Below are 115,343 nucleotides of genomic sequence, written 5' to 3'. Positions count from 1 at the left end.
TCGACATTTACAACCGCTGAAACGCTCAACGTATTAACAGATTGGATATTGGTGGTCATATTTGCCTGCGGTATTGCAACGTTCTTATTTGCTATGTATTGGGACTCTTCTGATCGCGAACGTGTTACGAATCGTACCGATACAGCATTCTGGTTACATTTATTATCAGCACCATTGATTATTCATCCTGTATTTTTAGGTGTGGGTATTTTAAACGGTGAAGAAAGCATGAGCAGTATTGCGATTATTATTACGCTGTACTTATTGATGTCACTGGTTTCTATTATTATCGACCGCCGTGCCTTTATGGTGTCTTCGTTAGTATACGTACTTTATGCATTATCAAGTTTGATGAGTATGTACGGTGATGTTGGTACTAATTTTGCGATCACTGGTATTGCGATTGGTGCGGCATTATTAATGTTGTCTGCATTATGGCACCCTGTTCGTGGCTTGATTGTTACTGTGTTACCTCACGCGATAAAGCAGTTAGTCCCTGATTCTAAGTAGTTAAAACGACCGTGATGCAACGGGCCAAATGCTGATTTAGCCCGTTGCATCACCACGACACATTCAGAAATAATACGCCAGAATGCCGCCTTTACAATATTGATCTAGATCAATAAACCCGAATTCATAGCAATGACCCGCATATACAGGTAGAATGCCCCCTCAAAAAATTACAATAAAAGCATTAAGTGGGTTATTTCGCATGAGTAGAAAAATAGAATTATTGGCACCGGGCGGTGATGTAGAAGCAATTAAAGCGGCTATTGTTGCCGGTGCAAATGCGGTTTACTGTGGTTTAGATATGTTTAATGCCCGTAACCGTGCGTCCAATCTTTCATTTGATGAGCTGAATGGCGTATTACGACTTGCACACCAACATAGCTGTGAGGTTTTCTTAACGCTTAACGTTGTGATCTTAGAGCACGAAGTTGTTAGTTTAGTTCGACTGCTTAACAAGCTAGTTAACAGCGGTATTGATGGCATCATCGTACAAGATTTAGGTGTGTTCAATATTGTTAAGAAGCATTTCCCATCGCTGCATATTCATGCGTCTACTCAGTTAACAACTCATAACGAAGGTCAGATTTTATTCTTACAGAAAATTGGTGCAACGCGCGTCAACTTATCTCGTGAGTTAAATCTGGGTGAAATTAAAGAGCTAACAACAGTTGCGCATGATCATGACGTATTAACAGAAGTATTTGTACATGGTGCACTGTGTATTGCTTTCTCTGGTCAGTGTTATTCAAGTTCTGTAAGTGTTGGTAACTCGGGTAACCGTGGTCGTTGTAGCCAAGCGTGCCGAGACGAATACGAAGTAACAGCTGAAGGTCATCGCTTCCCACTTAATTTAAAAGATAACTCTGCATACTACGATCTACCGCAACTGGTAGACGCAGGTGTTGACTCACTTAAAGTCGAAGGCCGTATTAAAGGCGCACACTATGTTTACACGGTTGTCGATACATGGCGTAAACAGATCAATAACTTTGTTGAGTCGGGTAAATTATTAGCTGACGATGCTAATTTACACAAAGTATTTAACCGTAGTTTCACGAACTCATTCTTACAGGGTGACCTCAACAAGAGAATGTTTACTGATAACCCACGTGATAACAGTGTGAATTACGCAGTAGAAAAAAGCGATGCTATCTCGGTTGTACAAATCCATGATGTGAAGCAAGAACTTTACACAGATAAAAATGCATTAGGTGCTGAACTGGCCGATAAAATCAAAGATTTAAGCATTGATAAAATTGCTTTAACATTTGATTTCATTGCTAAAGCAGGTAGCCCACTAACCGTTAACGTTGTTGCGGGTAATATCTCACTGGAAGTGAAAACAGATTCTGTATTAACAGTGGCAGATGAAATTTCAATCACGCCTGAAACCGTTGAAAAACGTTTCCGTAGCTTTAACAATGCAACGTTTGATCTTGCGCCAATGATGTTTGATCATTTTGATGCAAATCTAACGGTACCATTTAAAGAACTAACAGAGCTTAAGAACCAAGTAGCCTTCTTATTAAATGGTTCTCGTGACGTTGTTAAACACGTTGACGTACCTGCATTACCTAAGCACCCGAAAGTAGAAGAAAAACCAAAATTATCATTGATGATTGCAAATGCAAAAGACTTACACCTTGCTGATGTAACGGATGCAGATATTTACTTTAAGATCCCTGAAAGCTTGAAAAAGAACTGTCCTAAGCACATCAAACTACTACAAGAAAATCCACGTTTGATCCCTTGGTTCCCAGCGGTTCTTATTGGTAAAGATTATTTAGAGTCAGTTAAGATTCTTGAAGAAGTGAAACCTAAACGTATCGTGACTAACAATACAGGTATTGCTTATAAAGCGTTTGAAATGGGTATTGAATGGGTTGCTGGTCCATTCTTAAATACAACCAACTCTCATGCATTATTAACGCTACAAGAAGAGTTAAACTGTGCGGGTGCGTTTATTTCTAACGAGATTAATCGTATTCAAATCAGAAAGATCAGTCGTCCGAAGAACTTTAAAATGTTCTACAGTATTTACCACCCAATTCTGATGATGACAAGTCGTCAATGCTTCTTCCAGCAAACAGTAGGTTGTAAAAAACCAGCGATTGAAGATGGTTGTATGCTTAAATGTGAAAAAGCGACAACAATTACCAATGTGAAAGGTATTTCATTTGCGGTTGATAAGCAAAAAGGCGGCTACCCAAGTATTTATAATGACGAGCAGTTCTTAAACTTTGACGTAATAAATGACTTCTCTGATTTGTTTGACGAGTTCTTTATCGATTTAACAAATATCGGTGCTGGTTCTAAAGAAGAGCAGGATAAGGTTGAACTAATTAAGCACTTTGAAGCACTACTAGCGGGCGAAGAAGATGCTAAAGCAGCGTTAAACCACTTAGTACCAGTTGCAACGAATGCACAGTACAAGCAAGGTTTATAAGTACTATAAACAAGATTAAACCCTATAGGTTTAATTAATTATTGAAGCCAAGTGTTACTGATTGTAGTTAAATACAGGATGTGACATTTGGCTTTTTTATTTTAAGCTCATCCCTTTTTCTTCCTCATATACCGCTCATTCATTGCTCCTGACGTTGAACTTGTCATTATTTATACTGAATTTATCATTTTAGTGACACAGTCATAGACTTACTTTCATCTAATCAACAAATATTCTGCCTAATTAGAGTTAATAATTCGAGCTTAATCACATGTTTGATTATTACTTGCTAATAACCTTAGATTTACTTCAAGTTTGCCTGCCATTTCATTCCCCCCTGTCTAATCTGATTTTGAGAACTCTAATCTAAAATGAGTATAATTCATTAGCAAACAAGGAATGTAAAATGGCGAACCAAAAAGTTGATATTGTAACTGAAAGCAAATTTGTTGCAGGTACAGAGCAAGATGATTTATTAGTAGGCACTCAGCAAGATGATGTTGTAACGGCTGGTGAGGGTGATGATATTGTCTTCGCAGAAGAAGGTGACGATCAACTTTATGGTGAAGCTGGTGATGACATTTTAGATGGCGGTGCCGGTGATGATGTGATCGCGGGTGGCGAAGGTGATGATGCTATTGATGGCGGCAGTGGTGGTGATGTTATCTCTGGGAATGCGGGTGATGACTTAGTCAGTGCTGGCGATGGTGACGATACTGTGTTTGGTGGTGAAGGCAACGACAGTATTGATGCAGGCGCTGGTGACGATAGCGTGTATGCAGGTGATGGTGATGACGTCGTTCGTGGCGATAGCGGTAATAACGAACTTTATGGTGAAACTGGCGATGATAAATTAAGTGCGGGTGATAACGCATCAACGTTACACGGTGGCGAAGGTGATGATCAATTGGTTGGTTCATCAGAAAACGATGTGTTAACTGGTGGTTCTGGTGCTGATATCCTGAGTGGTAATGCGGGCGATGATAACCTTGATGGTGGCGCTGGTAATGATAAATTGATGGGTGGTGCTGGCGACGATACTCTTGCTGGTGGCGCGGGTAACGATACCTTGGTTGGTGGTGCAGGACAAGATCACTTAGCGGGTGGCGATGGTGATGACAAAATTACCGATGAAGGTGGCGATACAGTATTAGGTGAAGGTGGCGATGATACCTTGACTGCTGCTGATACTGGCAGCCATCAAATTTACGGTGGTGATGGTGATGATACGTTAATTGGTAGCGGCCAAGATGATACCCTTTATGGTGGCGCTGATAACGATACCATTACGGGTGGTGCTGGCGATGACGTATTACACGCAGGTGAAGGTTCAGATAACGTCGATGCTGGTGCCGGTGATGATACCGTTTATGCAGGGACAGGCGATGATGTGATTGCGGGCGGTGTTGGTCAAGATAGTATTTATGCTGATTCTGGTGCGAACCAAATTGATGCTGGCGCAGGTGATGATCTTGTTGTTGGTGGTACTGATAGCGATACGATTGCAGGCGGAAAAGGTAACGATACCATTTATGCGAATGACGGTGACGATACTGTCGATGGTGGCGCTGGTAATGACACGATTGAAGGCGGCTTAGGCAGTGATAGTCTTTCTGGTGGCGAGGGTGATGATGTCGTTCTCGGTGGTGCTGGCGACGATAAAATAACGGGTGGCGCAGGACAAGATTTCTTAGCGGGTGGTGCTGGTAATGACTACATTGTGGGCGATAGCGATGATGTGGTATTAGGCGAGGCTGGTGATGATACCTTGCTTGCAGCTGATGGTGGTAGTCATCAAATTTATGGTGGCGAAGGCGATGATACATTAATTGGTAGTGACCAAAATGACACCCTATATGGCGGCGCAGATGATGACTCCATCACAGGTGGTGCTGGCGAAGATAAATTAGAAGGTGGCACGGGTAATGATCGCTTATCGGGTGGTATTGGTGCTGATATTTTAATCGGTGGCGCAGGCGATGATACATTAAGCGGTGGTGACGGTAGCGATAAGTTATTCGGTGGTGAAGGTGATGATACGCTATCTGGTGGCGCAGGTAATGACGAAGTATATGGTGGTGCTGGTAACAATACCATTGATGGTGGTGACGGTGACGATCTTGTTTATGCAGGTGCAGGTGATGACACAATTGAAGGCGGCCTAGGTGCTGATCACTTAGAAGGTGGCGCGGGTAATGACACTATTCGCGGTGGTGAAGGTAATGATCACATTGATGGTGGTGAAGGTGATGATCGTTTAGCTGGCGGAGCGGGTGACGATACCATTATTGCAGGTGCAGGCGATGACAACATAGATGCCGGTAGTGGTCATGACACCATTTATGCAGATTCTGGTGAGAACGTTATTGATGCCGGAGCTGGTGATGATCTTGTGTATGGTGGCTCTGATGCAGATACGATTAATGCAGGAGATGGTAACGATACTGTCTATGCAGGCGCGGGTGATGATGTTATTGATGGCGGAGCTGGTGATGACGTAATTGATGCTGGTGCTGGTGATGATATTTTGCAGGGTGGTGCAGGTAATGATGCACTGTTTGGTGGCGAGGGTAACGACAGACTAGTTGGTGGCGCAGGTAGTGACTTCCTTTCTGGTGGTGCGGGCGATGATCATCTCACTGATGATGGTGGTGATGTACTTTTGGGTGATGATGGTGATGATACCTTAGTCGCTGCTGATGGTGGTAGTCACCAAATTTATGGTGGTTCAGGTAATGACACATTAATCGGCAGTGAAGCAAGTGATACGCTTTATGGTGGGGCTGATGACGATACAATCCTTTCTGGCGGCGGTGATGATGTACTCTTTGCTGGTGAAGGTAACGACCGCATTAATGCCGGTGAAGGCAATGATACAGTTTATGCGGAAGCAGGTAATAACAAGATAGATCTCGGTGAAGGGAATAATACTTTATATGGCGGCACTGGTGATGACACTGCTGTTGCTGGCTCGGGTGATGATTTAATGTATGGCGGTGAAGGTGACGATAACCTTGACGGTGGTGCAGGTAATGACCAATTAGAAGGTGGTTTAGGTAATGACCAGCTTTCAGGCGGAGCGGGTAATGACCTGCTATTTGGTGGTGAAGGTGACGATACACTGCTCGGTGGTGAAGGTGACGACAAGCTCTTTGGTGGTCAAGGTGATGATCAGCTAGACGGTGGCGCTGGCAACGATGAGATCCACGGTGAGTCAGGTAATAACACGATCTCTGCTGGTGCTGGTGATGACGTCGTTTACGGTGGTACGGGTGCGGATGTCATTGATGGTGGCATTGGTAACGATCATTTAGAAGGCGGTGCTGGTAACGATACGATCACAGCTGGTGAAGGCCAAGATACTGTTTACGCTGGCGAAGGTGATGATAAGGTCGATGGCGGCGCTGGTGACGATATCTTATTTGCTGGTGCGGGCGATGATAAAATTGCGGGTGGTGAAGGCAATGACGAGATCTATGCGGGCGAAGGTGACGATACCATTAATGCGGGCGCTGGAGATGATGTTGTTTATGGCGAATCAGGCGCGAATACGATTGATTTAGGAGAAGGTAACAATACCTTATTTGGCGGTACTGGTGATGATGTTGCGACAGCTGGTAGTGGTGACGACCTGATGCATGGCGGTGAGGGTAATGACCAACTCCGTGGCGGTGCAGGTGATGACCATTTAGAAGGTGGCGCTGGTGATGATACGTTAGCGGGTGGCGAAGGCAGCGACTTGCTATTTGGTGGCACAGGTAACGATACCCTGACTGGTGGCGAAGGCGATGACAAGCTCTTTGGCGGCGAAGGTAATGATAGCCTGTCTGGTGGTGCCGGTAACGATGAAATTCATGGTGTATCTGGTAGTAATACCATTGACGCTGGTACTGGTGATGATCTTGTTTTCGGTGGCGTAGATAGTGACAAGATTACTGCTGGCGAAGGTAATGATTCTGTCTATGCTGGCGCGGGTGATGATGTCATTAATGCTGGCGTTGGCGACGACTATGTTGATGCGGGCGAAGGTAATGACAGTGTTCAGGGTGGTGCAGGTAATGATGTACTCTTTGGTGGTGCTGGTGATGACCGCATGATTGGCGGTGAAGGTAATGACTTCCTTGCTGGTGGTGACGGTGACGATTATCTTGTTGATGATGGTGGGGATGTACTTGTTGGTGAAGAAGGTAACGATACCTTAGTCGCCGCTGATGGTGGTAGTCATAATATTTTTGGTGGTGCTGGTGATGATACGCTGATTGGTAGCGATGCAAGTGATACCTTGTATGCGGGTGCTGACAATGACACGATTACATCAGGCGCAGGTGATGACACGCTCTTTGCCGGTGAGGGTGATGATAATATTGACGCGGGTGCAGGTAACGATACTGTCTACGGTGAAGCAGGTACTAATACTATTAACTTAGGTGAAGGTGATAATACACTTTACGGTGGTACTGGTAATGATACGGCGGTTGCTGGCGCTGGTGATGACCTAATGTACGGCGATGAAGGTGATGATAACCTTGACGGTGGTGCAGGTAATGATCACTTAGAAGGTGGTGTCGGTAATGATAGTTTATCTGGTGGCGCTGGCGATGATTTGTTATTCGGTGGAGAAGGTGATGATCGAATCGACGGTGGTGAAGGTGATGATAAGCTCTTTGCTGGTGCGGGTGATGATCGCTTAGAAGGTGGTGCAGGCAATGATGAACTTCACGGCGAATCGGGTAACAATACGTTGTTAGCAGGTGCTGGTGATGACGTTGTTTATGGCGGTACGGGTAATGATACCATCGATGGCGGCGCTGGTAATGATCAGCTCGAAGGTGGCGCTGGTAATGATAATATCAGTGGCGGCGATGGCGATGATGTTATTGATGGGGGTGAAGGCGATGATACCTTATCAGGGGGCCGAGGTAGCGATACCATCACATCGATGACAGGTAATAATACAGTATTAGCAGGAGAAGGTAATGATGTTGTTACTACTGGGGCGGGCAATGATGTGATTGATGCTGGCACTGGTGATAACTTAGTTGATGCTGGAGATGGTCAAAATCAAATTACCGCGGGTGAAGGAAATGATCGTATCACTTCAGGTACAGGTGATGATGTGATTAATGCGGGTGATGGTTCGAATGTAATCAATGCCGGAGATGGTGATAACCAGGTTACTGCAGGTGCAGGTAAAGACACGATCATGACGGGCGCTGGCAATGACAGTATTCAAGCGGGTGCTGGTAATGATGTAGTCCGCTCTGGTGCTGGCGATGATGTTATTGATGCTGGTGAAGGCCGTGATACGATTTATGCTGGTGATGGTAATGATCAAATCGCTGGTGGTGAAGGTGATGATCGTCTATACGGTCAGGCTGGTGACGATACCATAGATGGTGGTGCTGGTGATGATTATATTATTGGCGGTGAAGGTAACGATACATTAAGTGGTGGCGAAGGTGATGATACCATTAAAGCGGGTAGCGGTGATGACGTTATCAATGCTGGTGCAGGTGACGATTTAGTCTTCGCTGATGGTGGTAATGATACGCTTGATGGTGGTAGTGGTATTGACCAACTGTTCGCTGGTAGCGGGGATGATTTCATTGTCTTTGATAGCGCCGATCTAGAGGGGAGCAATGGTGATACTGTCCACTATAGTGGTGGTGAGGGCTTTGATGTATTAACTGTTGGTGCTGAATCGAGTGGTGTATCAATTGATATGACACAGACCGCTTTCCAAGATATTGAGGCGGTTACTGTAGAAGCGACTGATGCGCAAATCAAAATCGCATTGGACAAGGTATTAGAAAATGACGGGGCGGGCGATGCAAGTGGTCAGTTTGTTTGCCAAGGTGCGGATGCCGTTGAGTTGGAAGGCGACGGTTGGCAGTTAACGGGTATGAATAATGACATGTCACAAGATCTACTGGATACATTTGAAGGTAGTGATATTGATGTTGAAAGCTTAAATGGCTACAACTTCACGAATGAAGAAGGACAAGAAGTGACTATCTGGAGTGACAGTGACGCCGATAGTATTAGCTTTAATGGCTCTGATATCTAATTAACAGTTCTTAACGGACAATGATGAAGCCTACGAGGACGATTTTTTAGGCTTCTCTTTCCCCCTCTTTTAAATACACATGCTAATTATTTATGTTATTAAGCACACAGTGGAGGTGTACTTTGCGTAATAGTGAATTGAAATCAGCTTTAGGGCATTGTAAGCGAGACTTAAGATTTGTCGCTTTCTTTAGTTTTGCAATTAATTTTTTAGTTTTAACCTTACCCATTTATAGCTTACAACTATTCGATCGGGTTATGGGTAGTAGCAGCATTGATACATTAGTTGCTTTGGTTGTTATTGCAGTCTCGCTGCTATTAATACAAGCAATTCTTGAGCATACTCGTACTGAGTTACTGCAAAAATCAGGGCTAAAATTGGATGAGCGTTTAAGCCCATTTATGTTATCTGAAAGTATACGCCGTTCTTCTAATGCGAACTGTATTCAGAAACAGGGTTTACAAGACTTAAGCGAAATTAAAAACTTACTTGTTAACCCTTCGCTTTCTGCGGTATTTGATATTCCTTGGGTACCGATATTCCTCTTTATTTTATTCATGTTACATCCATTAATCGGCAGTATTGCACTCGCTGGTATGATTGTTTTTATTGGTTTATCAACGGTAGTAATGTTTGCTGCGAAAAAACCTAATTTTGAATCGCAAACGCTTAGCAATAAATCCAATATGGAGCTTAATGATTATTTACGTAATGCACCCATGTTACGTGCAATGGGAATGGCTGGTGATATAGGACGAATTTGGCAGAGTAAGAATTCAAATCTGTTACAACTACAATGGTCACTGAATTCTAAAATCGCCAAAGTACTCACGTTTAGCCGTTTTGCGAGAACTATTTTACAAATATCGGTATTAACCGCAGGTGTTTATTTAGCTATCCACCAAGAGATTGGTGCAGGTGCCATCATCGCCAGTTCAATCATTATGTCTAGGGTACTTTCACCTTTCGAACAAGCTGTTATGGGCTGGAAAAATTGGTTAAGTGGTTTTAAATCATATCAACGTTTAAGTGCTATGGAAGATGATATCGCGCCAAACAAAACAGCATTGCCAGAGCCAACAGGGGAACTTAATTTACAAAATATTGGTGTGAGATTAAAAGGACATAAAAAACCGGTATTACAAAATATTAACTTTAAACTCGGTGCAGGACGTGCCTTAGCGATTATGGGTGGGTCTGGTTCGGGCAAGTCAACGCTAGCGTCGGTGATCATGGGTATTATGAAACCATCATCAGGTAGTATCCAAATCGATGGCGCGGATATTGATTTGTGGCCAGAAGAGCAGTTTGGTCGTCACATTGGTTTTTTACCACAAGATGTGGGCTTGTTAGCGGGTACCGTGGCTGAAAATATCTGCCGATTCTCTGATGCGGATGATAAGGATATTGTGCATGCTGCAAGGCTTGCTTGTGTCCATGAGCTTATTATTTCGCTCCCTCAGGGATATGACACATATTTAGGTGAAGGTGGTGCGCAGTTATCCGGTGGTCAGCGTCAGCGTATTGGTTTAGCAAGAGCTGTATTCTCAAATCCAAGCATACTTATTTTGGACGAACCTAACTCCAATCTCGACCCTGAAGGTGAGATCGCACTCTCTATTGTGCTGCAATATTGTAAAGAGAATAAGATAACAGTGGTTATGATCAGTCACCGCCCTGGTTTCTTACGCCAAATGGATTGGGTCGTATTTCTTAATGAAGGAAAGATTGAAAAAGCCGGTACATGCGATAAATTCTTAGGTGCAATCGGTGGTATTGATGATTCTAAAGCTGTTGCAAAATCTAAATCTAATAATGTATTAATAAAGCGAGGAGGCGCAGCATGAAACAAGTAAATTTTAACACCAATCGACCAATCATTATTGGTTGTTTAATTATTCTTTTGGGCCTTGGTGGTTTTGTATTTTGGTCTGTAACAGCCAAGTTAAGCGCTGCATCGATTGCCAACGGCACTATTGTTGTAGAAAGCCAGCGTAAAAAAGTTCAGCATTTACAAGGTGGCTGGGTAAAAGCGATCTATGTCACGGAAGGACAATCGGTTAAAAAAGGGGATGTGCTAGTTGAATTAGAAAACAGTAAAGCACAAGCTGATTTTTCTCGATTGTCGATTAAATATTTCACCTTATTAACGAAAAGGGCAGAGATTGAAGCTGATTTAGAGAATAAAGAAATGGTTAACTGGCCAAACCGATTGGAAGTTGGGGCAATCTCAGATTCTGATAGCGATAGTATCTTACGTACACAAATCATTAAGCATCAACAAAATACACTGAAGAATAAATTGCGTGAAGGTTATCACAAGCAAAAGGAACAATTACTTAAGGAGCAACTTCAGGGGAACCGTTATCAAGTCACTGCGATTAAAACGCAGTATGAGTTGATTAATGAAGAAATTGAGATGACTCGAGGGTTAGCTGAAAAAGGATTTGTATCAAAAACGAAGATGTTAGAGTTAAAGAGAAAACGTGCGACAGTTGAAGCAAGGTTAGCTGAATTAAAGGCGGACACTGAATTAGCCTCACAAAAAATATCGTCACTAAAATATGATTACAAAACGGAGACTGCGGATCTTAAGTCTTCATTAGTTGGTGAACTCGAGAGTGTTGGCAGAGAGTTAAGGGATACTGAGAAAGCCTTAATTGCGGCACGTGAAGTAAGAGATCGGATTACAATAAGAAGTAAGCATAATGGTACGGTTGTTGGTATGAACGTGCATACGATTGGTGGGGTCGTTAATGCTGGTGATGTAATTATGGAAATTGTTCCTGAGAGCGATGAATTAATCGTTGAAGCAATGATTAACGCAAAGGATATTGATGTCGTTCGTCAAGGTTTGACTGCTAAAGTAAGGCTCAGTGCATACAATGTTAGAAAAACACCACCGGTACAAGGTGAGGTCATATATGTTGCTGCGGATAAAATTGCAGAGGACTCTTCAAAAGAGGGAGGCTATTTAATTAAAGTTAGACTTGATGATAAACAACTGGAAAGCATGGATGATATTAAATTATATCCGGGTATGCCAACGGAAGTGTTTGTTATTCTAGAGAGTCGTACACTTTGGGATTATCTCACGGCTCCTTTACTTAATACATATTATCGCGCATTTAAGGAAGTATAGTTGAAGGAAGTAAAGTTAAGTTAAAGCGTTGTAATACTCAATGGTAAATCGATTTATCACAGACCGTGTGATAACTCGGTTTACCACTATATGTAATTTTATAACTCGCTCTTGTCGATAATTATTTTGATTTTATTGATTATGTAATGGATAAATTATAATGATGATTTATCAATTGTTTACATTGTGTTTATAAAGTTAACTTTCATCTCCCCTCAGTGTTAACTCCGCGTAATAAAATCAATTTAGATATTTATGCCTATAATTCCTATTTAGTGAAGATTATCCGCTAAAACATGAAACTATGGCAGGTTGTATGAATATCTTACATATACACTCTGATTACCCCGATGGCCGTAATAATGCCAGTACGCCAGCTGTTAAATCGTTATTAGATGCCACCTCTGGGATCTCGAATACCGTCTTTGTTATTCACCGTACGCCATGGCCTTGGCAAGTGCGTGTTATTCCGCATAATGAAAAATTGTATACCATTTATTATTGGGGTTTACCGTTTGGTCTTGCGCTTAGTCTGTCTTTATTTCTTACCCGAAATCTCTTGTTTAATCTGATTAAAAAGCAACAAATAAAGTGTCAACTTATTCATGGTCACAAACTCGCTATTGATGGCACCTTGGGCGCTGCTATCGCGAACCTTATCGGTATACCGTATTTTTTATCCGTTAGAGGCGGTTCGGATGTACGCATTTTACAGCACAAGGCTTTATTGCATCCACGTTGGAAGAAAGTACTTGAAGAAGCTGAACATATATTTTGGGTGAGCTCTTGGGCACAAAATCCAATTAAAAAAATGCTCAATGCAAGCATTAATCAATCAACAAATAAATCGAGTTTATTGCCTAACCCCTGTGAAATGAGCCAGTTATCGGCGAGTCGTGGTATAAGCCGTGCAGCTAATTTTGTGACCGTTTTTCGTTTCGACCAATATGACCGAAAAGGCATAATGCCATTGTTAGAATCTATCGCTAAACTTAGCGTTAATTACCCAGATATTAGGCTGGATATATATGGTTCAGGGCCAGATAAAAAGATGAAGATAGTGCAAGATAAAATATCCGCATTATCTTTAGAGAAGCAAGTAACGATAAAAGGTCGTATTGATAACACGCTTTTACAGCAAAAATTAAAAACATATTCTGCATTTTTATTACCCAGTAAAAACGAATCGTTTGGTATGGTCTTTGTGGAAGCCTTATTTTCTGGTCTACCAATTTTGTATCACGCGAATACCGGTATTGACGGCTACTTAGATGGCATTGATGTTGGTATTAAGGTGCAAAGCCAAGCAGTAGATGAATTAGCGGATAAAGTGGAAGAGTTAATTGTGCGACATGATTTTTTTCATCACCGTATTAAATGTGCTTTAGAAACGAATGCATTGGATATGTTTGAGAAAAAAACAGTGGTTAGCCATTATCAAGGCTTAGTTGATGGTCTTAAATTGGAGTGTCCAAATGTCAAATAGAAAAGTGCTTGTTATCGCTTCAGCAGGTGGGCATTTAACTCAAGCGCTTTGTGCTTGTAATCATGTTGATGACATTGTACTCGTGACGACGCGGGCATTAGTCAATGATGACAAAATTAAGAAGATATACACTATTTGGACAACACAAAAAAACGCCTTTATTCACTTCGTTAATATTTTTTATGCGTTGTACGTGATAGCACGTGAAAGACCCCACGCTGTCTTTACGACGGGTGGCCCTATTGTTTTGCCTTTTGCCTTAGTGTGTAAATTTTTACCTCTGAGGTTTGTTTATTTAGACACATTATCACGAGTAGTTGAGCTTTCAAATACCGGAAAGTTGATTCATAAATATAAATTGTATGATGAATTTATGTCGCAATGGGAAGCTGTTGCAAGGGAATATGGCGTTGAGTATGCCGGTAAAACATTTGATTTAGAAGGTAAGGCGAATAAGGAAATTGAGCCGTTGCTTGCACCAGAGAAACCGTTGGTTTTGGTGACGACGGGGACCAATGCTTACCCTTTCCCGCGTTTGATTGAAGCCATGGCGAAACTCGCTATTTATAACGACCCCAATGTTCGTTGGTTTATTCAAACGGGTGGTTTTGACGTGAAGGATAAACCGGCTAACGGTGAGATTGTGGCGATGGTCGCAAAGGATAAGATGGACTCGCTGGTAAAGGAAAGCAGTCTAGTGATAAGTCATTGTGGTGTTGGCAGTATTAATCATATGCTGATTTTTCAGAAAAAAGTGATATTTGTTCCAAGGTTAGAACAGTTTGGTGAGTTTTCTGATGATCACCAGTTACAAATAGCGAAAGAGTTATGTAATCCCAATATGTCAGTCGTTTATCCAGATGAGTTATTGCCTGAATACAGTGTGGCGGAGTTAATCTCGATACCAAGATATGACAAAACAATTGATATCACGAATCATAATTTTGCGTCTGTTATAGACAAAAAACTATTCGTTGAGGAAAGAGAAGATTCTTATGGCTAAGAAAATACTTATTTCTATTGTTATTGTTGATTTTTTTAAAGCGGAACGTGTAGTTGATAATGTCGAAAGGATCCTGACTCAACAAGGCTTTTTTGATACTGAAGTGATTATTATTGATAATTCAGTGGATGCTGAAAATCAGCAGTTATTGTCTCAATATGATGATACTGACAATGTTACCTTGATCTTTAATCAAGAAAACAATGGGTATACCCGTGGGTGTAATCAAGGTGCAGACTTATGCCGAGGTGATTATCTCTTTTTTGTTAATCCAGATATTGAGTGGAAATCTGAGGCAACACTCGCAGATGTTATTGCTGTTTATCAAAAGGACGCAGGCATTGGTATTGTGGGAACGCGACAGCTAAATGACGATGGTTCAATACCTGATACCGTACGTCGTTTTCCCAATTTATTAGCACAAGTCGTACGTCGGAGTTCTTTACGGCACTGGCCTCTGTTAAAGGGAGTGGCGGAACATTATGAATATGTCGACTTTGACTATTACAAGCCGGGCAATGTTGATTGGATACAATCCTCTTTTATGGCGATAAGCCGTAGTGTTTGGGAGAAAATTGGTGGTTTTGATGACCGATATTTCATCTTTATGGCCGATCCCGATATTTGTTATAAGTGCTGGGAACTTGGATATAAAGTGCATTACGAGAGCGACATTGTTGTGGGCGCAGATGGTTTACGCTGTAGTGCGGGTGGTTTTCGTGATGTATTGCGTAATCGCGTATTACGTTTTCATATTCGAGACGCCTGTATTTATCATTTTCAATATTTATTAAAACCAAGTGTACCGCGAGCACGAAAGTTACAGGTACAAGGCTCTTCAAGCGTTAACTACGAGTAGCATAAGATGAAGATATTAGTGACAGGCGGTGCTGGGTTTATTGGTAGTGCCGTTATTAGACATATATTAATCGACACACCACATCAGGTCGTGAATGTAGATAAGCTGACATACGCAGGTAATTTGGACTCAATACCTGCACGGTTACTCTCATCTCAATATGCGTTTGAATGTGTTGATATTTGTAATAAAGACGCGGTGATGGCCGTTTTTGAACAGCATAAGCCTGATATTGTCATGCACCTTGCTGCCGAGTCGCATGTTGACCGTTCAATAGAAAGTCCGAATTGTTTTGTCGAAACCAACATTATTGGTACATACAATTTGTTAGAGGCTGCGCGACTGTATTGGTCTTCATTAGACACTCAAAAAAAAGCCGCTTTTCGTTTTCATCATGTGTCGACAGATGAAGTGTTCGGTGATCTACAGACGCAAGATGGTTTATTTGTAGAAACCACGGCTTACGATCCCAGTTCGCCTTATTCTGCCACGAAAGCCAGTTCTGATCATTTAGTCCGTTCATGGTTGAGAACTTATGGTTTACCGACATTAATCACTAACTGTTCGAATAACTATGGGCCTTATCATTTCCCTGAAAAACTCATTCCCCATATGATTTTGAATGCGCTAAGCGGCCGAGAATTACCTGTTTATGGCGATGGCAAACAAATTAGAGATTGGTTGTATGTTGATGACCACGCGAAGGCGTTAGTGTTGGTTGCAACAAAAGGTATCGTTGGTGAAAGCTATAACATTGGTGGGCATAATGAGAAGCGTAATATTGATGTCGTTAATACTTTATGTGATGTATTGGAAACGCTCGTACCAAACAAACCAGATGGTATTAAGTATTACCGAGATTTGATCCAATTTGTTAGCGATAGACCTGGACATGATTTTAGGTATGCGATTGATGCGAGTAAAATTCAACTCGAATTAGGCTGGCAACCGGAAGAAACTTTTGAGACTGGTATCAGAAAAACGGTGCAATGGTATTTAGATAATACGATGTGGTGGCAGCGAGTTCTAAGTGGTGATTATCAGTTAACACGTCGAGGAGGAAATGCGAATGGGCAATAAAAAATACAAAGGTATTGTGTTAGCGGGAGGCTCTGGTACGCGTTTACACCCCATTACGAAAGCTGTGTCAAAACAGTTATTACCTATTTACGATAAACCGATGATTTACTATCCACTCTCAGTACTCATGCTGGCAAATATTCAAGATATATTAATTATTTCGACACCAGATGATTTACCGCATTTTAAAGACTTGTTTGGCGACGGCACGACATTTGGGCTTAATATTGAATATGCAGAGCAGCCTAGGCCAGAAGGGATTGCACAAGCGTTTATTATTGCAGAAGATTTTGTTGGTGATGACAATGTTTGCTTAATATTAGGTGATAACGTGTTTTATGGTCAGCATTTTACGAGCAAATTGTTGAGTGCAACAAATCGAGATGAAGGAGCCACTATTTTCGGGTATCAAGTGCCGGATCCCAAGCGATTTGGGGTTGTGGAGTTTGATAGTGAGGATAACGTCATCAGTATTGAAGAAAAGCCTGAGCATCCTAAGTCAAATATAGCTGTGACAGGTCTATACTTTTATGACAACCGCGTTATTAATATGGCGAAATCGTTAACACCATCAGCGCGTAATGAAGTCGAGATAACCGATATTACTAATATGTATTTAGATACTGGCGATTTGTTTGTAGAGCGCTTTGGCCGTGGTTTTGCGTGGTTTGATACCGGTACTCACTATTCTTTATTAAAAGCATCTATGTTTGTGCAGACCATTGAACATAATCAAGGGTTAAAAGTGGCGTGTTTGGAGGAGATAGCGTATTCAAAACGTTGGATAACAAGGGGCCAACTAGAAGATCAAGCGTTTTCGCTACAGAAAACAGAGTATGGTCAATATCTTTATCGTCTACTCAACGAGGGCACTATAGATGAAGATATCTAAAACCCCGATTGATGGTGCGTTGGTTATAGAGCCGGATGTATTTGGTGATGAGCGCGGCTTTTTTATGGAAACGTTTCAAGCAGCACGCTATCGCGATGTTATTGGCGATGAATTTGAGTTTCTACAAGATAATTATTCACGCTCAACACAAGGTGTTTTACGCGGATTACATTTTCAGAAAACAAAACCGCAAGGGAAGTTAGTTCGTGTCGTCAGAGGTGAAGTTTACGATGTTGCCGTTGATATTCGTTTGGATTCGCCAACTTATGGGCAGTGCCATGGTGTGCGATTAAATGCTGAAAATAAGCTGCAATTTTGGTTACCTCCGGGTTTAGCACATGGTTTTGTAGTCTTGTCTGATGTCGCTGATTTTGAATATAAATGTACGAATTACTATGATTCAAGGGATGAGGGTTGCCTTATTTGGAATGATCCTGAACTCAATATTAACTGGCCCTGTGATCGTCCTTTGCTTTCAGACAAAGATAAAATGGGATTTAAATTTAAGGACTTGTTTTAAATTATTTTTAAAACCTTGCAAGGTGGCATCATATGAATCGATTACTTGTTACGGGATTAAAAGGGCAGGTTGGTCAATCGATAAAAGCACGTGTTGATAACCAGTTGTGGGACGTACTACTAACTGATATTGATACTCTGGATATAACGAATTCAGCACAAGTATCGACTTTATTTTCAGAATTTAATCCTGATGTCGTGATCAACACCGCCGCTTATACAGAAGTTGATAAAGCGGAAAAAGATATTACAGCAGCTGAAGCGGTTAATGCTTTCGGCCCTTATTTATTAGCAAAAGAGTGTCATAAGGTAGGGGCGTTATTAATTCATTTTTCTACCGAATATGTCTTTGGCGGACATGATGAAGAGAGCTACCTAGAAACAGATAAGCCAGCGCCTTTGAATGTTTATGGTAAAACAAAACTTCAAGGTGAGCAGTATATAAAGTCCTATTTAGCCGAACACATTATTATTCGAACGTCGTGGGTTTTTAGCGAATACAGACGTAATTTTGTCACTGCTATGTTAGCCATTAGCCGTCATAGCGATGAAATTAGAGTTGTTAATGACCAGCATGGTTGCCCGACTTATGCTGGAGACTTAGCTAATTTAGCACTTGATATTGCTAAGGACCATGTACAGGAAACAGAACGATATCATTTTGGTGAGTATAATTTCTGTGGTGATGTAGAGGTAAGTTGGTTTGATTTTGCTTGCGCTATTTTTGAAGAATCAGATAAATACGAGTCTAAAGGTAAGCGTTTAAATGTCAAAGGCGTGAGCAGTGAAGAGTATGCTTCAATCGCGAAAAGGCCTAAAAATGGCATATTAAATTGCCATAAAATATCATCGATATTTAGCCCGTCTGATTGGCGTGTAGGGCTTCAGTACGTCGTTAAAAAATCAATGAACAACAGTTTTCACAGCTGAGGTAAATCAATGATTAATCGTAATTTATTAGATGCATATAAAATAGAGCATGGGAGTATCAAAGTTGCCATCGCTGGTGCTGGCTATATTAGTAAAGGCTTGGTACAGCAAATCACATTACTCGACTTTGTTGATGTCGTCTCGATCTATTCAAAAAGCCGTGCACCCATTATAGCCTTGTTAAAGGATGCCAATTTGCCTTTATCTATTATTGCTGACAATGTTGAAGAACTTTGTGAAAGTGATGCTGATATTGTGATTGAGCTGACGGGAGACACTGAGTTCGGCTGTGAACTTGCTCTTGCCACTTTAGCTGCAGATAAGCACTTTGTTGTGAGTGCAGAAACGGATGCGTTAGTGGGACCAGTGCTTGCTGAATTATTCCGTGAAAAAGAGCTGATCTACAGTAATATGTGGGGGGATGAGCCGGGTTTAATTAAGCATTTATATAATTATGCGGATGTACTTGGTTTTGGCATTGTAGCCGTTGGTAAGTTTAAAGGCTTTCATGATTCGTTTGCTAATCCAGACACTGTACTGCCTTGGGCTGAAAAGTCAGGACAAAAGCCCGCTATGATCGCGTCATTTGCCGATGGGTCTAAGATGTCCATGGAAATGACAATCGTTTCCAATGCGACAGGGTTGGTTGCGGATGTAGCGGGTATGCATTTACCCAAAGGCACATTAGAAGATATTGTCGACTTGCTACAGTTAAAAGAAGATGGCGGTATTTTAAATAGAACCGGTATTATTGAAGTTGTATGCGGGGTTGAGCCTAGCGGTGGCGTATTTGCTGTCATCACCACGGACAAACCTGAGATATTAAACTCATTGTCTTATTATAAAATGGGCAGCGGTCCTAATTACTTATTGTATTTACCTTATCACATGCCTGGTATTGAAGCCTTATATGGTTTATACGTGAATGTCGTAGAGCACCAATCTGTTGTCCGCCCGATAGGGGCGCCTGTTTCAGATGTGATTACGCGAGCGAAACGTGATCTGAAAAAAGGGGACAAACTGGACTGCATTGGTGGTTATGATTATTTCGGTGAAATGACGGCTGCTGACATTTCTGTGAACGACAAGGCATTACCACTAGGGTTAGCAACAGGCGCAACCTTGTTAGTTGATATTAAACAAGGTGAGCCAATCTTGTTTCAACATGTGAACATTCAGGGTCATAAAGATGGCTGCGAATTACGTGAGCGTTTTAGTGAGATGGTATTAGAGAATCGATTAGCAGAGTTTAGTGATGTTAAACAGGCTAACTTAGGCTAGTTATATTAACCTAAGGTATAGCCAATGAAGTCGTTAACAATACAGGCGGGTCGTGTGACATGACTCGTTTAGCATTGCTTTGCTGTATTATTTTAAGCTATTGTTTTAAGGTATTATTTTACGGTATTGCTTAACTGTAAAGCTTGACGGTTTTTGTTGTAAATAATGCTTTTATTTTACCGTATTTATCGACAAGTTGTAGTAAGGGTTTTGCGTATTTAGACTGCCCAAAAGGTAACTTAATTAACACAATAAAGAGCAATGTGATCAGTTTTAATAATACGTCAGTAAAGTACGCTAACTTATTGGCCAGTGCTGTTTTTTGTATGCGATAGCGGGTATAGGTTTCACCGATCCGAATCGCTCTTTTCAATAAATAATGTATGTTTAAACGGTTACTTGCAACCTCTTCAGAAACAAATGCCTCATTAGAACAGACCAGTTTACCGCCATGTTGATAGAGACGGTAGAAGAAGTCGGCGTCTTCCCCCCCGGTTAAACCATAGTTAGAATCAAACTTGAGTTGATATTTTTTAATCGCTGCTTGGCTGACTAATGTTGAGTTTGTTGCGCCACTTGTGACTTCTTGTCCATTACTGACTGGCGGTCGCTCAAATACACCTGATTCAATGATCCACTCTGGCGTGTTATTCGGATAGGTTGATTTCACACGACCAAACACCGCATCGGCTTGATAGGTTTGCGCTGTTGATAATAGTTGCGCGAGCCAGTGGGGGTCAGCGACTTCGTCATCATCGATAAAGGCGACCCACTCGCCATTCGTATTATTTATCGAGCAATTACGTGCGAGGGCGATATTTTTAGCGCTTTCTTGACGATAGAAAACGGGTATATCCATTAATTCAGCTTGGTCTGTAACGAGTTCTTTAGCATAACCTTGTTCGTCATTATCAACTACGATCACTTCTAATTTCACATGTTCTGGCAATCTTAATTTCGCGATGCTTTTAAGGGTGTCGACAACATGATCTCTTTGGTACGTACACATACAAATAGATATCAGCATTTCTGTTTTCACCGTTTAAATGATGGCTCTGTAATAATTGTAGTGACGGAAATAGGGCTTCGCAGAGGTTTGTTTAAATATTCTACGTTTCATATCGAACTATTATATAAAATATTAAATTTTATAGTGTTATTTAATTGTGATGGTTAACGCTAACATATTGAATGCTATCTCTAACTTGTTGGTTTGAATCATGGTGATAGTGGCTTGTATTTGCTAATATCCGACAATGTTTTTGTTTCAAGGTTGTCGTGATTAGGTTGGTTATGTGGAATAAACAGTTCAGGTGTTCGATAAATAATGCCAAACAAGCGATCGTAGCTACATTTGTCGCGCTTACATTAGTGATATCAGGCGTCGTTGCAATTGCGACACCAGTGACATATGACTTGGTATGGAACGCGCTGTTTGATGTTGCTATGGAGCAAAATGAACAGCAAGCATTAAAATTTGAAGCGTTTGCTGAATCGAGTATTCGTCAAGGCATCGCACCTAAAGATGTTGTGAAACAGTTCCAAACCATTTTTCAAGGAAGCAGTTATGATCCGAGTAACTATGTTTGCTTGGTGGATGAAAATGGAGAAGTGATTGCTCACCCTGAGGTTACTTATGTCGGCAATGAAATTGATATTAGTTATGAGCGTAAAGAAGAATTAGCAGCGCGATTAAATTCCTACGTGAGTATTTCGCTGAGTATGCCCGAACTTAATAGTTATTTTAGTGCCGATAACTTACCTTCTCGCAGTGTTGTTAAGTATGCAGGTGATGGTTATATGGAAGCCATTTATCAATATCCTTTACCGGATATTGGCGCGACATTGTGGCTGCATATTGATGTGAGGGTATTGGACCAAAAAACAGAAAAAGTCATGATGGCGATTGGCGCGGTTATCATTCCTGCATTATTAATTATTATCGCAATCGGTACCTTTGCGGTGAGAATTGTAGAGCGTTCGTTTGAATCTAAATTAGAATATCAAGCGCGTACAGATGGATTAACGACTCTTGCCAATAGACGCTATTTTGATGAGCAATTAGAAAAAGAATGGAAACGTGCATTACGCAATGGCGGCACATTATCATTAGCGATGCTCGATATTGATTTTTTCAAACTGTATAACGATAACTATGGCCACCAAGCGGGTGATGAAGTGATTAAAAAAGTCGCGGATTACTTGAAGATGAAAGTAAAGCGCGCCTCCGACACTGTCGCGAGATATGGTGGTGAAGAGTTTGTGATTATTATGGTTGATTGTGAAGAACAAGACGCCGCAAGGTTTATGACCACCTTAGTGAAGGAGATTGAAGAACTGGCTATTTTACATGCTTACTCAAGTTGTTCGTCATATGTAACTTGCAGCATGGGCGTAGCGACGTTACAAGCATTACATGATGTTGATTACTCACAATTACTGCGTTTAGCGGACAATGCACTGTATCGCAGTAAAGCGAAAGGCCGTAATAATTTATGTAGTTAATCGTTTTAGTTATGTAACATGTTTTTAAATACGCCAGAATGTAGACCTCATGAATATTGAATACCGACTTGCGACTGATCAAGATTATGATTTCGCGTTTACCTTAAAAAAGTCCGCTGAATACGGCCCTATTAAAGCTATTTTTGGTTGGGATGAAGCCGTCCAGCAACAAATGCATGCGCAAGAGTGGATTGACGGTAAACCCATGTTGATTTGTATTGATAGTATCGCCGTTGGCAGCTATAAGGTTGAAATAAACGCAGACCACATTCATTTCTGTCGTTTTTTCTTATTACCTGAGCATCAAGGTAAAGGCCTTGGTAGTCAGGTGTTGAAACAACTCATAACACTTGCCAAAGAAAAACAATTACCTTGTAAACTGAGCCACCTACAGGGGAATCGAGTCGGGGAGTTATATGCACGTTTTGGCTTTGTCATCGATAACAGTGATAGCCAATTTGTTTATATGTCTCGTCAATAAATACAGCCTTTAGATTATTCCTAACAACGTTATAAATGGATTTATAAAATGATGAAAACGAATGTACTTGCCTGTCGTTTGGCGTATAGCTTAGTGATGACGTTGCCAATGGTCAGTGTTGCTGCACAAAATGATGTGGTTGAGTTTAAATCAATATTTACTCATGCGGATATGCCAAGAGCATTTAGTGGCGTTGCTGTTATCGCAAAAGGTCGCGATATTACTTTTAGCTATACGTCAACATTCCAGCCAGTTACCGCTGATCTGATTTCCCCCGCATTTACATTACAAACACCATTTGTCGTGGCGTCATTAAGCAAGCAAATGACCGCAGCATTAGTCATGCGAGAAGTTGACAAAGGTCGAATTGATTTGGATGCTCCCATTACTCAATATCTTCGCTATTTAGCAGAAAAGTGGGGCGCGGTGATTACCGTGAGGCAATTACTGAATCATTTATCGGGTATTGTGGCTATCGATAAGCCACTTAAGACAGCACCGGGTGAAGCGTTTGCTTATTCTAATACAGGCTATAACTTGTTAGGTGAATTAGTTGCTAAAACCTCTGGTCAAGATTATGAAGCGCTAGCAAGCGACATGTTCGAACGTTGTAATATGGACAATACGTTTGCATCGGGTAATACTAATCATGCAGTTCGTTATCATGAAAAGTCTGTTGGGGAGTTAGTGACGATAATTAAAGATTTACCCCTTAGGTTCACGCCGAGTGCCGGTATTATTTCAACGGCAGAGGATTTGGTTTCATGGACTCAGTGTTTGCATAACAGTGATTTAGTGTCGACTAAATCTCATGTGCAAATGGTATTGAAAGCGGCGACAAGAAAGCACCGATGGGGTGAGTTAGGTTATGGTTTTGGTTTACAGCTATCAGACAGTAGGGCTGTACAAGAGTGGAGCCATAGCGGTTATGTACTCGGTTATATTTCGACACTGAGTTATTATCCAGAATCGGATACGAGTATGATCTTACTTGAAAATATATCTTGGTACCCGAAAGATATGACGCGGGTATTTTATTACCATGATCAACTGCGTAATCAATTACTAACACAGTTTATTGATGAGTAGATGTTTATTTATGTAAGCGGGTGCGGCAGGGCGATAGATAGAGATAAATCGATCGCCTTTTCGTGTAACGAGCACTAGCCGCGAATTTGTTACGCTTTAACTTTAATATCGTTAATCGTCATTCTGGTATAAACAGTAAGTTATTATATGGAAGATGTGGTGAAGATTAATTGCCTGCACTACAACCGTTTTAGCTTAAGAAATCGAACTTAGAATTCGAGAATTAACGGCCTCAGCGGCTTCTAGTGCACCTTCAATATAGCCGCCATTTTCTTCGGCAGCTTCAGTTCCTGCAAAGTACCAACCTTGTCGATAAACAGACGGGAGTGCTGATTGCATATCACGTAACCCATAGTGTGGGTGGGCACTTGGTGCATTTTTATCAGCGTTGGTTGCTGTCATTGTCTCTTGGCTCCAGTCAACTAATTTAACATCGATAGGATTAGCAGCTTGCTTGCCATAAATTCGGACAAGTTGTTGTACAGCCAATGTTTTAATGTGTTCTTCTCCTGCCGATTGTCGAGTGTGTGCATCGACACCGACAAAACCAAACAACGCACCTTTACCATCAAATGTACTGGCATCATGGATTTCGGCTAATGGACCTATTTGGCTACTTGCTGAACCAGACAGTCCCGTTTTACGCCAGAATGGGGTATCGTAAATAGCAAAAAACTTTGCATGTGCTGCCATCCAAGTCGCTGTTTTATTAAATTTACTCTGTATTTTTGTCGGTAACGCAGGCGAAAACACAATGCTATTGGCGAGTAATCGCAACGGCATAGCAAAGATAACCTGTCGAGTTTGTATTATTTGTTGTGTACCATCAACATCAACGGTAATGATAGAGTGACTATCTTGCTGGGTTTTATCATTGGCGGCATGGTGAGTCACTTGCGTGACTATTGCGTTACAGATGATGTTCTTATTTGTTAGTTTATCCGCAATACCATCGGTAACTTGCTGTAGTCCACCAGCGACACGCATTGATTGTGGTGAACCTGCATAACCTGATTCATAGCGTAACGGTGCTTGATTCTGGTATTTATCAAACAAGAAAGCGCCTTTGTCATGTTGCGGGAATACCGGTAAATTCAGCTCGTTAATCAATTTAGTAATGCGGGGGTGCATATCAGGCCAAAACCATGATGGGCCCATATCAAATTTATCTTCGGTATAAATACGGCCACCGAGTCGTGTTCGACCTTCTAATAAAATGTAGTCTTTACCTTGCTGCTCTAATAAATAAGCCGTATATAAACCGCTCAATCCACCGCCAACAATAACAAATTCAGTTTTCATGATAATACCTTAAAATGTGGATCACAGACGACTTACTTTAAATCGAATGTTATACATAGAAAATTATAAACGCCGCTTATAAACGACTTCTTATAAACGGTAAGTGTGATGACCTGTTTTGATCCAAACGGTGCAATTGTCAGAACTCGTTGTGACATTAAGCGCTTCGCCAATGGATAATCTTAACCAGTCTAACTGTGCATAAGTCTTACCTTGATAGCTGATCTCACCGTCAATAACCAGTACTTCGATACCACCTGTATTATCGAGAGTAATGACTGAATCATGCTGCCAGCGTTCTAAGCGTACCGTTTCTTGTTTATAAGAGTGAAGAGCTTGGTATTGAACTGCATTACGCTCTTCATCTTGGATGAACTCTTGGCTAGCGGTGTTGATTTCTACATCTTGGTCATCACCGTCTTGATATTGGCCAAGTTTCACAATGATCATGCAACCGTCTTTAACCTCCGGTGCATGTTTACTACCCACTGGATTACGTTTATAAGTGCCAACTGGATAATCACCGTGTTCGTCTGCAAATACTCCGTCTAACACAAAGAACTCTTCACCCCCTGTGTGAACATGCTCTGTGAAATAACTGTTCGCTTCATAAACGACGAGTGTTGTCGGTGTTGCTGCAAACTCTGCACCATCACGTTCTAACATTTTTCGTGATACGCCTTTAAGTGGAGAGGGGACCCACGTTGAATCATTAAAGAATACGCTGGCGTTTTTAGTGAGGTCATTATTAATGTTCATTGTGTTATTCCACGAGTTAATTGGCTTTATGGGTCTATTATGGTTTTATTATTTGCACATGACAAAGCACTACTTCTATACTGTCGATATAGTTTTACTTTAGTGGTTACTTAGTGGAAGGCAGTGTTGTAAATGAAAAATATAGCCCATCTCAATGCGGTTCGTGCTTTTGAAGCATCGGCAAGACACCTCAGCTTTTCTTTAGCGGCAAAAGAACTTAATGTCACGCCTGCGGCAATCGGTCAGCAAGTGCGCTTATTAGAAGAGTGGCTAGAGGTGGCGCTGTTTATTCGTGCCACGAGTGGTATTTCACGCTTAACACTGACTGAACAAGCGAAAGCAGCACTGCCAGAGATTAGTCTCGGGTTAGAGCATATCTCTCAAGGTTTAGCGCTATTGCAAAAACCTGTGGTGAGTAATGCTATTACCGTGTCGGTGAGTCCTGCATTTGCAGCAAAGTGGCTATTAATGCACATTGATGATTTTCAGCTTAAATACCCTGATTATGATTTGCGTTTAAATACCAACTCTCGTTCTGTTGATTACTTTGCTGAAGACATTGATATTGGTGTACGTTATGGCAAAGGTAATTGGTCTGGATTGTCACAAACCTTGCTAATGGATGAAGACATCTTTCCGGTATGTTCGCCTGACTTGATTGAAAGTGGATTATCGACAACCGCTGATTTAGTGAATTATCCACTATTGCACGATCACTCTATGCCACTTAGTTCGGGGTTTCCATCGTGGGAAAGTTGGTTGGAAACACAAGGCATTACTCATATTGAAACGAACAAGGGGCTGAAAATTAATAATTCCGCATCTGTGATTCAAGCCGCTGTGAGTGGGCAGGGTGTTGCGCTAGGACGCAGTGTACTTGTTAAAGATGATCTTGCCTGCGGACGCTTAGTGAAACCGTTTCCGCAGCTAAACAGCAGAACGGATTTGGCTTATTACATTGTTTGGCGGCCTGAACATGATGGGTTAGAAAAAGTACAGGCCTTCAAAGCTTGGTTATTAGATACGGTGAGCGCTCGTTAATTTGAATTAACGTAGCTAAAATCCGGCTGACGCTTTTCCATAAAAGCGTTTACGGCTTCACGGGATTCAGGTTGTGTGACTAAATGTGCGAGTGCTTTATTTTCATATTCAATGAGCGCTAATAGACTCGGTCTGGTGGTTTTCATCAATAACGCTTTGCTTGTTCGCATTGCGATGGGCGCGAGTTTCGCAAGCGTCATGGCTTTTGCTGTTGCGGTATCATCAGCAGATACACATACTTCATTGGCAAAGCCAAGGCTAACCGCTTCTTCTGCAAGCATGCGTTCACCTAACAGTAGCATTGCTTTGGCTTTACGAATACCAATGTGCTCTGCTAACACTTCACTTGAACCCAGTTCTGGACATAATCCCATCGCGATAAACGGTGTTTGAAATATGGCTGTTGGCGAAAGATAAAGAAAATCGACAAACTGTAACAAGGTTGTACCTATTCCTATCGCTGGGCCATTAACCGCGGCAACGATAGGTTTATCACAGTTAATTAAAGCACGCATAAAACGGGCCCCGTGCTGATCTGGTTTACCTTGTGACATGGCTTGAAAGTCTTGCATGTCATTACCAGCACAAAATATATCATCCAATCCTTTGATTAATACAACGCGAATTGATTCGTCTTGCTGTGCTTTTTCTAATCCTTGGGCCAGTAATAAATACATATTCTGGTTTAAGGCATTTCGTGCGCTAGGGCGGTTTATTTTTAGGGTTAAAATATAATCTTTCACAACGGCAATAATGAAATCATCCATGTTCTAAACCTTATATTTAAGCTGGGAATTTGTATAATACCCATAGATATTTCACTCTAACATAACTTAAATAGCAGTGTTATATCATTGATATAAAGTGTTTTATCTACTCTTTGTAGTGATTGATGCTGTGAGCCAAGGCATGAATAGTGTTCGTTGTTTACACCTTAGATCACAAGGCATTGCCATTAATATCCGTACCCATCAGGACTTGGTCATCTGGGTTATCAGTCGTTTCGTTTGCAATCCAAGGTGCTAGGCAATCGCGGTCTTCAACGCAAGGGTCGGTTAGACTGTTTAGAAAAGCCACTAACTGATCAATTTCATCGTTGTTTAAATTTACATTTGGTAATCGGGATGTGCCAGCGCGGCGTTCTTCATCGAGTTTATCTAATGCTAACTGCCCATTTGCACGCACGTTAGGGTATAAGCTTGTGCAGTTTGAAGTATTCTCGAATTGTGCCAACTGACACCATTCACTATCAGCTGCGTAATCACTAATACTGCGATTTGGATTGTTGTAATGACGTAAGATTCTTTCGAGTGAGTCAAAGGCACCGGTGTGACCATAAGGTGCTGTGACAGCAATGTTTAATAAACTCGGTGTTCTGAAATTGTACCTGTGTTGTGTATCACCAGTAACACGTTCACGACCAAAGTCATCATCGCCATGACTCCCATCTCCTTTACCTACACCAATTTGTGGAAAGGCGGTAATGTTATGGCGTTCATCGCTTAATAGCGGTCCACTGTGACAAGATGAACAGCCTGCGCCACCGTCTTGAGGTGCAGTAAAAAATAATAGTGCGCCTTGTTTTTGTTGTTCTGTTAATACGGTAATGTTGCCATCGAGGTAATTACGCCAAGGTGAGTTGATAAACACCATTGATCGTTCATATTCGCTAATGGCTTCAACGGTATTTTCGAAAGTCACTAACGTTTCGGTATCGGCATTACTGTTGAATGCTGTTTGAAATTCGCTTAACCATTGATTTCGTGACAACTCACCAGCACCTTCATCATAATCACCTAAGCGTGCTGCAAGGTGATGACGAATGATGTCATTACTGCTGTCATTTTCAAAATCAACCGTTTTCATTTCATCATCAGATGTAACTGGAAATCGTGCTTGCGCGACCACTAAATTTGAGCCTGCATTGTTATCAACAACACCAAAACCGCTGTCTGGTGTACTAATGCCCGATACTGCGCCATTTTGATTTATTTCTTTCCCTATACTTTCTACTCGTGAATCCCAGAACAAACTGCTATCCCATAGCGCGATATTAAATACAGTGGGACTATTACGAGGAACGAGTGGAATACCTGCGTTATGCTCTCTGCCTAAACCAAGTACTTGGGCATTTATCGCTTCGACACCAACCGGTAAACTAAGCTCATCTGCGCCTCCGAGAGTAGGGTGATGACAACTGGCACAAGCGCTGTCAAAATTACCACCGAGGCTTTGGCTAAAGAATAGTTTTTTACCTAACACTGCGAGTGGAGAATCAATGGATGGAATATTTCGATTTGCAGTGGCTGAACGATCAAGATTTTTTTGGTCGATAAGGGCTTGCAGTGAATCATCCAATTCGGTTGGCTCACTGCTAGGGGCGTTTACGCTATCATCGTCATTACTACTCCCACATCCAGAAAGGGAATATGTCAAAATTAGCATAGCTGTTAGCGTTAACGACTGTTTTATTTTTAAGACCATAATAGACTCCGTTCGCATGTAATGTGGCTGCAGTATTACAATTAGTCTAATTAATGAGTATGGAAGAACAATGCAACAAATAAGGAATAAATGTGCAAAATATTTAAGGTAAGACATATTTTTCATTTAAAGGTATAGCTTAACTTAGGTTAGGTCGACGTTGTTATAGAGCGTGATTAGTTATAATTGTTAGCCAAAGAACCCGCTGGATTTACTCTCGCTCACAACTCATTAATCATGTATACCAAGATCACAGGGTTGTGAGTGAACGCACGATAGACAGTCATGTGAAAAAACTACGCAAGAAGTTACATAAGAAGTTACGTAAGAAGTTACGTAAGAAGTTACGTAAGAAGTTACGTAAGAAGCTAAATGATGCAAAGCCTGATGTAGAGTCAGTACAGTCAGTTTATAGCGTAGGTTATAAATTAGAAATATAAATAGAAGCATCCTCATTCATGATAAAGCCAGACAAGATTCTGGTTTTTTATACTAATTAATTGCCCTTACTTTCTTCACTTATAGGCATAACCGAACTATGGTTTTACCATGCTAAGTATTTTTTGCTGTGAAAATTGTAGGTGAATAGCCTTCATCGTCTTTTTATTACTGTAGTTCCGGGCGGTAGTTACTATGTTAAGACACTATTATGTATCTGATGATCTTGATGAATTAGAGGTCGTTGAAAAGGAGTTAGAAGCGGAAGGATTTACCGAACCTCAAATCCATGTGTTAAGTCTTGATGATTGCCATGTAGAGCAACATCGCTTACATGAAGTTGAATCCTTGCTTAAACAAGATGTGATTAGAGGAAGTGAAATAGGGGCTGGTGTTGGTGTTGTCGTAGCTATGTTGGCGCTCGTAATCCCTTATATGATGGATTGGACAAGTAGTGCAGCAGGGTGGCTACCCTTTATTTTCTTATCCGTACTGAGTTTTGGATTTTGTACTTGGGAAGGTGGTTTCATTGGTTTTCAAAAAACGAATGTACACTTTGCGCGATTTCAGGAGGCCTTGATAAAAGGGAAACACATTTTATTTGTCGATGTTGATCCAGTGCAGGAACATAATTTTGGTATGATCATGAAAAATCACCCCAATATGGAACCTGCAGGTTGTGGTGCCGGTTCGCCACATTGGGTGGTCAGCTGCCAAGACACATATAATAGTGTGATGAGAAGAACACCTTAAAGCATATACTTTCCTTATTAGATGGTTCAATTATGGTCATAGCGGTAGTTATCTTATTACTGGTTATCAGTTCGTTATTATTTCATTTTTTAAGTCCATGGTGGTTCACACCTATTGCTTCAAATTGGACTGCGATTGATCAAACGATCAATATTACATTTTGGGTAACGGGCACTGTATTTGTTGCAGTGAACCTATTTCTCGTTTACGTGGTTTATCGCTTTCGTTATAACAAAAATAGAAAAGCAGATTATGATCCGGAAAATAGTAAACTTGAAGCTTGGCTAACGGTACTCACTTCGATTGGTATTTTTGCCATGTTAACACCGGGGCTGTTTGTTTGGGCTGATTTTGTTAATCCCCCTTCAGATGCTAACGAGGTCGAGGTTGTTGGCCAGCAGTGGCACTGGAGTTTTCGTTTACCCGGTGCCGATGGTAAATTGGGCCGAACAGCGATTTCGTTAATTAACGTGAATAACCCGTTTGGTATTGACCAAAATGATCCCGACGGACAAGATGATATATTAATTAATAGTAATGAATTACACCTGCCTATTGAACGCCCTGTGAAAGTCTTACTGCGCTCTAAAGACGTACTGCACAACTTCACAGTTCCCCAGTTTAGAGTAAAAATGGACTTGGTGCCGGGAACGCAATCTTACCTTTGGTTTACACCTACTTTACTCGGTCGTTTCGAGATCTTATGTCTTGAGCTATGTGGTATCGCACACTATACGATGCGTGGTTACGTCGTTGTTGAGTCTGAAAGCGATTATCAAGCTTGGCTTAACGAACAACCCACATTTAGGCAAAGCCTTGCGCGAATTCGTCATGACATTTCTGCGGGTCAGCGTATTTATAGTGCGTGTATTGCTTGTCATGGTGTTAATGGTGAAGGGAGCGAAGCGATTGGCGCCCCGATGCTTGCAGGTCAGGAATTTGATTACCTTAATCGTCAGTTACATTATTTTCGTGACAATATACGCGGCACTCATCATGACGATATATATGGACGTCAAATGTTACCGTTTGCGGCAATGTTAGCGGATGATGATGCTGTTAAGAACGTGAGTCGTTACCTTCATTCACTTCCATCCATAGCGCAAACCGTTACGCAGCGAACAAGAACGCAGGGTAATGCGTCTACTGGACAAAGTATTTACAAGAATTGTGCTGTTTGCCATGGCGAATTTGCTGAGGGTAACTATGCGCAAAAAGCACCTCAATTAGCGAGGCAGTATAGTTGGTACCTCAAGCGACAACTTGAATATTATCAGCAGGGTATTCGTGGAAAACATCCACAGGATATGTACGGTTCTCAGATGATATTGATGTCTAAATTATTGCAAAACGAGCGAGCTATCGACGATGTTCTCGCGTATATCGCGACATTACAACCCGCTAAATAAGGTTTGCTAGGAGGTTTGAGTGAAAGAAATACAGCCTGTAGCCGATGACAATCATGATGACAGTTGTGATGGCTATAATCACCAACCATCAGGATTTATTGCTAAATATGTATGGAGCCTAGACCATAAGGTTATTGCAATCCAATACAGCGTAACGGCTATTTTTGTTGGTCTGATCGCCTTGGTATTATCTGCTTTGATGCGCTTACAGTTGGGCTTTCCCGATCACTTCTCTTTTATTGATCCTACGTCTTATCTGCAATATGTGACAATGCACGGCATCATCATGGTGATCTATTTACTCACCGCATTATTATTGGGAGGTTTTGGTAATTACTTGATTCCATTAATGATTGGTGCGCGTGATATGGTATTTCCTTTTCTTAACATGTTGAGCTTCTGGACTTATTTAGTGTCAGTTATCGTGCTAATAGCCAGCTTTTTTGTTACAGGAGGGCCGACTGGTGCAGGTTGGACCTTGTATCCCCCGCAAGCTATTTTGCAAGGTACACCGGGAGCAGATAACGGCATATTATTGATGTTATTGTCATTAGCCATTTTTATTATCGCGTTTACCATGGGCGGGCTGAATTACGTTACCACGATATTGCAAGCGCGTACGCGTGGAATGACCTTGATGAGAATGCCGCTGACATTGTGGGGGATTTTCATTGCGACCATCTTAGGATTGCTGGCATTTCCTGCGCTACTGGTCAGTGCGATCATGATGTTGTTTGATAAACTACTGGGGACCAGTTTCTTCATGCCAGCGATCTTATCCTTAGGTGAAAGCCTAGATTACACTGGCGGTAGCCCCATCTTATTTCAACATCTATTTTGGTTTTTCGGTCATCCCGAGGTATACATTGTCGCGTTACCCGCATTTGGCATGGTATCGGATGTGATCGCTACTCATGCCCGTAAAAATATCTTTGGTTATCGGATGATGGTGTGGGCGATCGTGGCTATTGGTGGGCTTAGCTTTGTGGTATGGGCGCATCATATGTATGTCAGTGGTATGAATCCTTATTTTGGTTTTTTCTTTGCGACGACGACCTTGATTATTGCGGTGCCGACCGCGTTGAAAGTTTATAATTGGCTGCTAACGCTGTGGCGCGGTAACATTCATTTTACGGTACCTATGTTTTTTGCTATTGGTTTTATTTTTACCTTTACGCACGGTGGTTTAACGGGGCTATTCTTAGGTAATGTGATCGTTGATTTACCCTTGTCGGATACCTTTTTTGTGGTTGCGCATTTCCACATGGTGATGGGTGTTTCGCCAATCATGGTGCTGTTTGCTGCCATCTATCATTGGTTCCCGTTAGTGACTGGCCGCATGCTACATACAGGGCTGGGGAAATTGCATTTTTGGGTTACTTTTCTTGGCACCTATGCGATTTATTTACCGATGCACTATCTTGGCTTTCTTGGTGTGCCGCGTCGTTACTTTGCGCTGGGCGATACCAACTTCATTCCCGATTCAACACAAACACTCAATGCTGGTATTACTGTTGCTGCCTTGATTGTTGGCGTGGGGCAGTTGATCTTTATTTTCAATCTTATTTGGAGTTTACGTCGCGGTAAAAAGGCGGTTGCTAATCCTTGGCAAGCGACATCGTTGGAATGGCAAACGCCGCAGTGTCCACCCGTACATGGCAATTGGGGAGATAAAGTACCTGTGGTTTATCGTTGGGCTTATGATTACAGTGTCCCTGGCCACAAAACGGATTTTACCCCACAAAATAAACCAGATTCAGAGTGTTTATTAACTGATAAAGGTGGGCTGTGATAATGAATATTATTCGCCAATTATTCAATAAACCTTGGTTGTCAGATCATGCTGATATTGCCGACTCATCCAATCAAACACAATGCTTAAAGCTGACACAGACCCAATCAACTAAAACAGCACTGGTATTCTTTTTGATGGTGGTGACAGTGCTCTTTTTCTTGATCACAATAACCTTCTTATCACGCTCACAATACCCTGACTTTACTGCATTATCTGGCCCGCCTTGGTTGCCCTTTAGTAACCCTGTTACGCTTTGGGTTAATAGCGCTTTCTTATTATTAGCATCTGTATCTATTCGTTTTTCAGTTATATCTCAACCGTTTAACGAGCGTGTAGCGCATACACGTATGGTGCTGGCATTATGCTTGACAGGCTTGTTCAGTTGTTTGTTTTTAATTGGACAACTATTAGTGTGGAAACAGCTCACTGCGTCAGGCTATGCGGTGAATGGTAATCCTGCTAACAGTTACTTTTATCTGTTTACCGGTATTCATGGGTTACATTTGGCTGGTGGCTTTATTGCATTAATACGGGTTGTGTTCATCTTTGTTAAGCAGGCTGATAATGAACGATTTAGGGCCAGCTTACGCTTATGTGTTTGGTATTGGCATTACTTGTTTATTGTGTGGATGTTGCTGTTTGCGTTGTTAACGGCAAGCTCTGGCACCTACAAAACGATTGCATTGCTTTGCGGTTTTTAGGAGAAAATCATGAATAATAACCACAATAGTAATGAGAAGAAAGGCTGGCAAAGTGCAGTATCTGATTGGTCAAATGACCGCACTGTATTTGATATGCCTTGGCCTAAGTTTATGATGTGGGTATTTTTACTCAGTGATACCTTCATCTTTGGTATTTTTTTAACTGCTTATATGAGCGTGAGAATGAGTACGGTGGATGCATGGCCGAATTCGAGTGATGTATTTGCGTTAACGATAGCAGGAGAGCATGTGCCCTTGGTATTGATCGCGATTATGACATTTATTCTTATTACCAGTAGTGGCACGATGGCGTTGGCAGTTAACTTTGCCTATCAAGGCGATAAGCGCAAAGCTGGTTACTTGATATTTATCACTGCGCTATTTGGTATCGCTTTTGTGGGTATGCAAGCCTTTGAGTGGAGTAAGTTGATCTTTGAAGAAGGGGTTAGGCCATGGAGTAATCCTTTAGGCGCCGCACAATTTGGTGCTACTTTTTTTATGATCACCGGGTTTCACGGTTTGCATGTGAGTGCTGGCGTTATCTATCTGTTAGTCGTTGCCAAGCGTGTACATGCGGGAGATTATGACAAAAAAGGTTATCACATGGTCGAAATAGCTGGACTGTATTGGCATTTTGTTGATTTGGTTTGGGTATTCATTTTTGCTTTTTTCTATCTTTGGTGAGGTGTGACCATGAAGTCCACACAAACACATAAGGTTGGCCAAGTTCATCCTATTAGCCTTTATCTTAAAGCATGGTTATTGTTGTTTATCTTGAGCGCCTGTTCTTATATGGTGGACTATATGCAGGTTCAAGGTTATTTACGCTGGGCACTTATCCTGTTTTTTATGGTCATGAAAGCGGGACTTATTTTAGCTGTATTTATGCATCTAAATTGGGAACGATTTGCGGTTAAATTACTGCTATTTATTCCACCCATTGCGATATTGATTTTCATTACTTTAATGAATATAGAAGCCAGCTATGTGTTTATAAATCGGTATTTATAAACAGCTACTTGTAAATCAGCTTTTTAAAGATTCGTTTATAACTCTATCCATTACTAATGGAGTTTCCGAAGTGACCTTAAAGAAAATCGTCAATAAATCTGTATATATAGCTGTAGGTGCTAGTGCTATATTCATTTTTTTGATGGTACTAAGGTTCCTGTTTAGTTTATATCAATCTCAACCAGTGGCGAAAATCAATGGTATCGCCTTGAGTGAAGCCATGCCGATTGCCTCTTTTGCACTGCAAGACCAACATGGTAATCGTTTTACACAAGATGACTTGTTAGGAAAGTGGCATGTTGTCGCTGCAGGGTATACGCATTGTGCTGATATTTGTCCGATGACCTTATTAGCACTATCCCAATTTCAGCATTATTTAGAACAAGATTCACTTGAAGATGATGTTGGTATTATCTTTTATACCGTTGATCCACTACGTGATACGCCACAAGTATTAGCGAAGTATCTGGCGTTTTTCGCACCTAAAATAATAGGTCTTGGCCAAGTCGAAGAGGGTTCCTATAGCGGGTTTGTGAATAGCCTCAATATTATTGCAATCTATGAATATACAGCACCGAATGAAACTTACAGTGTGAGTCATAGTTTAGCATTTATGGTGATTAATCCAGATGGACAGTTGCAAGCAATTCTAGAACCTGAAACGGACCCCTTTGGAGGGGCTAAATTATCCTCGACACTTTTGTTCGAGGATTTTAAGCAAATAAAGCAATATTATGATGATGCAAAAGCCAATTAACTAATCAGAATTAACCTCGTAATAACATGTATTCTACAAAAATATAAAATACCCATAAAGTATTAAGTTTTTATTCTATAACCCTTGTATAAATAAGGTTTCTTACTGTATTGTTACCGAAGATGTATAACAAAAAAGGTAAAACAATGAGTAAATTAAAGGGTATTCAAATCACGCAAGCTGATGATCAGCGTTTTAATAACTCAATCTGGTTGATTGATGAAAGCGCAGAGCAAGCAAGATGTATTGGTACTGTAGATGATTTTATTGCACAAGACGCTGTGGTTAACTTAGCTGAACTTGGTAACTTTGAGTCTCGCGACATTGCAATTGAAGAGCCTGCTAAAGTTGAAGGCGGCCAGCATTTAAATGTGAACGTATTAACACGTGAAACATTAGAAGATGCGATTAAAAATCCAAGTGCATACCCACAATTAACTATCCGCGTTTCTGGTTATGCAGTACGCTTTAACTCATTAACACCAGAGCAGCAGCAAGACGTTATTAGCCGTACATTCTCAAAAACAATGTAATGTTATTTCGTGATGTAGTGTAACTGCTTCGCTAAAGCCTCAGAATTTTCTGGGGCTTTTTTGTATTTATAATTTCCTATTTAGTCTTATTTGCTTTATATCTAATTGATAGATTAATTATTTTATAGAAATGAAGGAAAGTAGAGATGGATGGAATAAGTATTTTATACCCATTACTTGCGCATATGCTTTTAGTTATATCGCTGTATATTTTGTTGATAACGCGAAAAAAGAAAGCAATAAAAGCAAAAACAGTCGATTTTAAGAAAACGGCGCTGAATAATAAAGCCTGGCCAGAAGATGTGGTTCAAGTATCGAATAATTTAGACAATCAGTTTGAATCACCTTTGATTTTTTATGCGCTATGTATTATCACGGTATTAGTGGGAGCGGTTAATACTTTCGCCATTACATTGTCGGTCGCGTATGTTGGCTTTAGGTATATTCATGCGTATGTACATGTTGGTACTAACTATGTGCCACATCGTTTACGTGCGTTTGCATTGTCTTTATTTGCAATGTTATTACTGCTTCTCCAAACTATTGTGCATATATATATCGCTGCTTAGTGAAGTCTGTATTTGAAATTACAGCATGTATTGAAAACAAAATAGCCGCATTAAATGCGGCTATTTTATTATTCGATCATGCGTTGATCGCAGGTTAGTCTACGTAAATGTAGCCGACTTGATTACGCTAGTGTAGCGTCATCTGTTGAAATGTCGTCGCCTTTTTTACGTTTTAATATCAATAGGCAAATTGCAGTGAACATACCAAATGCTGATACGCTTAGACCAATACCAAAGATCATTTGGTATGCTTCAATTGCAGGGTAAGTATCAATGATCCAACCGTTTAGTGCGTAAGCCCAGAAAACAGAAGCATAAGCTGCAAATGAACCAACACTCATCGCCGCGCCACTGAATTCTTTTGGTACACCAGCTTCTGCAATCGGCGCTAAGATAATGCCTTTTGCTAGGAAGATACTGAACGAGAAGCACATGAGTAGAATCATGTTCATTACTAACATTTCAGCTGATTTAGGCAATACGATAGTAATACCTAAACATAGAACAGTTAAGCCCAGTGCGCATAACATCATTTTAATCGATGACTTGAATACAAAATCTGCAATTGAACCAGCAACTAAACCAGCAACAACACCCATTGCACCCGTATTAATAATACCGAAAATAGCCGCTTCTGCAGTTGTTAAACCAAATACAGCTTGTAGGTACGGTACCGTGTAGATAAGTGTAATGTAAGTCCAGTAAACCGTTAACGATGTAAGTGCAGCTAACCATACAGTAGGCATTTTCAATACGTAGAATAAACCTTGTAATGCTGCTTTGTTTTTACTTTCGCCAGCTTTAACTTCTAATTGATTGTCTGGAACAAATTTCCATACACAGAAGATCATTGGCAGGATAAGTAGCGTGTAGAATACGATAGCACCTTGGAAAATCAAGATTGAACCACTTACTAACGCCATGATACCAACGATAATTGCGTTCATGCTCATTTCTGTTGCACGACGGATAGACTCTAGTAAACCAAAAGCCATACCTTTGTTGTTATCACCTGACATTAAGTTAACGCCATTCACAACTGCAGGCCAGAAGATTGCGTCAATCAGGCCCCATAGTCCGGCAATGATAACCAAGTAAGTAAATTCAGGTTGGAAGATGATAATCGCCATCATACTCAAGAATCGAATGAACATACTGGTCATTAAGATTGAGCGTACTGAAAAACGGTTATTTACCCAACCTGCAGGAATGTAAAAGAACATCGCAGAACCGATTAAGGTAAATAATACACCCATCTGTGTATTGTCGATGTTCAATACTTCTAACAATAGATTGTAGAAAGTACCTTTAAATGCTTCGAATGCTGAGTAAATTATTTGTCCTGATAATACGACAGATAAGAAACCGTAAAAGCGACTTTTAGAGTCAAAGCCAATTTTTTCTAATAAACTCATTACTTATTACTTCCTACTTTATATTTTGATGGGAATTTATGAGCGTTATCAGTACATATACCGTCAACACCCCAGTTGAATAATTGATTAGCACGCGCAAGATCATTGACTGTCCACACGTTAACTTTAAAACCAGCGGCTTTAAATTTGTGTACCATTTCTTGTGTTAAGCCTTTGTCTTCTGGATGGATGTAATCAGCATTACACCAATCTAAAATAGAGTTCCAGTCATCCCACAAGGTATGGCTTTCAAACAAGCAAGCAACTTGAGTTTCTGGACTACGGCGTTTGAATTCTGTTAATGCAAGGTGGTTAAAACTTGATACGATTAATTCGCGCTCAGGGTTTAGATCTTTTAAGCCAAGAATTAAATTATCAATGAGGGTGTAACTTAACTCTGCACTTGCTGCACATGATTTGATTTCAATGTTCATGTTTAATTCAAGTTCATTTGCGAGCGAGATTAGTTCTTTTAGTGTAGGTAATTTTTCACCAATGAATTCATCAGCAAACCAGCTACCAGCATCGATATTTTCGATATCTGCGTGACTAATTTTACACAGTTGACCACTCTTATCGGTACAACGATCTAATGTATCGTCATGTGAAACAATAATTGTACCGTCCTTTAAAATATCGACGTCACATTCGAACCACTGAATATTATGCGCTTTGCATAAAGAGAATGCGGCTAATGTATTTTCCGGTGCCAGTGATGACATTCCGCGATGAGCAATCAATCTTTTCATTGTTAACCTTCCTACGACTAAAGTGATGGCGAGATAATAAGGGAGATTATACAAACGAAACGTGATGTAGATAGAATTATCACCATTCGAAAGTTAAAATGTTTAAAAAAAGTTACATTTTGTTCGTTGCGTCACCAATCGAAACGTTTTTTAACTAGTTTAAATACTTTAAAAATCACTTGGTTTCAATCGGAAGTTACATTTGAAGGTGTAAATGTATCTATTTGTGATGTGCGTTAATCTAGCGTTAAAAGTTGTGATATTAACTGTTTTGTTATTATTACGCTTTCGATGTGGTGATTTAGACTATTTTAACGGCTGTTAATTCAGGGGGGCTTAAGTAAATTTTGACAGTGTAGGGCTATCTAGAGATAACCCTTGTATTAAGTTCTCGCTATTTTTGCGTGTTAACAGGGATCATAATATGAACATACGGTGTGCCTTTCCACATCACATAGGGTCCACCATTATGTGGGTCAGTGGGGAGTGAATCGAGTAAGGCCTTATCAGGGGTTATAATCATTAAATGCGGACCTTCTTTGACCCACTGATTATCACTTGTTTTTCCTTTGGCATATGGGTCTATATTACTTGCGCCTTCATCACCCGCTAGCATGTACGAGATCCCCATTGCTTTAGCTTGGAATGGTTTTTTGTTCATCCAAGCATCAGCCCATGCCATCCAAGGACCATCCATACACATTGGTGCCTTACCTGTTAGATGTGGGGGCGTGGGAAAGCAAGTATAATTGCTGGTTCCTTTTTTAAGGACGGTCTTATCCCAGCCAACAACGGTCACTTTATCGCGAAGTGCGATAGGGGCAGCACTCAGTGCATCTTTGATTAAACGCTCTGATTTGTCGTCGGCACTCACGTTGGCGGTATAGGCTGTACAAAGTAATATTGAACTTAAGATATAGGATGTAACTCTCATTACACTATCCTCCTGCTGGAAAATATAGGAATATCAAACCAGAGTATAGTTCAATTATCGCTCAATTATAGTTCGGTTACAGTTCGGTTATAGTTTGGTTATAGTTCAATATTACTTTTTATTACGGTACTACAAGGCTGATTTTAACGGTTGCTCAACCACAAGGTTTGATAGGGTTTGAGTATTAATATTTGGCAAATATCCTCGATTGTATCGCCAGTAATTAAATCATACCAAAAGTCGCTGCTGATCAAATTTACACTCGCGAGTGGCAATGTTAGTGGTGTATCAGAGATATTACTGATGCAAAATATACTTTGGCTACGGTCTATACTTTGTCGCCAAAATCCAAATATTTTTTCACCTAGCTGTAAAGTAAACTGAGTCGCATTCGGATGAAATGCCGGCTGCGCAGTTCGTAATGTGATCAGGTGATTGATGTCATGTAATGAGCGTGCATGTTGACTATCGGGGTTATCAAGTTTGTCGGTGAGTGAACTAAGTGACCAGCGATGTCGATTGATGGAGCGGTTATGGCTGGTGTGCTCTCGCTTTTTATAATCATTACTGGTGCCGAGTAAACTATGAATGTAGATCCCCGGAATACCTTCGAGAGCGAACATTATCGTGTGTGCACAGATGAAACGCGCATGTCCCCATTCATCTTTACCAGCGGTTGTTCCTTGCAGTGCATCATACAGGGTGATATTTAGTTCATAAGGCTTACGTTCTTGCTCTGCTTGTGCATTTTTGGGCGCACTATTATTGGCCGTTACTGTACGCCAAGATATTTGGCCTCCGAATGCTTGCATTGTGGTGACTAACTTATTTATTTCTTTCTCTGACAATAAACCTTCTGTTGGTCGTAAGCCGATACCATCGTGTGAGGCGATAAAGTTAAAATAAGCTGTGCCATTTTGTGCTGGAGGCATACTCATCATCCACTGTTTTAAGTAGTGGCAATTACCTGTGATTAACGTATTGACTAATAAGGGTGGCAGGGCGAAATTGTAAATACAGTGCGCTTCGTTACCATTGCCAAAATAAGTCAGGTTTTCTTTGTTAGGAATATTTGTCTCGGTAATGATAACGGCGTCGGCACGTGCATGTTCGATTAAGGTACGGAGTAAACGCACCATTTCATGTGTTTCGGGTAAGTTAATGCAAGGGGTACTCGCCTTTTTCCACAGGAAGGCGATGGCATCGAGGCGAAATATTTTTACGCCATTATCTAAGTACTGGCGGATAATAGACACGAAGCTGAGCAGCACTTTAGGATTGGTGAAATCCAAATCGACTTGGTCATGGCTAAAGGTACACCATACTTGCTGATCTCCTGATGATGTCGTCGTGCGTCTGAATAAGGGGGACGTTCGTGGTCTGACGACGGCTTCTATATTGATTTGATCTTTATCTTTATCTTTATCACTATCAACTGAGACAGCTGTGTTCGACATTGAGTAGGTTGCGGCAGTATAAAAATAATCATGCCCAGTGCCTTTTCCACGGATGAAATTATCAAACCATTTACTGCGACTAGAGCAGTGATTGATGACTAAGTCAGACATCAGGTGGTGGCTTTGTGCAATTTTTTTAATATCATCCCAGTCACCTAGTGATTCATTGACGCTGGCGTAATCAATGACGGAAAACCCATCATCGCTGCTATAGGGGAAAAATGGCAAAATATGTACGCTATTAATTGTATCTGCGCAGTAATTTTGTAGAAAGTGATGCAATGTCTGTAGCGGTTTTTCATCTTGATTGAGGATACTGTCGCCATAGGTTATCAATACCGTATCTTTTTCTGACCAATGGTTAACTTGTGGTGTCGGTGTATGGCATTGTTCAGTGAGTCGCATTGTATCAATCAGCTCTGTTGCTAAATCTTCTACTGTCACGGATAAATTAATTTCGGCGTAGATCGTGTTTAGCTGCTGTTCTAATCGTTGTTTTAGTTGTCGGTGCGATTTTTGTTGTACTTGTAAATCATCGTTTGGATTTAACATCATCATTTTTATCACCATCCATGCCATCAGTTAGCTATGTTTGCGACGGCAATATAGGCCGCCGATACAAGGTATAACGGTTCATTATTGAGCTATGAAGTCAGCTCTATCTAACTCTACCGCTTCTTTAAGGCGTTCTAATACGTCTGGCATGGCTGAAATAACGCGGTTCCAACTTGGCATAAAGGGTTTTTCCATTGGATTTTCGAGGAAGTTTTGTCCGGCTGTCATGATGTTTTGAGCGAACATTTCGACGGCTTCTTCTTCTGAATGAATATCGAGTGTCAGGCCATTCATTACGGCATCGTTATAATAGGTTTCAACAAAATCGAGGGCAATACGGTAATAAGTCGCTTTGATTGTGCGGAAATTTTCGTTGGTAAAGGTATGACCTTGGGTCGCCAGTTTACGGAAAAATGCCTTGGTAATATCAATCGACATTTTTGATAAGCCACCATCTTCGTTATCTAACGACAGGTCTTGATGTTTGTGATCGTAAACATCAGCAATATCGGCTTGGCATAATCGATTGTGAGAATAATTACGGTGCATTTCTGATAATACGCCAATCTCTAAACCCCAGTCACTTGGGATGCGAATATCGTTAAGTACGTCTTTACGGAATGAGAACTCACCGGCGAGCGGATAACGGAAGCTGTCCATGTATTCAAGGTAATCGTTATGGCCGACAACGCGTTTTAGCGAACGTAATAAAGGCGTGATTAATAATCGAGAAACCCTGCCGTTAATCTTACCGTCAGCAACGCGGGCATAAAAACCTTTACAAAATTCATAGTTAAATTGCGGATTAGCAACGGGATAAATCAAACGTGCGAGCAGTGATCTGTCGTAGGTTAGAATATCGCAATCATGTAACGCCACCGATTCTGACTTTCCAGATGCAAGTGTGTAACCCATGCAATACCAGACGTTACGGCCTTTGCCTAATTCTTTGGGTGCTAAGCCAAGCTCGGCTAGTTCGGCATCAAGTGCTTGCAGGCGAGGGCCATCATTCCATAAAATACGGTGATGTTGTGGCAATGCGCCGAAGAATTTTAACGCATGTTTGTATTGTGCTTCATTCGCGCGATCTAAACCAATGACGATCTCGTTTAAATACGGTACATCTTGTAAATGATTAATAATATTAGGCAATGCTTCGCCTTCTAATTCCGAAAATAATGAAGGTAGAATTAACGACATTGGGCGAGATTTTGAAAACTCAGTGAGTTCTGCTTCCATTGCTTCTAATGGACGTTGATTTAGGTTATGCAGTGTTGTAATAACACCATTTTGATAGAAATCAGCCATGATAAATCTTCCTTAATATTTGCATCTAAGTGGTGAATTTAATGCTTCAAAAATTAAACCGTTGTTAGCTCAAGCTCTGGTGATACTGTCGGTAATAATTTGGATGACAGATTAGGCCGTAGTTTGGGTAATAACTTCGCTAACACTTCTGCCCATCCTGTTGGCCCTGTGTACTTGCTGGTGATGAGGCCTTGTTTACGTTTTAATTTTGGAGGGATATGTGCTGGTGATAAAATGATGGCGGCATATTGCGCAGCTTCTAACATGGCAATATCATTGTTACCGTCACCGAGAGCAATAGAGTAGGGTGTTTGCTGTGGATGAAATAATTTAAACTGATTCATTAACCAGCCCATTGCTTTACCTTTGTTACAATCGCCGCAAACATGCAAGAAACGTCCACCCTCTAAGATCGTCGCCCCTTGTTTTTTTAAGTGTTGAATGAATATTTGTTTTTGTGCTGCATTACCTTTCCAGAGTACAGGCTCGCCATATTGTCGTTGACTTGCAAGGGCAGCACTTTCCTTATCTAATCCTGTCGCATCAACAATGTCGTTAAGTGTCATTGTATGCATACTTGTGAATAACGCTGTCTGTTGTGTCGGAACCGTTTGTAGTAGCGATAACCAATGTTCGCGTGAATGAACAAGGGATTTAACCCAGTAACCATCTTGTTGTATTGTGCCGATAGGTTGATGGCTAAAATAGTTAACTGGTATATAAATAGCAGCCCCATTTTCAACAATAAATGGCCCTTTTAAATCAAGTTTTTTTCTTAGAACGAGTAATTCGGCATAGGTTTTACTGGTATTGGGGATCACGGGTATTGCAGCCTGCTTTAATTCGGCCAATGTATTTAAAGCAGGGGTAAAACTGTAGTTATCATGATCGAGCAAGGTACCATCAAGATCGGTAAAAATGGCTGGGTATTGATCAAGCTGTATTGATTGGGGCGTATATGAATGAACCATATTACGGTTAGCATCTAATTCAAACACCCAGTTACATAAAGCGGGCAGTGTTGTTAACCCATGTTCGGTGACCCGTTGAAAGTAAGCGGTGAACAGTTTTATTTCTGATTCGTTCATGACACGGTTCAGTGGGGAACTAAGCGTGAGTGTTTGTTGTTTTAATTTTGTCTCCTGCGCTAATCGCCATTGATAAACAATATCGAAACTTGGTGCTTTAAGCATGACTAACATATCGAGTCGTTCATAAAGTGCAGCGTAGTGATGTTTGATCTGATGGTTCACATAGCGGCGCCAAATACCGTATTTGTCTTTTGTCGCTTCAAGTCTGTTGACGGGGTCTAATAGTGCTTCATCTGTTTGAGCTTGTACGCCTAAGCACCATCCCTCCAAGATGATGACATCGACAGGTCCGTGAACCATGGGCCATTCCGACTCGGGGTAAGGGTTGTCGGTTGTTTTATTAAAGCGAGGCAGTGCAACAGGTGCTGATTTATGATCTGCGGATTGCAGTTTATCTAGTGTGTCGTGTGCGAGAGATAAATTATGTGTGCCAGGTACGCCACGAGTTTGTAGTAAATGATGTTCATGTTCAGATAGGTTTTTACGTTGCTGGTGGCTATAGTAAAAATCATCCAGAGAAAGCACTGCGACATTCATTTTATATTCACTGGTTAAGTAGGTAGCGAGATAATCAGCGAGTGTTGACTTACCTGAACCTTGGCAACCATTAATACCAAGTAAAACAGGTGTTTGTTTATTATTACCTCGTCCAGATATTACTGAACTACTGCCCAGATTACTCTCAATAGTACTCTCACTAGAACTCTCACTAGAACTCTCCATAGTACTCTCTACTGCACTATACTGGTGCGCTCTGATTGCAGATATGAGGCCTGTGTACCATTTTGCAGCATCGGTTAAATAAGTCGTATCGAGTCTATTACGCTCAATAAATCGGGTTAATTGCGGGTTTGTCATCATAATCGTCATCCTGAATGAGCGAGTCTTACAATGAGTCAATCAATAACTGTGCCAGATATTTTAAATTCACGAACTTTGTACCTACAAAGTATAGTTTTTGACGTTGGGTTAGGGGCGTCGCCATGCTGATTGTTGATCTAGATCAATTTTAGTGGCCGCTATATCGTATTTCTGTTACCATCGCCGCCTTAATCTACAGCTCTGGATTTACGTTCCAGTTAGCTCAATGGGGAATAACCAAATGTCAGCACCAATTACTACCAATAATACCGCTCAAATCACAGTTTGTGCATTATACAAATTCGTACGTTTAGAAAACTTCGAAGCGTTACGCGCGCCTTTATTAGCAAAAATGGAAAGCCAAGATGTTCGCGGTACGCTGTTATTAGCGGCTGAGGGTATCAACGGTACAATTGCTGGGCCACAAGCAGGTATTGATGCTGTATTAAGCTTTTTATCTCAAGACCCAAGTTTGGGTGAAATCTCTTTCAAACAATCTTATAACGATGAGAACCCGTTCTTACGTACTAAGGTGAAGTTGAAAAAAGAAATCGTAACTATGGGTGTTGAAGGTATCGACCCTAACCAAGTTGTTGGTACTTACGTGCAACCGAAAGATTGGAATGCACTTATCTCTGATCCAGAAGTGATTCTAATCGATACTCGTAACGATTATGAAATTGAGATCGGTACATTCCAAAATGCTGTAAACCCGAATACAGCCACTTTCCGTGAATTCCCTGAGTATGTGAAAAACAACTTAGATAAAGAAAAACACAAGAAAGTAGCGATGTATTGTACGGGTGGTATTCGTTGTGAAAAATCGACTGCTTATTTAAAAGAGCAAGGTTTTGACGAAGTTTATCACTTGGAAGGCGGTATTCTTAAGTATCTTGAAGAAGTGCCTAAAGAAGAAACCATGTGGGAAGGTGAGTGTTTTGTATTCGATGCGCGTGTTTCGGTGAATCACGATTTAGAGCAAGGCGAATGTGATCAATGTTTTGCTTGTCGTTACCCGTTAACGCAAGACGAAATGCAAAGTGAACATTACGTGAAAGGCCTGAGTTGTCACCGTTGCCACGATCAAGTATCTGATACACAACGTAGCCGTTTTGCAGAACGTGAACGTCAAATGGAATTAGCTGAGAAACGTGGTGAGTCACACATTGGTGGTGAAATTAAACATATCATTGATGAACGTCGCGTAGAAAAAGCAAAGAAGAAAGCTGAGCAAAACTCAAAATAAGGTTTAGACTTATTTGAGTGTTTAGCTAAGAACTAAAAAGCCGCGATTTACTGATTCAGTAACCGCGGCTTTTTATTATCTATTGTTTGCTTATTTAGTCGTTTTATTAGAAACGACGACCAATAGAGAAGATCACTTGGTTCCAGTTTAAGAACCCATATTCTAAGAACATGTTCCACTCTTGTTTTGGACCGAAATCATAAACCATACTGACAGACATGTTACCTGTTTCAGCACTTTTAAGGTTAACCTCATAATCAACGTCTAATGTATTTTTATCCAGATCGAATGTGTAGCTACCTGTGATATCTTGATTAATTAATTGGTAGTTATAACCAAGCATTACCGCCAATTGGCCACCGGGAACTGCGTAGCGTTGACCTGTACGGAATGAGCCGATATAGGTTTGAATGGTACTGTCAGTTGTTGTTGTCCATGAATTGGTAAAGGCCATTACACCAGTAAATATAAACGGGTGCATACCAGGTATCACCTCAACTTGCCCTGCTAACACTTGTCCAATACCAACATTATATGCTTCATATTCAATTGGTAATGTTAGTGGTAGAGGAATACCAAGAGATTGAAGATTAATATTAATATCTTTATGCCCCTTGGTATAGCCAACTAAGCCATAAACGTTCCAGAAAGGTAAGATCCAAGCATCGACTTTAAGCTGAATACTTTCATCTTCACCCGTAATATCAACATCTTCAGCAGGTATGACAATATTTTCGTCAATGCGACCAATAAGTCCTTTACCAGAACCTTTAAGTCCTAATTTAAAGTCATCTTGTGCAACATAACCAACTTCTTGCTTGTTATAAAAAACATTAAAACCCAGCGGGATAGGCAGCTGATAACCCATTTCACGGGCTTTCTTTCCTAAGAAAGGTAAACCGCTCCAGTGTTCTTCTTGAATAGCTTGTTCTTGAGACTCAAGCGACTGTAAGCCTAATAACGCTTCACCTTGAGGCTTGAATGACTCTGGAAATGACGGAGCATTATTTGAGTCGACCTCTATTGCAGCCGATGTTTCTGGCGTTAAAGTGGTGATGCTCGTGTCGTTTGCAAATGCAAGCGGCGCGGTTAATGCGGTTAATAAAGCAAGTGTTGTTAATTTCATTTTATTGCAAAAGTCCAAAATAGTAATTTGTAAAAAAAATAACTAGTAAAAGTATTGTTTTAAGTTGTATTTATAATCGTTGTCAGTCGTACTTTAAAAAGCTTCAGTGAATGTCAGGAAGAACCCGCTATCATCAGCACTAAAGCCAAAATCTATGCGCACATTCATGCGTGGTTGTAATTCGTAACGATAACCGACACCGTAGCTGTAGAGCATATTTTCATACAAACTTGAATCATCACCAGCAACCGATCCTATGCCGCCCCATACCGTCATACCGTGCGCAGATAAATTACCGTTGCTACGTAAGAAGGTATGGCGATATTCCACAGTGTGTTCAATTGCATTGTTATCTCTAAATCGACCTGCGTACAATCCGCGTAGTGAAAAGCTACCGCCTAACGTTGGCATATCGTAGAAGGGTACGTCACCTTTACTCCACTGAAGCGCATTGTATACGGCAACAACACGGCCTGGGTTGAAGCTGTGGTAATAGCGGTAATCAAGTAGTACTTTTTGGTAGTCGTTATCACTACCGATGACAGAACCATAATTGATATATTCAAAGTTTAGATACTGACCTTCCCACGCATTAACGGTCACATCGCGCGTATCATAGTTTAGTGTTACACCTAACCCGATAGATAAAGGCTTGTCTTTAAATTCATTAAAATTATCATCTAGTGTGGCTGTTTCGGGAATTTCATCTTCGTCAGCTTGATAATATTTTAAACGTAAAGCAGGACCAAAATAGAAACCATAGTCATTTTTGAATGAGAGGTTGGCATCATAGGTCAGTGATGTATTGCGCATTAAGGTATCGTCAGATGAATCTTGTGCTTTACCTTTGTCATAACCAATACCCCAGTAGTTTTCGGCATCATCACTAAAGGTAAGTGCACCACTGAATCGAGTATCATTGTTATTAAAGAATAGGTTTTGCTTTGAGCGAATACCGTAACCAAAGCCTGCATCGCCTTGTGTACCAACTGCAAATAAAGAGACACTTGAGCGTTGTAAATCTTGTTCTTCTCGGTTGGTGCTAAATGAGAATAAACCACCAGCAGCAAGCATAAAGCCGACTTCAGGTGTATACGCTGGGCCGCCTAACCAAGATGTAATCGAAGAACCATTCTTCTCTTGGTGATCGTCAATCGCATACTCGAGATCGCTTTGACGTTGGTTTAACTTTTCACATGCCGCTTCTTCTTTACAGCTGTCAATCGCATCATCAATCGCATCAATCGCACTGTTATATTCATCAGTACGTTGCTTCGCTTTTTCTTCTGTGTCGAAGAAAGGCATATCTACCACATCTGTTGGTAAATGTTGATATTGAATGAGTGGATCTGCAGTAGCCGCTAACGGAGCGAGAATAAGCACAGATAAGTAAATTCGTTTAAACAAGTTAACTCCAGAGTATTGGCGGTATAAATCGGCGTGATTGTAAATTTACAACTGTGAAAAATAAGTAGAAAGCGACCGACATCTTATGCTCAGTTGTATCTATGATAAGCATCAATTAAGTCGTCGATATTACAAAGATGGCGTATTTTAGGTGTGCACTAGAATTAATGCAAGCTGTTGAAAATATTCAATAATGTATCACTAGGTATATTAATGTATTGTATTTATCTTAGTAGCGATAAGTCAGGTTAGTAATAAATTGTTGGCGACTAATACCACCAATACCACCATATTCAAATGCTAATGACCAGCCCTCTTTTATGCTGTAGTTACCCCCGACGAGTCCCATCCACTTATCTGTATTTTCTTGTTTTATTTGATATTCAAAATTCTCACCCGAGTCGTCTATAGGTTGTGAGCCCGTTAGCGTTAATCGGCTGGTTAAATAACTAGTACCCGCATACAGGGAAAAACTTGAACCGTTATTGAGCTGAAACTTTTTTCCAACCCGAGGTAGAACATTGATGACATAACCACTGGTATCTCGATCCATCTTGCTCCAAGAGAAAGTTATCGGTACGGCGATGAAATAACTGTTCCAGCCACCGACAAACACGGTTCCGACACTATAAGCTGTACCAGCTAAGCTAGACTGCTCTTCGACTTCAATACGTTTATCAGTCAGTAGATAGCACTCAAGCGGTTTTCTTTTTGCAGAGCAATCAGTACCGAGTTGATCTAAGGCTTTATTACCGTCAATGGAAAAGTTGATATCTACACTACCTGATAGTTTACCTACCGTGGCAAATACATTCATAAATGGTAAAACCCAAGCATCTAGTTTTAAATGCGGGGTTGAGGTATCTGATGTGATCGTATCAAAGGATATGAATTCGATGTCGACTTTTTCTGAACCGTTAAATCCAAGTGACAAATCTGTCAGGCGCATGTCCTGTTTCACCTTGGCATAAATGAGGCTTATCCCAAACGGTAGGGGTAAATCATAGCCATTCATAATGACGTCTTGGGCAAAGAAGGGGAGCATGCTTTCCCATTGCTTCGATGGTGATGTACTTTGCTTTGCTGTATCGATTATTTCAAATTTGGGGATGGCCGTGTCGGCTTCTAAAATTAACTCTTCTTGTTGGTATTCTGCACGTGATACATTTGCGAACATGAGTAGTGTTGCAAAGAATATTAATAACGTAAGCACTTTTAGTTTCATTTATTCCAACAATCCAGAATGTTAATATTTTTCTTACTAAGAAAAAGTTTGGCCTGAGCAGCCAAAAGAGTAAACATTCTAGGGGGACGATAAAAGTAATGCAAGATATTGAAATATTTACTAATATATAACTAGTTATTTTATTTAATCATATCCTTACGTAGTTTATCCATATAATCCTAAGTAATTAGTAACGATAAGATAGATTAGCAATAAACTGTTGACGACTATCACCACCAATACCACCATATTCAAAGGCCAGCGACCAACGTTTATTTAAACTATAATTACCGCCCACAAGGCCCATCCATTTATCCGCATTCTCTTGTTTTATTTTATAATCAATGCTTTCTCCTGTTCCTGGAATCGGCTGAGAGCCAGACAGAGTCAACTGGCTTTTTAAATAACTTGTGCCGATATATAGAGATAAGCTTGAACCGTTATTAAATAGAAATTGTTTACCGACGCGGGGTAAAATATTGGATATATAGCCTTCGGTTTCACTGCGGTCCATATTGGTCCAAGTAAATGTAATGGGAACAGAGATAAAGTAATGGTTCCAACCGCCAACAAACATCATGCCAGTGCTGTAAGACATCCCTGTTAAGTTAGCTTCGATGTCTTCTACTGTCAGGGCTTTGTCACCAAGCGCATTGCATACAGGTTTATTTTTGATCTGTGAGCAGTCAATGTTTAACTGTTGTAAGGCATCATTACCATCAATGGTAAAGTTAATTCCGACAGTGCCGGACACTTTACCTATAGTGGCAAACACATTCATAAAAGGAAACAGCCAAGCATCTAGTTTTAACTGAGGGGTATGTGTGTTCGATTTCGTATTTTCAAATGAGACGAAATCGATATCTACTTTTTCTGAATCGCGAAATCCAACAGATAAATCGGTGAGCATCATGTCTTGTTGCACATTGGCGTAGATGAAGCTGATACCAAATGGAAGTGGTAAATCATACCCATTCATTACAATATCTTCGGCATAAAACGGAAGGGTATGATTCCATTTTTTAGCTGGAGACGCAGCTTGTTCACTACTCGGCATTTCCAATATTGTTTCAGGAATATCAGATTCGAGCGTGATCTCTTGCACTTCATATTCATATTCATAGAAGGATTCAGCTTCTACAACGAATGGTGTTACAGCAAGAAAAAATAAGTAAAGTGGCTTAACCAAGTTGTCTCCAAAAGTACGCAAGTATATGCGTCTGCATTATGAAGAAACAACTGGTAAAACTACGTAATTATAGTGAATATTTAATAAAGTAAACTTGAACCGATAACCATTAATAAACAAAATGCGAACTTGCGCATGGTATCTAAACTAATTGGCGGTGGGTAGTGTTTTGCAATCCAACTCACACCGAGTACCACGGGAATACAAGCGGCTGAAAAAATAAGCATATCCGCGGTTAGCTCTCCCCGTAGTCCAACCATTGTCAGGCGGCTAATTGAGCTGACAAAAAAGATACTTAATAGATATAAGCGAATAAGGTTTAGCGTAAAAGGTTGGCGATAGAAGATATAAACGAGAGGTGGTCCGCCCATACTAAACATACCATTGAGAATACCCGATGCAGTACCGGCACATAAAAAAGTGAATTTTTTGGATTCTTTGCGCTCTTTATGTGGAGACTTTAAGATCATACTAATACCCGCACCGATAATAGCGATACCGAGTATGGTTTGTAAGATCTCATTAAAGGAGCCGCTTAGGTATTCGAGTAGATATAAGCCGATAAACATACCAGGCAGCATGCCTGCGACCGTGAGTATGACGATACGTCTGTTTAGTTGTGAGAAACAACCTTTAATGATGAATATACTATTCATTAATGTCACGGTGCTAATGACGACGGAAGTAAACGCGATAGGCACGAGATTAAAACTGGTGACGGTTCCCATGACGATCATGCCCAAGGCAAAACCAGCAATACTTTGTACGTAGGTTGCAACGGCAATAATAGCCATAAAAGGCACTAAAGTTTCAACAAGCATTCTATATTCCTAACTTATGGCACTAATACGATTACGTGGTATTTACTCATGAAAGTTGGCATGAATGCGCTGTTATGTGTAATTACTTAACATTTTCGAGATAAGGCGGTTATTGTACTGAGAATAGCGTTATTACTCAAACATTCTGCGTGTTTAACGTGATAATTCCGCGTAAAGAAATGTCGGATAAGATGACTCTTAACATATTTTGGGTTATATGTTTTTTTGTATTTATTTGGTAATGTGATGAATGTAAGCATTATTTCACATGATTATTGGTCATGTCAGAATTGGACTTAAAAATGAAACAACCTATTGTTGGTTATCATAAAGATGAAGAAGATGATTGGGTAGCTGAATTGATTTGTGATCATTTTCAGCATGTCCGACACAATCCACCTTGGTTTTGTCGACCGTGGGTGATCACAATCGACGGACGACAATCAATGCTAGGGTATGAGCTTGATTGTAAGAAATGTGATGAAGGTGCACCCAGAGATAAACTTTCGTTGAATAAATGATGGAGTAAATAAGATGAAATTAATTTATACACATGAAAATGGTTTTCTTGTTAACAACGTTAAAAATATTATTGAAGCGAATGGTATTGAGACGATACTGAAAAATGAATTTTCATCTGGCGCGATTGGCGAAGTCTCGGCTGTGGATGCGTGGGTCGAACTTTGGTTGGTCAATGATGAAGAGTTTGAAGTTGCGCAACGTATTATGACGGATATAAAAAGTAAAGCGGATGAACCAGACTGGCTGTGTCAGCAATGTGAAGAAGAGAATGATGCGTCGTTTGAACTTTGCTGGAATTGCCAGTTTGAACACTAAGCTATGCATACATTCTCTTTGTACGCCTTTATAACTGCAATCTTATAATTGAGTGAAATCAGCGGGCTCGTCAGTGTAAATACACACATTAAAGTCTTCAACTAATCCCGCTTCTGCCACACATTGTGTTTCAAAAAAGTGCTTGATTTCGGCACGTTCACAATGCTGCTCGAATGCTTCATTAGATGACTATATTTCATTAAATGCAATTGGGAAACTTTTACCTTCAGCATAAGGTGAAGCAAGTTGACGGGTTACTGTATATTGGATACAACCATCTTCACGTGTTGAGTTAGGTTCTAAATTTTGTAGGATTTTGAATAACGCTGCTTCTTGACCTTCTTTTGGTAAAAACTGAGCAATACAATAAACCTTCGATGACATGATATATTCCTTTATAAATTAAATACCTATATACAAAAATAGGACTGATTAAGCGTGCTGTAAGCGATAGCTCAATTGTAGCAACCCCATATTATAAATCATAGTGATAAGCGATATTAAGAAAACAATCACGTGCAGAATAAATCGTTATGTTAATGAACTATTTATTGGCCTTATACATACTCGCTATGATAGCGGCTTAAACATCGATTAAGCCTTTGCCTAGGAGTCGTAGTGGTGCTTAATGCTAAAGGCTTAGTGGTTAGAATCTTTATTCTATATCGACCATTGTTTTCTTGTGAGAACGGTCACTTTTCTATAGATATAATTGTCGGTTCGACACGCTTTAATTTCAATGTGTCAGTGTATAAATCTTACGATTGATTGTCATTTGGCGTCTTATATCGCCGGGGTGATTTATTTTGACCTTTATCACCTGTTTATAAGACTTTTCATAATGAAATGTCGATAAGGTTAGTTGCTTCTAGCGATCATAATTTAGTGATACATTAATTCTACTTTCAGATTTAATCCTATTGACGGGATAGTCTGAAAGACAGTCAAGCTAAGGATGGCTTGAGATTAAATGAGGGTACATTTTACTCTCTTACATTTGCCAAGGATTGGATCTCAAATGGATACTAAAAAACAGAAAATATCTGCTAATTACATCAAGTTAGATCGCCTTTCTATACAAGAAGTAAAAGAAATGCATACCCTCTTTATTCAGTATTACCACAATGCTGATTTTTCTACGTTTATTGATGACTTGTCTGATAAAGATGGCTTAATACTGATTCGAGAAACTAAGTCAAAACGTATTATTGGTTTTAGTACGCTTAAAACGTTACGTTTCACATTGAAAGGAAAAGAGGTAAAAGGTATTTTCAGTGGCGATACGATCATTGAGCGTAAATATTGGGGAACCAATAAAGGCATGATGTGTTTTGTTAAAGTCCTATTGAAAGAAAAATTAAGAGAACCCCTAGTGCCATTATTCTGGTTACTTATTTCTAAAGGCTATAAAACGTATTTATTATTAGCCAATAACTTTCCTAAGCATTACCCACATCATCAAGGCAAGTTTGATGAATTGTCACCTATCGTTGAACAGTATTGTCAGCATCTCTATCCAAGTTATTACGACGCAAAACAACAAATTCTCGATTTTGGTGGTGATTATCAAAAACTCCGTGGTGATGTTGCGGAAATCACCGCTGAAATGAAGCAAAGCGTACCTAAGATTGGTTTTTTCGATGAGCGAAATCCTCGCTGGCGAGAAGGTAAAGAACTGCCTTGTATTGGTGAAATTAACGTATCGATGTTTACGTCATTTGCACAAAAAGCAATACGTAAAAAATTACAAAAGAACAACCTCAATTGGGATTTAGGCCTCATTAGTTTAACTCGACGTTTAGTGAAGTAGGAGCAATGATGGCGTTATTAAATCGTATTACTCGTAAAGCAGGCAACAAACTTACTCATAAAGCGGCACAGAGTTTGAGTACTCGAGGCTATAAGCAGTTTTGTAAAGCACTCGCGCAGCCACAAGCTGTGCAACGCGAAAAGTTAAGTTCATTGTTAAAAGTGATCGCTCCTAGTGTATCAGGTAAAAGGTATAATTTATCGAGCGAGCTATTTTACGAAGAGTTTATTCGTAAAGTGCCGATTACTGAATACGATGATTGGGCTGCTCAAATTGATAAGGCGAGATCTGGCAGTCCCCAAGAGTTAAGTATGGAAGCAAATGAACGCTTTCAACCAACGAGTGGCTCAACCTCTAAAATCAAATGGATCCCGTATACCCAATCTTTTTTGAATGAACTGGATGCGGCTATTTCTCCTTGGATGATGGATATGTATCAAAACAATCCAGGTATGTTGAGTGGTTCGCATTATTGGTCATTATCTTGGGTGCCGACTGAGTTACGACGTACTATTTCAGGTGCTGTGAATGATGATTTGAAATTATTACCCTGGTGGAAGCGTGTCTTTATGGGGCTGACAAGCTCAGTACCAGAAGGCGTCTCTTTAGCTGATACCTCAGATGATTCACAATTTGCCACCTTATGTTATTTACTTGCAGATAAATCATTAACATTTCTGTCAGTCTGGAGCCCGACATTTGCGCTGACGTTGTTTGATAATATTATTAAGCATAAATTGGAACTGGTTTCTGTACTTGCAACGGGCAAGTGGGGACCTCGAGATGCAGCATTACCGGGATTGAAATGTCCCAAATCCCACCGTGTCGCTGAATTATTATTGCACTGGAAAGGTGCTGTGTCTGCAGAGTTATTACAGCAGATCTGGCCAAAACTGGCATTAGTCAGTGCTTGGGATACATCTTCGTCAACAACTTGGGCTCATAAATTACAGCGATTATTACCGCAAGGGGAATTTCAGGGTAAGGGGTTATGGGCGACAGAAGGTGTCGTTACCATTCCATTTCAAAACCAATATCCATTAGCGATATGTAGTCATTTTTATGAGTTTATTGATCTTGAAACAGAAGAAGTATTGCCTGCTTGGAAGCTTGAAAAAGATCAACTCGTTCGTCCGGTGCTAACCACAGGTAGTGGTTTGTTACGGTATGCAATGAAAGATAAATTACGTGTGAGTGGCTTTTTACAAGATTGCCCGTGTTTTGAGTTTTTAGGACGTTTAGATGGAATTGATCTGGTTGGCGAGAAGATGAGTCCCGAAATTGCACTTGAAGTCATGAAAACCGTAGATAATAACCCATGCTTAGCCGCAATTACCTTGTTTGCTGTACCGACGAGTAGCTCAAATGAAAAGCCATTTTATCTTTTACTCTGTGAAGCAAATGCCGATATTACTGAATTCGAAATGAAGCAAATTGCAGTGAATGCAGAAGCTGAATTGAGCGCTTGCTTTCATTATCAATTAGCAAGGGATCTCGGTCAGCTGGATGCATTAAAAGTATGTTGTAGTCAAAGTGCTCGCGACCTTTATTATTCACGCTGTGAAGCGCGCGGTATGGTTGTCGGCAATATCAAAATTGAACCATTAGTACTTTGGGATATTGAAACACCGAACGTATTTTTGGATGCGATAGCCGCATAGTTAAGGCGTCATTATTGGGCAAGCGGCATACAACTCGTTGCGTATCGTTACGTATGTCGCTTCATGAAGTAGAGGTAGAAAGATGGCAAGCCGATTCTATACAAGGCCAGCACAAGCAAGTGATTCAGATGAGTTGATTGCGTTAATCGCAGCAACGCCACAGTCTGGCGCAATAACGATTAATTTTGAACGTACTCCTGATTTTTTTATGGCGACAAAAATTGTGACCAATACACCTGATGTGTGGGTCGCTGTCGAGCGTGACAGCGAACGTGTTGCCGCTATATTCAGTATTGGCCATCGTGATGTTTATGTTAATGGTAAGCGTCAAGATGTGCGTTATGGTAATGATTTACGCATTCATCCCGATTTTAAAAGTGGTCGTACTTTATTTAATTTACTGAAATGTTATCGCAAAGTGATGGGCGCTGATTGGATGCAGACGGTGATCCTGAGTGATAACGATGCGTCATTAAATTCAATTGGTAGCGGACGAAGCATCACTCCCACGTATTATGATTTTGGTGAGATGACGACGCACATGCTGTATCTCACCACTCCACGCCCAAGTCCACGACATAAATACAATATTCGGCATGCGACACATAATGACATTGAGTTGATGCAAGCATTTTTTGAACAACAAGCGAAGACGAAACAATTTTATCCGCATTATGATTTTATCAAATTATTAAATGGTGATGAATATTACCGTGGACTCACAATTAATCATTATTACTTGATGTTCGAGGATAATAAACTTGTCGCTATGGCGGGTATTTGGGATCAAAGTAGTTTTAAGCAAACTCGTTTTGTGGCTTACAGTAAATTAATGTCTGTCGCACGCTTATTTAATAATATGTATTCTAAGGTATTCGGTGGTTTGATGCTGCCGAAAGCGGGCGATAAATTAAGTTATGTATCACTGCATACCTTACTCGTGATTAACGATAATGAAAAATTGTTTTCTCGATTATTACAGCATATTTATAACGATTGTTTAGCGCAGAATTATCAAGCGCTCGTTTGCGGATTACCAGCGCTTGATGCGCGTCAACGCATCCTTGAGCAATACCGATCTAAGGTGCTTAAGAGCAAACATTTTATTGCGAGTTATCATGATGATCCTCGCAGTCAATTTGATACTACGTACCCGTTGTATTTAGAACCTGCAAGGCTCTAGTTATTACCGCTGTAGGAACATACGTCGAGTAAATCCCATATTTAAGGTAATAGTAAGGTAATAGTAAGGTAATAGTAAGGTAATAGTAAGATCACCGTAAGGTAATCGTAAGATAGGCGCAGATTAAAATAGAATCAGTAACAGTAACAGTTTCGATTTGTTCGAGGCATTCAGTTTGGTTAACAAGGAAGCTAACCGATGAGTAGTAGCCATAAAAAAGATTATATAGCGATGTGGTTTCAAGCGCGTAAAGAGTTTGGAATCGGTGACCGAATGAATGTTGGGTTACTCAAAAAAACCACGGATGATATTAACTGGTTTGAATTTGCACACAGCCAAATGGATGGGCTAGGTGGGTTGACGACTATCCTACGTGAGCATGATTATCCGTGTGAAAACCTGCCTAAAACAGCAGACAAAAGCGCCCCCTCACATTGGCAGCAAATTAAAATGTTATTTGCTGGTCAGAAATCGACAGTACCAAAGCAAATACGCTGGAAAACCACGTATCCTGATTATGCTGCGACAAATCGAGTAAGCGCTCTCCAAGGTTCATCGAGTCAATCCCAGAGTGATACGACTCAATATAGTAATGATGCGCCCATCGTGAATGCTTACTTTAGCCAGAGTGAAACACTTGAGATTAAGAAATTAGCGAGGAAGCACAAGGTAGCTCTGAATATTTACTTATTTTGGGCATTAAACAGAGCGGTTGCAGACCAATTACTCGCATCTCAGCAAGAATATTATTGGCTATATCCCGTTAACTTACGTGGTGCATTGCCGAATATGCCTGAAACGGGTAATTGTTCTTCAGGTATCAACGTACAGCTTAATAACACTATCGCGGCACGTGATATTCAGTTGCAAGTGAAGCAACAAATTAAAGCCAAAAGTCATTGGCAGCTTTGGTGGCAAGCCCATATTGGTAAACTTATTGGTGAGGGCGGTGTTCGTCAGATTTATCAATACGTCAGTGAACGTCAATTCTATGCTGGTTCATTTAGTTTCTTGGGTAGCTGGCCATTGAAAGATGATAATAATCCGCCAATCAATCAAGATGAACTGTGGGTGTGCTGCGGTATCGGTACTAAGAATTACCCAGTGTCGACAGGTATCTTACTCTGGCATGAACAGCTATCTTTAGGGCTAAAACTACACCCTTATATTGCACAAGATATAGGTGTCACTCAAGCGACAATGCAGAGTTGGAAGCAGCACTTATTGCAAGGTGATTTACTGACTGAAAAACAGCCTATAGCGAATCCTAAACCTGTATTACCAGATACAACAGCTGTTGTGGCGTTAAAAAATCCAAGTAAGCCAAATAAACTAAAATTGACGATGACGACTAAGATCCAGAGTCATATCCAGCAAGTTAAAATGAAGCTTACACCTTATTATCAGCAAGGGCGCGCACTGTTCGTTCGTTATAAAAAAGTATCAATTCCGCTTTCCATTATTGCTTTCACGTTTATTTGTATGACGTTGCTATCTGTAATTAGACCACAGAGTCAAATTAAACCAGAGATAAACCGTTTTCCGTCGGTACGTTATATGAATGTAGCCTTTGATAATGCGGTGATTCCTATTTTTAGTCGCGGTATCGTGGCAGCTAAAACGCAGATTAATTTGAATTCAGAGGTGACGGCAAGAGTGAATTCTGTTGCCGAAAACTTCACTGCTGGTGGTTATTTCAATGCTGGTGATGTACTGATTTCGATGGATGATGAAGCCTATCGGCTCGAAGTCATTAAGAAGCAGCAGGCCGTTGATGGTGCGTTATTACATTTAGCTGAAAGTAAAGCCAAAGCCCATGTCGCCCGTCGTGGTGTATCACGTAATGCAACCGAGTTTGCTCGTCATATTCCACAGCTTAACGATGCTAAAAGTCGCGTTAAATCGGCTCAAGCAGATTTACGATTAGCTAACTTAAAATTAGAACGAACCGTTATTAAAGCCCCTTTCTCTGGTCGTGTTAAATCCGTATCTGTTGGGCGTGGACAGCTTGTAAACTCGGGTGAAATTATTGGTGAGATATTCTCATTAGACCAAATGCATGTGCGTTTGCCTGTGGCGGATAAATACCTGACATTAATGGATTTACCGCTTCAAGTTAATGCGTTTTCTACGAATTCAGGTTTGGAACTGCCAGTCACAAAACCTGAAGTCACCTTGTCTGTGACGGTCAATAACAAGCACTATCAATGGCAAGGTTTGATTACCGGAACGGAAGGGGGGCTAGCAGAGAATCGATTACAGTATGTTGTTGCTGAGGTGTTGAATGATCCTGAACAGCCATTATATTTACAACCGGGCCGCTTTGTCACCGCCGAAATTGCAGGACGTGAATTTGAGCAAATCGTTATTATTCCTCGTTTAGCTTTACGCAATGATAACCATGTATGGCTGTTAGACGAACAGCAACGTTTGAATATTGTCACTGTCGATGTGTTACATCAGGGAAAAGAGCAGGTTTATATTAATGCCGGTTTAGAAGAAGGAGATAAGCTAATACTTACCCCTCTTGATGTTGCTGTTGATGGCATGAAGTTGAATGTGATCCGTTTAATGTCTAGTCGTGTGGATAATAAGGATGTCGTTGCGGATAAAAAAATGACGATGGCACAGAGTGAGGGTCAGTCATGAAAGCACTCATCACTTGGTTTGCCCATAATCGAGTTGCAGCGAACCTGATTATGATGGTTATTATTGCGCTGGGGTTGCTCGCATTACCTGATACTCGTAAAGAATTAATACCGGGTGTGTCATTAGAGCGTATTGCGATATCTACCTTGTATCCAGGCGCTGCGCCACGAGAAGTCGAGGCGGTTGTTTGTACTCGTATTGAAGCGGTTGTTTATGATATTGAAGGCACTCTCGACTTAACATCCTTTGCCAGTTCCGGGTCATGTTATACCACCATTGATATTGCCGATGGTTACAGTACCAAAGCAGTGTTAGATGAAGTTAAGTCCAGAATTGAAAGTATTAACTCGTTCCCTAATGAAGTTGAAAAACCAGTTGTGAGTGAACTCATAGAGCGTTATCGCGTTGCCAAACTTATTATTTCTGGTGCGGGTGATGAGTGGGCATTAAAGCGTCTGGCTGAAAATATTCGTTTAGATTTGTTAGAAGACCCCGTCATCTCTGTGATTGAATTACAGAATACACGTCCCTACGAAATTAGCATTGCGTTATCAGAAGACAGTTTGGCGCAGTATAATTTAAAATTTGAAGATGTTGTTAATACACTGAAAGCGACTGCGCTTGATTTACCCGGTGGTAACTTGGCAACAGAGCAAGGTGATATCCTCATTCAAACCTTAGGGCAGATTGAGAGTGCGGATGATTTTTCCAGTATTATTCTGCAAGCGAATGAAGATGGTGGGCGGATCTTATTAAGTGATATCGCGACGATTACCGATGGATTTCGTGATGAAGGTACGATGGCACAACTTGATGGTCAACGTGCTGTATCTTTGGATGTATATCGCGTTGGCGAACAAAATATTATAGATGTTGCAAAGGCGATTAATAAATACGTGGCGAGTCCTGCAACCTATTTGCCCGAGGGGGTTAGTTTATATGTATGGCAAGATGACTCAAAACTGTTTATGAGCCGTATCGACTTACTGGTGGATAATGTGTTTAGTGGCCTATGTTTACTGTTTGTGATCTTGTTGCTGTTTTTAAATTGGCGTTTGTCTTTCTGGGTGAGCTTAGGTATCCCTATTTCGTTTATGGGCGCATTTTGGTTATTACCTGTATTTGATGGTTCTATCAACATCATTTCTTTATTCGCTTTTTTATTGGTGCTTGGCATTGTTGTTGATGATGCAATTGTTGTTGGTGAAAGTATTTTTACCGAACAAGCCTCTGGTAATAAAGGAGTTAATGGCGCAATCGAGGGCGCGTACAAAGTCGCTAAACCCATCACATTTGCCATTATAACCAGTGTTATCGCCTTTACACCGTTACTGTTTTTACCGGGACCGGAAGGTAAATTAATGCAGGTTATTCCAGTCGTTGTTATCACTACGCTGTTATTTTCATTATTTGAATCACTGTTTATCTTACCTGCGCATTTAAGTCACGAAGTCAAAGACAGTGAACATTCTCGCACTGTTAATCGCAGCCGATTCATTGCGACAATTAAATACATTGGCGCGATGTTAGAGCGTATCCAAACCAAATTTTCAGCGGCACTAGAATTGTTCGTTATACATCAATATAAGCCTTTTTTAGATCATGTACTTCGATGGCGTTGGAGCTATATTCTTGGCTTTCTCGGGCTGTTTTTTGTTTCTTTAACCTTGCTGTCGAGTGGCTGGCTACGTACGGTACTATTTTCTGCGATTGAAGGTGATATCGCGTATGCGAATGTGACGTTTGCCGAAGGCAGTAATCCAGATAAAACCAAACAAGCCTTGTTTAAAATAGAGCAGGAAGCTTTGCTATTAAAGCAAGAACTGACGGATGAAAAGGGAGAGTCTGCCATTGCACATGTATACGCTGTTGTAGCTCCCATGAGTAAGTATTCACGAGAATCACAAGCGGCGGCAGATGATCATATTGGCCGAGTATATTTGGAACTGTCCGTATCGAACGAACGCATGATGTCAGGACATGACATTATTAATCGCTGGCGTGAACGGGTTGGTGAAATTGAAGACAGTATTGAATTAAGCTTTGTGTCAGACCTTACGCCTCCGAGTGCTGATATCAACATTGAATTATCGAGCCGTGATCTGGGTGATTTAGCGACGCAATCTGAAAAACTAAAACAAGTATTAGCCCAATTTGAAGGGGTGTACGATATTCAAGATTCGCAACAGCGTAGTTCAAGGCAAGTCCAGCTTGCTTTAAAACCAGTCGCGAGAGATATGGGCTTAACATTGAGTGCGTTAGGACAGCAAGTTCAGCAGGCTTACTTAGGTGTAGAAGTTCAAAGCATGCCGCGCGGTGAAGATGAAGTTAAAGTACAGGTCCGCTATCCAAAAGAAGCGACAAGTTCATTGTGGCATTTAGAAAATATGCACATTCAATTACCAAGCGGGGAAGGTGTACCGCTATTTACTATTGCTGATGTGAGCTATAAGTCAGCAGATCATAATATTAAACGTTATGAACGTAATAGAGTTATTTCAGTTTCAGCGTTTGTTGACCCGGGGAAGAATAGTACGAAAGCTGTGATTGCAGATCTTGAAGCGGTTTTTTTACAACAATTAACAGACACAACCGCGGTTAAATGGTCGAAAGCGGGTAAGCAAAAAAGCATTGTTGAATTTGTTGATATCTTAACAAGTAGCTACTTGTTGGCTTTGATCGCCATGTATTTAGTGATGGCTATTTTGTTTAGCTCTTACACCCAACCTTTATTGGTGATGTTTGCTATCCCGTTTGGTTTGGTTGGGTCGTTATTAGGGCATTTATTACTCGGTGTTGACGTCACGTTATGGTCTTTTATTGGCATGGTTGCCGTGAGTGGAATTGTGGTGAACGATAACTTAGTACTCATTGATTATATTAATGAAAAGCGAGGGCAAGGTGAACCATTAGAAACCGCTATTACAAGTGCTGGAATACGTCGTTTTCGGCCCATTATTTTGACGTCATTAACCACATTCATAGGATTAGTTCCGATCATGAGTGAAACGAGCTTACAAGCGCAATTTTTGATACCAATGGCGATATCACTGGCGTTTGGGGTATTGTTTGCGACGCTGGTTAGTTTGCTATTGGTCCCTGCGGTATACCTGCTCATTCAAGATGTGGGGCTATGGTTAACGGCTTTCATTTCTAGAAAATTAGCCCCTAAGTCCTCAGTGTTAAAGAGTAAGCAGGACGATATTTCTGATAATAACGCTGTCGATAGTGCAGCATAACCGTCTTATAGTTCAAGGAGGAACAATGACGTTTAAACGTAAACTTTCACCAACAGAGCGATTTTATATCAGTTGTGATGATTTTAATGCAGAAGAAACGGCAACCTGCGTGGTTAACCAAATGGTGCTTGAAGGACGTGGTGATATTGATATATCAGCGTGGCAACAGGCGGTCGTTAAAGCATCAACTGCGCTACAGGGATCACGACTTAAGTTATCTGGAAAACTTGGTTTTAGTCATTGGACTGATGCTGGTGAAACAACGGAATTGAAGGTCATTCGCGGTTTAAACTGGGATGGTATGAGTGATGAAGGCGCGTTATTTTTAAATCGTCCTTTAGATGTCAAAACAAGTACGGGTTGCGAAGTCTTACTGGTGCTTGGTGAAACACATGGTAAGCATCATATTATTTTTAGAACTCATCATGCGGTAATGGATGGGCGAGGAACCAAGACATTCGCTGATGAAGTATTACGTGCGCTACGTAAGCAGCCACTACAAGGGGATAATAGTTTTGTACGTGATGTTGATTTAGCTAAATCAGTCACGTCGGTGCCTGGTGAGAAAATTAAAGATACGGTAGCTGCACCAACGGGGGTGCCAGTTGGGCATGACTTTGGATCATCTTGGCAGCGACGAACCTTACCGGGTAGCTACAAGCAGGTGCTTGCTAACGCTGGTATCAGTATTGCTAAATTAGCCAACCTCTACTCTGATTCCGACGTTCGTATTCAACTTCCAGTCGACTTACGTATGCATGATGCCGATATTATCTCAACAGGTAACTTAACGGGGGGATTGTTAATGCAGACCTCACCTGACACCACTATTGCCGATTGGGGACAGCAAATTAAATCAAAGATCGCTGACAATGAACACGCAAGAATGCCTCAGTTTGCCGGAATACCAACATTAAATGCATTAAACTGGGTACCTTTGTCATGGTTGAAAAAGTCCAATGATAAGCTCGCATCAAAGCGTCAGGAAACGGGGCAGTACCGTACTTCGGCTATTATTTCTAATTTAGGTTTTCTTCATGTTGATGAATATAGTGCCGCAGGGTTTAACTGTTCTAGTGTCTTTTTTATTCCTCCTTATTTTAATACGACCGCTTTGTTCCTTGTGCTAGCTGGTAATAAAGATGCGGTAGAGGTTATTTTGCGTATTCCTCATCAACTCAGTAGTAATGGTCGTTTTGAACACGCGTTATCACAAATATGTCATGGTATTTGTTACGGGCATGAACAAGAAACTAATCACAATAAATATCCAGTCAAGCAGGCGAGTTAATAGGATTTTACGTGAATAGAAACCGATGTAAGTTGGTTGGATTAGGCCTTACGTTATTGTGTTCATTTGGTGCTAACTCGGCAGTGCAATGCCGCGTTAATTACCCCGTGGTATTAACACATCATTGGGGCATGAAGGCCTTGTGTTCTTCCGCTACTGATGAAGAATGTGACCGATTAGTCCCTGCAAAGTATTGCCAGCAATGGCAGTGGGATGAATTGGGCCAAGATCAAGATTGTTTGAGTTGGCGGGTACCGGATAAGGAACTCGATTTACCTCCTCGAAATTATAATGTCGTGGAGCCTTCATTACAGCGCGATGTGAGCGGTTATTATCGTTATTTTAGTCAAGAAATTGTACAGCGATTATCAGAAGACTGCGGTAATCAAGTATTTATAGCAGATAATCCAGCGTTCTCATCATCCTTAGTGCGTGCTCAATCATTACGTCATACCGTGTTACAAGCATTGGATAATACAGGTGCAGACAAGGTTATTCTGCTAGGGCTGTCGCAGGGCAGTCAGGATGCGAGAATGTTGACTCAGTTATCTGTAGATGACGGTGAGTTTATTGCGAGTAATGTCAGTGAGAGCACTGTGATTAATAGTGATATCGAGAATAGTGATGCCAAGAATAGCATGGCCAGTAAGGTTGCTGCGCTTGTTACCATCGCGGGTGAAAATGAGGGCAGTTGGTCGGCGAGTGTATTTTTAAATACCATGTATGCGCAACGCCATATGACCAAAAATTGGCAGTGGCATGATTATGATAATAATCCACTCTGGCAATTGGGAAAAAACCAAATCATGGCTGGTTTATGGAAAAATGAAAATAGTCATTATGTGCTTTCAGAAAATCAACGTGCTGTACAAACAGAGGCTGATATATTTCAGCAGTTTCTGGCCTCTAATCTTGTATTGACCAAAAAGTACATGACAGGAAAAGCTTATTCTTGGGTTACTTGGGAGCAAAGTTGGGATGAGTTACGCAGAGCCGCAGGGCTAAATGAAATGTACTGGAATCAGCTCCTAACACCATCACTCGAGTTACTAAATTCAATTTCTTATTATAGTTATGCTGCACAAGTTCATGGTTGGAATAAAGCGTGGGGACAGTCTCTTTTTGTTGCTAATTTAGTGACCTTACTGGAAGGTAAACATGATGGTTATGCTACGGTGAAATCGCAGTCTCTATCGGGGGATAAACAACATGTAAAAACAATGTCAGGTTCACCAAAGGGGAGTGGTTATCACCATATGTTTTTCTCTGGTCGAAATGATGCGCTCTATGGACCTAAAGAGATGGATCAGGAGCTTAATTTATATCGGGGGTCATCCGCTGACTTTTATCAACAAATTATGACAAACCTTGTTGCTGCAGGTTTTTAGATTCAGTCATAGGTTGTTATTCGTCGTTCCTAGATTGTTTAGCATGCATTTTTAAAACGTTGAGATTTCACTATCATTTTTTGAGCTGTGCGTGCTTCTTGTAAAAGTTCGTTAAGTTGCGGAATATTGGTATCCCATTCAATTAGCGTCGGTATGGTATTGCTATGTTGTAAATAGTATTCAAACAGTTGCCATACTTCTGGTGTTACCTTTTGCCCATGCTCTTGGTCGAAGGTGATCCGATTATCTTTAAGGTGTTTACTGCTACCCGATAGATGAATTTCGCTAACAATACTGCTTGGTATCGAGGCTAAATAATCGTATGGATTGAAATCAAGCTGATGACTACTGATATGCACATTGTTTATATCGAGTAATATCTTACAGTTTGTCGCTAATTGTAATTCGGATAAAAAGTCTGTTTCTGAGAGTGTATTATTTTTATGTTGGCTATAACGGGCCGGATTTTCAATGGCGATAGCCTGACCTAATATTGCTTGAACTTGTTCAACACGGTTAATGACGTGTTTGAGGTTTTCTTCAGTATAGGGGATCGGTAATGCATCGCTATAATGTTGGCCCGCGATAGGACTCCAGCCTAAGTGTTCAGATATGCAAAAGGGTTGATAACGGTCAACAAGTTTTTTGATATTATGAACATGGATAGTATCTAATAGCTCGTTAGAAGAGAGTGCTAAGCCGACACCGTGTAAACTGATTGGATAGCGGTCACTGGCTTTATCTAAATAATACGTCGCTTCGGAGTTAACCTCGAAGTGATTTTCGCTGTGTACTTCTAACCAGCCAATATCTACTTGAGAATTGGTAAGTTGTTCATAATGCGCTGGACGCATCCCAATTCCAACTAAATCATCTAACATAAAGTGGTCCTCTTTGTAAGCTGTGGTACTTATGTTTTAAGCAGCGGTACTTATGCGTTTACGTTATTGAAGTGCTTATCGTTATTGAAAGGAGTATGGGTAAGGTTTTCTGGTTTTGCAAAGTTAATCACATTCTATCTTCTAAGGTACTGATAATTTAATTTTCAACGATGAAAAAATGAATGGTTGGTCACGATATGAAAAAGCCTTAACATGGTATTTCTTGTTAAGGCTTTTAATTTATTGACTATTTAGATGTGATTTTTAGCAAACAACTAGCATATTATGCGGCAACCGTTATTGTTGCGATTATATCTAAGGTGATGTCACCATCTGCTTTGCAACAGCAAGGTAATATCGAACCTGGTGCAATGGCTGCTAACGGATCTGTATTATAGGTGACAGAACCTGCGCTTATCGTTGTACGACAAGCACCACAATAGCCTTGGCGACATTGGTATTCAACTTGATGACCCGTGCGTTCAAGTGTATCAAGCAGGGAGTTATCTTGTGTTGAAACTTGATAGCACCCTGATTTTGTTGTTAGCGTAGTCGACATTATAGAACGAAGGTACCAATATCTGCGTGATTGATTTCTGCGTTAATTTGACCAACTAAGTATGAACTGATTTCTGATTCTTGTGGTGCAACTTGTACATTATCAGATACTAACCAAGCATTGATCCACGGTAATGGGTTGCTTTTTACTTCAAACGCCATTGGTAAACCAACTGCTGCCATACGTGTATTAGTAATGTATTCAATGTAATCAGCAAGAATGTCTTTATTTAAGCCAATCATAGAACCATCTTTGAACAAATATTCAGCCCAGTCTTTTTCTTGTTGCGCTGCATCAGTAAAGATTTTTTGCGTTTCTTGGAAACATTCAATTGAGATTTCTTGCATCTCAGGATCATCTTTACCATCAGCCATCAAGTTTAAAATATGCTGTGTGCTGGTTAAATGTAGCGCTTCATCACGGGCAATAAGCTTGATGATTTTAGCGTTACCTTCCATCAATTCACGTTCAGCAAAGGCGAAAGAACAAGCGAAACTAACATAGAAACGAATCGCTTCAAGTACGTTTACTGATACCATCGCTAGGTATAGCTTTTTCTTTACAGCACGTTGGCTAACGACAACTTTTTCACCGTTAATAACATGCGTACCTTCACCAAACTGGTGTAATTTTTGAGTCGCATCGATCAAGTCATCGTAATAACCCGCAATATCTTTTGCACGTCTTAAGATTTCGTCATTCGCAACGATATCATCAAATATTTCTGATGGATTATTTACAATATTACGAATGATGTGCGTGTATGAACGCGAGTGAATAGTTTCACTGAAAGACCATGTCTCAATCCATGTTTCAACTTCAGGTAATGAAACAAGCGGTAAAAAGGCAACGTTAGGTGAACGGCCTTGGATACTGTCTAACAGAGTTTGGTATTTTAGATTACTGATGAAAATATGTTTTTCATGATCTGGTAATTGTTGATAATCAATACGGTCTTTACTTACATCAACTTCTTCTGGACGCCAAAAAAACGATAACTGACGTTCAATTAATTTTTCAAAAATTTCATGCTTTTGTTGATCATAACGGGCAACGTTAACTGGTTGGCCGAAAAACATTGGTTCTTTTAATTGATCATTTTTAGTTTGGCAAAAAGTAGTGTAACTCATTGGTCATCTCTATTGTATACATTAAATTGGCAGCCCAAGCTGCCAAAATGAAAGGGTGTAGGTTAGTTCGGTGTATGTAATATGATTATTTAAATCTTACATGCGCCGCCTTCACAGCCCTCGTCTTCCTTCACTACATCTACGTCTGATGCACCGTCACGTGTGTTATGGTAGTAAAGCGTTTTTAAGCCGTACTTATACGCTAACATCAAGTCTGTTAACAGCGTTGTCATCGGTACTTTTTGTCCCGGGAAACGTTGTGGATCATAGTTTGTGTTAGATGAAATCGCTTGGTCTACGAATTTCTGCATCAAACCAACAAGTTGTAAATAACCTGTGTTACTTGGAATGTTCCAAAGTAGTTCGTAGTTATCACGTAGATTTTCATAATCAGGTACAACTTGTTTCAAGATACCGTCTTTACTTGCTTTAATACTGATTAAACCACGTGGTGGTTCAATACCGTTTGTTGCATTTGAAATCTGGCTTGATGTTTCTGATGGCATCAATGCAGTTAGCGTTGAGTTACGTAAGCCGTGTTCTTTAATCTCGCTACGTAATGTTTCCCAATCTAGGTGCAATTCTTCATCACAAATCTCATCTAACGCAGACTTATACGTATCAATCGGTAAGATACCTTGTGAATAAGTAGTTTCATCAAACGCTAAACATGGACCTTGTTCTTTCGACAGGTTCATCGATGCTTTTAATAGATAGAACTGAATTGCTTCAAACGTTCTATGCGTTAAGTTGTTTGCACTACCGTCTGAGTATTTAACGCCGTTTTTAGCGAGGTAGTATGCGTAGTTAATCACGCCTATGCCTAATGAACGACGCGCCATTGTAGACTTTTCTGCCGCTGGCATTGGATAGTCTTGGTAATCAAGTAAGCTATCAAGTGCACGTACAGCTAAATCAGCAAGGTTTTCTAATTCACTTAAGTCTTTAATCGCACCAAGGTTGAATGCCGATAATGTACATAAAGCAATTTCGCCTTCTTCATCACCTGGGTGTTGCATTGGTTTTGTTGGTAATGCAATTTCAAGACATAAGTTACTTTGTCTTACCGGTGCAACAGCTGGGTTGAACGGGCTATGTGTATTACAGTGATCCACGTTTTGGATATAAATACGGCCAGTACTTGCACGTTCTTGCATGACTAAAGCAAACAGCTCGCTTGCTTTAATTGATTGCTTACGAATTGATGGGTCTTGTTCGTAAAGGTTATATAAACGTTCAAATTCGTCCTGATCTTGGAAGAATGCGTCATATAAACCATCAACATCTGATGGGCTGAACAAGGTAATGTCTTTGTTATCAATTAAACGTTGGTACATTAAACGGTTAATTTGTACGCCGTAATCAAGATGACGTACACGGTTTTCTTCAACACCACGGTTATTTTTAAGTACAAGAAGTGATTCAACTTCTAAATGCCATAGTGGGTAGAATAATGTTGCCGCACCACCACGTACACCACCTTGAGAGCACGATTTAACGGCTGTTTGGAAGTGTTTGTAGAATGGAATACAACCAGTGTGGAATGCTTCACCGCCACGGATAGAGCTACCTAGTGCACGAATACGACCTGCATTGATGCCGATACCAGCACGTTGCGATACATATTTAACAATAGAGTTAGACACTGCATTGATAGAATCTAGGCTATCGTCACATTCAATCAATACACATGAGCTGAATTGACGAGTAGGTGTACGAACACCAGCCATGATTGGCGTTGGCAGTGAAATTTTAAAGCTTGATGTTGCTTCGTAAAAACGACGAATGTAGTCCATACGCGTTGATTTATCGTAAGTCGCAAATAAGCTTGCTGCCACTAGGATATATAAAAACTGTGGGCTTTCGTAGATGTCACCAGAAATACGGTTTTGTAGTAGGTATTTACCTTCTAACTGTTTAATCGCACCGTAAGAGAAGTTCATGTCACGCCAGTGATCAACAAACATCTCCATTTCTTTAAATTCTTCAGCAGTATAATCAGCAAGTAGATGTGCATCGTAACGCTGCGCATCAACATTGAGTTTTACGTGGTCATAAAGCGCTGGTGGCTCAAATTGGCCATAGGCTTTTTTACGTAGGTGGAATACAGCTAAACGCGCAGCAAGATATTGGTAATCTGGCGCCTCTTCACTAATTAAGTCCGCTGCAGCTTTGATCATGGTTTCATGTATATCTTCAGTGCGAATACCATCATAAAACTGGATGTGGGATTTTAATTCAACCAGAGATACAGATACATTATCTAACCCTTTGGCTGCCCATTTGATCACGCGATGGATCTTTTCAAGATCGATTGTTTCTTTTTTACCGCTGCGCTTTGTAACTAGTAAATTTTTATTCATTTAGCTGATTAACCTTAAAACAATGTTAAGAATATCTCCCGAATGGAGATGCTTATAACGCTGATTGTCATTACCATCACTAGTATTGATATATTCGTTAATACACAATATATAGTGTTGGCTTGTTATTATGCATACAAGATAGTGTGATAATCATTTTTTGGCAAGTGGCAGAAAAGGGAACAACATGTGGATAAATTGATGAGTTAGTAGCGACTTACATTCTGGCCTCAGTGATCAATTGCGGTTAGCAAAAATCAACAGTTAAAGTGAAAAAAAAAAGAAAAAAAAGTGTTGCCAAGCTTATGTGAAGATCTTCAAAAACTTTGATTATATTTACAGCGAATTCGTTTACAAAACTATCATGCAAGTACAAATTTATAATTTTTTGAGGTGGTTGTAATTACAAACAATTACGTCATTTTGTATGCAGGAGGTTTCATATTACCTACAAAGTGAAGATCTATCGTGAAGTTAACAGGCCAAAAGGAAGCGAGAAATTCACCATATATTCTTGGTAATTAGGTGTGAGTCGTTAAAATCGTGAATAATAGGTAATAGGTAATAGGTAATAGGTAATAGGTAATAGGTAATAGGTAATAGGTAATAGGTAATAGGTAATAGGTAATAGGTAATAGGTAATAGGTAATAGGTAATAGGTAATAGGTAATAGGTAATAGGTAATAGGTAATAGGTAATAGGTAAAGGAAGCGAACTCAGAAGAGAAGGTCACCTAACAACGGACGCTGTTAGGTGAAATAGACGTATTAATCGATAAGCTGTGTATGTAGCATATAGTTAACGTCAACATTATCGCCAAGTTTGAACTGGTCAACAAGGGGTACATAATGCAGGCCTGTCATGTGGTGACAGTATAGACCTGATTGATCAACCCAATGCAATAGCTCTGATGGGCGGATAAACTTCTTATGATCGTGCGTACCGTTAGGCATCATTTTTAATATCTTTTCTGCACCAACAATCATAAATAAGTATGATTTTAAGTTACGATTGATTGTCGAGAAGAATACATGACCACCCGGTTTAACCAAACGCATACACGCATTAATAACTGAACCTGGATCGGGAACGTGCTCTAACATTTCCATACAAGTCACAACATCAAAGCTATTTGGCTGTTCGTCTGCAAGTTGTTCGATCAACACTTGACGGTATTCAACTTCTGTACCAGTCTCAAGTGCGTGTAACTTAGCAACGTTGAGGGGTTCTTTACCCATATCAACACCTAATGCGCTTGCACCACGGCGAGCCATACTTTCTGTTAATATTCCGCCACCACAACCAACATCAAGTACTCGCTTACCAAATAGACCGCCACAGCGTTCATCAATGTAGTCTAAGCGTAATGGATTTATTTGATGTAATGGTTTGAAGTCACCAGCTGGATCCCACCAACGGCTGGCCATAGCTTCAAATTTAGCGATTTCCTGTTTATCTACATTCATACAAAGTCTTCTTGATACATTAATAAGGTGAAAAGTAATAAATATGGGCACAGTATATAACGATAAAATGATTTCAGAAGTATTATTTATGGGTCGAACAATAAATAGTTAATAAAATGGTATTCAACTGAGTTAATTTTTTTATATATTGTATTTGCTAGCAAATATTATGTTAGAATGAATCTCTAAAAATATAATAGAAAGCACTTTAAAACTTAGGGGTAAAGGCTTATATGAGTAATTTAGCCACAGAAATCACACCTATCAATATTGAAGAAGAATTAAAGAATTCTTATTTAGATTACGCAATGAGCGTAATTGTAGGTCGTGCTCTTCCTGATGTTCGCGATGGTTTGAAACCAGTTCACCGCCGCGTTTTATTCGCGATGAACGAATTGAAGAATGACTGGAATAAACCATACAAAAAATCAGCACGTGTTGTTGGTGATGTAATCGGTAAATATCACCCACACGGTGATACAGCTGTTTATGACACTATTGTACGTATGGCGCAGCCTTTCTCTTTGCGCTACATGCTTGTTGATGGTCAAGGTAACTTCGGTTCTGTTGATGGTGATTCGGCAGCAGCAATGCGTTATACCGAAATCAGAATGTCAAAAATTGCGCATGAATTACTTGCAGATTTAGACAAGGAAACGGTTGATTACGTACCAAACTATGATGGTACGGAATTCATCCCGGAAGTTATGCCAACACGTATTCCTAACCTATTGGTTAATGGTGCGTCAGGTATTGCCGTAGGTATGGCAACAAACATCCCACCTCACAGCTTGAATGAGGTGATTAATGGTTGTTTAGCATTAATTCAAAATCCAGACCTAAGTCTTGAAGAATTAATGGAATACATTCCAGGCCCAGATTTCCCAACACACGGTATCATTAATGGTAAAGCTGGCATTGAGCAAGCTTACCGTACTGGTCGTGGTAAAATTCATATCCGTGCGCGCGCAGATATTGAAACCAATGATCGTGGCAGAGAAACGATTATTGTTCACGAACTACCGTATCAAGTAAACAAAGCACGTTTGATTGAACGTATTGCTGAGTTTGTTAAAGATAAGAAAATTGAAGGCATCAGTGCACTACGCGACGAATCTGATAAAGATGGTATGCGTATGGTTGTTGAAGTTAAACGTGATGCTGTTGGTGAAGTTGTATTAAACAACCTTTATGCTCAAACACAAATGCAAGTTGTGTTTGGTATAAATATGGTTGCATTGATCGACAACCAACCAAAAATATTTACGCTAAAAGAAATGCTAGATGCGTTCTTACGTCACCGTCGTGAAGTTGTTACACGTCGTACTGTATTTGAACTGCGTAAAGCGCGTGAACGTGCTCATATCCTTGAGTCGTTAGCAATTGCATTAGCAAATATTGATGAAATCATTGCCTTAATTAAGCAATCTCCATCATCTGCAGAAGCAAAACAAGCCTTGATCAGCCGCGGCTGGCAGTTAGGTGATGTTGCTGCAATGTTAGCGCGTTCTGGTGATGACGCAGCACGTCCTGAGTGGTTAGAACCAGAGTTTGGTATTCGTGAAGGTTCGTATTTCTTAACTGAAATACAAGCACAAGCAATCCTAGACTTACGTTTACACAAACTAACAGGCCTAGAGCACGAGAAAATTCTTAACGAATACAAAGAATTACTTGATGCTATTGCAGAACTATTGTACATCCTTAATACGCCTTCGCGTTTATTAGAAGTGATCACTGAAGAGCTACAAGCTTCAAAAGATGCATTTGGTGACGAACGTCGTACTGAGATTTCTGCAAGCAGTGCTGATATTAATTTAGAAGACTTAATTGAACGTGAAGATGTTGTAGTAACACTGTCTCACGAAGGTTATGTTAAGTATCAACCTCTTACTGATTACGAAGCACAGCGTCGTGGCGGTAAAGGTAAGTCAGCAACGAAGATGAAAGAAGAAGATTTCATTGAACGTCTGTTGGTTGCTAATACACATGATCATATTCTGTGCTTCTCAAGCCGTGGTCGCTTGTACTGGATGAAGGTATATCAATTACCATTAGCTAGTCGTCAAGCCCGTGGTAAGCCAATTGTGAACTTACTACCACTGGAAGAAGGTGAGCGTATTACTGCGATCCTACCTGTGTCTGAGTTTGAAGATGACAAGTTTGTCTTCATGGCAACAGCTAACGGTACAGTGAAGAAAACTGCATTAAGTGCATACAGCAAGCCTCGTGCTGGCGGTATCATCGCGGTTAACCTGAATGAAGGGAATGAACTAATTGGTGTTGATATCACTGATGGTACTAACGACATTATGTTGTTCTCTGATGAAGGTAAAGTAGTACGTTTCTGCGAGTTTGAAGAAACGCCTGTACTTGACGAAGAAGGTAACCCTGTTCTTGATGAGAATGGCAAACCTGAAATCAAGTTCAAAGGTGTACGTCCTATGGGCCGTACAGCGACTGGTGTTCGTGGTATTAAATTAGAGGGCGAACAAAAAGTTGTTTCTCTAATCGTACCGAAGAACGATGGCGCAATCTTAACGGCAACTGAAAACGGTTACGGTAAGCGTACTGCACTTGAAGAATACCCTGCGAAGAGTCGCGGTACTAAGGGTGTTGTTTCAATTAAAGTAAGTGAGCGTAACGGTAAAGTTGTTGGCGCAACACAGGTACTTGACGGTGATGAGCTAATGCTTATTACTAACGGTGGCACGCTAGTAAGAACACGTGCTTCTGAAGTATCTATGGTTGGTCGTAACACACAAGGCGTTCGTCTAATCCGTACAGGTGAAGATGAGCTCGTTGTTGGTTTACAACGTATCGATGAAGTTGAAGAAGATGAGAACGCAGTTGTTGTTGATGCAGAAAATGCTGAAGCACCAACAGAAGTTCCAGCTGCTCCAACTGATGCTGCTGATAGCGCAGAAGAAGCTACTGAAGAGTAATTAAGGATAGTGCAGTGATGTACTAAACTAGATTAACTTCATAAGGCCTGTTACTCCTAGAGTAACAGGCCTTTTTTTATAACCACTTTTACTCGCATCCCAGATCTGAACGATTCCATGAACGGACTTGCTGGCATATACATAACTCCATTGAACTGATGTTATACACAGTGCGATTCATATTCTTATAATTGTAATCACGGTTTGTAGGAAAACAGTCTTGTTTCGCTTGTTATTAAAAAATTAAGTTAATATACTCAGTTACATAGCGAGTTTTTATTATAATTTACAAGACGGCTCATTTTTCCAGAAAGAAGTATTTACGCTATTTGAAGTATAGTTTTAGCTTTCAGAGGATTGATTTTACTTTGTAGCGGTGAATTGATTTGGCAAATCGAGAAGTCCTGCTATACAAATGTTAAGTGCCAATGGAGGCTATATGAAATCCCAAAAAGTTCTTGATGACGCTTGGGTGTCATGTCGTTTAATGGAAGGTGCTTTAAATGATGAAGAATTGCGAGTGCATTGGGTTTCTACTATTTGTCTACTTCGAATGGTCGGTCATGTCCTCCACAAAGTAGATTCTAAATTATCAATAACTCATAAGTCCGTAATCGAAAAGTGGTGGCTTAAAATCAATCAAAATAAGCCTGAACCTAAAATTTTTTGGACATTTATTAATGAATCGAGAAACCTTGTTTTAAAAGAGTATGAACTTAATTTCATTACTTATAAATGTGAGTTGATAGATACCGATTCTGCAGGGAATGCTGATGTTATAGACAACACTATTAACCTTACTCTAGATGGGCACGATCTTTTTGAACAGTTGTCCGATGCGTTACTTTGGTGGCAAGCTGAACTATCTACCATTAATAGTCTTGCTCAAAAAGGCACTTAACAAGCAATTTAATCTGAACTAAACAGTGCGCCATGTTTCGCTCCTCAATAAGCTTGGCGCACAATTTTAGTCCGCTTAATTGGGACGTTAGCATTATTTAGAATTCAGTGTCATTTAGAGTATTTATAACATGTCGACAAAAGAAATATTTTTCGTTCTTATCTTGGTATTTGTTGCTGGTTTTATCTCAAGCCAACTAACCGGTGCATTTATACCTCAATACACCACGCCATTTATGGCAATGATTGGTGCTTTTATTGCAATAGTATTCAATAGACTAAAGCATTTAGATGATTTAAATTTAACTCGAAAAAAAGATGCCGCATTAGAATACATCAAATATGTTAGTGAATATCGTTCTGCCTTAATCGCTCTCATTGACCCTTCAGTTAACGATGATGTGTTTCATTCAAACTTACTTGATGCAACGAAAAATATGATTGCATCATTGGACAAATTACATGTTGTATCTCGTGATGATGTATCTAAAGAAATAGAGTTAAAAAACTCTGAAATAGTCGATTTAATGATAGAGTTTAGAGGAAAGTCTCATGAACTTGGTGGTGATAAAACAGCTTTGATAAAGTGGTTTGTATCAGAGGATATTGGTTCAAAACTTAATGTTATAAGATACGATATCATTAAACTTATAAATTCAGAAGTTGGTGATGGCACGGGGACCAAAGGGCTAAAAGAGGCAATTGATTCAAACAACGCACACTTTAAAACTCTTCTCTCAAAGCTTGTCGACTAGAATGCTAACAAGCTAATTAATAAGGACAAAAAACAGTTGGCTGTTTTCGTTCCTCAACATTTTAGCCAACAATTTTTGTCCATTATTAGGGCGTTATGCGATTCAATGGATGAGGTGCGTATATGAAGTTAATTTGGATTCACGGTGCTCCAGCAGCAGGTAAATTAACCGTTGCAAAGTACTTACATGAGCATTATGGCTATAAATTGCTTCATAATCATTTAGCTGTTGATTTAAGCTTGGCGATTTACGATGAGTTTGGTGACAAAGATTTTAGTGACTTTACTAATGGCATTAGAAGAACTGTTTTAGCCAAAGCGAAATCAATTGGTGTATCTCATCTTGTAATGACATATATGACTTGCGCAGAAAGTGATTCTCTAGAAATTAATAAATATCTCGACTTTTTTGCTGAAAACGAAATCGAAGTGTATCCAATCCATTTATGCCCAAAGGCTGAAGTCATTTTAGACCGTTCAGTTTCTGAAGAAAGACAGCAATCACACAAACTATCGTGCCAAACAACGATTTCAAATTTGCTTAATAATATGAAGTTTTTAGGTATTAATCACGAGAATACACAATCAATCGATAACAGTAATCTTACCCCAAGGGAAGTGGCATTAAAGATAGTCAATTACGTTAAGTAAAATCGCATAACAAATGCATCAACACGATTTGCTACATTCGGCGTTGTAGGTTTGCCTTTAGTTTCAGTGATTAAGGCGGTAAAATTCAGTTAAATCTGCGTAGCAAACGTGTTATGCAGGCGTTAGGCATTCAGTCAGGCACCGATGAAAAAATTTATATTAACTATATTACTTGTGATGTTACCAATGGGATTATTTGCCAAGGAAAGTAAAGAGCAGAAGTTTTGGAAGTGGTTTGCTAAAAATGAAACTACTATTTTCGAATTTGATAAAGATGGATATAAAGTTTTAGGTCTAATATCATCGAAATTAACTTCGTATAAGGATGGGGTTACATATGAAATATCTCATGTTAAGGATGGTAAAAGAGAATTTATCATAAGCGCTGATGGTATTTCTGATACATTTCCTCAGATTGAGTCATTAGTCGAAAGTGCTCCTGAGCTTGAATTATTTACCATTATTGCTTTTCGCCCAAGAATAGACGGTTATGAAGGGTTTAAATTAGAATACGCTGGCAGAGAGTTTGATGTTTCTAAAGTTTGGGTTTATTTCCGTGTAGAAGATGGCTTCTTTGATTTAATCGTTTATCACCCAGATTTCAACGAGCAGGAATCTAATGTATTTATCGCTGGTTCATATATATTACTCGATATGGCTTTAGGTGAGTATGATGTTGTAAAGAATATTCGTTATATTGATCATCAAAAGCTACCTGATAACCCTGTAGAACTAGAGTTAATACCTTTTGCTGATCTCAGAAAAGTATTTGATGAGTATAAAATGGCTAACAAGCCGCTAAAGCAGGATTTGTAACAGTTGGCTGGGTTCCGCTTCGCTTCACATTTTAGCCAACTATTACTCGCCTCTTAGCGGGGCGTTGGTATGACTCCTAAAGGAAGATATGAGTAACTTTGAAATAAGGGATGATGAACATGGAATTGGAAAGGTCCTTATATTAAAAGGTTCTTGGTCTAATTATGTTGCGTCCTATATGAAAGCTAATAATATATATGCTCTACGGCTAACGGACTCCTTTGGCTTTAAGGCTACTGATATTTCATTCCTTTCAAGTCTATCGTTTCTAAAAAGTCTGGAAATATATTGTTGGGAGGCCAAAGGACTGAAAGTAATTGAGTCTCTGCCACAGTTAGAAGTTTTAGGACTGCAGTGCAAAACATCTCAAAAAATCAATTTGGGCAACTTCAATAAACTACGCGTGGCTTTAATTACATGGTCTAAAGGGTTGGCATCATTACTTAAGCTTTCGTCCATCGAGGTACTTAATATCCAAAATTACCCGCATATGAATCTTGAGACAATTTCCAGCATTAGCGACCTCAAACAGCTATACCTAACATCAAGAAAACTGGAAAATCTCACAGGCATCGAGCATCTGGTCAATCTATCCAAGCTAGACTTGTATAATTGCCCATCACTAATATCTTTAGCGGGCACAGAGCTTTGCGCCAACCTAAAATCAATAGAAACCGAGGCGTGTAACCGTGTCAGCGCATAACAAGCGCCAGCAACAGGACTCGGAACAAGTTGCTCGCTGCTGTGGCGGGCGTTAGTTTTATATTTGAATTCATCACATTAAGGTTTCTGAGTAGTGAAGAAAGTAGTTATTGGGCTTACTGGGATCTATCTAATAGCCGTTGGATTTTTTATTGGGGTAACTGACCGCGAATCTATGTTTGATTCAGTAAAGTGGACTGATATTGGTACGCTAATCGTCACTTTTCTTGGTTTTACATTTGGTTTCTATACCTATTTTCAGTGGTTAAACAACAAACGAAAAGAAGATTCATATATTGCGGCTAAGAGGTATGTCGCATCGATCGATGAAATTGAAGAAAACCTACATGAACTGCGCTTTCATTATGATCATATATGTCCAGCTCCTGGGGTTGTCGTCGAAGATCAAAGCGTATCAATCAAACGTGTAGAGCACCTCAATAATGTTTGGGGCAACTTGTACCAAGCGAGAAGAAGCCTTTATAAGTCTAACCGTGAGCTTAGCTTCTGGAATGTCCGTCTAGATGACAGCGCAATAAAAAACTATGAGTCAATGAATCAATATCTTGATAGTATCAGTGTTGTCTCTTCAGCATTGAACAGTCAGCTGTATCACTTTGTCAGTGGTAATATGCAGAATATGGGCGAAGTCATTAGCCACAAAAAGAGATTTGATGAATTACATAGCCAGTTGCATGAAGCTATTCAACATCGTATTAGTCGTGGTTTTAAGTCTATGTTTTTGTTCGATATAGAATAAGGCTAACAAACAATTCAAGAGTGATTCAGCACGCTTGGCATTTTTGGTTTGGGTTTAGTTTAGTGATTACGGCGCCTAGTTTGAGTGTTGTGGTCGCGTGCTTCACACCTTAATTGGGCGTTATAAGCAATAGGAAGTTGCGTGCTGCATGAATTCAAAACATCTGACTCATATGTTTTAAATGAGTTGAAAAAATATAGAAAGCCTGTAATTGAAGTCTATGCTGGATCTTCTATAGCAATGCTGATCTTTGGTGCTATTTTCCAATCATTCATGTTTTTACTTCCAATAGTTTTCTTTACTCTTGTTACTTCTCATCATTACATTAAATTTAAACGAAACCTGTTAAAATCTGACAGAGTAAAAAATGGGATGGTTGCTCAAGTTAATACATCAACTAATACTCTTACATTAGACTGTGGGGAAGCTAGCCTTTCAACTAAATTGTTAGAGGTTAAAAATATCTCCATAGACAAATTCTCTAGTTCCATAATTGAAACCCATAACGGTCAACGGGTTGTTGTTGGTGGTTATGAAAACCAAGAGAAGCTGAATTCATTGTTGAGTGTAAATTGCTTATAACAAGTCACTAAAAAGAACAAAAAAGTTGGCTACGTTTCGCTCCACAATTATAGCCAATACTTTTTGTCCGCTTAAGCTGGAGTTATATTTAAAGGTTTATTTCCTTCAGTCATATGCCATCCCTTAAATCAATCTAACTCAAGACTAGTCCCCCCAAGTACCGCAAATAACGCAAGTAACGCAAGTAACGACACTCCTCTATAAACAGAAATTATATTTTTAGCGTCGTAAATGAGGCGTTCAGAGTGAAAAAAATTACGATTATAGTTAATCAAGTGATTCATATTAACGCATTCTTAAAATACCAATTAAATCACTAGGCTCAAATAATACGAGTATTTACAGTCATCTAGACGCTCTCAAGGCATGGTGATAGAGTTGAATATAACAAGTTGTTCAAGCGGGATAAATTACACTTGGCTGGTACCGTTTAATCAAGACAAATAACAGTTGTTTTTTGCTCCTACGTCGCTTACTTTAACCAACTGATATTTACCCATCATTTGAGCTTTATGCCGAAGAGAGTTTTACTATATGCTTGATGTAGATGCATTTAAAATCATGACTTTTGATTCACCGAAAGACCTTAACCAATGGCTTAAGGTGAACCATGCTAGTGAAAAAGAGCTGTGGGTGAAGATATTCAAGAAGCATACTGGCATTCAAAGTATTGACTGGAATGATCTAGTAATAGAGGTTTTATGTTGGGGGTGGATTGACGGCGTGAAAAAATCGATTGATGACGAAGCCTATCTGCAACGTATAACTCCAAGAAAAGTAAAAAGTAACTGGTCTAAAAGAAACACTGAACATGTTGAACGCTTAATGAAGGATAACCGTATGCAGGAATCAGGGCTTGTTCATGTTCGTTCCGCGAAGGCTGATGGCCGTTGGGGAAATGCTTATGTGGTAAGTGAAATGCAAGTACCCGGAGATTTCTTAGCTGAATTGGATAAACAACCTAGAGTAAAAGAATTCTTCGAAACACTCAATAAATCTAGTCGTTATGTTATTGCATACGGCTTAACAAGCGCGAAAAAATCTGAAACTAGGCAAAGACGATTTACAAAATATATGGCAATGCTTGTAAATGAAGAAAAGCCTAAATAATTGGTAATTGGTAATTGGTAATTGGTAATTGGTATAACAAGTCGTTAAACGCGGACACGTAAAAGGCTGTCATTGTTTTGCAAAAGACAAACAAACGCAAAAATACTAAGCTACACGCCAGTTAATGAGGCGTTAGCTGCTTTGCGGTCAATAATAAGTAAGGTACAGTAAATGAGAATATTGGTAACAGGCGCTGCGGGTAGAGTGGGGCGTGCAATTTATATTAAGTTAATGCGGACACATGATGTCGTTGGCATTGATAAAACACCTTGCTCAACGGCTGATTTCGTTGGTGATATTCGTGATAGTGCCTTAATGAGTGAAGCTCTTGATAATATCGACGTTGTTATCCATACAGCAGCTCTTCATGCTCCTCATGTTGGTTTAGTACCTGATTCAGAGTTTCAGTCTATCAATGTAGATGCAACCGAAAAACTGGCTTTGTCTGGTATTAAAGCAGGCGTTAAGCATTTCATTTTTACCAGTACAACTGCGTTGTATGGTTATGCCTCAACGCCTAAAGGCACTGCTGGTTGGGTGAACGAGCAAGTTACTCCTCAACCTAAATCCATTTATCACAAAAGCAAAATTGTAGCCGAAAACAAACTCGAAGAAATTTCAAATCTGTTCAACCTTCCAGTGACAGTGTTACAAATGTCTAGGTGTTTTCCAGAACCAGCTGACTTAATGGCAATATTTCGCTTAACTCGTGGTATAGATGCGCGTGACGTAGCAAATGCTCATTTATGTGCAGTGGAAAATCACTTAAGTGGTTTTACTCGGTTTATAATTTCAGGAACAACACCGTTTAACTCATTAGATTGCGGGACTCTTTACAGCAATGCTAGTTCAGTTATTACAAGTAAGTGCCCTGAAATAGCGTCAGCTTTTGGACTGCGAGGGTGGCCGTTACCCGAAACCTTAGACCGTGTTTATGATTCATCGTTAGCACAGGAAAAATTAGGTTGGCTGCCTATACATGGTTTTGAAAGTGTCTTGGAAATGCTAGACACAGAAACCGCAGAAGTACTGCCAATTTCAAAATGTAGTTAACAGGGCGTTATATGAATAGGGAAGTTTATAATGCAACTTGTAGTTAAAGAAAAATTTGACGGCTATCCTGAACACGTAAAAATTATATTACTGGAACTTCGTTCTTTGGTGCTCGACATTATTCATGAGCACAATTTAGGTGAGGTGGAAGAAACTCTCAAATGGGGTGAGCCTAGCTATTTTGTAAAAACGGGTAGTGCGGTACGCTTTGACTGGAAACAAAAATCACCAGAGAGATAAACTGGTTACAAAGCGTTATATGTAAATCTAATTCCCGAGGTAGTATGAAATTACTTATTGCAGGTTCAAATGGATATGTTGGAAGTCATGTAAGAGACTTATTCAAAGCTAAAGGTGTTGATGTTTATGTCTATAGCCGAGATGGTACTAGCGATAAATGTGACAGTAGAAATATTTCAAGTAAAAATACTGAAATGCACGGGAGCTTTGATGTGGTAATTAATTGTGCCCGTGCACATTGGAAAAGATACACGCCTGAAGAGATTAGCCGGATTGAGAGAGATCTACTTTCAGATTTAAACCTTTTTGCGTCAAAAACGGCAAAAAAAATACATACTTCAGGTGTTTGGCTATTTGGTCATGCAAATGAAAAAGAGCTAAATGATTTCATCTTACGTCCTTTTGAAATGGTCAAAGATGACGAAAAAACTATACATGATTCTTTATCTTTAAATTGGCATGTTGTTTATTGCCCGAGCATTATTTATGGCGGTAATTTGTGTCAAATGCGTCGTATTATTGAAGGTTGGAAAAATTCATCTGTTACAGTTGCAATGCCTAGTATCGGTTATAATCAGTATGTTCATGTATTCGATGTGGCTGATTTTTATTATACATTAGTGTCCCAAAGTAATATTGATTCACGCCAACACATCATTGCAGAAAGAAAAGGTTATACACCCGAGGAGTTTGCAGATCTACTTTATAAGAATTCAATTATTGAACGTGTTTGCAAAACAAATTGGGACGATTTTGAAATACGTAATGGCTCTGGCGCTATAGATATTGAAAAACTTAATCTTAATTTACCGATTAGCCCATACTTCACAGAAAAATACACAATAACCGAGTATTTAGAGCAATATACATAACAAGAGCTTCAAACGAATTTTACCCAACAGCATTATTAGCCTCACAGGATGTTACGTGTACAAGGAGTCACATGAGTAATCTGAAAGTAACAGAAATTAAAGCATTTGTTCCATCTAAGAACTTTGAAATATCAAAACGTTTTTACCAAGATATAGGCTTTACGATTGGATCTGAAGGAGGCGGTGTTGCATACTTTTATTTTGATCATGTAAGTTTTTTATTACAAGATTACTGCGCTGAATCACAGGCGGAGAATTTCATGATGCACATACTTGTTCAAGACGTAGATTCTTGGTGGGCGCATATGCATGAAAGTGGTGTTATAGAAAAATATGGTATTAAAATAACACCAGTTGAGCTTCAGCCTTGGGCAGCGAAAGACTTTTGCATTACAGACCCATCTGGCGTTCTGTGGCGAATAGGTCAAAATATTTAAGCGTGCTACCTAGTTAGAATAACGCGTTATACATTGGTTCTTTGGTTACTATAAAACGATTGTTTTAGCGGGTGACAATAATACCGATAACCAGCCCATTGCAGTAAATCAGTCGCAATAGGCTGGTGGACATTAGCTTTGTAATATCTGCAATGGTAGGGAAAGTAACTCATCGCCCATACCTGCAAAGTACCAAATTACGCCAATAAGTGCGCCTACTGTAGCTATATACCAGATAGCTGAAAACAGCTGTCCGTATTTATCGAGGGGCAATAGGTGGCTCTGATGACGACTACGCCATTCAAATACGATCTCAACGCTACCAATTAACAGCATGAAGCCAAGCAAGGCAAGACCTAAGCTATAGCTAATGAAAATGCCTGCTACAGCGCCAGCGATACAAGCAACTAAACCTACGATACTGTTCATCGAAAAGCTAATGCTTTTGAGAATATGACCACCATCGAGCGGTAAGATCGGTAACAGGTTAAATAGGTTCAGTAAGGCGTTAAAACTGGCCAGTCCGGCAAAGAATATCTCGCCTGTGATCCAGTAGGCGACAAGAGACAACAGCGACATGATCAAGCCGAAGGTGGGACCCATAATAGAGATCACTATATCTTGCCAGCGGGTATTAATCTTATCATCGCCTAATGCTAACCCACCCATAAACGGGATCAGGTAGATGCCTTTGGTTTTCATACCAAAATATTTCATGGCTTTAACATGGCCATATTCATGAAACACCAGACAAGCAATTAAGGCGAGAGCGAACTCCCATGAAAATAACCACGAATAAGCCGCTAGACTGGCACCTGCCAACACAACCTTAATCACCTTGGCACTTTTTAATAACTTTAATGCCAGCGAACCTAAACCAATCAAGCTAAATTTTTGCTTTACGGCAACAGGATGTTGCGGGGTTTGTCGTTCAATATCTTTTGTGTCGCGTTGACCTTGGTTAATTAGCTGGTCATTAACATACAAGGTATAGTCTATTTTAAAGGGTTGCCAGAGCAGGTCAGTGGTGAGTTTGATGATAATGCTGGCTGGTGTTTGTGCATCATCACTGTGCTGGCTGAGTTCAAACTCATGGGATTTACTGCCCTCATTTTCACTAGAGGCGTTGATCACCGATACGAGTTTGTCGTCCCAAAATACTTGTTGCCAGCCCGCTAGGGAGCCTTCCAGCCGTAGCGGTTTGCCAAGGCAGTCAATGTTTAATAATTCCAAGTTAAGCCTTTGTATTTATGCGGTCGTTATGCCGAGTAAATAGAGTTTAAGTAACTGTCGTCACAGCGTGTTTGTCGATGGCCGAGTATAGCAAAGAGACAAACGGTAAGCTATTTCGGTCTATTTTACGTGAATAACCATTCATGATCGCAGGGCTGCATTTTCGAGTGTAGCAGCTGTTAGAGACAAGGATTTTCTTTTACGTAGTGATTCTGCACTAGGATGTTATGAATCATCGCCCGGTAAAAATAGATATTTTTGTCCAAATTGTGCCAGACACATATATGCTAAAAAAGAGGATGCTAAGCACATCGTTTTACGTTTAGGTTCATTAGATGACGACCCTAAAACAAAAGAAATAAGTCATGTTTTGGTTTCGCAAAAAGCGACGTGGTATTCATTGAATAGTCAGTTACCCGAGTACCTTGAGTTTGAGTAAAATGAACACCTGCAGTGCGGAGAAAGCAGGTATTCATTTCGTGCTTAGTCCTGATTTTGTTTATCAAATTCAGTGAAGTCTATACCTTGCTCCATCGCAAATGTGCGCATTGAACGCATGCTTGTTGCCGTTTCTGCCAAGTGTGCAGATACGGAACGTAACAGGTTTGCGGCAACCATGGCATCATTCTCGATAACGGCTAACAATTCGCTGGCACCGATTCTTAAGAATACACAGTCTTCTAAAGCAATTAAGTTTAATAGACGAGGTTGTTTATGAATGACGGCTAAATCGCCAATCAATCGTCCAGGTAGAATTTCAGATACTAAGCGTTGTTCGCCCGCGCTTTCTGGCCAATATAGTCCAGAAGAACCTTCTACACACAAGTAAGACGCATCAGCTTCTTCTCCTGCTGTAAATATAACTTGTCCCGATTTTGCTTTGTACCATTGCGCGCTAAATGCCAGTAGACGTTGCTGCTTGCGATCAAGGCCACCAAATAACTCGGTTTCCGCTACCACGCGTAGTTTACGTCTTAAGTCTTGACGTGAATCGTCATCTTGAAGCTCATCTTGACGTGCAATACCGTCAATACGTCCATCAACAATTTCGACATATAAATCATAGTTCTCAGGGTTGTGGAATTGGTTCTCAATGAAAATCTTGGTGGTGTCGGGCATCAATGTACTAATGCGCTCACGCATTAACGCACGAGCGTCGCCATCGTGACTCGCCAATGCGTTACGAAGAATAAGAATATCGGGTTTTTTGATACCAGCTCGGCTGAACGCGACACGCTCTTTAAATACAGCCGCAAGGTTATCGCCGCCCGGCGTTGTCGTCACATCATAGATGGATTGTGCCACTAAACGTCTTAGACCATGTTCGGTTAACACATCGACAACGGTATCCTCAATTAACTTCTCTCGAGCACCTGCCAAACTGGAAATACGACCATAAATGGCATTGCCAAGTACCGACATAACCGGAAAGTATTGTTGTGGGTCTATTGAGTTAAACAGGCCATTGAATTTTTCCACCATATCAGTGGAGTTCTTCATTCTGATCTGCAAAATGTGCTCTTTGAACGAGTCTGTAAACACAGGACCAATCTGTTCAGCGGAGAACGCAAAAGATACCGTCAGCATTAATGCAAAGTCTTCGTCTGGTAAGCCACTATCCCCAACTAAGCGTCTTTTCGCTACGATTACTCTAAGTCGATGATAAAGCGCTTCATCCATATTTAAGCGGCGAAATAAGGGGTGATCTGTACCATCAGTGCCAAATGTTTCTGAAAGGCCTTCGATGAGAGTGGCTGACATGTGTGCAAGGTAGTCTGCAATCCCTTCGTCTTGCAGTAGTTGGACGAAGTTATCCTCTTGCGACAGCGCGACCTGTGTGAGTACCTTTGTCGGAATTGCATAAAGCAGGTTAATACCTAAAGGAGATACTGGGTTGAATTTTTCAGGATGATAAGCATGTACAATATCATTTAATCCCGCTTTTTCTAATCGTTTCGCTATTTCAGGGCGCAAACGTACAATCGCTTCGACCAGTTCTTGTTGAAGGTTTGTATCAAGGCGTGATCTTAAGCCCCTACGAACCATAGTGTCGTCGGTACCCATTGCTTCAACCAATTGGAACCACCAGTCTTTGATCTCATCGCAGGATTGAAAACCAGACATTTCCGGAGCAATCCAGTTTGTTTCAAATGGGTCAATACTGTTACCAGCGCGCGCAGACTCTTTTCTCCAACTGTCTATATCTATGGGTGTATCAGTGCTCGGAATTGGCTCATAATTAAATGGCATCAATAAGTTATCACCAAGCGTTCCTTGAAATAGGTACGGTTTAGAGTTGGCATATCCGATACGACTGGCGACAACTGTTTGATGTAAATCATTCAACTTATGGCCCGCGATATTTACAGTCCCTCGCAGTGGGATGACCTCGCGTGTTAATACATCTGCAAACGCGAGCGCGGCAGCCTCGTTATTTGTCTTAATTCCTACACGCGCGCCTTTAGGTATGGTTAAATTAATATCTTCTAATACGGTATGGCCATCTTCATCTCGTACCGTTATCCCCTTCAACTCAATGTCACCGTTAAGGCTTGTGAGTGTATCGGGTTCACCATCAAATAAAGCGTCTTTTACTAATGTTGTGGATGAGAAACGTTCGGTTACTACTTCCCAACGCAGTGCCATATCTTGAGTTTGATTGTAATACGTCAGTAACTCTTTCCAAGGGGATGATAGGTCTTTGTAAGCAGCAAGTGCAGCGACTAAAGCACCGACAGTGATCTCACCCTGAATCGCTAAATAACCACCAACAGAGTAGAAAAAGAAGGGCGTTAATTGATTGATGAAGTTGTTGAGGAACTTCATGAAGAATTTCTTTTGATAAATATCGAAACGAATGCCGAATAAGTTACCTAAACGATTAGAAAACAAAGACAGCCTGTGACGCATCCCGCCGTTCATGCGTATATCACTGACACCAGCTGCTGTTTCACCAATATCTGCAGCCAGTTTGCGAATTTCTTGTATTCTGGCTTTATTCAACAAGTTAATTTGACGTTGTAATTTGGGAATTATCCATGCCTGCACAGGTATTAACGTGATGGAAGCAAGACCAAACCAGAAGCTTTGTGCAAATAGAAAGGCAAGAATTGTTAACATTTGTCCAGCTTGAAGGATAGGGCGTGACAGCATATCCCCCATCAGAGAGCCCATCGGTTCAGCTTCTGATGTCACCATCGACACTAATTCACCTTGACTTGTCGTGCGAAAATACGAGCGTGGAAATCTTAAAATGCGGGTGACAAGTTGAAAACGAAAACGACGTAACAATCGTTCTGCCAATACACCTTTCATGGTGTTTAACTTCATCTTTAATAGACCATTAGCTAATACGGCTAATAGAAAACCAACACAAAGAATCATTAAAAATTCAGTTTGACTTAATGTTACGCCCAGTAAAGACACATCTTCGCCTGTGCCGCCAATCGCATCGTTAATAATACGTTTGGGTAACTCTAGCGAAATGTATAAAATTGGGAACGTCAGGAGCGTAAGAGCTGATAGAGCCAACTGATTTTTCTTTGAATATTTCCAGATAAACTGAAAAAGACTCTTTTCCATTTTGTCGGTTCCTTTGCGATATAAACTATTAAAATGCTGTAAGTCGAGTAGTTTACGTATATCAATATTAATATCAACGACACACATGTCGTTAGCGGTATATTTAGTCGCTGAATAATCAGAGCCGTTTTTATTAAAGGCAGTTGTTTGATACTGGAAAATGTATTTTACATAAATAAAAATATGCTTTATTCAAATATAGTGATGTTATGTATTACTTGTCTATTTATATCGAGTGATATGAATATTGTTTTTATTTTTCACGTACGTTTATTTGATTTAAACGTTATTAATATTTAGTATCTATTTATGAGTAATGTTGAAACTTCCTGTTTTTATATGTCGAGGTGGAAAATGGATATTTTGATCGAACAAGAAATCGCATTACATCAGTATGAAACCCGACAATGTAAGTCTGAAATATCTCGGTTAATTCATTGTGACTTTAAAGAGGTCGGTGAATCAGGCTTAAGTTATGACTATTTGTCTATCATCGAAATGATGGAAAACGAAAAACCATCAAATGGATCTATTCATTCTCAAGATTATGAATGTATTCCGTTAGAATCATCCGTTCAGTTACTTTTGTATCAATCTGTTTCAGTGGATGAAACCGGTAATCTTAGCCACTTTGCAAAGCGTTCATCCATTTGGGTATTAAATGGTACACATTGGCAATTGAAATACCATCAAGGTACTGTTTGTGAACCATTCAACATTATCAATACTGATGCACCTTAGTGTCTGCGTTTATGGTGTTATAAACTTTTCTTGGGGTTAATCTATGAATTTAGAGTACTGGATAAATGTGATCTTTGTACTTTCTCTCGGTGTTATTCTTGTTCAAATGTCTCATGGTAAAATGATTGTCACTACAAAATTAAACTTCAGTTCTAACTTCTTGAAGGTAATTAGATATATAGGGTTGATTGTCATTGTTTACAGTTGCTACGGTGTAATCATTGATTATGTTATTGCGTCTTAAACTGTGGCATATAACAAGTTTTAATTGGGAATAGGTAGACGTTATGGATAACTTTGATTGGCATAAAAGCGATATTTTAGACTGTACCGTGATTAATCATACCTATAAGCATACTCAAAATGTACGTAGGTATTTTAAAGTTAAATGTGGTGATGGATTCAAATTTGATCGGGGTTTTATGCTGTGGATGAAGAACGCGGAAGGTTCTACTATGGAGGATGCTGCGCAGGAATGGTTAATCCGACAGGTAAAAAAGAAAGATCAATTCTGATTTGTAGCAATCAACATATAAGGGAATATGAGTGAATATCAGAAAAGCAACGGTAGATGATATAGATGGATTGGTTGAGTTAAACAAGCAGATTGGGGAGTTTCATTTTGAGCATGCGCCTACAGTTTTCTGTAAGCCTTCAAAGGAGGAAAAAGAGTTTCTGCTTAAGGCTCTAGATAATCCAGAACGGTTATTTCTTGTTTCGATGATTGATAACCACGTCGCAGGTTTTCTAACAGCTACAATATCTCAAAATGAAGCGATACCATTCTTGAGTAAAGCGCCAATATGCCGAGTGGGTACTATCGTCGTTGACCAAAAAAATAGAGATTCAGGGTTAGGTAAAAACCTGATGCTTGAATGCAAAAAATGGGCGCTATCTTCTGGTGCTAACGAAATAAGACTTGAGGTGATGGCGTTTAATGACAAGGCGCAAGCTTTCTATAAAAACCTAGGCTTTCACACGCAGTCAAAAATAATGTCGCTGTCAATCATCGACTAACCAGTCATGGTGTGTCGGTATCCTTCATGGTAGTTCGAGTTGCTTCATAAGGTTTGTCAAATGTTCGTACGAAAAGCAAATAAGTCTGACATGGATAGTATTTATCTTATGGGTTATGACGTTTGGGGTGATGATTCTAATATTGCCGATTATCTTAATGGGTGCAGGAATAGTAAAAAATATGCTCAGGGACAGTGGTATGTTTTAACTGTGGATGGGCTACCTGTTAGTGCTTTAATTGTATATCACGATCAATTTAAACTCGATGAATATAATTGCGGTATTGGCTCTATTTCTACTGGTATTGAGTGTCGAAAAAGGGGCTACGCAAAAGAATTAATTAATTCAATTGTGACTCAGCTGTTTACTTCGACAGACATTAATATGATATTTCTTCATAGTGATATTGGATATCCATTTTATGAAAAATTGGGTTTTCAGCGTATTCCTAATGAGAATCAATGTATGTACAAACAGAAATCAATAGACGTTGATTTAGGTGGCATACCGTCTTACTTTTAGAATTTTTCCCACGGCTTTAGTTTCTTCAATATATAGCGAATTTTAAACCGTAATTAACAGGACGTTAATTTAATAAAAAGGATTTTTAATGAATATTTTTATACCATTTATAGGCATGATGCTACTTACACTCATTGTATGGCTCGTGATGTATGCAAAGCGGTTAACTTGGATTACTCAGAATTCGATTGACCCGGATACCATTGCAACGCCAGAAAAGTTAACGTCAGCAATACCTGAATCCGTTAATCATGCATCTAATAATCTGAAGAACCTTTTTGAATTACCTGTCATTTTTTATGCGCTTTGCTTGTTTTTAGTGTCGACAAATCAAGTGGATAATACGTATGTATATTGCGCATATGGATTTCTTATTTTACGTACACTACACAGTGCTGTGCAGTGTACTGGAAATCAGGTTTCAATAAGGTTTCCGCTCTATATGCTTTCATCAATCGCACTGTGGGTGATGGTTATTCGGAGTGCTTTGAACATTGATATAATGGGGTTGTAGATAAATGAGGAGAGATATGAACGTCACATTAGCCCACATTAATAAAGACGTTTTTAAGTTGGTGTCTCAGTTAATAAATCCATGAGTACTACGTATGGTCTTTGTTATCGTCTTTAAAAGGAATTTCAATGCAAGAATTAATCGACCAATATACGGGTGTTGATGAAGATAGTCGCCTTACGCGGCAGTTCATTACCCAAATTGAATTTGATACCACAATGCATGTATTGGCAGAGTATCTGACACCTAAAGCTAAAGTGATAGAGCAAGGTGCTGCAACAGGAAAATACGCACTTACCTTTGCAAAAATGGGCTGTGATACCACCGCTGTCGAACTTGCGCCTGAACAAGTAAATATTTTAACGCGTAATGCGGCAGACCAAGGTTTAACACTCGCAATACATGAAGGTAATGCTTGTTCAGTTCCATTTATCGACAGTAATTCACATGATCTTTGCGTTATTCTTGGGCCGCTATATCATTTACAAACCCAAGAAGAACGTGACCAAGCAATCGAAGAGGCTTATCGTATCTTAAAACCTGATGGTGTTTTAGCTGTTGCTTACATCTCTCGTTATTTTGTCGCTGGTATGTTTGCTCAACACTTTCCTGAACTCGTGACTCCAGATGTGTTATCAACTCTGTTAGAAACGGGACTGGTTCCAAATCCATTAGCGGATAGCTTTTTTAATGTCGGCTATTTTGCAATGCCAGCCGAAATTGAGCACCTTGTCACTGAACATGGATTTAGCACATTACGTCATGTTGCTACTGATGGTTTTAACCGATACATCGCATCTGGTGTTAATAGTTTCACGCCATCACAATATCAAACATGGTTGCGCTATCATTTAAAAACGTGTGATGACCCATCGCTATTAGGTTCAAGTAATCATGGTTTAGTGATTGCGAGAAAGACCTGTTAACAATACAGCAAAGGTAATGCATCACGGCACATATCGTTATTTATAGGGATTAGGATGAGACATTGATGGGTATATTGTTAACAATTCTTTATTTGCTAGTCATCTCTGTGGTGATTCAATTTAGTATTGCCGTTATGCTCATCATTTTTGGCAAGGGGAAGCAAAGCCGTCAGGACAAACATAGTTTGGATTTCAACGAACTATTCTTTGATTACACAAGCCTACCACGTCTGCAAACTGTAACGGCTAGAGATGGTCAAAATATTCATTATCGGCACTATTCCGCGCGATCTAATACAGTACTTATTTTACTGCATGGCTCTGGTTGGCATAGCCAATACTTCTTCTCTTTGGCTAGGTTTATCAGTACCGAAGGCTTGGCTGAAGTCTATACACCTGACTTACGAGGGCATGGTGCAACACCGGAGCGAAGAGGCGATGTGGATTACATTGATCAGTTGGAAGATGATTTAGCTGATTTAATTCTGCACATACGAAAGATTCACCCCAATGCGAAGATCGTTATCGGCGGACATTCATCTGGAGGCGGCCTTGCCATACGCTTTGCTGGAAGTCGATATGCACAGCAAGCAGATGGGTATCTTTTATTATCTCCCTTCCTAAAATATAATGCCCCCACGACACGTGCCAATTCTGGTGGTTGGGCGAATCCTTATACTGGTCGTATTATTGGACTAAGTATGCTCAATATGATGGGGATTCATCGTTTCGATTTCTTGGCGGCAATTTCTTTTAACATGCCAAAAGAAGCGCGAGATGGTACTGAAACATTGCTATATTCTCATCGACTTAACACGGCTTATGCTCCACGGGATTATAAAAGAGATCTCAGTACTATTACGCAGCCAGTATTAGTTGTCGCAGGAACCGCTGATGAAGCTTTTATTGCTGAGCAATTTGAACCTGTTATATCTGCATATACGCTTGCCGAGATCTCGCTGTTACCTGATGTCACCCACATGGGGGTCGTTGTTGGTACTGATGTTCAATTAGTGGTTAAAAATTGGTTGATAGGGATTAATCAGTCTGTTTAATTATCGTGTAATAACAAAGAAAGGTGAAATAAAAAACGACCCTGTTAAGTCGCTATTGTAAGTATTATCAGTCACTTCCAAAAAAGTGCCTACATTTGTAAGCTCCTGTCAGACATTGTCATTATTATGTTTCTTTTTGCTATTATCCACTCGTTCTATAGGGACTTTAAAAAGGATTTAACAATGAAAAAATGTATATTAATAATGTCTATTGTAAGCTCTTTTTCTGCTTTTTCTGCAGAATTAACAACAGAGCAAACATATAGTCATCCAGCAAGTTGGTCATCGTTAGGGCATTGGAATCGTGATGTTTCTAGCTCAAACTCTTACATGATCTCAAATGGCAATACACCGAGCGATGTCCATCTCAAAGGTCAGGCATTCTCTGGATGGACGATGTCTGGTTTACAGGTTATTGCGGAAGGCGATAAAGTAAAAAAAACCAATGCATATCATTTTCAAGATACGACAACTCAACTTAACACCGAGGGTTCTGAATACAGCGCTGGTTATCGCGCGGTAAGTGATGAATTAGAAAGTGGCGTTATTCGCTTTTCGATTAATCCGGCAGAGGAAGGAGATTACCAAGCTCGCTTATTCACGCATACCAACCTCGGTGGTTTTGGTGTTGAAGTTTGTCAAAGTGGCGAGTGTAAAAATCTACAATTGGCCCAAGGTAGTTCTCCTTATACTGCACAGCGAACACTGATTGATTTTAATTATGAATCAGAGCCAGTGAATGTGAATGTATTTAGACGTGTTGGCTCAGGTAATGACGCCCGCAAAGAAATATATTTAGATGCTGTTGTTTTATATAAGGTGAATTAGTCATGAAGTATTCAATCATATTAAGTCTCGCAGTCGTTGCTTCTTTTAATGCCAATGCACTTGTTTTTGCTGTTGCAGGACAAGGTGAAGAGAGTATCAAAACGGCAGATATTCAATCTTATAAACAATTTATTGCAGATAATGAATTTAGTGCCAGTGTTAGAGTGTTTGGTTGGGGCGGTTGCTCGGGTACTGTTGTTGCAGACCATTGGGTTATCACTGCCGCGCATTGCCCTACAGCAGGCGCACAAGTGGAGGAATTTACAGCCGTTACTGAAAAAGGTTTTACTCGTTTTGAAACGTCGATGAAACAAGAAAATATGATCAAAGAAACGCCTTGGGGTGTTAAAAACACTTGGTACATTGAAGACGATAATGTTGATATTGTACTGATGCGTTTACCTGAACCTTTTGAAGGCGTTGTTCCTGCGAAGATTTTTAGCGGTACAACCGCTGATCTTAAAGATGGTATGGACGTTGTGCAGTGTGGCTACGGTGGTTGGAATGGTGAGGTTTGTGGGACAAATAAACTGAGCAGTTATAATGATACCAGCGTGACGATTTGTATGGATCGCGATGTAAGCCAGACTCCGGATGGTGAAGTATCGTTGCTAACCGAGACACCGCTTGAAACCAGTCCAGTTATGGGGGACTCAGGTGGCGGTGTTTATACCTATGATAAAGAGAAAAAAGAGTTAACTATTTTAGGTGTTGCAAGCGGAGCAAGTGGCGCATGTACGGGTTATCCATCGATAGCGGTTTACAATGACTGGGTTAACAAAACCATTCGTGAGAACAATTATGTCAATCTTATTGAGACTCGATTTGAAGATGCCAAGTTCAAGTTAGAAGATAGAGCTGATTATGCTGCAAGTTATTCATATCATCATGCCGATAATGCTAATTTTGAAAAAACATTTTTCACCGAAGATGGTGGGAGTGAAAGTGTTTTCCATGTGAATGCGGGCACGCAATATCAAATTGAAATGTTACTACCAAAAACGGCGACAACACGTTCATTTGACCTGGTCGTTGAAGGATATAAAGTAGCAAAATCAATTGATGTTAACCAAGTTGATAGTGATAGTGATAGTGTGAAGATCGTGGTGAATACTTTTACTGCACCTGATGATGAGGTTGATATTAAGGTTATACCTGTGCTGACAGAAGCAGAGCGTAATGATCCTGACTTTAAAGGCGAACGCATTGTCTTTGACTATGTCGCGGTAAAGCAAATTAACTAAATTAGATTTTTAATCTCGATTTTAATAAAGCAGAAGCCAGAGTTGTAGATACTCTGGCTTTTTTCATGAATACAGTATGTCTCGTCATTCATAACATATGGGTCACTGTCAGTCGCTTCCCTTCATACACATGACAACAAACTAATACTAGACAAGCATTTACCTTATGGTATTTAGTTGGTAAGGTATTTTAAGTACTCGATGAGTGCCACTCAGATCTTGTTTTGTCGCGTGAATGTTCAGTCAAGGAAGGTGATGTATTAACGTCTATAGATATGATGTATTTTGTGATGATTCCGCTTTAGGTAATCCTTGTGGTGTTGTGTTACTCGATCAATGGCTCAGTGACCAAGCGTTACTCACACTGGCGAAGGAGATTGCCCAGCCTGTGACCTCATTTATTGTCGAAGATAATGAGCGTCATCATATACGTTGGTTTTCAATGACGAGTGAAATAAATCTTTGTGGACACGGCAGTTTAGGTGCTGGTGCTGCACTCATTGATAGGTTAGGCAAGCGTGAAATATTGCTGGAAAGTGAGTATGGAAATATTACAGTTTCACAGCAAGGTGATCTTTATCAAATGGAACTGCCAAGTTGGAAAGCTAAACCTGTTAAATCAAATTCAATTATTAATGCGTTAGGGTTATCACCTATAGATGTGTTTGGGACTCGCGACCTTGTTGCTGTCCTTGATTCAGAAGAGGCTGTTTCTCACTTTAAGCCAGATTTTGATCTTATCAGTGAAATTGAAGATTATCATGGCTTTATCATTACGGCTCAGGGAAATCCTGGTGAATATGTATTAAGATATTTTGTTCCTAAAGTTGGCATTCCGGAAGATATAGCTACGGGCACTGCTCAGTGCTCTTTAGCGCCGTATTGGTTTGATAAAATGGGTGTAACTAAGCTCAATGTGCGCCAATTATCACGCGCTGGTGGTTATTTTAGGCTTGAAGTATATTCTCAAGAATCAATTTTAATATCAGCCTATGTAAAAGAACGAACTGAACTTATCTCCATAAAGTAATGAGGAACGATGAATATACAAAACTACTTCTTACTGCTATCCATCGTGGACAAGTAACGACTTTATTGAATCAAATGGATCATGATATAGGCTCCTTCGAACTGGCACTGTTATGGCCTGTCCGAAGGAAAGTGATACCCCCTTTATTTATGGATTCATTTCGTACTGGTCTTTCATTTTATAAGTGTAATTCTCCCAGACTCGATTGTAGCGTTCTTCGTCAACGGTCGGACGTTTGATCATACGATCACAAATCGTCTGTTGAACCAGAGTTGTACAACTTTTGTGACTGAGCTGTAATGCGAATTTAGAAAAATCACGAACCATGAAATCGAAGATTTGCTCAATCATGTCATTCTCAATACCTTTAATTTCGGCATTCTCTAAAATTAGATGTCCGTATACGACTAAGGTAAACAGTTCACCAAGATTTAATAAGAAGTCAAAATCTTTGGCTTGCTCTTTGTCTGGTTTCGCGACAAGGAGTAGTACCTTCAGTAAACGGATCTGTCTCTTAAAGATATTCACGTTCGGGAGATCAAACTTGTTGTATGTCTCACGATAATCATGGAAACGCGTTTTGCTTAATCCTCTTGTTTGACCTTGATTAAATAAGAACGTGTCATTTGCCTGTGCACTCATTGTTGGAATGACAGGGTACTCCGCTGGTTTGAAGAAATAATTCCCCATAAATTTGAGAATAAGCGCCATGTTGATATGCACTGTTCCTTCAAGCTTTGGTAGTGTTCTTATTTCTTTCAGCGCAGTTTCGAAGAACATGTCTTTTTCAACGCCTTTGGCTGCGATCACATTCCATAGTAGGTCTACTACCGCTTCGCCTTGAGTGGTTACTTTCATTTTAACCATAGGTGTAAATAATAAATAACGGCGATCGTCAGCGCTGGCACAACGTACGTAGTCAACACCACGTTGGGTAAATAGTTTCATTGCTGTTAATCGCGCGTAAGACTCATTAAAGAGTTGTTTGATATGTACAAAATCAGTCACGTAATGATCAAACAGGCGACGATGTGAGGCGTGGTTAATTGCTTCGTAAAAGGCATGCGTACTGGTGCCAATTGACCCCCAGCCTAAATTAAATTTACCCACGTTAATCGTGTTAAGTGCCATATCCCATGCTTCACGGCCTTTAGCCAAAATATCTTCTTCACGAATTGGATAATCGTTTAGTTTGTATTCCGCGACATAATTTTGAGAGTTAATGATATTTTTGACGAGTTCATAGTTTTTGTGCTGTGATTCTACGACGAAGAACACATACTCATCGGTGCCGGTTATTTTACCAAAGGTCGATACTAATGCGGCTTTGTTGCCGTTACCAATATAGTACTTACTGCCATTGGCGAGATATGTTCCGTCTTCTTGACGAGTCAAGTACATGTCACTTGAGTAAATATCGGCGCCATGTTCTTTTTCAGAGAGGCCAAATGCGAAGATACCGCCTTCTTTTAGAAGCTTGGTTGCGCGTGTTTTCGCTACTTCGTTATGACTGATCCAGATTGGTAATAAGCCTAATATAGTGACTTGCCAAGAGTACCAGTGCGATAGCCCATAAAAGCTAAAAATTTCGTTAAGTGCACAGTTTCTATAAGTATCCCAACGGCAATCTTGATCACCGTAGCCAGCAGGTGTTAAAAACGTTGAAAAGAGTTTCTCCTGTTTCACGAAATCTAAATAATCTGCATACCAAGTGTATGCACGTTCATCTTCTTTAATCTTTGCTTTGCCGCGTGCTTCGAAAAACGCGATCGTTTTTTTAACGAGTTCCCGCGACTTTTCATCAAGATGATCGTAGTTATCTAGTTTCGGGTTGACTAAAATATTCCGTCGTATAGCGGAAGGTGTCGCTGCCACTTTTTTCTTAAAAATAATCTCTTTGGGTAGATCTGGTAATTTCATAAGTAGTTCTCCCTGATACCATTTTAAAAGTATTTTCCATGTTAAATAGTAATGTTAGTGCGAGTTCAAATCCTAACTCATGACTTTACTTTAACGGACTGAGAGTTGTTGCAGAATAGCTTTTTGTGCCTATAAACGTATCTTTTTACGACACGCTTAAATGGGCGTTTAAATTTGATAACGTGGAATTTTTACTGAGTGACTGAGGTCAGATAAGGTTGGATATATAGGTTCAGAATCGTTTTCGTGGTTTTTAAAAGTGTGTCGCTGTGAGTTCTCAAAATGTGAATAGGTTTGGTGATGAGGCGCGTAAAATGAGATGTTTTTGAGAGTGGACTGTAAGTTTACGTCAGTCACATCGACATTGTGGAGTAAATAATTTAGGTTATTAATAACGATTTATTGTGATGTATTTTCTGGCTGAATAACCGGAATATTTACCATAGGAGTCAATAAGAAGATGCTAAAAGTTGATGAAGTACTTAATGCACGCTTAATTCCGGTACTTGGTCCGGCGTTACTGATTGACTACCTTGTGGAGAAACATACTATTCCGTTATCTCTTCTTCTTAGTGAAAGTGGTCTGACAGCACAAGAGGTTATGACGCCATCCACTCGAATACCGGCGAGTAAGTTTATTAAGATCATTCAGTATGCACTGCGGATTACCAAGAATAATGGCTTAGGCATTTCACTTGGTCAAAGCCTTGGGCCTAATTCATTTCAAATTATGGGACATGCAGCCATTTCTCAGGCTAATTTGCGTGATAGCCTGCGATTGATCATTCTTTATTATAAAACAACGGCTTATTTAACGGATATTTCACTGACAGAGCAGGGCGGTTTTGCGGTCTTTCGTATTAAGCCTTTGGTGTATCTCGGTGATGCAGAGAGCTTCATTATTGATTTGGTGATCAGTGGATTTATTGCAGAGTTGAATATGTTTAATTTCCCTACATCATTAATCAAACTATCACTGGCAAAACCAAAGCCTGATTACTTTGACGATTATATTACCTTGCTAACCAGTAGCGTTAAATTTAACGCCGAATATCATGAAGTACACTTTCCTAAGGCTTGGTTAGACCGGCCTATGGTGACTGAGTATGTGGTTGATTGTGATGAATCTTTAATTGATATTTGTAATAAAAATCTTATTCGAGCTGAGCAATCAATTAATACTGTCGATAGGATCAAAGATTCATTAAGGCAAGCCTCTGAACAAATGCCCAGTTTAGAAGACGTCGCTGGGTCTTATAATCAATCAACGCGAAGTCTTCAGCGAGCATTAAAAGCGGAAGGATACAGCTTTCGGCTATTAATTGAAGATATTAGAAAAGAAAGAGCACAGCATCTTTTATTGAAAACGAGCATGACGATTGTGGAGATTGCACTTGAATTAGGCTATCGAGATCCCCCTAATTTTACTCGTGCATTTAAGCAATGGTTTGGGTGTTGCCCACTGCATTATCGAAATCAATCAAGTTGACCCTTCCACACGAAGGAGCAGTGGGAAGGGACCGTGGTTCATTAATGTGGCAAAATAATTTTCATCGGTGAATAGTCTAAAATATCTTTTTGTAAATTAATGCCGTCACGTATTTTTATTAGCATCATTCCTTCTTTGGTTAGTTTGAATGTACCCACATCGGTAATATAGAACACATTCTGATCTGCCTTTAGTGCTTGCTGACCACTAAAAGTGATTTGCTCAACACTATCGACGAATTTCGGTGTTCCGTGCTTTTTAATCTTGGTTACGCCTTTACTGGTTGTCACTTCACCTTTTGCCATCCAAGCTCCAACAAAGAATATGGTTTTGGCTGCACAGCTAAGATCAATAAAACCACCAGGACCAACATAATTGAGGGCACCTTCACCACGTTTGGAGGCGTTAACATTGCCTTTACTGTCTATTTGTAAGAAACCTAATACAGTGGCTTCCAAGCGGTCATTTGCTAATTCAAACACTGCGGGTGAAGAGGTTATCTTTTCAGGTTTAACTGCAGCACCAAAGAACATACCTGGTGCTGGTACACCTCCGATAACACCACCTTCGGTAAACAATGTGTAGTTAGATAAAAGACCTTTTTTCTGTAGGGTATCGCAAATCAATTCTGGTAATCCAATACCAATATTGACATAACTTTTTGCTGCTACGTGCTGCTGCATCAAGTCGGCACATTCCTCAGCAATACACATTTGTGATTTACTACGTTTCGGTGTAATACCACCGAGTTTATTCATCAACCGCACGGTTTCTAATCCACTTTCTATATCTCCTTCGAAGTGGTCAGTCAAACACATCATTGGATCGTCATGACGCCTTGAACAAGTTTGCTCTGTTTCAGGATAGTAAACGATGGCATCGACTTGATCGGCAGTGAGGAATATTTGGTCAGGTTTTTTCTCGATGAGTTTACCTATGTTAACAATCACTTTACCGCCGTTTCTTTTTGCGGCTAATGCGGCCTCTTTTGATTCGCAGATCGTTGAACAGTTTTCAATATAGATATTACCTTCAGCGTCAGCGGCTGGGGCGTTAATCATTGCTACATCAATTTTAGGCATTTGATAACGTAATTTGTCGCCCTCAACAGTGATCAATCCTTTTGAGAATCGATTACCGACTTTAGCGGCATAATGTTTCGGTATAAAAACTTCTGAACCACAGTCTACTCGTGGGTCGCAAAAGGTACCAACGCCAGTTGTTGTACTTACACTTTGTTTGCCTTCTACGCCTGCTTTGACTAATGCGGCCATAACGCCTAATGGAATACAATGTACGGCAAGTTCACCTTTTTCAGCTAGCTTCATTATGGCTCTGTAGGTTTCAAAGTGAGAGCATATGACTTCACTGACTAAACCCGTCACGGCCCATTCTTCAAGTGTGCCGGGCACTTTACCTCGACCACCAAGTCCTGCTGCGGTAATTAATGTTAGATTTTGTGGATGGTGTGTTTCTTCAAATACTTCTTTGAGAGCCCAAGACAGGATTGAAATACGTTGGTTGCCACCGATCCCGCACACAATAACGGTGTCTTTGTCTTTAATTAGCCTGACTGCATCTCGTGGCCCCATAAATTGGGGTGAACCTGGAATCTGATAACGATAGTGGGTGTCTCTTTCATTCCAGTGTAAGCGATATTGGAAAATATGTTTCATGATACGAGCACTAGACAGTAAATTCATATTAACACTCCTGTGGTGCATTGAGGGTTGCTTGTATTTATCTTAATGAGCGAGGTATCACGGAGGAATAGCTTTTTATGCCTATTGGCTTATCTTTTTACGACATCTTAGTTTAGCGACTTGAATTACACAAAATGAAACGGTAGTGTTGTTAATGTTTTTTATTTATAACAATGGTTTAAATGTTTAATTTCAATTTTGTTGAATGGATATCAATGAGGTGATATGAACGTTTATTATAAAATGTTAAAGGGTGGAGATAGCATTGCCTATCGAGCCTTGAGACTAGAAAGCTTGAAACTTCATCCCGAATGCTTTGGTTCTGGATACGAAGAGCAATCTCAGTTATCTCAATTGTACTTTGAAAAACTCATTGAGCAAAAAAGTACAAAGGGAATAATGTTAGGGGCATTTAATGGCCGAGAATTGATTGGTTTGTGTGGGCTAATCCCCTCAACCTCGACAGCAATCGAAATTATACAAATGTATGTAGCGAAAAAGGCGAGAGGGAAAGGGGGTTGCTCTGAAATTACTGAACTTAGTAAAAGAGCATCTTGAAAGCGGTAATAGTCATTCACTGAATTTAACTGTGTATCAAACGAATTTAAGCGCGATAAAAACATATGAAAATGCAGGGTTCGATATAGTGAATAGTCAAAACGATGAAATAGAAATGGCTTTTGTACTCGATTCGAATTTACGGATCAACTAGAAGGCATGTGTGATATTAAGGAGCAGGGATTGTTTATGAAAATTGCAGTCGTTTTAGGTACGTCTAGGTCTGACGGTAATACAAAAGCGCTGGTGGATGCCTTTGTTAAAAAATCAGGCGCGACACTCTTTGAACTTACACATTATCAATTGTCGTTTTATGACTACGAGCACACCAACAGAGATGATGATTTCCTTCCTCTTATTAAAGAGCTGATTGATTTCGAACATATCGTTTTTGCTACGCCCGTTTATTGGTACTCAATGTCCGCGCAGTTAAAAGTATTCTTCGATCGTTTTTCTGATTTATTGACGATTGAAAAAGAACTTGGTCGACAATTGAAAGGAAAGACATGTTCTGTTCTTTCCACTGGTTTTAACGATGAGTTACCGACTTGTTTTGTGCAACAATTTGAATTAACTGCTGCGTATATGCAGATGGGCTTTACGGGGTGTGTTTATCAACAATATAGCACCTAGTTATTACTAAAAGGAGCTTTGTAGTATGACTGAATATTGGAATCCAATGGTCCCCGAACTAATGGTAAGTGACTTTGAGCATTCACTTGATTTTTATACTCGATTATTAGGGTTCTCGATAAGAATTAGGCGTGATAACCCTGATTTTGTTTATCTTGAGCAGGGGCAAGTCCAGTTAATGTTGGAGCAAGTGACAGAGAGTGCTTGGTTAACGGGTGACTTAAACACACCGTTCGGCAGAGGTATCAACTTTCAAATAGAGCTTCCTGATATTGACCCATTATTAACTCGCCTGAGTGGTAATCAAGTTTCACTTTATCGTGATGTGAAAGAAACATGGTATGACATTGGCGATAAATTATCTGGTGAACGTGAATTTTTAGTCCAAGATCCTGATGGATATTTGCTACGCTTTACACAGCATCTGGGTGAAAAATCGAAATAATAAATCACGAATGACTTTATTTTTGATGTTAGATTAAAAAGGTCGATAATGGATAAACAATTTGAAGCATTAAGAGCGTTAGGCGCGGGAGACTTTCAGCATCTAAATGGCTCGCTAGAGGCTCATTTAAAAGGAACTGAGTCAATCCTTGCTGCATGGGGGAGTGATGAAATATTGAGGCTAGCAGGATTATTCCATGCAGCATATGGCACTGCTGGTTTTGACGAACAAATGGTTTCCTTATTACAACGAGAGAGTATCTCAGCGATCATCGGTGGTGACGCTGAGGCTTTGGTGTATCTATATTGTTCGTGCGACCGTGATTATGTATTTCCTCAATTTGGTAACGCGGAAACTATTCAGTTTTTAGATAGATTCTCCGGTTCCTTATTTGTTTTATCTAAAGAGCAAGCTAATCGTTTTTGTGCGTTAACTGTCGCAAATGAATTAGAACTTGTACATGCCAGTGATGAATTTAAAAATAAGCATGGCTTAGAGTTATTAGCACTATTTGAGTGTATGGATAGATATTTAAGTCTTGAGGCTAAAGAGGCTTACAAATCAGCACTCATTGAATTCACATAATAGGATTATTGGAATATAGCTGCATAGGATCATTTTAAAAGGAGTTTAAATGTCTGAGTATTTTGCCAAAATTAATTGGATTAGAGATATTAATGAAAACTATATTGATAATAAATATAGTCGAGAGCATGAATGGATTTTTGATGGGGGAGTCATAGTTCCAGCGTCATCTTCGCCTCATGTAGTACCTTTACCTTATTCTGTCGAAGCAAATGTTGATCCTGAAGAAGCGTTTGTTGCGTCTCTGTCTAGTTGCCATATGTTGTTCTTTTTATCTATCGCAGTAAAAAGAAAATATGTGGTTGATTCATATTTAGATGATGCTGTTGGTATTATGGAACAAGATAATGATGGCAATATTTCAATGACGAAGGTAACGCTTAGGCCCTGCGTTGAGTTCTCTGGCGCTAAGCAACCGACAATGGCACAACTTGAAAAAATGCATCATCAATCACACCAACAATGCTTCATCGCCAACTCTGTTAAAACTGAAATTGTGACTGAAATTATCATGGCCGATAATGACTAACTGGCTGTGGGTTGTCGTGTTACGAGCGAGTACTTCTGTCTTAATTTAAACTTAACGGATATGAAGCGGAAACGGAGAGGTGAATTGAAAATATTAGCGATATCGGGAAGTCTAAGAGTAGGCTCCTATAACACAGCATTACTCACTGCAATGAAAGAATTAGCACCATGTCTGGGCATATTATAGAGGGCGCATGTATTACTATCCCCTTACTTGGTAGTGATTTATCTGCAGAGGACATAATGGCAGATCAGGCTATGTCTCAGTCAATTAAATCAGCAATTGATGTATTCTCTGCAGGTGTCACGAACGTATACGGCATTGTTTAATAAGTTGATTATAATAAATATTATCGTTTTTCATTTTACTACAGGGAAGTATATATGACTAAAAGTACAATTCAGTATTGGAATACGTTAGCTGCTGTCAATAAAGGTCAGTGGAGTACCATTGCTGATACGAATGGTGAGCTTGAACAATTAACGTTATCTATGGATGACATTACAGGTGATTACACGCGGTTAACGCGTTTTAAAGCGGGAGCTGATACATCGGCGTTTGGTGGGAAATATCATGACTATCCAGAAGAGATTTTCATCATATCAGGGCGTCTTTTCGATGTGGCATTTGATGTGTGGTTAGAGGCGGGAGATTATGCAAGTCGTCCGCCGGGTGAAGTACATGGTCCGTTTATTTGTGAGCAAGAATGCTTAGTGTTAGAAATTTCATATCCAAGTCAATCGATTGAACGATAAACTAGAGGTAAGTAAATCGTGATGACTTAGCGTAGCAGGCAACATGTTGTCGTATTTTATGAGGAGGGTATGGTGAATAACAAGGATATAACGTTTGGTTTAGTGCAATTACCCGTTGTTAAAGGCTCGATTGAACAAAACTTTAAAACACATCAAAAATATATTGAGTTAGCCGCTCAGAACGGTGCTGATATAGTGGTATTCCCTGAACTATCATTAACAGGTTATGAGCCGCAATTGGCCAGTAAACTTGCTGTGAATATTGATTCGCCAGTTGTTAAGTTGCTTTCGGCAGTCGCGAAAAAAAATGATATCCTTATTGTAAGCGGTTGTCCGATTCAAAATTCTCACTCTCGCCCCTTCATTGGTTCTATTATTTCATATCCTACGGGACATACTGATTTCTACCGTAAGCAGCATCTTCATACTGGTGAAGCTGAGTTTTTTGATGTTGGTACTGCTCATTATTTTATCCATTATCAATCACAGGTTATCGCATTGGCTATTTGCGCTGACTTCAGTAACTCAAATCACCCCGCTAAAGCAAAGGCCGCTGGCGCCAGCGTTTATCTTTCAAGTGTATTAGTGTCAGATAATGGGTTTGATGTTGATTGTACTTTGTTGCAGCATTACGCGTCTGAGCATAATCTTGCTGTGCTTATGTCAAATCATAATGGCCGTACGGGGAGTTGGAAAGGTTGTGGAAAGAGTCGTGCTTGGGATCGTAGAGGAAGGCTTTCTATTGCATCTCATGATGATAGTGCATCACTTATTCTGTGTGTTGTTAGTAACAGAGAGATTCAAGGTGAAGTACTGAAAATATAGAGATGAATTATTTTATTAATACGTTAATTACCATGTACTTATGAATCTGCACATATTATGGTATAGATTCCGGTTTGATGAAATACAGAGATATTTATGGATAAAATACAAGTACGACATTCAGAACCCGATGATGCCTCGGCTATTCGTGATATTTATGCCTGTAAAAATGCGTATAGCGGCACGCTACAATTACCAAATCCATCGGGTAAAGGCTGGGCAGACCGCATGGCGAACGTACCTGCTAATGTCTATTCCTTTGTCGCAGAAATGAATGGTGAAGTTGTAGGTAACTTAGGCTTTGAAGTGTGTAGTAATGCACGCAGGCGTCATGCTGGTTCATTTGGTATGGGCGTTAAAGACGATTACCAAGGTAAGGGAGTTGGTAGCGCATTACTTACTAGCCTTATTGATCTGACTGATAACTGGCTTAATATCATGCGATTGGAATTAACCGTATACACAGACAACCATTCTGCAATCGCATTGTATGAAAAGTTTGGTTTTGTTATTGAAGGTGAGTCTAAGGCATTTGCATTCAGAAATGGCCAATATGTTAATGTTTATCATATGGCGCGACTTAATATTCTGACGTGAATAGCGCTTTAACGCATGATTGGAATCGTAGGTGTAGTAAATAAGTATTGGTTGGCTTGAATATAAAAGGATCGCGTGATGACTAAGATTTATTTGTTTGATTGGGGTGATACTTTGATGGTCAACCCGCCAGAAATGAAAGGTAAAATGTGTCTATGGGAACATGTTGAAGCTATCAGTGGTGCACTTGAGATGTTAACGACGTTATCACAACAGGGTTGTAAACTGTATGTGGCGACTGGTGCTGGAGACTCCAGTATGGAAGATATTCGAATTGCATTTGAACGAGTTGGGCTAGACACCTTTATATCAGGTTATTTTTGCCAAGCAAACTTAGGTATTGGTAAAGGGACGGCGGCTTATTATCAAGCTATTATCGAAAAACTCGACACAAAAGCGAGTGAGGTGACGATGGTTGGTGATTTGATGCATCGAGACATCCTTCCTGCGATTGAAGCAGGCTTGAATGCCATTTGGTTTACGCCTCATTTATCGACGCGAGAAATGAGGGATGACTATCAACAGATCCTAAGCCTTAGTGAACTGTGTGTTATAGATCGTCCATTTGATTAATTGGTAATGCAGTCGCAGCATTAAAGATGTTATGTACATATAAATTCAAGGAGAGAAAATGATCAACAAAGGAAGTTGTTTGTGCAACAAAGTGAAATATGAAATTGATGGTGAATTCGACGATGTTCTTAATTGTCATTGTGGCATGTGTCGGAAATTACATGCATCTGCATTTAGAACTAGAGCAAAGATAAAAACGCAGAGCTGGAAAACACTGCAAGGTGAGGAATACATTAAGTTTTATGAATCATCAGTGGGTGAACACAAAGGCTTCTGTTCTGAATGTGGTTCGAGTTTATATACTAAGTTTGATGCTTATCCTGATATCCTCGGTTTTCCGTTTGGTACCCTCGATACCGACCCTCAGGTAAAAGCCACTCGCCATGTTTATGTTGGCAGTAAGGCTGCTTGGCACGATATCACTGATGATCTGCCCCAACAGCAAACATTCGATTGATACGCATGACAGGAGGCTTATATGCTCGAACTTAGACCGAATTGTGAATGTTGTGATAAAGACTTACCAGCATCAACACAGGATGCGTTTATTTGTACTTTTGAGTGCACATTTTGTCTGGATTGTGCCGATAAGGTATTGAATTTCATTTGCCCCAATTGTGCCGGTAATTTAGTATCGCGGCCGATTCGACCTGCTGAAGCGCTAAAAAATAACCCTGCATCAACGACTCGTGTACTGAAAAAAGAGGGGTGTCTTGGTTCGAGGTAATCGATGAAGATTGCGATAACGTCTTATCGCATTCTTCATAGTGTGATGGGCTTACTTAATCGTGACATTTTTCACGATAATAGCTTCACTCGGTACATCTTCATGACCTTTCACTGTAGCCGTTCTTGAATATGCAATCATGTTCACAACATCCATACCTGCCGTCACTTTACCAAACACAGCGTAACCCCAACCTGCATTTGTTGTCGCTGTATGATCAAGAAAGTCATTGTCATCTAAATTAATGAAAAATTGCGCTGTTGCAGAGTGTGGCGAGTCGGTACGCGCCATTGCAATACTACCTATGACATTCTTAAGACCACGATTTGCTTCGTTTGCAATCGCAGGGCGTGTTGGTTTTTCTTGCATTTTTTCAGTAAAACCACCACCTTGTATCATGAAGTCTTGAATCACACGGTGGAAAATAGTGCCGTTGTAAAAGCCTTCTTTACAATATCGTAGGAAATTTTTTGAAGATACTGGTGCTCGTTCCATGTCCAGTTCAATTTCGATATCGCCTAGGTTAGTCGTAAAAATAATCATATTCGTTGCACCATATTAATATAAATGTTGGTATTAGTTTAATCGCTGCAGTATACGCAAACATAGCGACAAACTGTAGTAGTGATAAAGGAGTTTGTAATGATAAAAGCCATAAAGTTAATTGCGATAGTCTCAATGTCAGTGGTTGCTGTTGCTTGCAGTGTTGATGAAAGCAGTATCGAAGAGAACAGTGCTGCCCCTGTATTGGAGGATGTTGTTAAGCTGCAACCCTGTTCAAGTGAATGGTTCTCGATAGTTGAGGATAAAATAATGACAGATGATGGGCATGGACACGGACCTGATCTTGGCTCATCTGAATGGCGGTCTGTAATTGAATTTAGATTGGGTATTCGAGGAAGAACGGAGCTACCTGCACGAAACTCGGCGCAATGGTGTGACTATATTGATAAAAATTATATTAAATAAAATGGCATGACGAATGATTCAAAATCACTTTCATTTAAGGTATTTGTTTTATAATATTCTAGTTTCTAATCACTTGAAGCAAATAATTATCCATGCCTGTTCAATTTATAAATGATATCCCTGTTGGTGTAAGGTACATGCTGATGTCCGCATTGGCTTTTGCCCTGATGACGAGTTGCGTTAAATTAGTCAGCACTGATGGTATTCCTGTTTTTGAGATAGTGGCGGCAAGGGCTATTGTTTCATTACTGATTAGTTATGGGGATGTGCGTCGAAAGCGTATTTCGATTTGGGGACATAATAAAAAGCTACTAATGGCACGGGGTGTTGTCGGTTCATTAGCCCTAATATGTGTATATTATGCGGTGATAACGTTGCCTTTAGCTGAGGCGACAATTCTGCAATATCTACATCCTGTCTTTACAGCGCTACTGGCATTAATATTCCTTAAAGAACGTATTCAGCGTTCGACTATTATCTGCATTCTGTGTTGTATCGTGGGATTAGTATTTATCGTTAGCCCAAGTCTAACGCTGTCATCAACAGCTGAATTACCTTTATTTAGTGTTGCAGTCGCTTTGTTGGGCGCGTTTGGTAGTGCTGTTGCTTATGTTATCGTTAAGCGTCTTAGTAGCACTGAAGATAGCTCTGTGATTATCTTTTATTTTCCGCTTATCGCGTTACCTTTATCGGTGTTTCTATTAGGAGACGGCTTTGTGATGCCTGACATAGAGGGCGTCATATTACTTATTTTAATTGGTATTTTTACGCAAATAGGGCAGGTCGGGTTAACGAAAGCGATGCAAACTGAAGTAGCGAGTAAAGCAACGGCATATTCTTATGTACAAGTTGTTTTTTCAATTATCTTTGGCTGGATATTGTTTAGTGAAGTCCCGTCATTATGGACGTGGGCTGGTGGCAGTTTGATTATTGCAGGCGCTTTAATTAATGTACTTGGCAGCCGTAATCTAAGGTCATTAAAATCCAAGTAAATTGCGACGAATTGCAATGTTGATAACACGACAAATCAAGCTATTTAGATAGTTATAATAAATTCTTTAAAAATTAAGTTTAATCGCTTACATTAGATAGTCATTCAATAAGGGTTTAGAACGTTTAAGCTGCTTTGTTAACAAGGATTATGGATATGAGTCAGACTTATAATTTTTGCGCTGGTCCCGCAATGTTGCCACATGCAGTGATGGAACAAGCCCAGAAAGAATTTATTAATTGGAACAATACTGGCGTATCAGTCATGGAATTGAGTCATCGTAGTAAAGACTACATGGCCGTTGCTTCGACTGCAGAGCAAGACTTACGTGATCTATTATCGATTCCAGATAATTATAAAGTTATCTTTTCTCAAGGTGGTGGTCGTGGTCAATTTGCAGCTGTGCCATTAAATATCCTTGGCGAGAAGACAGAAGCTGATTATTTATTAACGGGCCAGTGGTCTAAATCGGCTGTTGTTGAAGGCAAGAAATACTGCCAAGTTAACGAATCAAATATTCTAATGCCAAGTTCAGATGGTATTGTTGCTGTTAAGCCAGCTTCACAATGGCAAGTATCAAGTAAAGATACTGCTTATGTACATTACTGCCCAAATGAAACGATTGAAGGTATCGAAATTAATGATATCCCTGACACAGGTGATATTCCTTTGGTTGCAGATATGTCTTCAAACATCCTATCTAAACCGTTAGATATTAGTAAATTCGGTATCGTGTATGCGGGGGCGCAAAAGAACATCGGCCCATCTGGTTTAGGTGTGGTTATTGTGCGTGATGATCTGCTTGATACAGCGAGACAAGAAACCCCATCCATCTTTAACTATAAATTGATGGCTGAAAATGACTCAATGTTTAATACGCCACCAACTTATTCTTGGTATTTAGCGGGACTTGTGTTCAAGTGGTTAAAAGCACAAGGTGGTCTGTCTGCAATCGAAGAGATTAATACAGAAAAAGCTAAGCTGCTTTATGACTATATTGATAGCAGTGATTTTTATGGTAATAACGTCGCGACAGGTAACCGTTCAAAAATGAACGTGCCGTTTACTTTAGCATCAAGTGATTTCGATGCTGCGTTTTTACAACAGTCTCAAGACGCTAATTTAATGGCATTGAAAGGGCACCGCATTGTCGGTGGTATGCGCGCAAGTATTTATAACGCGATGCCAATTGAAGGTGTAAAAGCACTTATTGGCTTTATGGAAAGCTTTGAACGTCAGCAGCGCTAAATGTGCGATATAAATGAATAAGAAGTAGTTCTTAAAAAGAGAACAGTTAATACGCATTAAGGCAATGGATAAAATGAGTTGGACACATGATGTCGGTGATAAGTACACGCATCATGTGTCAACGAATAAAGTGCCGTCTACAAGGATTTATTATGAGTTGCGATTTTTTTGCTTTAGCAAATACAGGTGTACAAGGCTTACACCCTTATCAAGCGGGAAAACCGACTGATGAATTAGAACGTGAATTAGGGTTAACTGATATTGTAAAATTAGCGTCGAATGAAAATCCATTGGGCGTTGGTGAATTAGTGAAAGAAGCGTTAGCACAAGAGCTATCGGGCATCACTCGTTATCCGGATGCGAACGGTTTCTATCTAAAACAAGCGCTCGCGAAAAAATATGACCTCGCGCCAGCACAATTTACTTTGGGTAATGGCTCAAATGATGTGCTTGAATTGATAGCACGTAGTTTTGTCACGCCTGAGCACGAAGTTATTTTTGCACAACATGCGTTTGTGGTTTATCCATTAGTTACTCAAGCTATTGGCGCTACAGGTGTTGCTGTACCAGCAAAAGATTGGGGCCATGATTTACCGGCTATGTTAGCGGCAATTACACCGCGTACTCGCCTTATCTTCATTGCGAATCCAAATAATCCAACAGGTACATTTCTGACGGCTGAAGCGCTATATTCGTTTTTAACCCAAGTACCGGAAGATGTTATTGTGGTATTGGACGAAGCGTATTTTGAATATGTAGACAAAGAGTTACAAGCCCCGTCTATTACTTGGTTAAACAAGTTTTCAAACCTGATTATCACACGTACTTTCTCTAAAGCGTATGGCCTTGCCGGTCTACGTGTTGGTTATAGTATGTCACATCCCGATATCGCTGATATTTTAAATCGTGTTCGTCAACCATTTAACTGTAATAGTTTTGCACTTGCAGGTGCGAAAGCGGCATTGGCTGATCATGACTTTCTTACTGCAAGTGTTGCATTGAACAATCAACAACGTGATGTATTAGAAACATTCTTTGATGAGCAGGGCATTGGTTACATTCCATCTAAAGGTAACTTCATCACAATAGAGCTAGTGCAAGATCCTGCTGTTGTGTATCAAAAGTTATTACATAAAGGTGTGATTGTGCGTCCTGTTGCTGGTTATGGTTTAACGAAGCATTTACGTGTCAGTATTGGCACCGAAAATGAAAACGCTGTATTTATGGAAGCGTTAATCAGTGTGCTAGGCGAATAAGTAAGTATGTAGTCCTGACTTTGCCTTGAATGATGAAGACAGAGTTTAAGAGAATCAAATATTAAAAATTAAGTGAATGAATTTATGGAAAAATTAACATTACAACCTATTAACCAAGTGTCGGGTACAGTGAACTTACCAGGCTCTAAAAGTGTTTCTAATCGTGCTTTATTACTGGCTGCATTGGCAGAGGGTACAACACGCTTAACGAATTTATTAGACAGTGATGATATTCGTCATATGTTAAACGCACTGACAAAATTAGGTGTGCAATATGATCTGTCTGCATGCAAAACAATTTGTACAGTAACGGGTTTAGGTCGTGCATTTTCTGTAAAAGAAAAACTTGAGTTATTTTTAGGTAATGCAGGTACGGCAATGCGCCCGTTATGTGCGGCATTATGCTTAAGCGAAGGTGAGTTTGAATTAACAGGCGAGCCACGTATGGAAGAGCGACCAATTGGTAGCTTAGTAGATAGTCTACGTCAAGCTGGCGCAGATGTGACTTATCTAAAAAATGAAGATTACCCACCTGTGCTTATTAAAGGCACTGGCTTAAAAGGCGGTAATATTAAAATTGATGGTAGTGTATCAAGTCAGTTTTTAACTGCGTTCTTGATGGCTGCGCCACTTGCTGAAAATGACACAACAATTGAGATCATCGGTGAGTTAGTGTCTAAGCCGTATATTGAAATTACTCTGCATATTATGCAACAGTTTGGCATTTCGGTGAGCCATGATAACTATCAGACCTTTACCATTAAAGGTAAGCAAACGTATCAAGCTGCAGGAGACTTCCTTGTTGAAGGCGATGCATCTTCAGCTTCTTACTTCCTTGCTGCTGCGGCAATTAAAGGCGGTAAAATCCGTGTGACGGGTATTGGCAAAAAATCGATTCAAGGTGATATCCAGTTTGCTGATGTTATTTCTGCAATGGGCGGTAAAATTACATGGGGCGATAGCTACATTGAATCTGAAGTTGGTGAATTAAATGCGGTTGATTTAGATATGAACCATATTCCTGATGCGGCAATGACAATTGCGACCACAGCATTGTTTGCAAAAGGAACAACAGTTATTCGTAACGTATACAACTGGCGTGTGAAAGAAACCGATCGTTTAGCGGCGATGGCGACTGAGTTACGTAAAGTGGGTGCTGAAGTGGAAGAGGGGAATGATTACATTAAAATTACTCCGCCTGCACAATTAACACATGCGGCTATCGATACTTATAATGATCACCGTATGGCAATGTGCTTTTCACTTGTTGCGCTTAGTGATACGCCTGTGACGATTAACGATCCTGGTTGTACATCAAAGACTTTTCCTGACTATTTTGAACA

The 115,343-nt window shown here is 40.0% G+C and carries 108 protein-coding genes and 1 pseudogene (2 of these 109 cut by a window edge); 82 read left to right on the top strand and 27 right to left on the bottom strand.

Annotated elements, in window-relative coordinates; genetic code table 11:
• From HWV00_RS12535 to HWV00_RS12475, 13 genes are all read left to right on the top strand, one after another.
• A protein-coding gene (locus tag HWV00_RS12535) for a hypothetical protein (protein ID WP_211681715.1) crosses the window boundary here: on the top strand, positions 1–510 show its 3' portion. Its footprint begins 504 nt before the window's first position; the window shows 510 of its 1,014 coding nt (coding positions 505–1,014); the start codon falls outside the window, past its left edge; the stop codon is at positions 508–510.
• Between the two features lie 202 nt (positions 511–712).
• Positions 713–2,956 (top strand): peptidase U32 family protein, encoded by a 2,244-nt coding sequence (locus HWV00_RS12530; protein WP_211681713.1) that lies wholly within the window; start codon positions 713–715, stop codon positions 2,954–2,956.
• Positions 2,957–3,362: 406 nt separating this feature from the next.
• Positions 3,363–9,023, top strand: a complete 5,661-nt coding sequence (locus HWV00_RS12525) for a calcium-binding protein (RefSeq protein ID WP_211681711.1) — start codon at positions 3,363–3,365, stop codon at positions 9,021–9,023.
• Positions 9,024–9,145: 122 nt separating this feature from the next.
• On the top strand, positions 9,146–10,870 hold the full coding sequence (locus HWV00_RS12520) for a type I secretion system permease/ATPase (RefSeq protein WP_211681709.1): 1,725 nt from the start codon (positions 9,146–9,148) through the stop codon (positions 10,868–10,870).
• The gene (locus HWV00_RS12515; RefSeq protein ID WP_211681707.1) at positions 10,867–12,165 is read left to right on the top strand and encodes an HlyD family type I secretion periplasmic adaptor subunit; all 1,299 of its coding nucleotides are present in this window, start codon (positions 10,867–10,869) and stop codon (positions 12,163–12,165) included. The genes HWV00_RS12520 and HWV00_RS12515 overlap by 4 nt, the downstream gene beginning before the upstream one ends.
• Before the next feature lie 316 nt (positions 12,166–12,481).
• Complete coding sequence (locus HWV00_RS12510; RefSeq protein ID WP_211681705.1) at positions 12,482–13,651, top strand: glycosyltransferase; 1,170 nt, start codon at positions 12,482–12,484, stop codon at positions 13,649–13,651.
• Positions 13,641–14,654: a glycosyltransferase gene (locus HWV00_RS12505; RefSeq protein WP_211681703.1), complete on the top strand. Its 1,014-nt coding sequence runs from the start codon at positions 13,641–13,643 to the stop codon at positions 14,652–14,654. The genes HWV00_RS12510 and HWV00_RS12505 overlap by 11 nt, the downstream gene beginning before the upstream one ends.
• Positions 14,647–15,513 (top strand): glycosyltransferase, encoded by an 867-nt coding sequence (locus HWV00_RS12500; RefSeq protein ID WP_211681701.1) that lies wholly within the window; start codon positions 14,647–14,649, stop codon positions 15,511–15,513. The genes HWV00_RS12505 and HWV00_RS12500 overlap by 8 nt, the downstream gene beginning before the upstream one ends.
• A 6-nt stretch (positions 15,514–15,519) precedes the next feature.
• Entirely contained in the window at positions 15,520–16,593 is a 1,074-nt protein-coding gene (gene rfbB / locus HWV00_RS12495) for a dTDP-glucose 4,6-dehydratase (protein ID WP_211681699.1), read from the top strand.
• Entirely contained in the window at positions 16,583–17,485 is a 903-nt protein-coding gene (gene rfbA / locus HWV00_RS12490) for a glucose-1-phosphate thymidylyltransferase RfbA (RefSeq protein WP_211681697.1), read from the top strand. Before rfbB ends, rfbA begins: the two co-directional genes overlap by 11 nt.
• Entirely contained in the window at positions 17,472–18,005 is a 534-nt protein-coding gene (gene rfbC / locus HWV00_RS12485) for a dTDP-4-dehydrorhamnose 3,5-epimerase (RefSeq protein WP_211681695.1), read from the top strand. The genes rfbA and rfbC overlap by 14 nt, the downstream gene beginning before the upstream one ends.
• Positions 18,006–18,037: 32 nt before the next feature.
• Positions 18,038–18,934 carry a dTDP-4-dehydrorhamnose reductase gene (rfbD, locus tag HWV00_RS12480; RefSeq protein ID WP_211681693.1) on the top strand — a complete coding sequence of 299 codons (897 nt, stop codon included), beginning with the start codon at positions 18,038–18,040 and terminating at the stop codon, positions 18,932–18,934.
• 9 nt (positions 18,935–18,943) lie between these two features.
• Entirely contained in the window at positions 18,944–20,215 is a 1,272-nt protein-coding gene (locus tag HWV00_RS12475) for an SAF domain-containing protein (RefSeq protein ID WP_211681690.1), read from the top strand.
• Positions 20,216–20,345: 130 nt separating this feature from the next.
• Here the strand turns inward: HWV00_RS12475 and HWV00_RS12470 are convergent, their stop codons facing one another.
• Entirely contained in the window at positions 20,346–21,242 is an 897-nt protein-coding gene (locus HWV00_RS12470) for a glycosyltransferase family 2 protein (RefSeq protein ID WP_255554529.1), read from the bottom strand.
• Positions 21,243–21,508: 266 nt separating this feature from the next.
• Here HWV00_RS12470 and HWV00_RS12465 point away from each other — a divergent pair, with 266 nt between their 5' ends.
• The 3 genes from HWV00_RS12465 to HWV00_RS12455 are packed head-to-tail and all read left to right on the top strand — an operon-like array spanning position 21,509 to position 24,290.
• A complete protein-coding gene (locus tag HWV00_RS12465; protein ID WP_211681689.1) occupies positions 21,509–22,720 on the top strand; it encodes a diguanylate cyclase in 1,212 nt (403 codons plus the stop codon).
• A 49-nt stretch (positions 22,721–22,769) separates the two neighbouring features.
• The gene (locus HWV00_RS12460; protein ID WP_211681686.1) at positions 22,770–23,201 is read left to right on the top strand and encodes a GNAT family N-acetyltransferase; all 432 of its coding nucleotides are present in this window, start codon (positions 22,770–22,772) and stop codon (positions 23,199–23,201) included.
• Positions 23,202–23,249: 48 nt separating this feature from the next.
• Positions 23,250–24,290 carry a serine hydrolase gene (locus tag HWV00_RS12455; RefSeq protein WP_211681684.1) on the top strand — a complete coding sequence of 347 codons (1,041 nt, stop codon included), beginning with the start codon at positions 23,250–23,252 and terminating at the stop codon, positions 24,288–24,290.
• A 195-nt stretch (positions 24,291–24,485) separates the two neighbouring features.
• On the opposite strand, the gene HWV00_RS12450 is transcribed toward HWV00_RS12455, so the two are convergent.
• Positions 24,486–25,592 (bottom strand): FAD-dependent oxidoreductase, encoded by a 1,107-nt coding sequence (locus HWV00_RS12450; RefSeq protein ID WP_211681682.1) that lies wholly within the window; start codon positions 25,590–25,592, stop codon positions 24,486–24,488.
• Positions 25,593–25,682: 90 nt separating this feature from the next.
• On the bottom strand, positions 25,683–26,351 hold the full coding sequence (locus HWV00_RS12445; RefSeq protein WP_211681680.1) for a cupin domain-containing protein: 669 nt from the start codon (positions 26,349–26,351) through the stop codon (positions 25,683–25,685).
• A gap of 132 nt (positions 26,352–26,483) precedes the next feature.
• On the opposite strand from HWV00_RS12445, the gene gcvA reads away from it, so the two are divergent.
• The gene (gcvA, locus tag HWV00_RS12440; RefSeq protein WP_211681678.1) at positions 26,484–27,392 is read left to right on the top strand and encodes a transcriptional regulator GcvA; all 909 of its coding nucleotides are present in this window, start codon (positions 26,484–26,486) and stop codon (positions 27,390–27,392) included.
• Here gcvA and HWV00_RS12435 read toward each other — a convergent pair.
• Both HWV00_RS12435 and HWV00_RS12430 read right to left on the bottom strand, forming a co-directional pair.
• Positions 27,389–28,159 (bottom strand): enoyl-CoA hydratase/isomerase family protein, encoded by a 771-nt coding sequence (locus HWV00_RS12435; protein ID WP_211681676.1) that lies wholly within the window; start codon positions 28,157–28,159, stop codon positions 27,389–27,391. The two genes, gcvA and HWV00_RS12435, sit on opposite strands and share 4 nt — an antisense overlap.
• A gap of 172 nt (positions 28,160–28,331) precedes the next feature.
• Complete coding sequence (locus HWV00_RS12430; protein ID WP_211681674.1) at positions 28,332–29,876, bottom strand: cytochrome-c peroxidase; 1,545 nt, start codon at positions 29,874–29,876, stop codon at positions 28,332–28,334.
• Positions 29,877–30,058: 182 nt separating this feature from the next.
• On the opposite strand from HWV00_RS12430, the pseudogene HWV00_RS21655 reads away from it, so the two are divergent.
• The 11 genes and pseudogenes from HWV00_RS21655 to HWV00_RS12380 all read left to right on the top strand — a co-directional run.
• Positions 30,059–30,139, top strand: a pseudogene (locus HWV00_RS21655) (two-component system response regulator BaeR); the annotation flags it as partial.
• Between the two features lie 24 nt (positions 30,140–30,163).
• On the top strand, positions 30,164–30,316 hold the full coding sequence (locus tag HWV00_RS21490; RefSeq protein ID WP_255554528.1) for a hypothetical protein: 153 nt from the start codon (positions 30,164–30,166) through the stop codon (positions 30,314–30,316).
• A gap of 193 nt (positions 30,317–30,509) precedes the next feature.
• Complete coding sequence (locus HWV00_RS12420; protein WP_211681671.1) at positions 30,510–31,067, top strand: NAD/FAD-utilizing enzyme; 558 nt, start codon at positions 30,510–30,512, stop codon at positions 31,065–31,067.
• Positions 31,068–31,099: 32 nt separating this feature from the next.
• Positions 31,100–32,476: a c-type cytochrome gene (locus tag HWV00_RS12415; protein WP_211681669.1), complete on the top strand. Its 1,377-nt coding sequence runs from the start codon at positions 31,100–31,102 to the stop codon at positions 32,474–32,476.
• 19 nt (positions 32,477–32,495) lie between these two features.
• Positions 32,496–34,268, top strand: coding sequence for a cbb3-type cytochrome c oxidase subunit I (locus HWV00_RS12410; protein WP_211681666.1), 1,773 nt, complete (start codon positions 32,496–32,498; stop codon positions 34,266–34,268).
• Between the two features lie 2 nt (positions 34,269–34,270).
• Complete coding sequence (locus HWV00_RS12405) at positions 34,271–34,972, top strand: cytochrome c oxidase subunit 3 (protein WP_211681664.1); 702 nt, start codon at positions 34,271–34,273, stop codon at positions 34,970–34,972.
• A 9-nt stretch (positions 34,973–34,981) separates the two neighbouring features.
• Complete coding sequence (locus HWV00_RS12400; RefSeq protein WP_211681663.1) at positions 34,982–35,656, top strand: heme-copper oxidase subunit III family protein; 675 nt, start codon at positions 34,982–34,984, stop codon at positions 35,654–35,656.
• 9 nt (positions 35,657–35,665) lie between these two features.
• Positions 35,666–35,983 carry a cytochrome C oxidase subunit IV family protein gene (locus tag HWV00_RS12395; protein WP_211681661.1) on the top strand — a complete coding sequence of 106 codons (318 nt, stop codon included), beginning with the start codon at positions 35,666–35,668 and terminating at the stop codon, positions 35,981–35,983.
• Between the two features lie 70 nt (positions 35,984–36,053).
• Positions 36,054–36,740, top strand: a complete 687-nt coding sequence (locus HWV00_RS12390) for an SCO family protein (protein WP_211681659.1) — start codon at positions 36,054–36,056, stop codon at positions 36,738–36,740.
• A 122-nt stretch (positions 36,741–36,862) separates the two neighbouring features.
• The gene (grcA, locus tag HWV00_RS12385) at positions 36,863–37,273 is read left to right on the top strand and encodes an autonomous glycyl radical cofactor GrcA (protein ID WP_370630455.1); all 411 of its coding nucleotides are present in this window, start codon (positions 36,863–36,865) and stop codon (positions 37,271–37,273) included.
• Positions 37,274–37,419: 146 nt separating this feature from the next.
• Entirely contained in the window at positions 37,420–37,842 is a 423-nt protein-coding gene (locus tag HWV00_RS12380) for an MAPEG family protein (RefSeq protein WP_211681655.1), read from the top strand.
• Between the two features lie 122 nt (positions 37,843–37,964).
• Here HWV00_RS12380 and HWV00_RS12375 read toward each other — a convergent pair whose 3' ends face one another.
• The 6 genes from HWV00_RS12375 to HWV00_RS12350 all read right to left on the bottom strand — a co-directional run bounded on the left by HWV00_RS12375 (position 37,965) and on the right by HWV00_RS12350 (position 46,212).
• Entirely contained in the window at positions 37,965–39,257 is a 1,293-nt protein-coding gene (locus HWV00_RS12375; RefSeq protein ID WP_211681652.1) for an MFS transporter, read from the bottom strand.
• Complete coding sequence (locus HWV00_RS12370) at positions 39,257–40,006, bottom strand: glycerophosphoryl diester phosphodiesterase (protein ID WP_211681651.1); 750 nt, start codon at positions 40,004–40,006, stop codon at positions 39,257–39,259. Before HWV00_RS12370 ends, HWV00_RS12375 begins: the two co-directional genes overlap by 1 nt.
• A gap of 394 nt (positions 40,007–40,400) precedes the next feature.
• On the bottom strand, positions 40,401–40,940 hold the full coding sequence (locus tag HWV00_RS12365; RefSeq protein WP_211681649.1) for a hypothetical protein: 540 nt from the start codon (positions 40,938–40,940) through the stop codon (positions 40,401–40,403).
• A 143-nt stretch (positions 40,941–41,083) separates the two neighbouring features.
• The gene (locus HWV00_RS12360) at positions 41,084–42,949 is read right to left on the bottom strand and encodes a sugar phosphorylase (protein ID WP_211686544.1); all 1,866 of its coding nucleotides are present in this window, start codon (positions 42,947–42,949) and stop codon (positions 41,084–41,086) included.
• Positions 42,950–43,033: 84 nt separating this feature from the next.
• Positions 43,034–44,260: a glycosyl transferase gene (locus tag HWV00_RS12355; protein WP_211681646.1), complete on the bottom strand. Its 1,227-nt coding sequence runs from the start codon at positions 44,258–44,260 to the stop codon at positions 43,034–43,036.
• A 53-nt stretch (positions 44,261–44,313) separates the two neighbouring features.
• Positions 44,314–46,212: an HAD-IIB family hydrolase gene (locus HWV00_RS12350; protein WP_255554525.1), complete on the bottom strand. Its 1,899-nt coding sequence runs from the start codon at positions 46,210–46,212 to the stop codon at positions 44,314–44,316.
• Positions 46,213–46,453: 241 nt separating this feature from the next.
• On the opposite strand from HWV00_RS12350, the gene HWV00_RS12345 reads away from it, so the two are divergent.
• Positions 46,454–47,458 carry a rhodanese-related sulfurtransferase gene (locus HWV00_RS12345; RefSeq protein ID WP_211681643.1) on the top strand — a complete coding sequence of 335 codons (1,005 nt, stop codon included), beginning with the start codon at positions 46,454–46,456 and terminating at the stop codon, positions 47,456–47,458.
• A 106-nt stretch (positions 47,459–47,564) separates the two neighbouring features.
• Here HWV00_RS12345 and HWV00_RS12340 read toward each other — a convergent pair whose 3' ends face one another.
• From HWV00_RS12340 to HWV00_RS12320, 5 genes are all read right to left on the bottom strand, one after another.
• Positions 47,565–48,584: a hypothetical protein gene (locus HWV00_RS12340; protein WP_211681641.1), complete on the bottom strand. Its 1,020-nt coding sequence runs from the start codon at positions 48,582–48,584 to the stop codon at positions 47,565–47,567.
• A gap of 93 nt (positions 48,585–48,677) precedes the next feature.
• Positions 48,678–49,991 (bottom strand): BamA/TamA family outer membrane protein, encoded by a 1,314-nt coding sequence (locus HWV00_RS12335; protein ID WP_211681639.1) that lies wholly within the window; start codon positions 49,989–49,991, stop codon positions 48,678–48,680.
• A gap of 229 nt (positions 49,992–50,220) precedes the next feature.
• Positions 50,221–51,216: a hypothetical protein gene (locus HWV00_RS12330; protein ID WP_211681637.1), complete on the bottom strand. Its 996-nt coding sequence runs from the start codon at positions 51,214–51,216 to the stop codon at positions 50,221–50,223.
• Between the two features lie 187 nt (positions 51,217–51,403).
• Entirely contained in the window at positions 51,404–52,405 is a 1,002-nt protein-coding gene (locus tag HWV00_RS12325; RefSeq protein WP_255554523.1) for a hypothetical protein, read from the bottom strand.
• Between the two features lie 80 nt (positions 52,406–52,485).
• Positions 52,486–53,226 (bottom strand): sulfite exporter TauE/SafE family protein, encoded by a 741-nt coding sequence (locus HWV00_RS12320; RefSeq protein WP_211681636.1) that lies wholly within the window; start codon positions 53,224–53,226, stop codon positions 52,486–52,488.
• Between the two features lie 302 nt (positions 53,227–53,528).
• On the opposite strand from HWV00_RS12320, the gene HWV00_RS12315 reads away from it, so the two are divergent.
• Both HWV00_RS12315 and HWV00_RS12310 read left to right on the top strand, forming a co-directional pair.
• Complete coding sequence (locus HWV00_RS12315) at positions 53,529–53,747, top strand: DUF3565 domain-containing protein (protein ID WP_211681634.1); 219 nt, start codon at positions 53,529–53,531, stop codon at positions 53,745–53,747.
• Between the two features lie 13 nt (positions 53,748–53,760).
• Positions 53,761–54,063, top strand: coding sequence for a DUF2007 domain-containing protein (locus tag HWV00_RS12310; protein WP_211681631.1), 303 nt, complete (start codon positions 53,761–53,763; stop codon positions 54,061–54,063).
• 189 nt (positions 54,064–54,252) lie between these two features.
• Here the strand turns inward: HWV00_RS12310 and HWV00_RS21650 are convergent, their stop codons facing one another.
• Positions 54,253–54,447, bottom strand: a complete 195-nt coding sequence (locus HWV00_RS21650; protein WP_370630454.1) for a putative quinol monooxygenase — start codon at positions 54,445–54,447, stop codon at positions 54,253–54,255.
• Between the two features lie 634 nt (positions 54,448–55,081).
• On the opposite strand from HWV00_RS21650, the gene HWV00_RS12300 reads away from it, so the two are divergent.
• From HWV00_RS12300 to HWV00_RS12270, 7 genes are all read left to right on the top strand, one after another.
• Positions 55,082–55,873 (top strand): hypothetical protein, encoded by a 792-nt coding sequence (locus HWV00_RS12300; protein WP_211681630.1) that lies wholly within the window; start codon positions 55,082–55,084, stop codon positions 55,871–55,873.
• Positions 55,874–55,878: 5 nt separating this feature from the next.
• On the top strand, positions 55,879–57,534 hold the full coding sequence (locus HWV00_RS12295; RefSeq protein ID WP_255554522.1) for a GH3 auxin-responsive promoter family protein: 1,656 nt from the start codon (positions 55,879–55,881) through the stop codon (positions 57,532–57,534).
• An 82-nt stretch (positions 57,535–57,616) separates the two neighbouring features.
• Positions 57,617–58,717 (top strand): hypothetical protein, encoded by a 1,101-nt coding sequence (locus tag HWV00_RS12290; RefSeq protein ID WP_211681628.1) that lies wholly within the window; start codon positions 57,617–57,619, stop codon positions 58,715–58,717.
• A gap of 198 nt (positions 58,718–58,915) precedes the next feature.
• On the top strand, positions 58,916–61,366 hold the full coding sequence (locus HWV00_RS12285; protein ID WP_211681626.1) for an efflux RND transporter periplasmic adaptor subunit: 2,451 nt from the start codon (positions 58,916–58,918) through the stop codon (positions 61,364–61,366).
• Positions 61,363–64,605 (top strand): efflux RND transporter permease subunit, encoded by a 3,243-nt coding sequence (locus HWV00_RS12280; RefSeq protein ID WP_211681624.1) that lies wholly within the window; start codon positions 61,363–61,365, stop codon positions 64,603–64,605. Before HWV00_RS12285 ends, HWV00_RS12280 begins: the two co-directional genes overlap by 4 nt.
• A gap of 25 nt (positions 64,606–64,630) precedes the next feature.
• On the top strand, positions 64,631–65,896 hold the full coding sequence (locus HWV00_RS12275; protein ID WP_211681622.1) for a peptide synthetase: 1,266 nt from the start codon (positions 64,631–64,633) through the stop codon (positions 65,894–65,896).
• Between the two features lie 11 nt (positions 65,897–65,907).
• The gene (locus HWV00_RS12270) at positions 65,908–67,284 is read left to right on the top strand and encodes a hypothetical protein (protein WP_211681621.1); all 1,377 of its coding nucleotides are present in this window, start codon (positions 65,908–65,910) and stop codon (positions 67,282–67,284) included.
• Positions 67,285–67,322: 38 nt separating this feature from the next.
• On the opposite strand, the gene HWV00_RS12265 is transcribed toward HWV00_RS12270, so the two are convergent.
• The 5 genes from HWV00_RS12265 to ubiG form a co-directional block, all read right to left on the bottom strand.
• Entirely contained in the window at positions 67,323–68,165 is an 843-nt protein-coding gene (locus HWV00_RS12265; protein ID WP_211681619.1) for a DUF692 family multinuclear iron-containing protein, read from the bottom strand.
• Positions 68,166–68,448: 283 nt separating this feature from the next.
• Positions 68,449–68,724 (bottom strand): class I ribonucleotide reductase maintenance protein YfaE, encoded by a 276-nt coding sequence (gene yfaE / locus HWV00_RS12260; RefSeq protein WP_211681617.1) that lies wholly within the window; start codon positions 68,722–68,724, stop codon positions 68,449–68,451.
• On the bottom strand, positions 68,724–69,854 hold the full coding sequence (gene nrdB, locus HWV00_RS12255) for a class Ia ribonucleoside-diphosphate reductase subunit beta (RefSeq protein WP_211681615.1): 1,131 nt from the start codon (positions 69,852–69,854) through the stop codon (positions 68,724–68,726). The genes yfaE and nrdB overlap by 1 nt, the downstream gene beginning before the upstream one ends.
• An 89-nt stretch (positions 69,855–69,943) precedes the next feature.
• Positions 69,944–72,217: a class 1a ribonucleoside-diphosphate reductase subunit alpha gene (nrdA, locus tag HWV00_RS12250; RefSeq protein ID WP_211681613.1), complete on the bottom strand. Its 2,274-nt coding sequence runs from the start codon at positions 72,215–72,217 to the stop codon at positions 69,944–69,946.
• Positions 72,218–72,984: 767 nt separating this feature from the next.
• Positions 72,985–73,683, bottom strand: coding sequence for a bifunctional 2-polyprenyl-6-hydroxyphenol methylase/3-demethylubiquinol 3-O-methyltransferase UbiG (ubiG, locus tag HWV00_RS12245; RefSeq protein WP_211681611.1), 699 nt, complete (start codon positions 73,681–73,683; stop codon positions 72,985–72,987).
• Between the two features lie 233 nt (positions 73,684–73,916).
• On the opposite strand from ubiG, the gene gyrA reads away from it, so the two are divergent.
• The 13 genes from gyrA (at position 73,917) to HWV00_RS12180 (ending at position 85,505) form a co-directional block, all read left to right on the top strand.
• Positions 73,917–76,628, top strand: coding sequence for a DNA topoisomerase (ATP-hydrolyzing) subunit A (gene gyrA, locus HWV00_RS12240; protein ID WP_211681609.1), 2,712 nt, complete (start codon positions 73,917–73,919; stop codon positions 76,626–76,628).
• A gap of 439 nt (positions 76,629–77,067) precedes the next feature.
• Positions 77,068–77,529, top strand: a complete 462-nt coding sequence (locus HWV00_RS12235; RefSeq protein ID WP_211681607.1) for a hypothetical protein — start codon at positions 77,068–77,070, stop codon at positions 77,527–77,529.
• Positions 77,530–77,659: 130 nt separating this feature from the next.
• The gene (locus tag HWV00_RS12230; RefSeq protein ID WP_211681605.1) at positions 77,660–78,283 is read left to right on the top strand and encodes a hypothetical protein; all 624 of its coding nucleotides are present in this window, start codon (positions 77,660–77,662) and stop codon (positions 78,281–78,283) included.
• Positions 78,284–78,405: 122 nt separating this feature from the next.
• A complete protein-coding gene (locus HWV00_RS12225; protein WP_211681602.1) occupies positions 78,406–78,933 on the top strand; it encodes a hypothetical protein in 528 nt (175 codons plus the stop codon).
• 144 nt (positions 78,934–79,077) lie between these two features.
• Positions 79,078–79,749: a hypothetical protein gene (locus HWV00_RS12220; protein ID WP_211681600.1), complete on the top strand. Its 672-nt coding sequence runs from the start codon at positions 79,078–79,080 to the stop codon at positions 79,747–79,749.
• 88 nt (positions 79,750–79,837) lie between these two features.
• A complete protein-coding gene (locus tag HWV00_RS12215; protein ID WP_211681597.1) occupies positions 79,838–80,452 on the top strand; it encodes a hypothetical protein in 615 nt (204 codons plus the stop codon).
• Positions 80,453–80,545: 93 nt separating this feature from the next.
• A complete protein-coding gene (locus HWV00_RS12210) occupies positions 80,546–81,211 on the top strand; it encodes a hypothetical protein (RefSeq protein ID WP_211681595.1) in 666 nt (221 codons plus the stop codon).
• Between the two features lie 141 nt (positions 81,212–81,352).
• A complete protein-coding gene (locus HWV00_RS12205; protein WP_211681594.1) occupies positions 81,353–81,793 on the top strand; it encodes a hypothetical protein in 441 nt (146 codons plus the stop codon).
• A 534-nt stretch (positions 81,794–82,327) separates the two neighbouring features.
• A complete protein-coding gene (locus tag HWV00_RS12200) occupies positions 82,328–82,903 on the top strand; it encodes a YdeI family protein (RefSeq protein WP_211681592.1) in 576 nt (191 codons plus the stop codon).
• 171 nt (positions 82,904–83,074) lie between these two features.
• Positions 83,075–83,956, top strand: coding sequence for an NAD(P)-dependent oxidoreductase (locus HWV00_RS12195; protein ID WP_211681590.1), 882 nt, complete (start codon positions 83,075–83,077; stop codon positions 83,954–83,956).
• A gap of 30 nt (positions 83,957–83,986) precedes the next feature.
• Positions 83,987–84,196 (top strand): DUF1801 domain-containing protein, encoded by a 210-nt coding sequence (locus tag HWV00_RS12190; protein WP_211681588.1) that lies wholly within the window; start codon positions 83,987–83,989, stop codon positions 84,194–84,196.
• Between the two features lie 44 nt (positions 84,197–84,240).
• Positions 84,241–85,068 (top strand): NAD-dependent epimerase/dehydratase family protein, encoded by an 828-nt coding sequence (locus HWV00_RS12185; RefSeq protein WP_211681586.1) that lies wholly within the window; start codon positions 84,241–84,243, stop codon positions 85,066–85,068.
• A 71-nt stretch (positions 85,069–85,139) separates the two neighbouring features.
• Entirely contained in the window at positions 85,140–85,505 is a 366-nt protein-coding gene (locus HWV00_RS12180) for a VOC family protein (protein ID WP_211681584.1), read from the top strand.
• A 132-nt stretch (positions 85,506–85,637) separates the two neighbouring features.
• Here HWV00_RS12180 and HWV00_RS12175 read toward each other — a convergent pair whose 3' ends face one another.
• Positions 85,638–86,738, bottom strand: a complete 1,101-nt coding sequence (locus HWV00_RS12175) for a site-2 protease family protein (protein ID WP_211681582.1) — start codon at positions 86,736–86,738, stop codon at positions 85,638–85,640.
• Between the two features lie 133 nt (positions 86,739–86,871).
• Between HWV00_RS12175 and HWV00_RS21645 the strand changes: the two genes are divergently transcribed.
• Positions 86,872–87,177, top strand: a complete 306-nt coding sequence (locus HWV00_RS21645) for a GFA family protein (RefSeq protein ID WP_211686540.1) — start codon at positions 86,872–86,874, stop codon at positions 87,175–87,177.
• A 44-nt stretch (positions 87,178–87,221) separates the two neighbouring features.
• On the opposite strand, the gene HWV00_RS12165 is transcribed toward HWV00_RS21645, so the two are convergent.
• Positions 87,222–90,320: an ABC transporter transmembrane domain-containing protein gene (locus tag HWV00_RS12165; RefSeq protein ID WP_211681580.1), complete on the bottom strand. Its 3,099-nt coding sequence runs from the start codon at positions 90,318–90,320 to the stop codon at positions 87,222–87,224.
• Positions 90,321–90,674: 354 nt separating this feature from the next.
• Here HWV00_RS12165 and HWV00_RS12160 point away from each other — a divergent pair, with 354 nt between their 5' ends.
• The 11 genes from HWV00_RS12160 to HWV00_RS12110 all read left to right on the top strand — a co-directional run bounded on the left by HWV00_RS12160 (position 90,675) and on the right by HWV00_RS12110 (position 98,197).
• Complete coding sequence (locus HWV00_RS12160; protein WP_211681577.1) at positions 90,675–91,061, top strand: DUF4440 domain-containing protein; 387 nt, start codon at positions 90,675–90,677, stop codon at positions 91,059–91,061.
• Positions 91,062–91,104: 43 nt separating this feature from the next.
• Positions 91,105–91,305: a hypothetical protein gene (locus tag HWV00_RS12155; protein ID WP_211681575.1), complete on the top strand. Its 201-nt coding sequence runs from the start codon at positions 91,105–91,107 to the stop codon at positions 91,303–91,305.
• 43 nt (positions 91,306–91,348) lie between these two features.
• Entirely contained in the window at positions 91,349–91,576 is a 228-nt protein-coding gene (locus HWV00_RS12150) for a DUF6434 domain-containing protein (protein WP_211681573.1), read from the top strand.
• 31 nt (positions 91,577–91,607) lie between these two features.
• The gene (locus HWV00_RS12145; RefSeq protein WP_211681571.1) at positions 91,608–92,078 is read left to right on the top strand and encodes a GNAT family N-acetyltransferase; all 471 of its coding nucleotides are present in this window, start codon (positions 91,608–91,610) and stop codon (positions 92,076–92,078) included.
• 60 nt (positions 92,079–92,138) lie between these two features.
• Positions 92,139–92,600: a GNAT family N-acetyltransferase gene (locus HWV00_RS12140; protein WP_211681569.1), complete on the top strand. Its 462-nt coding sequence runs from the start codon at positions 92,139–92,141 to the stop codon at positions 92,598–92,600.
• An 88-nt stretch (positions 92,601–92,688) separates the two neighbouring features.
• Positions 92,689–93,114: an MAPEG family protein gene (locus tag HWV00_RS12135; protein ID WP_211681567.1), complete on the top strand. Its 426-nt coding sequence runs from the start codon at positions 92,689–92,691 to the stop codon at positions 93,112–93,114.
• Positions 93,115–93,242: 128 nt separating this feature from the next.
• On the top strand, positions 93,243–94,040 hold the full coding sequence (locus tag HWV00_RS12130) for a class I SAM-dependent methyltransferase (RefSeq protein ID WP_211681565.1): 798 nt from the start codon (positions 93,243–93,245) through the stop codon (positions 94,038–94,040).
• Positions 94,041–94,105: 65 nt separating this feature from the next.
• Positions 94,106–95,095, top strand: coding sequence for an alpha/beta hydrolase (locus HWV00_RS12125; RefSeq protein WP_255554520.1), 990 nt, complete (start codon positions 94,106–94,108; stop codon positions 95,093–95,095).
• 183 nt (positions 95,096–95,278) lie between these two features.
• Positions 95,279–95,923, top strand: a complete 645-nt coding sequence (locus HWV00_RS12120) for a hypothetical protein (RefSeq protein WP_211681561.1) — start codon at positions 95,279–95,281, stop codon at positions 95,921–95,923.
• Positions 95,924–95,925: 2 nt separating this feature from the next.
• Positions 95,926–97,167: a trypsin-like serine protease gene (locus HWV00_RS12115; RefSeq protein ID WP_211681559.1), complete on the top strand. Its 1,242-nt coding sequence runs from the start codon at positions 95,926–95,928 to the stop codon at positions 97,165–97,167.
• Positions 97,168–97,489: 322 nt separating this feature from the next.
• Positions 97,490–98,197 carry a PhzF family phenazine biosynthesis protein gene (locus HWV00_RS12110; RefSeq protein ID WP_255554519.1) on the top strand — a complete coding sequence of 236 codons (708 nt, stop codon included), beginning with the start codon at positions 97,490–97,492 and terminating at the stop codon, positions 98,195–98,197.
• A gap of 147 nt (positions 98,198–98,344) precedes the next feature.
• On the opposite strand, the gene HWV00_RS12105 is transcribed toward HWV00_RS12110, so the two are convergent.
• On the bottom strand, positions 98,345–100,117 hold the full coding sequence (locus HWV00_RS12105) for an acyl-CoA dehydrogenase family protein (protein ID WP_211681557.1): 1,773 nt from the start codon (positions 100,115–100,117) through the stop codon (positions 98,345–98,347).
• A gap of 460 nt (positions 100,118–100,577) precedes the next feature.
• Between HWV00_RS12105 and HWV00_RS12100 the strand changes: the two genes are divergently transcribed.
• Positions 100,578–101,606, top strand: a complete 1,029-nt coding sequence (locus tag HWV00_RS12100; RefSeq protein WP_211681555.1) for an AraC family transcriptional regulator — start codon at positions 100,578–100,580, stop codon at positions 101,604–101,606.
• 41 nt (positions 101,607–101,647) lie between these two features.
• Here HWV00_RS12100 and HWV00_RS12095 read toward each other — a convergent pair whose 3' ends face one another.
• On the bottom strand, positions 101,648–103,309 hold the full coding sequence (locus HWV00_RS12095) for a CoA-transferase (protein WP_211681553.1): 1,662 nt from the start codon (positions 103,307–103,309) through the stop codon (positions 101,648–101,650).
• A gap of 225 nt (positions 103,310–103,534) precedes the next feature.
• On the opposite strand from HWV00_RS12095, the gene HWV00_RS12090 reads away from it, so the two are divergent.
• From HWV00_RS12090 to HWV00_RS12035, 13 genes are all read left to right on the top strand, one after another.
• Positions 103,535–103,867: a GNAT family N-acetyltransferase gene (locus HWV00_RS12090; RefSeq protein ID WP_255554518.1), complete on the top strand. Its 333-nt coding sequence runs from the start codon at positions 103,535–103,537 to the stop codon at positions 103,865–103,867.
• Positions 103,833–104,021 carry a hypothetical protein gene (locus tag HWV00_RS21640; RefSeq protein ID WP_370630521.1) on the top strand — a complete coding sequence of 63 codons (189 nt, stop codon included), beginning with the start codon at positions 103,833–103,835 and terminating at the stop codon, positions 104,019–104,021. The genes HWV00_RS12090 and HWV00_RS21640 overlap by 35 nt, the downstream gene beginning before the upstream one ends.
• Positions 104,022–104,056: 35 nt before the next feature.
• Positions 104,057–104,500, top strand: coding sequence for a flavodoxin family protein (locus HWV00_RS12085; protein WP_211681552.1), 444 nt, complete (start codon positions 104,057–104,059; stop codon positions 104,498–104,500).
• A gap of 25 nt (positions 104,501–104,525) precedes the next feature.
• A complete protein-coding gene (locus HWV00_RS12080) occupies positions 104,526–104,945 on the top strand; it encodes a VOC family protein (protein ID WP_211681550.1) in 420 nt (139 codons plus the stop codon).
• Positions 104,946–104,993: 48 nt separating this feature from the next.
• Entirely contained in the window at positions 104,994–105,530 is a 537-nt protein-coding gene (locus HWV00_RS12075; RefSeq protein ID WP_211681548.1) for a DUF6817 domain-containing protein, read from the top strand.
• 49 nt (positions 105,531–105,579) lie between these two features.
• A complete protein-coding gene (locus HWV00_RS12070; RefSeq protein WP_211681545.1) occupies positions 105,580–106,059 on the top strand; it encodes an OsmC family protein in 480 nt (159 codons plus the stop codon).
• A 167-nt stretch (positions 106,060–106,226) separates the two neighbouring features.
• Positions 106,227–106,388: a hypothetical protein gene (locus tag HWV00_RS12065; protein ID WP_211681543.1), complete on the top strand. Its 162-nt coding sequence runs from the start codon at positions 106,227–106,229 to the stop codon at positions 106,386–106,388.
• A 54-nt stretch (positions 106,389–106,442) separates the two neighbouring features.
• The gene (locus HWV00_RS12060) at positions 106,443–106,814 is read left to right on the top strand and encodes a cupin domain-containing protein (protein ID WP_211681541.1); all 372 of its coding nucleotides are present in this window, start codon (positions 106,443–106,445) and stop codon (positions 106,812–106,814) included.
• A 69-nt stretch (positions 106,815–106,883) separates the two neighbouring features.
• Positions 106,884–107,639, top strand: coding sequence for a carbon-nitrogen hydrolase family protein (locus HWV00_RS12055; RefSeq protein WP_211681539.1), 756 nt, complete (start codon positions 106,884–106,886; stop codon positions 107,637–107,639).
• Positions 107,640–107,735: 96 nt separating this feature from the next.
• Positions 107,736–108,236, top strand: a complete 501-nt coding sequence (locus tag HWV00_RS12050) for a GNAT family N-acetyltransferase (protein ID WP_211681537.1) — start codon at positions 107,736–107,738, stop codon at positions 108,234–108,236.
• A 78-nt stretch (positions 108,237–108,314) separates the two neighbouring features.
• Positions 108,315–108,809 (top strand): HAD family hydrolase, encoded by a 495-nt coding sequence (locus HWV00_RS12045; RefSeq protein ID WP_211681535.1) that lies wholly within the window; start codon positions 108,315–108,317, stop codon positions 108,807–108,809.
• Between the two features lie 58 nt (positions 108,810–108,867).
• A complete protein-coding gene (locus HWV00_RS12040; RefSeq protein ID WP_211681533.1) occupies positions 108,868–109,266 on the top strand; it encodes a GFA family protein in 399 nt (132 codons plus the stop codon).
• A gap of 21 nt (positions 109,267–109,287) precedes the next feature.
• Positions 109,288–109,536 carry a DUF1272 domain-containing protein gene (locus tag HWV00_RS12035; RefSeq protein ID WP_211681531.1) on the top strand — a complete coding sequence of 83 codons (249 nt, stop codon included), beginning with the start codon at positions 109,288–109,290 and terminating at the stop codon, positions 109,534–109,536.
• 51 nt (positions 109,537–109,587) lie between these two features.
• On the opposite strand, the gene HWV00_RS12030 is transcribed toward HWV00_RS12035, so the two are convergent.
• Positions 109,588–110,079, bottom strand: coding sequence for a peptidylprolyl isomerase (locus HWV00_RS12030; protein ID WP_211681529.1), 492 nt, complete (start codon positions 110,077–110,079; stop codon positions 109,588–109,590).
• A 99-nt stretch (positions 110,080–110,178) separates the two neighbouring features.
• On the opposite strand from HWV00_RS12030, the gene HWV00_RS12025 reads away from it, so the two are divergent.
• The 5 genes from HWV00_RS12025 to aroA form a co-directional block, all read left to right on the top strand.
• Positions 110,179–110,505 (top strand): hypothetical protein, encoded by a 327-nt coding sequence (locus HWV00_RS12025; protein WP_211681527.1) that lies wholly within the window; start codon positions 110,179–110,181, stop codon positions 110,503–110,505.
• 92 nt (positions 110,506–110,597) lie between these two features.
• Positions 110,598–111,497: a DMT family transporter gene (locus tag HWV00_RS12020; protein ID WP_255554517.1), complete on the top strand. Its 900-nt coding sequence runs from the start codon at positions 110,598–110,600 to the stop codon at positions 111,495–111,497.
• Positions 111,498–111,652: 155 nt separating this feature from the next.
• Entirely contained in the window at positions 111,653–112,744 is a 1,092-nt protein-coding gene (gene serC / locus HWV00_RS12015; RefSeq protein WP_211681525.1) for a 3-phosphoserine/phosphohydroxythreonine transaminase, read from the top strand.
• 152 nt (positions 112,745–112,896) lie between these two features.
• Positions 112,897–114,000 carry a histidinol-phosphate transaminase gene (gene hisC, locus HWV00_RS12010; RefSeq protein WP_211681523.1) on the top strand — a complete coding sequence of 368 codons (1,104 nt, stop codon included), beginning with the start codon at positions 112,897–112,899 and terminating at the stop codon, positions 113,998–114,000.
• An 84-nt stretch (positions 114,001–114,084) separates the two neighbouring features.
• Positions 114,085–115,343 carry the 5' portion of a 3-phosphoshikimate 1-carboxyvinyltransferase gene (aroA, locus tag HWV00_RS12005; protein WP_211681521.1) on the top strand. 25 nt of this gene lie beyond the right edge of the window, so the window shows 1,259 of its 1,284 coding nt (coding positions 1–1,259); it begins with the start codon at positions 114,085–114,087; its stop codon lies off the right edge, out of view.

Source organism: Moritella sp. 24, from assembly GCF_018219155.1.
Taxonomy (GTDB): Bacteria; Pseudomonadota; Gammaproteobacteria; order Enterobacterales; family Moritellaceae; genus Moritella.
Note: the sequence above shows the minus strand (reverse complement) of the source record. Positions and strands in the feature narration are given on the sequence as shown.

Excerpts from the sequence above, each read along its gene's own strand:
- HWV00_RS12530 (WP_211681713.1), top strand. The coding sequence starts at position 713 with ATGAGTAGAAAAATAGAATTATTGGCACCGGGCGGTGATGTAGAAGCA.
- HWV00_RS12525 (WP_211681711.1), top strand. The coding sequence starts at position 3,363 with ATGGCGAACCAAAAAGTTGATATTGTAACTGAAAGCAAATTTGTTGCA.
- HWV00_RS12515 (WP_211681707.1), top strand. The coding sequence starts at position 10,867 with ATGAAACAAGTAAATTTTAACACCAATCGACCAATCATTATTGGTTGT.
- HWV00_RS12510 (WP_211681705.1), top strand. The coding sequence starts at position 12,482 with ATGAATATCTTACATATACACTCTGATTACCCCGATGGCCGTAATAAT.
- HWV00_RS12505 (WP_211681703.1), top strand. The coding sequence starts at position 13,641 with ATGTCAAATAGAAAAGTGCTTGTTATCGCTTCAGCAGGTGGGCATTTA.
- HWV00_RS12500 (WP_211681701.1), top strand. The coding sequence starts at position 14,647 with ATGGCTAAGAAAATACTTATTTCTATTGTTATTGTTGATTTTTTTAAA.
- rfbB (WP_211681699.1), top strand. The coding sequence starts at position 15,520 with ATGAAGATATTAGTGACAGGCGGTGCTGGGTTTATTGGTAGTGCCGTT.
- rfbA (WP_211681697.1), top strand. The coding sequence starts at position 16,583 with ATGGGCAATAAAAAATACAAAGGTATTGTGTTAGCGGGAGGCTCTGGT.
- rfbC (WP_211681695.1), top strand. The coding sequence starts at position 17,472 with ATGAAGATATCTAAAACCCCGATTGATGGTGCGTTGGTTATAGAGCCG.
- rfbD (WP_211681693.1), top strand. The coding sequence starts at position 18,038 with ATGAATCGATTACTTGTTACGGGATTAAAAGGGCAGGTTGGTCAATCG.
- HWV00_RS12475 (WP_211681690.1), top strand. The coding sequence starts at position 18,944 with ATGATTAATCGTAATTTATTAGATGCATATAAAATAGAGCATGGGAGT.
- HWV00_RS12470 (WP_255554529.1), bottom strand. The coding sequence starts at position 21,242 with ATGCTGATATCTATTTGTATGTGTACGTACCAAAGAGATCATGTTGTC.
- HWV00_RS12465 (WP_211681689.1), top strand. The coding sequence starts at position 21,509 with ATGTGGAATAAACAGTTCAGGTGTTCGATAAATAATGCCAAACAAGCG.
- HWV00_RS12460 (WP_211681686.1), top strand. The coding sequence starts at position 22,770 with ATGAATATTGAATACCGACTTGCGACTGATCAAGATTATGATTTCGCG.
- HWV00_RS12455 (WP_211681684.1), top strand. The coding sequence starts at position 23,250 with ATGATGAAAACGAATGTACTTGCCTGTCGTTTGGCGTATAGCTTAGTG.
- HWV00_RS12450 (WP_211681682.1), bottom strand. The coding sequence starts at position 25,592 with ATGAAAACTGAATTTGTTATTGTTGGCGGTGGATTGAGCGGTTTATAT.
- HWV00_RS12445 (WP_211681680.1), bottom strand. The coding sequence starts at position 26,351 with ATGAACATTAATAATGACCTCACTAAAAACGCCAGCGTATTCTTTAAT.
- gcvA (WP_211681678.1), top strand. The coding sequence starts at position 26,484 with ATGAAAAATATAGCCCATCTCAATGCGGTTCGTGCTTTTGAAGCATCG.
- HWV00_RS12435 (WP_211681676.1), bottom strand. The coding sequence starts at position 28,159 with ATGGATGATTTCATTATTGCCGTTGTGAAAGATTATATTTTAACCCTA.
- HWV00_RS12430 (WP_211681674.1), bottom strand. The coding sequence starts at position 29,876 with ATGGTCTTAAAAATAAAACAGTCGTTAACGCTAACAGCTATGCTAATT.
- HWV00_RS12420 (WP_211681671.1), top strand. The coding sequence starts at position 30,510 with ATGTTAAGACACTATTATGTATCTGATGATCTTGATGAATTAGAGGTC.
- HWV00_RS12415 (WP_211681669.1), top strand. The coding sequence starts at position 31,100 with ATGGTCATAGCGGTAGTTATCTTATTACTGGTTATCAGTTCGTTATTA.
- HWV00_RS12405 (WP_211681664.1), top strand. The coding sequence starts at position 34,271 with ATGAATATTATTCGCCAATTATTCAATAAACCTTGGTTGTCAGATCAT.
- HWV00_RS12400 (WP_211681663.1), top strand. The coding sequence starts at position 34,982 with ATGAATAATAACCACAATAGTAATGAGAAGAAAGGCTGGCAAAGTGCA.
- HWV00_RS12395 (WP_211681661.1), top strand. The coding sequence starts at position 35,666 with ATGAAGTCCACACAAACACATAAGGTTGGCCAAGTTCATCCTATTAGC.
- grcA (WP_370630455.1), top strand. The coding sequence starts at position 36,863 with ATGTATAACAAAAAAGGTAAAACAATGAGTAAATTAAAGGGTATTCAA.
- HWV00_RS12380 (WP_211681655.1), top strand. The coding sequence starts at position 37,420 with ATGGATGGAATAAGTATTTTATACCCATTACTTGCGCATATGCTTTTA.
- HWV00_RS12375 (WP_211681652.1), bottom strand. The coding sequence starts at position 39,257 with ATGAGTTTATTAGAAAAAATTGGCTTTGACTCTAAAAGTCGCTTTTAC.
- HWV00_RS12370 (WP_211681651.1), bottom strand. The coding sequence starts at position 40,006 with ATGAAAAGATTGATTGCTCATCGCGGAATGTCATCACTGGCACCGGAA.
- HWV00_RS12365 (WP_211681649.1), bottom strand. The coding sequence starts at position 40,940 with ATGAGAGTTACATCCTATATCTTAAGTTCAATATTACTTTGTACAGCC.
- HWV00_RS12360 (WP_211686544.1), bottom strand. The coding sequence starts at position 42,949 with ATGTTAAATCCAAACGATGATTTACAAGTACAACAAAAATCGCACCGA.
- HWV00_RS12355 (WP_211681646.1), bottom strand. The coding sequence starts at position 44,260 with ATGGCTGATTTCTATCAAAATGGTGTTATTACAACACTGCATAACCTA.
- HWV00_RS12350 (WP_255554525.1), bottom strand. The coding sequence starts at position 46,212 with ATGATGACAAACCCGCAATTAACCCGATTTATTGAGCGTAATAGACTC.
- HWV00_RS12345 (WP_211681643.1), top strand. The coding sequence starts at position 46,454 with ATGTCAGCACCAATTACTACCAATAATACCGCTCAAATCACAGTTTGT.
- HWV00_RS12340 (WP_211681641.1), bottom strand. The coding sequence starts at position 48,584 with ATGAAATTAACAACACTTGCTTTATTAACCGCATTAACCGCGCCGCTT.
- HWV00_RS12330 (WP_211681637.1), bottom strand. The coding sequence starts at position 51,216 with ATGAAACTAAAAGTGCTTACGTTATTAATATTCTTTGCAACACTACTC.
- HWV00_RS12320 (WP_211681636.1), bottom strand. The coding sequence starts at position 53,226 with ATGCTTGTTGAAACTTTAGTGCCTTTTATGGCTATTATTGCCGTTGCA.
- HWV00_RS12315 (WP_211681634.1), top strand. The coding sequence starts at position 53,529 with ATGAAACAACCTATTGTTGGTTATCATAAAGATGAAGAAGATGATTGG.
- HWV00_RS12310 (WP_211681631.1), top strand. The coding sequence starts at position 53,761 with ATGAAATTAATTTATACACATGAAAATGGTTTTCTTGTTAACAACGTT.
- HWV00_RS21650 (WP_370630454.1), bottom strand. The coding sequence starts at position 54,447 with ATGTCATCGAAGGTTTATTGTATTGCTCAGTTTTTACCAAAAGAAGGT.
- HWV00_RS12300 (WP_211681630.1), top strand. The coding sequence starts at position 55,082 with ATGGATACTAAAAAACAGAAAATATCTGCTAATTACATCAAGTTAGAT.
- HWV00_RS12295 (WP_255554522.1), top strand. The coding sequence starts at position 55,879 with ATGATGGCGTTATTAAATCGTATTACTCGTAAAGCAGGCAACAAACTT.
- HWV00_RS12290 (WP_211681628.1), top strand. The coding sequence starts at position 57,617 with ATGGCAAGCCGATTCTATACAAGGCCAGCACAAGCAAGTGATTCAGAT.
- HWV00_RS12285 (WP_211681626.1), top strand. The coding sequence starts at position 58,916 with ATGAGTAGTAGCCATAAAAAAGATTATATAGCGATGTGGTTTCAAGCG.
- HWV00_RS12280 (WP_211681624.1), top strand. The coding sequence starts at position 61,363 with ATGAAAGCACTCATCACTTGGTTTGCCCATAATCGAGTTGCAGCGAAC.
- HWV00_RS12275 (WP_211681622.1), top strand. The coding sequence starts at position 64,631 with ATGACGTTTAAACGTAAACTTTCACCAACAGAGCGATTTTATATCAGT.
- HWV00_RS12265 (WP_211681619.1), bottom strand. The coding sequence starts at position 68,165 with ATGTTAGATGATTTAGTTGGAATTGGGATGCGTCCAGCGCATTATGAA.
- yfaE (WP_211681617.1), bottom strand. The coding sequence starts at position 68,724 with ATGTCGACTACGCTAACAACAAAATCAGGGTGCTATCAAGTTTCAACA.
- nrdB (WP_211681615.1), bottom strand. The coding sequence starts at position 69,854 with ATGAGTTACACTACTTTTTGCCAAACTAAAAATGATCAATTAAAAGAA.
- nrdA (WP_211681613.1), bottom strand. The coding sequence starts at position 72,217 with ATGAATAAAAATTTACTAGTTACAAAGCGCAGCGGTAAAAAAGAAACA.
- ubiG (WP_211681611.1), bottom strand. The coding sequence starts at position 73,683 with ATGAATGTAGATAAACAGGAAATCGCTAAATTTGAAGCTATGGCCAGC.
- gyrA (WP_211681609.1), top strand. The coding sequence starts at position 73,917 with ATGAGTAATTTAGCCACAGAAATCACACCTATCAATATTGAAGAAGAA.
- HWV00_RS12235 (WP_211681607.1), top strand. The coding sequence starts at position 77,068 with ATGAAATCCCAAAAAGTTCTTGATGACGCTTGGGTGTCATGTCGTTTA.
- HWV00_RS12230 (WP_211681605.1), top strand. The coding sequence starts at position 77,660 with ATGTCGACAAAAGAAATATTTTTCGTTCTTATCTTGGTATTTGTTGCT.
- HWV00_RS12225 (WP_211681602.1), top strand. The coding sequence starts at position 78,406 with ATGAAGTTAATTTGGATTCACGGTGCTCCAGCAGCAGGTAAATTAACC.
- HWV00_RS12220 (WP_211681600.1), top strand. The coding sequence starts at position 79,078 with ATGAAAAAATTTATATTAACTATATTACTTGTGATGTTACCAATGGGA.
- HWV00_RS12215 (WP_211681597.1), top strand. The coding sequence starts at position 79,838 with ATGAGTAACTTTGAAATAAGGGATGATGAACATGGAATTGGAAAGGTC.
- HWV00_RS12200 (WP_211681592.1), top strand. The coding sequence starts at position 82,328 with ATGCTTGATGTAGATGCATTTAAAATCATGACTTTTGATTCACCGAAA.
- HWV00_RS12195 (WP_211681590.1), top strand. The coding sequence starts at position 83,075 with ATGAGAATATTGGTAACAGGCGCTGCGGGTAGAGTGGGGCGTGCAATT.
- HWV00_RS12190 (WP_211681588.1), top strand. The coding sequence starts at position 83,987 with ATGCAACTTGTAGTTAAAGAAAAATTTGACGGCTATCCTGAACACGTA.
- HWV00_RS12185 (WP_211681586.1), top strand. The coding sequence starts at position 84,241 with ATGAAATTACTTATTGCAGGTTCAAATGGATATGTTGGAAGTCATGTA.
- HWV00_RS12180 (WP_211681584.1), top strand. The coding sequence starts at position 85,140 with ATGAGTAATCTGAAAGTAACAGAAATTAAAGCATTTGTTCCATCTAAG.
- HWV00_RS12165 (WP_211681580.1), bottom strand. The coding sequence starts at position 90,320 with ATGGAAAAGAGTCTTTTTCAGTTTATCTGGAAATATTCAAAGAAAAAT.
- HWV00_RS12160 (WP_211681577.1), top strand. The coding sequence starts at position 90,675 with ATGGATATTTTGATCGAACAAGAAATCGCATTACATCAGTATGAAACC.
- HWV00_RS12155 (WP_211681575.1), top strand. The coding sequence starts at position 91,105 with ATGAATTTAGAGTACTGGATAAATGTGATCTTTGTACTTTCTCTCGGT.
- HWV00_RS12150 (WP_211681573.1), top strand. The coding sequence starts at position 91,349 with ATGGATAACTTTGATTGGCATAAAAGCGATATTTTAGACTGTACCGTG.
- HWV00_RS12140 (WP_211681569.1), top strand. The coding sequence starts at position 92,139 with ATGTTCGTACGAAAAGCAAATAAGTCTGACATGGATAGTATTTATCTT.
- HWV00_RS12135 (WP_211681567.1), top strand. The coding sequence starts at position 92,689 with ATGAATATTTTTATACCATTTATAGGCATGATGCTACTTACACTCATT.
- HWV00_RS12130 (WP_211681565.1), top strand. The coding sequence starts at position 93,243 with ATGCAAGAATTAATCGACCAATATACGGGTGTTGATGAAGATAGTCGC.
- HWV00_RS12125 (WP_255554520.1), top strand. The coding sequence starts at position 94,106 with ATGGGTATATTGTTAACAATTCTTTATTTGCTAGTCATCTCTGTGGTG.
- HWV00_RS12120 (WP_211681561.1), top strand. The coding sequence starts at position 95,279 with ATGAAAAAATGTATATTAATAATGTCTATTGTAAGCTCTTTTTCTGCT.
- HWV00_RS12115 (WP_211681559.1), top strand. The coding sequence starts at position 95,926 with ATGAAGTATTCAATCATATTAAGTCTCGCAGTCGTTGCTTCTTTTAAT.
- HWV00_RS12105 (WP_211681557.1), bottom strand. The coding sequence starts at position 100,117 with ATGAAATTACCAGATCTACCCAAAGAGATTATTTTTAAGAAAAAAGTG.
- HWV00_RS12100 (WP_211681555.1), top strand. The coding sequence starts at position 100,578 with ATGCTAAAAGTTGATGAAGTACTTAATGCACGCTTAATTCCGGTACTT.
- HWV00_RS12095 (WP_211681553.1), bottom strand. The coding sequence starts at position 103,309 with ATGAATTTACTGTCTAGTGCTCGTATCATGAAACATATTTTCCAATAT.
- HWV00_RS12090 (WP_255554518.1), top strand. The coding sequence starts at position 103,535 with ATGAACGTTTATTATAAAATGTTAAAGGGTGGAGATAGCATTGCCTAT.
- HWV00_RS12085 (WP_211681552.1), top strand. The coding sequence starts at position 104,057 with ATGAAAATTGCAGTCGTTTTAGGTACGTCTAGGTCTGACGGTAATACA.
- HWV00_RS12080 (WP_211681550.1), top strand. The coding sequence starts at position 104,526 with ATGACTGAATATTGGAATCCAATGGTCCCCGAACTAATGGTAAGTGAC.
- HWV00_RS12075 (WP_211681548.1), top strand. The coding sequence starts at position 104,994 with ATGGATAAACAATTTGAAGCATTAAGAGCGTTAGGCGCGGGAGACTTT.
- HWV00_RS12070 (WP_211681545.1), top strand. The coding sequence starts at position 105,580 with ATGTCTGAGTATTTTGCCAAAATTAATTGGATTAGAGATATTAATGAA.
- HWV00_RS12065 (WP_211681543.1), top strand. The coding sequence starts at position 106,227 with ATGTCTGGGCATATTATAGAGGGCGCATGTATTACTATCCCCTTACTT.
- HWV00_RS12060 (WP_211681541.1), top strand. The coding sequence starts at position 106,443 with ATGACTAAAAGTACAATTCAGTATTGGAATACGTTAGCTGCTGTCAAT.
- HWV00_RS12055 (WP_211681539.1), top strand. The coding sequence starts at position 106,884 with ATGGTGAATAACAAGGATATAACGTTTGGTTTAGTGCAATTACCCGTT.
- HWV00_RS12050 (WP_211681537.1), top strand. The coding sequence starts at position 107,736 with ATGGATAAAATACAAGTACGACATTCAGAACCCGATGATGCCTCGGCT.
- HWV00_RS12045 (WP_211681535.1), top strand. The coding sequence starts at position 108,315 with ATGACTAAGATTTATTTGTTTGATTGGGGTGATACTTTGATGGTCAAC.
- HWV00_RS12040 (WP_211681533.1), top strand. The coding sequence starts at position 108,868 with ATGATCAACAAAGGAAGTTGTTTGTGCAACAAAGTGAAATATGAAATT.
- HWV00_RS12035 (WP_211681531.1), top strand. The coding sequence starts at position 109,288 with ATGCTCGAACTTAGACCGAATTGTGAATGTTGTGATAAAGACTTACCA.
- HWV00_RS12030 (WP_211681529.1), bottom strand. The coding sequence starts at position 110,079 with ATGATTATTTTTACGACTAACCTAGGCGATATCGAAATTGAACTGGAC.
- HWV00_RS12025 (WP_211681527.1), top strand. The coding sequence starts at position 110,179 with ATGATAAAAGCCATAAAGTTAATTGCGATAGTCTCAATGTCAGTGGTT.
- HWV00_RS12020 (WP_255554517.1), top strand. The coding sequence starts at position 110,598 with ATGCCTGTTCAATTTATAAATGATATCCCTGTTGGTGTAAGGTACATG.
- serC (WP_211681525.1), top strand. The coding sequence starts at position 111,653 with ATGAGTCAGACTTATAATTTTTGCGCTGGTCCCGCAATGTTGCCACAT.
- hisC (WP_211681523.1), top strand. The coding sequence starts at position 112,897 with ATGAGTTGCGATTTTTTTGCTTTAGCAAATACAGGTGTACAAGGCTTA.